75 protein-coding genes, 2 tRNA genes and 1 pseudogene (1 of these 78 cut by a window edge) are annotated in these 81405 nt (G+C 57.5%); 34 read left to right on the top strand and 44 right to left on the bottom strand.

Annotation, left to right across the window (positions count from 1 at the left end; all coding sequences use genetic code 11):
* Both NE637_RS04410 and NE637_RS04405 read right to left on the bottom strand, forming a co-directional pair.
* Window positions 1-491, bottom strand: a pseudogene (locus NE637_RS04410) (hypothetical protein); the annotation flags it as partial.
* A gap of 293 nt (window positions 492-784) precedes the next feature.
* Window positions 785-1240, bottom strand: a complete 456-nt coding sequence (locus tag NE637_RS04405; protein WP_256267581.1) for a helix-turn-helix transcriptional regulator — start codon at window positions 1238-1240, stop codon at window positions 785-787.
* Window positions 1241-1475: 235 nt separating this feature from the next.
* On the opposite strand from NE637_RS04405, the gene NE637_RS04400 reads away from it, so the two are divergent.
* Window positions 1476-4838 carry an autotransporter outer membrane beta-barrel domain-containing protein gene (locus NE637_RS04400; protein WP_256267580.1) on the top strand — a complete coding sequence of 1121 codons (3363 nt, stop codon included), beginning with the start codon at window positions 1476-1478 and terminating at the stop codon, window positions 4836-4838.
* Between the two features lie 64 nt (window positions 4839-4902).
* Here the strand turns inward: NE637_RS04400 and NE637_RS04395 are convergent, their stop codons facing one another.
* Together NE637_RS04395 and NE637_RS04390 are read right to left on the bottom strand one after the other, a co-directional pair.
* Window positions 4903-5208, bottom strand: a complete 306-nt coding sequence (locus NE637_RS04395) for a rhodanese-like domain-containing protein (protein WP_256267579.1) — start codon at window positions 5206-5208, stop codon at window positions 4903-4905.
* A 151-nt stretch (window positions 5209-5359) separates the two neighbouring features.
* The gene (locus NE637_RS04390; RefSeq protein ID WP_256267578.1) at window positions 5360-6442 is read right to left on the bottom strand and encodes an ammonia-forming cytochrome c nitrite reductase subunit c552; all 1083 of its coding nucleotides are present in this window, start codon (window positions 6440-6442) and stop codon (window positions 5360-5362) included.
* Between the two features lie 113 nt (window positions 6443-6555).
* On the opposite strand from NE637_RS04390, the gene NE637_RS04385 reads away from it, so the two are divergent.
* A protein-coding gene (locus tag NE637_RS04385; protein ID WP_192113970.1) for an IS3 family transposase occupies window positions 6556-7718 on the top strand; the annotation gives its coding sequence in 2 pieces (ribosomal slippage) (window positions 6556-6831 and window positions 6834-7718; 1161 coding nt in all).
* Window positions 7719-8401: 683 nt separating this feature from the next.
* Here the strand turns inward: NE637_RS04385 and NE637_RS04380 are convergent.
* From NE637_RS04380 to NE637_RS04365, 4 genes are all read right to left on the bottom strand, one after another.
* Window positions 8402-8584: a hypothetical protein gene (locus tag NE637_RS04380; RefSeq protein ID WP_192111510.1), complete on the bottom strand. Its 183-nt coding sequence runs from the start codon at window positions 8582-8584 to the stop codon at window positions 8402-8404.
* A 25-nt stretch (window positions 8585-8609) separates the two neighbouring features.
* Window positions 8610-8981, bottom strand: a complete 372-nt coding sequence (locus NE637_RS04375) for a hypothetical protein (protein ID WP_227117531.1) — start codon at window positions 8979-8981, stop codon at window positions 8610-8612.
* Between the two features lie 64 nt (window positions 8982-9045).
* Window positions 9046-10020, bottom strand: a complete 975-nt coding sequence (locus NE637_RS04370) for a hypothetical protein (RefSeq protein WP_227117532.1) — start codon at window positions 10018-10020, stop codon at window positions 9046-9048.
* A gap of 71 nt (window positions 10021-10091) precedes the next feature.
* A complete protein-coding gene (locus NE637_RS04365; RefSeq protein WP_371740806.1) occupies window positions 10092-10367 on the bottom strand; it encodes a baseplate wedge 1 family protein in 276 nt (91 codons plus the stop codon).
* A gap of 560 nt (window positions 10368-10927) precedes the next feature.
* Here NE637_RS04365 and NE637_RS04360 point away from each other — a divergent pair.
* A tRNA-Lys gene (locus NE637_RS04360) sits at window positions 10928-11003 on the top strand.
* A 161-nt stretch (window positions 11004-11164) separates the two neighbouring features.
* Here the strand turns inward: NE637_RS04360 and hslU are convergent.
* Window positions 11165-12478, bottom strand: a complete 1314-nt coding sequence (gene hslU / locus NE637_RS04355; RefSeq protein ID WP_215647677.1) for an ATP-dependent protease ATPase subunit HslU — start codon at window positions 12476-12478, stop codon at window positions 11165-11167.
* A 254-nt stretch (window positions 12479-12732) separates the two neighbouring features.
* On the opposite strand from hslU, the gene tpx reads away from it, so the two are divergent.
* Window positions 12733-13236 carry a thiol peroxidase gene (gene tpx, locus NE637_RS04350; protein ID WP_215647678.1) on the top strand — a complete coding sequence of 168 codons (504 nt, stop codon included), beginning with the start codon at window positions 12733-12735 and terminating at the stop codon, window positions 13234-13236.
* Window positions 13237-13344: 108 nt separating this feature from the next.
* Here tpx and NE637_RS04345 read toward each other — a convergent pair whose 3' ends face one another.
* From NE637_RS04345 to NE637_RS04330, 4 genes are all read right to left on the bottom strand, one after another.
* Window positions 13345-14208, bottom strand: a complete 864-nt coding sequence (locus NE637_RS04345) for a metal ABC transporter permease (RefSeq protein WP_022658602.1) — start codon at window positions 14206-14208, stop codon at window positions 13345-13347.
* The gene (locus NE637_RS04340) at window positions 14201-15127 is read right to left on the bottom strand and encodes a metal ABC transporter ATP-binding protein (RefSeq protein WP_192111504.1); all 927 of its coding nucleotides are present in this window, start codon (window positions 15125-15127) and stop codon (window positions 14201-14203) included. The genes NE637_RS04345 and NE637_RS04340 overlap by 8 nt, the downstream gene beginning before the upstream one ends.
* Entirely contained in the window at window positions 15117-16163 is a 1047-nt protein-coding gene (locus NE637_RS04335; protein WP_227117536.1) for a metal ABC transporter substrate-binding protein, read from the bottom strand. Before NE637_RS04335 ends, NE637_RS04340 begins: the two co-directional genes overlap by 11 nt.
* Window positions 16164-16250: 87 nt before the next feature.
* A complete protein-coding gene (locus NE637_RS04330; RefSeq protein ID WP_209817622.1) occupies window positions 16251-17111 on the bottom strand; it encodes a pirin family protein in 861 nt (286 codons plus the stop codon).
* A 124-nt stretch (window positions 17112-17235) separates the two neighbouring features.
* On the opposite strand from NE637_RS04330, the gene NE637_RS04325 reads away from it, so the two are divergent.
* Window positions 17236-18102, top strand: coding sequence for a M23 family metallopeptidase (locus NE637_RS04325; RefSeq protein WP_227117538.1), 867 nt, complete (start codon window positions 17236-17238; stop codon window positions 18100-18102).
* Window positions 18103-18221: 119 nt separating this feature from the next.
* On the opposite strand, the gene NE637_RS04320 is transcribed toward NE637_RS04325, so the two are convergent.
* Together NE637_RS04320 and NE637_RS04315 are read right to left on the bottom strand one after the other, a co-directional pair.
* Entirely contained in the window at window positions 18222-18545 is a 324-nt protein-coding gene (locus NE637_RS04320) for a hypothetical protein (RefSeq protein WP_227117540.1), read from the bottom strand.
* 2 nt (window positions 18546-18547) lie between these two features.
* The gene (locus NE637_RS04315; RefSeq protein ID WP_215647682.1) at window positions 18548-19396 is read right to left on the bottom strand and encodes a 50S ribosomal protein L11 methyltransferase; all 849 of its coding nucleotides are present in this window, start codon (window positions 19394-19396) and stop codon (window positions 18548-18550) included.
* Window positions 19397-19624: 228 nt separating this feature from the next.
* Between NE637_RS04315 and NE637_RS04310 the strand changes: the two genes are divergently transcribed.
* From NE637_RS04310 to queD, 4 genes are all read left to right on the top strand, one after another.
* Window positions 19625-20401, top strand: coding sequence for a class I SAM-dependent methyltransferase (locus NE637_RS04310; RefSeq protein ID WP_227117541.1), 777 nt, complete (start codon window positions 19625-19627; stop codon window positions 20399-20401).
* Complete coding sequence (locus tag NE637_RS04305; protein ID WP_227117543.1) at window positions 20398-22146, top strand: YcaO-like family protein; 1749 nt, start codon at window positions 20398-20400, stop codon at window positions 22144-22146. The genes NE637_RS04310 and NE637_RS04305 overlap by 4 nt, the downstream gene beginning before the upstream one ends.
* Window positions 22147-22516: 370 nt before the next feature.
* Window positions 22517-23155 (top strand): 7-carboxy-7-deazaguanine synthase, encoded by a 639-nt coding sequence (gene queE / locus NE637_RS04300; protein WP_227117544.1) that lies wholly within the window; start codon window positions 22517-22519, stop codon window positions 23153-23155.
* A gap of 8 nt (window positions 23156-23163) precedes the next feature.
* A complete protein-coding gene (queD, locus tag NE637_RS04295) occupies window positions 23164-23520 on the top strand; it encodes a 6-carboxytetrahydropterin synthase QueD (RefSeq protein ID WP_192111495.1) in 357 nt (118 codons plus the stop codon).
* Window positions 23521-24083: 563 nt separating this feature from the next.
* Here the strand turns inward: queD and NE637_RS04290 are convergent.
* The gene (locus NE637_RS04290; RefSeq protein ID WP_192111494.1) at window positions 24084-25274 is read right to left on the bottom strand and encodes an HlyD family secretion protein; all 1191 of its coding nucleotides are present in this window, start codon (window positions 25272-25274) and stop codon (window positions 24084-24086) included.
* A gap of 175 nt (window positions 25275-25449) precedes the next feature.
* Here NE637_RS04290 and NE637_RS04285 point away from each other — a divergent pair, with 175 nt between their 5' ends.
* A complete protein-coding gene (locus NE637_RS04285) occupies window positions 25450-26172 on the top strand; it encodes a hypothetical protein (protein ID WP_192111493.1) in 723 nt (240 codons plus the stop codon).
* 466 nt (window positions 26173-26638) lie between these two features.
* On the opposite strand, the gene NE637_RS04280 is transcribed toward NE637_RS04285, so the two are convergent.
* The 4 genes from NE637_RS04280 to ybgF form a co-directional block, all read right to left on the bottom strand.
* The gene (locus NE637_RS04280) at window positions 26639-27556 is read right to left on the bottom strand and encodes a manganese-dependent inorganic pyrophosphatase (protein WP_192111492.1); all 918 of its coding nucleotides are present in this window, start codon (window positions 27554-27556) and stop codon (window positions 26639-26641) included.
* A 185-nt stretch (window positions 27557-27741) separates the two neighbouring features.
* Window positions 27742-28863 carry a tyrosine recombinase XerC gene (locus NE637_RS04275; RefSeq protein ID WP_256267577.1) on the bottom strand — a complete coding sequence of 374 codons (1122 nt, stop codon included), beginning with the start codon at window positions 28861-28863 and terminating at the stop codon, window positions 27742-27744.
* Window positions 28860-30254: a DNA-processing protein DprA gene (gene dprA, locus NE637_RS04270; protein WP_227117548.1), complete on the bottom strand. Its 1395-nt coding sequence runs from the start codon at window positions 30252-30254 to the stop codon at window positions 28860-28862. Before dprA ends, NE637_RS04275 begins: the two co-directional genes overlap by 4 nt.
* Before the next feature lie 42 nt (window positions 30255-30296).
* Entirely contained in the window at window positions 30297-31637 is a 1341-nt protein-coding gene (gene ybgF / locus NE637_RS04265; protein ID WP_227117549.1) for a tol-pal system protein YbgF, read from the bottom strand.
* A gap of 459 nt (window positions 31638-32096) precedes the next feature.
* On the opposite strand from ybgF, the gene NE637_RS04260 reads away from it, so the two are divergent.
* Window positions 32097-33116: a hypothetical protein gene (locus NE637_RS04260; RefSeq protein ID WP_227117550.1), complete on the top strand. Its 1020-nt coding sequence runs from the start codon at window positions 32097-32099 to the stop codon at window positions 33114-33116.
* Between the two features lie 122 nt (window positions 33117-33238).
* Here the strand turns inward: NE637_RS04260 and NE637_RS04255 are convergent, their stop codons facing one another.
* Window positions 33239-34525, bottom strand: a complete 1287-nt coding sequence (locus NE637_RS04255; protein ID WP_227117552.1) for a CgeB family protein — start codon at window positions 34523-34525, stop codon at window positions 33239-33241.
* Window positions 34525-35805, bottom strand: coding sequence for a glycosyltransferase family 9 protein (locus NE637_RS04250; RefSeq protein WP_227117553.1), 1281 nt, complete (start codon window positions 35803-35805; stop codon window positions 34525-34527). The genes NE637_RS04255 and NE637_RS04250 overlap by 1 nt, the downstream gene beginning before the upstream one ends.
* Before the next feature lie 233 nt (window positions 35806-36038).
* On the opposite strand from NE637_RS04250, the gene NE637_RS04245 reads away from it, so the two are divergent.
* The 5 genes from NE637_RS04245 (at window position 36039) to tilS (ending at window position 40620) form a co-directional block, all read left to right on the top strand.
* Window positions 36039-36746 (top strand): precorrin-2 dehydrogenase/sirohydrochlorin ferrochelatase family protein, encoded by a 708-nt coding sequence (locus NE637_RS04245; protein WP_227117555.1) that lies wholly within the window; start codon window positions 36039-36041, stop codon window positions 36744-36746.
* Complete coding sequence (ccsA, locus tag NE637_RS04240; RefSeq protein WP_192111486.1) at window positions 36733-37560, top strand: cytochrome c biogenesis protein CcsA; 828 nt, start codon at window positions 36733-36735, stop codon at window positions 37558-37560. The genes NE637_RS04245 and ccsA overlap by 14 nt, the downstream gene beginning before the upstream one ends.
* Window positions 37561-37573: 13 nt before the next feature.
* On the top strand, window positions 37574-38866 hold the full coding sequence (gene hemA / locus NE637_RS04235) for a glutamyl-tRNA reductase (RefSeq protein WP_227117556.1): 1293 nt from the start codon (window positions 37574-37576) through the stop codon (window positions 38864-38866).
* Window positions 38866-39204 (top strand): hypothetical protein, encoded by a 339-nt coding sequence (locus tag NE637_RS04230; protein WP_192111485.1) that lies wholly within the window; start codon window positions 38866-38868, stop codon window positions 39202-39204. The genes hemA and NE637_RS04230 overlap by 1 nt, the downstream gene beginning before the upstream one ends.
* 285 nt (window positions 39205-39489) lie before the next feature.
* Window positions 39490-40620: a tRNA lysidine(34) synthetase TilS gene (gene tilS / locus NE637_RS04225; RefSeq protein ID WP_227117557.1), complete on the top strand. Its 1131-nt coding sequence runs from the start codon at window positions 39490-39492 to the stop codon at window positions 40618-40620.
* A 197-nt stretch (window positions 40621-40817) separates the two neighbouring features.
* Here the strand turns inward: tilS and NE637_RS04220 are convergent, their stop codons facing one another.
* Together NE637_RS04220 and polA are read right to left on the bottom strand one after the other, a co-directional pair.
* Window positions 40818-41120: a hypothetical protein gene (locus tag NE637_RS04220; protein WP_227117559.1), complete on the bottom strand. Its 303-nt coding sequence runs from the start codon at window positions 41118-41120 to the stop codon at window positions 40818-40820.
* Between the two features lie 409 nt (window positions 41121-41529).
* Window positions 41530-44310 carry a DNA polymerase I gene (gene polA, locus NE637_RS04215; protein ID WP_227117561.1) on the bottom strand — a complete coding sequence of 927 codons (2781 nt, stop codon included), beginning with the start codon at window positions 44308-44310 and terminating at the stop codon, window positions 41530-41532.
* 94 nt (window positions 44311-44404) lie between these two features.
* On the opposite strand from polA, the gene NE637_RS04210 reads away from it, so the two are divergent.
* Genes NE637_RS04210 through NE637_RS04190 form a run of 5 tightly spaced genes read left to right on the top strand, consistent with a single transcriptional unit; the run spans window position 44405 to window position 49109 of the window.
* Window positions 44405-45532 (top strand): MlaE family ABC transporter permease, encoded by a 1128-nt coding sequence (locus tag NE637_RS04210; RefSeq protein WP_227117839.1) that lies wholly within the window; start codon window positions 44405-44407, stop codon window positions 45530-45532.
* 1 nt (window position 45533) lies between these two features.
* Window positions 45534-46454 (top strand): ABC transporter ATP-binding protein, encoded by a 921-nt coding sequence (locus tag NE637_RS04205; RefSeq protein ID WP_371740802.1) that lies wholly within the window; start codon window positions 45534-45536, stop codon window positions 46452-46454.
* Window positions 46451-47419, top strand: a complete 969-nt coding sequence (locus NE637_RS04200) for an MlaD family protein (RefSeq protein ID WP_192111481.1) — start codon at window positions 46451-46453, stop codon at window positions 47417-47419. Before NE637_RS04205 ends, NE637_RS04200 begins: the two co-directional genes overlap by 4 nt.
* Window positions 47419-48015 (top strand): PqiC family protein, encoded by a 597-nt coding sequence (locus tag NE637_RS04195; RefSeq protein ID WP_192111480.1) that lies wholly within the window; start codon window positions 47419-47421, stop codon window positions 48013-48015. The genes NE637_RS04200 and NE637_RS04195 overlap by 1 nt, the downstream gene beginning before the upstream one ends.
* Window positions 48012-49109, top strand: a complete 1098-nt coding sequence (locus NE637_RS04190) for an HD domain-containing phosphohydrolase (RefSeq protein ID WP_227117563.1) — start codon at window positions 48012-48014, stop codon at window positions 49107-49109. Before NE637_RS04195 ends, NE637_RS04190 begins: the two co-directional genes overlap by 4 nt.
* Before the next feature lie 105 nt (window positions 49110-49214).
* On the opposite strand, the gene NE637_RS04185 is transcribed toward NE637_RS04190, so the two are convergent.
* Window positions 49215-49601 carry a carboxymuconolactone decarboxylase family protein gene (locus NE637_RS04185; protein WP_192112056.1) on the bottom strand — a complete coding sequence of 129 codons (387 nt, stop codon included), beginning with the start codon at window positions 49599-49601 and terminating at the stop codon, window positions 49215-49217.
* Between the two features lie 105 nt (window positions 49602-49706).
* On the opposite strand from NE637_RS04185, the gene NE637_RS04180 reads away from it, so the two are divergent.
* The gene (locus NE637_RS04180; protein WP_227117564.1) at window positions 49707-50687 is read left to right on the top strand and encodes a LysR family transcriptional regulator; all 981 of its coding nucleotides are present in this window, start codon (window positions 49707-49709) and stop codon (window positions 50685-50687) included.
* A gap of 66 nt (window positions 50688-50753) precedes the next feature.
* Here the strand turns inward: NE637_RS04180 and grpE are convergent, their stop codons facing one another.
* Complete coding sequence (gene grpE / locus NE637_RS04175) at window positions 50754-51407, bottom strand: nucleotide exchange factor GrpE (protein ID WP_225529781.1); 654 nt, start codon at window positions 51405-51407, stop codon at window positions 50754-50756.
* A gap of 206 nt (window positions 51408-51613) precedes the next feature.
* On the opposite strand from grpE, the gene hisD reads away from it, so the two are divergent.
* The 5 genes from hisD (at window position 51614) to NE637_RS04150 (ending at window position 55439) form a co-directional block, all read left to right on the top strand.
* Window positions 51614-52918 carry a histidinol dehydrogenase gene (gene hisD / locus NE637_RS04170; RefSeq protein WP_227117565.1) on the top strand — a complete coding sequence of 435 codons (1305 nt, stop codon included), beginning with the start codon at window positions 51614-51616 and terminating at the stop codon, window positions 52916-52918.
* Between the two features lie 27 nt (window positions 52919-52945).
* Window positions 52946-53827 (top strand): phosphoribosylaminoimidazolesuccinocarboxamide synthase, encoded by an 882-nt coding sequence (locus NE637_RS04165; protein ID WP_192111476.1) that lies wholly within the window; start codon window positions 52946-52948, stop codon window positions 53825-53827.
* A 217-nt stretch (window positions 53828-54044) separates the two neighbouring features.
* Window positions 54045-54815: an enoyl-ACP reductase FabI gene (locus NE637_RS04160; RefSeq protein ID WP_192111475.1), complete on the top strand. Its 771-nt coding sequence runs from the start codon at window positions 54045-54047 to the stop codon at window positions 54813-54815.
* Window positions 54816-54896: 81 nt separating this feature from the next.
* Entirely contained in the window at window positions 54897-55037 is a 141-nt protein-coding gene (locus NE637_RS04155) for a hypothetical protein (RefSeq protein ID WP_022658565.1), read from the top strand.
* Between the two features lie 310 nt (window positions 55038-55347).
* A tRNA-Ser gene (locus tag NE637_RS04150) sits at window positions 55348-55439 on the top strand.
* A 337-nt stretch (window positions 55440-55776) separates the two neighbouring features.
* On the opposite strand, the gene NE637_RS04145 is transcribed toward NE637_RS04150, so the two are convergent.
* Entirely contained in the window at window positions 55777-56457 is a 681-nt protein-coding gene (locus tag NE637_RS04145; protein ID WP_192111474.1) for an outer membrane protein, read from the bottom strand.
* A 296-nt stretch (window positions 56458-56753) separates the two neighbouring features.
* On the bottom strand, window positions 56754-57050 hold the full coding sequence (locus NE637_RS04140) for a hypothetical protein (protein WP_192111473.1): 297 nt from the start codon (window positions 57048-57050) through the stop codon (window positions 56754-56756).
* Between the two features lie 303 nt (window positions 57051-57353).
* Here NE637_RS04140 and rbp point away from each other — a divergent pair, with 303 nt between their 5' ends.
* On the top strand, window positions 57354-57620 hold the full coding sequence (rbp, locus tag NE637_RS04135; protein ID WP_022658563.1) for an RNA-binding regulator: 267 nt from the start codon (window positions 57354-57356) through the stop codon (window positions 57618-57620).
* A 351-nt stretch (window positions 57621-57971) separates the two neighbouring features.
* Here the strand turns inward: rbp and NE637_RS04130 are convergent, their stop codons facing one another.
* Together NE637_RS04130 and NE637_RS04125 are read right to left on the bottom strand one after the other, a co-directional pair.
* Window positions 57972-58184, bottom strand: coding sequence for a hypothetical protein (locus NE637_RS04130; protein WP_192111472.1), 213 nt, complete (start codon window positions 58182-58184; stop codon window positions 57972-57974).
* Window positions 58185-58347: 163 nt separating this feature from the next.
* Window positions 58348-58635 (bottom strand): hypothetical protein, encoded by a 288-nt coding sequence (locus NE637_RS04125; protein ID WP_227117566.1) that lies wholly within the window; start codon window positions 58633-58635, stop codon window positions 58348-58350.
* 1308 nt (window positions 58636-59943) lie between these two features.
* Here NE637_RS04125 and NE637_RS04120 point away from each other — a divergent pair.
* A complete protein-coding gene (locus NE637_RS04120) occupies window positions 59944-60633 on the top strand; it encodes a MotA/TolQ/ExbB proton channel family protein (RefSeq protein ID WP_215647694.1) in 690 nt (229 codons plus the stop codon).
* A gap of 2 nt (window positions 60634-60635) precedes the next feature.
* Window positions 60636-61067 (top strand): protein TolR, encoded by a 432-nt coding sequence (tolR, locus tag NE637_RS04115; protein ID WP_227117567.1) that lies wholly within the window; start codon window positions 60636-60638, stop codon window positions 61065-61067.
* 270 nt (window positions 61068-61337) lie between these two features.
* Here tolR and NE637_RS04110 read toward each other — a convergent pair whose 3' ends face one another.
* The 10 genes from NE637_RS04110 to NE637_RS04065 all read right to left on the bottom strand — a co-directional run bounded on the left by NE637_RS04110 (window position 61338) and on the right by NE637_RS04065 (window position 69989).
* Complete coding sequence (locus NE637_RS04110; RefSeq protein ID WP_192111468.1) at window positions 61338-62426, bottom strand: ABC transporter substrate-binding protein; 1089 nt, start codon at window positions 62424-62426, stop codon at window positions 61338-61340.
* A 202-nt stretch (window positions 62427-62628) separates the two neighbouring features.
* Window positions 62629-63396, bottom strand: a complete 768-nt coding sequence (locus NE637_RS04105) for an ABC transporter ATP-binding protein (RefSeq protein WP_371740799.1) — start codon at window positions 63394-63396, stop codon at window positions 62629-62631.
* Window positions 63397-63414: 18 nt separating this feature from the next.
* A complete protein-coding gene (locus NE637_RS04100) occupies window positions 63415-64287 on the bottom strand; it encodes an ABC transporter permease (protein ID WP_192111467.1) in 873 nt (290 codons plus the stop codon).
* A gap of 4 nt (window positions 64288-64291) precedes the next feature.
* Window positions 64292-65104, bottom strand: coding sequence for an ABC transporter permease (locus NE637_RS04095; protein WP_227117568.1), 813 nt, complete (start codon window positions 65102-65104; stop codon window positions 64292-64294).
* Window positions 65105-65120: 16 nt separating this feature from the next.
* Entirely contained in the window at window positions 65121-65822 is a 702-nt protein-coding gene (locus tag NE637_RS04090; RefSeq protein ID WP_022658549.1) for an ABC transporter ATP-binding protein, read from the bottom strand.
* A gap of 558 nt (window positions 65823-66380) precedes the next feature.
* Window positions 66381-66638, bottom strand: coding sequence for a hypothetical protein (locus tag NE637_RS04085; RefSeq protein ID WP_227117569.1), 258 nt, complete (start codon window positions 66636-66638; stop codon window positions 66381-66383).
* A complete protein-coding gene (locus NE637_RS15860; protein WP_227117571.1) occupies window positions 66635-67699 on the bottom strand; it encodes a DMT family transporter in 1065 nt (354 codons plus the stop codon). The genes NE637_RS04085 and NE637_RS15860 overlap by 4 nt, the downstream gene beginning before the upstream one ends.
* A gap of 9 nt (window positions 67700-67708) precedes the next feature.
* Window positions 67709-68110, bottom strand: coding sequence for a glycine cleavage system protein GcvH (gene gcvH / locus NE637_RS04075; RefSeq protein WP_022658546.1), 402 nt, complete (start codon window positions 68108-68110; stop codon window positions 67709-67711).
* A 4-nt stretch (window positions 68111-68114) separates the two neighbouring features.
* Window positions 68115-69542, bottom strand: a complete 1428-nt coding sequence (lpdA, locus tag NE637_RS04070; RefSeq protein ID WP_227117572.1) for a dihydrolipoyl dehydrogenase — start codon at window positions 69540-69542, stop codon at window positions 68115-68117.
* A 9-nt stretch (window positions 69543-69551) separates the two neighbouring features.
* Entirely contained in the window at window positions 69552-69989 is a 438-nt protein-coding gene (locus tag NE637_RS04065; protein WP_022658544.1) for an OsmC family protein, read from the bottom strand.
* Between the two features lie 205 nt (window positions 69990-70194).
* Here NE637_RS04065 and NE637_RS04060 point away from each other — a divergent pair, with 205 nt between their 5' ends.
* Entirely contained in the window at window positions 70195-71613 is a 1419-nt protein-coding gene (locus tag NE637_RS04060; RefSeq protein WP_215647699.1) for a sigma-54 interaction domain-containing protein, read from the top strand.
* A gap of 53 nt (window positions 71614-71666) precedes the next feature.
* Here the strand turns inward: NE637_RS04060 and NE637_RS04055 are convergent, their stop codons facing one another.
* The 3 genes from NE637_RS04055 to NE637_RS04045 all read right to left on the bottom strand — a co-directional run bounded on the left by NE637_RS04055 (window position 71667) and on the right by NE637_RS04045 (window position 75780).
* Entirely contained in the window at window positions 71667-72647 is a 981-nt protein-coding gene (locus NE637_RS04055; protein ID WP_227117573.1) for a hypothetical protein, read from the bottom strand.
* Between the two features lie 607 nt (window positions 72648-73254).
* The gene (locus tag NE637_RS04050) at window positions 73255-73803 is read right to left on the bottom strand and encodes a hypothetical protein (RefSeq protein WP_192111460.1); all 549 of its coding nucleotides are present in this window, start codon (window positions 73801-73803) and stop codon (window positions 73255-73257) included.
* A 90-nt stretch (window positions 73804-73893) separates the two neighbouring features.
* Window positions 73894-75780, bottom strand: coding sequence for an alkaline phosphatase family protein (locus NE637_RS04045; protein ID WP_192111459.1), 1887 nt, complete (start codon window positions 75778-75780; stop codon window positions 73894-73896).
* Between the two features lie 658 nt (window positions 75781-76438).
* Here NE637_RS04045 and NE637_RS04040 point away from each other — a divergent pair.
* A complete protein-coding gene (locus NE637_RS04040) occupies window positions 76439-78013 on the top strand; it encodes an outer membrane homotrimeric porin (protein WP_192111458.1) in 1575 nt (524 codons plus the stop codon).
* A 183-nt stretch (window positions 78014-78196) separates the two neighbouring features.
* Here NE637_RS04040 and NE637_RS04035 read toward each other — a convergent pair whose 3' ends face one another.
* On the bottom strand, window positions 78197-79045 hold the full coding sequence (locus NE637_RS04035; RefSeq protein ID WP_215647783.1) for a MerR family transcriptional regulator: 849 nt from the start codon (window positions 79043-79045) through the stop codon (window positions 78197-78199).
* Between the two features lie 494 nt (window positions 79046-79539).
* Between NE637_RS04035 and NE637_RS15985 the strand changes: the two genes are divergently transcribed.
* Together NE637_RS15985 and NE637_RS04020 are read left to right on the top strand one after the other, a co-directional pair.
* Window positions 79540-80136, top strand: coding sequence for a BMC-T shell protein (locus tag NE637_RS15985; RefSeq protein WP_192111456.1), 597 nt, complete (start codon window positions 79540-79542; stop codon window positions 80134-80136).
* Window positions 80137-80156: 20 nt separating this feature from the next.
* A protein-coding gene (locus NE637_RS04020; RefSeq protein WP_227117575.1) for an aldehyde dehydrogenase family protein crosses the window boundary here: on the top strand, window positions 80157-81405 show its 5' portion. 203 nt of this gene lie beyond the right edge of the window; only the first 1249 of its 1452 coding nucleotides appear in the window; the start codon lies at window positions 80157-80159; the stop codon falls past the right edge of the window.

Genomic DNA, 81405 nt, shown 5'->3' with positions numbered 1-81405 from the left:
TCCGTGCGGCTGCTTAAATGCCGCTGGGGCAAGTGCTGCAGCGATGGAGCCACCGTCTTGGGGTTCAAAGATTCTGCAAGCTGGCTTACGCCCTGCAGGTCTGCCCAAGCATCAATATCAAGATTGCCCGCAACAGTTCCCAGAAAGACCACATCCGGCCGCATGGCAGCGAGAAGCGCCGCAGCACCGCCACCGCCAGAAAATCCAACCAAGGCAATCTGTTCTGCCCCGCATGCAGCCTTAGCCTGGGTAATGGCCGCATCAAGGCTGTTAATCACCTCCGGCCCAAGCCGCGCTGACGTCCAGTAGCGCTTTGAACACTGCCGTTTGTCGTCGCCCTGAACATATTGGCATGGTCGCGCCAGATAAAGCACGGGGTCCGGCCCCGGATCAGCCATAGCCAAGCGCAGGGCCGTAGGATTGCGCGGCGTAGGGTCTGTAGATGGCCGGGTGCGTGACTCCCAGGCGTGTCCGTCGCCTTCAATATACACGCGCAAAATTTTGGAGTGAGCCGCTAAGCTGGGACGAAGCAAGCCGTACAAAGTAAACGGTTGCGTTGAGAAGAGGTGCTCGGCAAATCCCTGCTCTTGCGCAAGAGCACTGGCTTTTTGCCGAGGCGAGGAAGCGCAGGCGGATAAAAAGCACAGAGTAACGCCCAGAGCAAAGCACAGCCACATACCTGCGCATTTTCTGCTGGTTTTACCTGTGCACCCTTTTGTGTCTGTCATGCCCTGCCACTAGCACAGGAACACCCAGTTGACCATATCTCCACGGCCCGCCGCAATTACTCTTTGGAGAGCGCCGCTGATGTCTGATGCAGCTGATCAAAAAACCCGCGGATATCGACCCCCGTTGCCGCCACAAGGGCAAGAGCGGACATCACGCCAGGCTCTTGCTGTCCTTTTTCCACCGCATTGACATTGCGCAGGTTATAACCCGCGCCTTTTGCCATGGCGGTCTGCGACATGCCGACGGCCAACCGTGCTTGAGCCAGTAATGGACCAAATATACTCTTCAGGCCCTCAACAGCCCCCAGTGGCTGGTAAGTCACGCTAATCCTTTTGAGTGACGATGCCGCCCCATCGAGCGCTTCGCCGACGGATTCTTCAAAAAGAGTTTCAAAAAACTCTCCCGGTTCCGCATCAACTGCGACCACCATGCGTAGCGCGAGCAGCACACCAGGCTGACGCGAGCCATCTTCAATACGTTGAATGTTACGCGTGTGGTACTGCAGACGCATGGATACCGTCCACTGCGATATTCCTCGCTGTTGACGTTCCCGCCTAAAAGCCAGTCCGAATGGGCATGATATTTCTTGCATGATGCAAGATCTGAATGAAATGCGGCGCATTCGCTAGTAGGGTATTGACCGACGGCTAATTTTACATAATCCTCACACCGGGAAGAACAACGTTGTTCCAGCTTCCACGAAGGAAGCGGTTGGACACAACCAGACAATTTCTGAGGAGGATTGCATGCGATTTACACAAGGCGCCCTGGGCATGCTCGTGCAACGCTACAGGGGAATTCTGAAAAAATGTCACATGCTCAATGTACTTGGCGGAGTGGCAGTTAGCGCATTTTTGATGGGAGGTGCTGGCATGGCAGTTGCCGCTGCGCCCATCGCCATCAGCGACACGCATCAGGTAGCGGACGGCGCGGCAGAAACCTACACCACAATTGATGTGAACAATGGCGGCACGCTGTCCATTGCGCGCAACGCCAAGGTGAGCGGGTCAGACGTAACCGTTAACACCGGCGGCACACTAACTTCTGCGAAGAATCTGCACTTCGGCTCTTTCAGCCCCGAGCCGGGCACGGGCCTGCTGGGTAGCACCCTCACCCTTGACGGTGGCACTGTCAGCGCCCAGCACATGGGGCTGGCCCTCAGCGGAACGGCAACTCTCAAAAAAGGCATGCTCACGCTGAATTCGCTAGACATGCGCAACGGCACATTTGCCTTTAACGTTGCTGGTGGCGACAGTGCCACGCTCACACTGCTAGGCACAACTGATGGCACGGCGTTCCTGCAGGGAACAAGCCTCAGCGTTGGCACGGGCAACAACGTTTTTCTTGGGGCGGATTCCGGCCCCGGCGGCAACCAGAATTCCACCACATCTCTGGTCGTGAGCGGCGGCTCGCTTCAGGTTGGGCATGGCAACTGGCAGACTGGTGATCTGACCCAAACCGGCGGACAGGCCAAGATCAGCGGTAACGCTGTGCTGACCGTAAACAACCTTGATCAGACCGGCGGTCTGCTGACTGTGGGCGGCACCACCAATTCAGGAAAACTTGTGGTCAATGGCAGTGTGGCCAATGCAGCCTACGCTGCCGGTTCCACGGGCGTGGCAGTAACGGGTACGGGTAGCTTGCAGGTGAAGTATGATGAACTGGTCAACGCCAGTGGTGATGACTTCAAAGACTCTGCCACCCAGCACGCCATCAATGTCGCCAATGGCGGCACCCTGCTGTTGAACGGCTATGCCGGTTCAAGCATGACGCTGGCCGACTTCAAGACCTTGTCAGACAAGCTCCTTGCGGCTGGCAGCACGGGTACAGTACAGGGTATCACGGTGAGCACTTCCGGCGCTTCGTTGCAGAATGTGGGCGATGCCCGGCTTGCCACACCCACTGCAGTCATAAGCGGCAGCGGAGGGCTCACTTCCGGGGCCGCAACGGTTGGCGGCATCACCGGCGCAACCACTGTCAGCGGCAACGCAGCTTTGACCCTTACGGGACAGGCTTCAGGCAATGTTTTGGCAGACAGCGGCGTTACGCTCAACGGCGGCATACTGACGCTGGGCAATCCTGCGGGTGGCTCAACCGGAGGCACGCTACAGGGCGGTATTGATGCCTCAACCGGCACCAATACTATCAATGTGATCAACGGTACACACACCGTTGCCGGGGGCCTCACTGGCAACGCAACCACTACGGTTGCCGTGGGCAGCAGCTCCGGCAGCGGCACCCTTGTTGCCACCGGCGTCAGCATGAACGGTGGTCAGCTCAACTTTGACCCGCCTTTCGCTACCGCAGGTGACACTTCCAACGCCTCCATGGGCGGTTTGACCTTCACCGCAAATACCGTGGATGCCCTCATGACCGTGGGCCAGAACAGCATGGTTTCGCTTGGCAGCACGGACGCCGAATGGTTGCGCACAGAAGTGCTGCGTTATCAGAGTGATGGAAAGGGCCTGTGGGGGCAGGACATAACTGCTGCGCTCGCCCTTCGCACGCCGCAGACGCTGAGCACCGCAGGCGGCATCAATGTGGATGGAACATGGGTCACGGGCGGCGCAGCCGCCACGGCCAACACCGCACATTTTGCCAATAAGTCCCTGCTTGTGGTGGACGCTTTGGGCATCGGCAGCGGCGTGGCCCTTTCCGGTGAAGCCGGTGGAACCAGCACCCTTACTGTGGATTCCGGCGCAAAACTGCACATCGTGGGCGGTCAGGACGGAGAAACGCTGAACGTCACTGGCGGCTTTGGCGCTTCCACAAAGGATGCTGCCAGCTGGACAGGCAGCAACCTTACCACAAGCACCGCTCTGCTTTCCGCCACGGGCGGCACGTTTGATACGGCCACGGGCGCATACAGCGTGAGCCTTAAGGCCAATGCGGCGTCTTCATCCTTCCCCATGCTGTCGAACAGCATGGGGGCGCTGGTAGATCGCATGGTGGTTCAGACCGGGGTAAACCCCAATTCGCCCAATGCGGGCGTGCGCTTCGTATCCCGTGCCATGAGCGACAATTACATCGGCACGACAGACCGCAACAAGGCCGCTGCCACGGTTGAAGGTGCGGCCCAGATGGCAGCCGTAGGTGCCGTGCAGGGCACTACCCTGAGCGCTGCGACTGCTGCTTCCGGCGCGGTACTCAACCGCACATCTCTGGCGTTGCCGCGTACGGATATGAGCCAGGCCGTGGCCGTGCGCCAAGATACGGACGGCAGCCTCAGCCTTGATTCCGGCCTGAGTGCCGGGGACGGCCTCAAAAACGGCCTTGGGGTGTGGATCATGCCGCTTTACCAGTCCAACAGCGTCTGGGGCATGAAGGCGGAGAACTTCAAGACCGGCTACAACAGCAACCTGGGCGGCATTGCCCTGGGTGCGGATTACACCATCAACGACATGTTCCGCTTTGGTGCTGCGTTCAACGTCGGTGCCGGGTACGCCAAATCCAACGGCGATTTCAACAGCACGGATAACCGCTTCAACTTCTGGGGCGTGAGCCTTTACGGCGGTTGGGTGTACAACAACTTCGGCCTCTCAGCCGATGTGGGCTATACCGGCAACTACAGCAAGGTAGAGCAGGAGATGCCTGCCTCAATGCAGATGGGCGACCTCAAGGCCGATGTCACCAGCCATGCCTGGAATACGGGCCTCAAGGCGGAATACAAATTCAACGCCGGTGCGCTGGATATTATTCCGCATGTGGGGGTGCGCTACCTCGGGCTTGTGACTGATGGCTATGACGTGAAGAGCGGCGGCACGGTCTTTGAGGTGGACGAGAGCACACAGTCCATCTGGACATTCCCCGTAGGCGTGAACTTTGCCAAAACCTTTGAAACCGAGAGCGGCTGGCAGATCAAGCCGCAGCTTGATCTGGGCGTTATTCCGGCGGCGGGAGACGTTAAGGCCAAGAGCAAGGCTCGCATTCCCGGTGTGGACAGCCAGGCCGAAATGAAAATGCAGGTGGTGGACTACGCCACCTTTGACAGCGGCCTGGGCTTTGAACTTGGCAAGGGCGACTTTACCCTTGGGCTGAGCTATAACCTTCAGGCCTCGGAACACCGCACTGGGCATGGCGTGTTTGGCTCGCTGAGGTATGAGTTTTAGATGATAAGAGGCCTGGGAATTTCCCAGGCCTCTTATCATTACATACCACATCAGAATTTCGTTTTTATTGCTGCGCGGCATCCCAGGCGGCAAGGCCACCTTCCATATACTGCACGTTAAAGCCCTTGGCCGTCAGCGCTGCATGCACAGATTTGCTTACGGAGCCACCGCGTGCGCAATAAATAGCCACAGGCTTGTTTTTCGGTAGCTGTTCGGCCCACGCATCAACAGTTTCGGGATTATGCCACTCTGCCCCGGCAATGGTGCGCTGGTCTGCCTGATAGTCCGCCTCTCGCCGCACATCACAAACCGTTGCGGATTTGTTATCGAGCAGCGCCTGAAGCTCTTGCGGAGAAATAGTTACGCTCATGCATCCTCCATAGTTTTCCATAATTCTTTGGCAAACTGGTTAAGCTGTTGCTCAGCCATAATGAAGGCCACTGTCTACCTACACGCTTTCTATCAGCTCAACAGATTGCTGTGCCAGAAGGGGGAGCCCCTTCTGGCACAGCAAGTCACGACTACTTCTTTTTCGATTCGAGCAGTTGCAAGGTTTTTTGTGGGTTATGTGCCCCAAGTGAACCATCCATAAGAACCTTGTTCAGGTTTTCTTTAGAAATGGCAGTACCCTGCAGCGCGCGCTGCGTTTTGTTCAGCACATCTTCCCGGACTCCCACCAACTGAGCACCCTTTGCCGAGCGCTCTGCACCCGAATGACATTTGTCACAACTTGAGCGCATCTTGAAAACATCTGCTTCTTCCGGCGTCACAACGCGCATGGTGTGCGCCGAAACATCCCACGGGTCCTTGGGGGTCTTTTGCGTTGCACCAGCACGGTTCCCCATTTTGGCCATATGGCAATCTACGCATGTCACACCTTTTTGTGCGTGGACACTTCCCTCAAACATGGCTTTCTGTGCTGTGTGGCAGCCGATGCATTGCTGCTCCCGAGGAAGTTTCAAGCTCGAGGTCAAATGCTTGGTGGCATGGTCCAGATGACAGGCAGAGCAGGTTACACCGGCTGCCATATGCCCAGAACGCATGGTGTCGTGATACTGCTGACGGTTCTTTTTGGCGTCTTCGTTACCCCAGAAGTTCGCAGGCTTGGTGGAATACGTCCAGAATTCGACCTTGTCCTGAAGGTCCGTCTGCCCGGTTCTAAAGCCCAGTGGGAAGGCAAAATCCTTATCCTGCTTGCTCGTAACACGGATATGACACTGCCCGCAAAGCTGTTCCTGCTGCCATGTTCCCAATTTGGCGGGGTTCAGAATACCGCCGTCCCCCTGGGCATCAACATGCTTTGATCCCGGCCCATGACACTGTTCGCAGCCGATACCGCCTTCAATGCGTGAAAAGGCGTATTTTCCCTGTTCATCTTTTTTCGCAATAAAATTCGTGGTGTGGCAACCATTGCACTGGTAGTCCACAGTCTGTTTGCCGGGCATTTCTTCTGGCTTCTTGGGGCGTCCGTCCGCAGTTCCATCTGCAACCCACCAGAAAGGAGCAAACGCTACTTTGCGCCACTGCTTGTCATTGGCGACCCAGCGGACAGGGCTGGGGAAAATTTTATCCCCCACCTTGAGGTAGTATTGCTGTTCCCACAAAGAACCCAGAACCTCAACAACCTCATACGACTGGTTGTTGGCGGGATTAGAAGTGGGTTCGGAAAACTGGACCGTGAGCTAAGGTGGACGTAAGAAGTCAAAGGAGGCTTTTTATGTCCAAATCGAGAAGGAAGTTCACCGCCGAATTCAAGACCCGCGTCGCCCTTGATGCCCTGTCTGGCGAGCAAAGCTTGTCCGAGCTTGCCAGCAAGCATGGCGTGCATCCAAATCAGATTTCTCAGTGGAAGCAGCAGGCCAAGGAGCAGATTGCAGCTGGCTTTGCGGGCAAGTCCCAGAAGGCTCAGCAGAATGATGAAGCCCGCATCAAGGAGCTTCATGCCAAGATTGGCCAACTTACTGTGGAGAAGGATTTTTTACAGCAAGCCTTCGCCAAAATTTGAGCTGCGAGCGAAGGCGTAAAATCGTCGACTTGGGGCATCCAGTGCTCAGTGTTCGGCGGCAGTGCGAAATCCTCAAACTGCAACGCTCAACATACTACTACCAACCGATCGGTGAGTCCGCGTACAATTTGGTGCTCATGAAGCGCATAGATGAATTGTTTCTGGAGTTGCCGTTCTTCGGTTCCCGGCAAATGCGCAACGTTCTGCGTGATGAAGGGCATCTAATTGGGCGTAATCGCGTGCGACGGCTTATGCGCAAAATGAGTCTGATGGCGGTTTACCAGAAGCCGAAGACAAGCCAACCGCATCCGCAGCACAAGACGTATCCGTACCTGCTGCGGAGCAAGGCGATCACAAGGCCAAACCAGGTGTGGTGTGCCGACATCACATACATTCCGATGCGGCGCGGTTTCTTGTACCTTGTGGCGATTATGGACTGGCACAGCCGAGCGGTGCTCGCCTGGCGCGTGTCGAATACAATGGATGCTGATTTCTGTGTGGCCGCCCTGGAAGATGCAATGAATCGCTACGGTGTACCAGAAATCTTCAATACGGATCAGGGTTCTCAGTTTACGAGCTACGAGTTTACGAAGACGCTCAGGGAGGCCGGAGCACGCATCTCAATGGATGGCCGAGGCCGCTGGATGGATAACGTGATGATCGAACGTCTCTGGCGTTCTCTGAAATATGAATGCCTGTATTTGCGAGAGATAGAGACAGGGAGCGAGCTCTGCCGGGTCCTGGCATGGTGGTTTGGCTTCTACAATAACCGGCGTCCGCATAAGACCTTTGACGGCCGAAAGCCGATGGAGATATATCAGCAGTACAAACCAGAGGGAGTGCCACCTCTGATTAGCCCTAGATGGGCGGCATAACCAATAAAACTGTCCACCTTAGTTTTGCCGTTGACTGGTCCAAAGAAGTGAACCCACTTCTCTATAAGACATCATCCAATCCAAGGGTGATGATAAAAAACGTAACTTATTGATTCTTAGTTATTCTGCTGGACGGCAAGCTATACCAAGGCTCAAAATAATATCAGCACGCAATTTTTTACCCATCTCTTCCTCGCTTGGACATTAATCGGTAAGACTAGGCAAAATGTTCGAAAAAATAAATAGTCTTATTTATCGCAGAAAAAATTTTAATTTTGTCGCTTCCTGCGTAAAGAAGCCTGCCATCAATTAATTCCCCAAAAAATCAATGCGATTCAAAGAGCACGGCCCGGCTAGTCCTGTCAATGACTGACCGAATGCCCCCGTCATGTCTGCAGTCGCGGTGGCTGGAACCAAGGATTATGCAATCTTCTCGTAGCGAACACGCTACGGATATCATTGCCAAGGTATCGTTACCGGCTAAGTTTTGACCTCGTCAGCATGACCACGCTCGACAGAAAAAACTCGGCCCATCAACTCCGCTCAAAAAACTCATCCTCATCAGCTGCGGTGTATTTGTGGGAATCAAACATCTATTGGCTTGTTAAGTTGGGTCAGTTTTTGTCATAAACGATACGTCCGTCCTTCCTCTGCCGCAGTTATCAGATTGATAATACCTATAACTATACGGCGTAACTAAAGGCGATGGCTTGCACTGCGTCATGTGATGTTGCAGCTTCCATGGCCGCCAGCAGGGTATCACGCCGGGCCGTGTGGATGGTCAGCAGGGCGGCATATCCGTCTGGATCATCCGTGAGCGCTGTGGCAACCTCATAAGTTGATGGCGTCGCACTTGTACTTGGCATCGTGAGGCTTGCAGACATTGCCGCATCAAAGCCTGCGTTTATCTGTTGCCGTTTGGTAGACCTGGCATCGGCCAGCGGCTGTTTCGGCGTTTTGAGCAGGGTACCCGTAGGTAGCGGGCCTGCCGCTTTCATTTCCCCGCGCGGGTGTGCCGAGCTTGTCGTCAGGCAACCACCAGGGCGTTGCCTCCTGCGCCAAATTCTTGCCAAATTGTTCGGCAGGGCGGGCGCGGTGGTCTTCAACAAGCACAAAACCCTTACCTTCAATATGCTGGGGCCAATTGTAGCCCCAAGGCGTCGGGGGTAACGGATCATAGGAGGCATTGTTGGGCAATGTGCCGTGATCTTCTATCAAACCGACATAATATCGTGTAGCATCAAACTGATTAGCAAGTGCCATTGATTCTCCCTATGCTGTTGGCTGGCCAAGGAATGCGCAAGGCAGACCACCATAACCACGGGGCTTATTTGCATTGCCCGTGATCACAACGCGCGCTGTATTGAGCGACCACACCTGACGGATAGGTATTCTCTGTGTACGTCAAATTCTTACCAACAATCGCTGAGCCAGATGTAAATGGACCCGAGGCTGCGGTACTGCTTAAATATCCATCGACACCACCAGCAGAAAAGAAAATTTGTCCTACTATGTTACGTATCATGTCGATATGTACGCCACCAACTACTAGAGAGTCGTACCCCGCAGGTTCGGCATATATACCTCTAATGTCTGGCAAGCGCAGCGTACCTGCATTCAAATCTTGCACATAATAAGGCACACCACCAACGCCATTGAACCCAATGTTGGTTCCATCCGCCAAGATATAATATATATGGGTCGATAGTTCCTGCCACTGCGATTCTGTTTTACAAAGCAGTTGACCTTCCGTGGTCTGCAGATAAGCCCATATCTGCGAATACGTAGTGGCCACGTTTGTGAGCAATCCTCCATAACAAGATTGCATGTCGTGCTTGAGCGTTGGATGGCGGAACAAGTAGAACTCGCCAAGCTCATATCTTAAAGCGGACAATTGACCGGTTTCGTCAATTTTGATTGTTACGCCGTCAGGATGGCAGATGCCGTTGGCTTCCTCTGTGGCAATGCCGGGCAGCTTGGATTCCAGCAATCCCATAATAACAGACACAAGCGCCACCTCAACTTTATCCAGGTCGCCATCGTCCTTGACTCCGCCCGCATAGCGCCGGGCCAAAAACTGCGCGAGGCCAGCAGACATGTGTGAGACCTGCCGCGCCTGTTTGTTTGCCAGCTCCTGCCGTGCGATTCCCGGCTGGTGACCGATGGTGCGCTGCACGTCGGCGGCGTACTCCGCCTGTGCGAACAGATCACGACCATCAACGCCTTGAGCGCAACACGGCAAAATATCATTGATAACATTGGCAGCATCAACAGTGACGCCAGTGTCTTTGGTAGTGGACATAGTGTCCTCCGTGTCCCCGGTGTAACCGGGGAAAGCTCACATCGACACCCTGATATTGTTCAGGGTGTCAACTAGCAGGCCTCAGCACGGAGGCCAAACGGCCTGCCCCCCCATCCGGCTAGGCCGTCAGCCTGGCATCCCCAGGCCACCAGCGGGCCGCCATCCTGCGTAACGGCACACCAGCTCACGCGCACCCCCTCAGGCTTGAGAGCTATGTAATTGCCCATGAGCAAAGCCTGGGAAACGGCATCTGGTCGCATGCCCGCTATGCCTACAACCATGCTCATGTCCTGGTTGTCCTGAATCATAATGATGCCGCCGGTATCTGCAAACGCAGATTCCCACACGTCGTAAGCTCCAAGAATTAAGCCGTTCCAGGCGACCGTCACTTGTTATTCTGGCGTTGACCATGTTCCGGCCTGCGCCTATTCTCTCCAAACCAATAGCCCACGCGGCTTTCCCGTTCCTCTATATCCTTCTATATTCCGGTATATTCCGGCTCTCGTTTCTCCAAGTCTATCTGCCACTTAACAAAGAAAAATAAACCTGCGCTGGTATCAGGCCTGCCCGGCTTTGATTTGGAGCCAATTCAACAGACGACGCTTCGCTAAATCAGTATCACGGCCTTTTTATGCCCGCTCCTGTCAGGCACACCAATCAGGTTGTATAATTTTACTAAGTGGATTCACGAGGGAGTCCCCGTGGCTGGATTGCCATGCCTCACTGGGCAAAAAACTTTTTCTTGGTGTTCACAAAGCAAAATCTCCCCGGCCAGAGCTGAAATTTAACGGTTCTGCCGCGTCGAAATTTACAGGTAATGGGCTGACGCGCAAAATAATTTTACAAAAAAAATCGTATCCGCTTGACACTTGCCTCCCATTTGCGTAAACACCTCTTCACGCAATGCGGGTCATTAGCTCAATTGGTAGAGCAGCTGACTCTTAATCAGTTGGTTCGGGGTTCGAGTCCCTGATGGCCCACCAGAAAATCCAGGTTCGCGGTTATACCGCGAACCTTTTTTCTTTTGTTATCTCTGTAGTTACAAAAAAACCGGCCACTGGCCGGTTTTTTTGATCATTGATTCCTCGATTCCTTGCGCGCTGCTTATGCTGTCACTTGCCCAAGCCGCGCACAGGCCTGGAGCCTACAGAATATACTGGCTCAAATCCTGATCATCGCGCACATCCTGCAAGTGCTCTTCCACATAGGCCTTGTTGACCACCACCTGCGCACCGGGCATTTCGGGCGCGTCAAAGGATATGTCAGCAAGGATTTTTTCCATGATGGTATAGAGCCGCCGCGCGCCGATGTTTTCCGTGCGGGTATTGGTGTCTTCGGCAAATGCCGCGATTTCTTCCAGCCCGTCATCCGTAAAGCTCAGGCGAATCTGCTCCGTGCCCAGCAATGCCTCATACTGCTTGGTCAGGGCATTGTCCGGCTCCTTGAGGATGCGCAAAAATTCTTCCTTGCCCAGAGGCTGCAATTCAACCCGCAAGGGAAAGCGCCCCTGCAGTTCGGGGATCATGTCCGATGGCTTGCTGAAATGGAAAGCCCCCGCCGCAATAAACAGGATATGATCCGTGCGGATCATGCCATACTTGGTGTTGACCGCACTGCCTTCCACTATGGGCAGCAGGTCGCGCTGCACGCCCTCGCGCGAAATGTCTGACGTGCGGTTTTGCGAGGAGCTGGCGATCTTGTCAATTTCGTCAATAAAGATGATGCCCGTCTGCTCCACCCTTTCGCGGGCCTTGTCCACCAGGGCTTCCTGATCCACAAGCCTGCCCGATTCTTCCTGCACAAGCACGGCAAAGGCATTGCGCACCTTCATTTTGCGGCGGCTGTGCTTGGGCGGAAAGGCCTTGCTGAACATGTCCTTAACCTGCCCCCCCATCTGCTCCATGCCGGGGATGGCGAACAGGTCAACGCTGCCGCCGCCCTGTTCGGTCACTTCCACTTCCACTTCCCGGTCGTCCAGAAAGCCAAGGCGGAACTGCTGCAAGAGCTTTTCGCGCGTGGAGGCGCGCTCTTCCGACCCAAAGGAGCTGGGCAACAGCAAATCCATAAGGCGCGATTCCGCAGCGGCCTCGGCAGCCTTGCGTACACGGGCGTTTTCCTCATCGCGCACAAGGTTGATGCCGATTTCCATGAGGTCGCGCACCATGGATTCCACATCGCGCCCCACATAGCCCACTTCGGTAAACTTGGTGGCTTCAACCTTTACAAAGGGCGCTCCGGAGAGCTTGGCCAGGCGGCGGGCAATTTCCGTTTTGCCCACGCCCGTGGGGCCCATCATGATGATGTTCTTGGGCGAAACTTCATCGCGCAGCTCTGGCGCAAGATGCTGCCGCCGCCAGCGGTTGCGCACCGCCACGGCAACCATGCGCTTGGCCTGTTCCTGTCCCACCACAAATTTATCAAGCTCGGCAACTATGCCGCGAGGTGTCAAAGTACTCATCAAATTCTCCTGCTATAGGCACATTCGTATGTAAATATAGGCATTGCCGCGCACATGGCAATGGAGAGACAAAAGGTTTTCTCCACTGCAGCAGCGTACCTGCGCGTACTGCCCTTGCGTACACTTTCCTGCAACGATACACTGAAAAGGTGAGAGCGAGAAATCTGGAAATCCAACCTCGCTAATAATAATCATTGACAATAAAGCCTTGATAGCACAGAATCCAAGAACCCTGAAACAATAAGGAGTTTCCTATGGATACAGTTACGTTCAAAGGCAATGTCATGCATCTTGAAGGCACCCAGCCCGCCGTTGGCGGCAAGGCTCCCGACTTCACGCTGACCGCCAACGATATGAGCCCCCGCAGCCTGAAAGACTACGCTGGCAAGGTGCTTGTGCTTGTATGCGTTCCCTCGCTGGATACTCCCGTATGCGATATGGAAGTTCGCCGCTTCAATACCGAAGCCGCCGCCCTGTCCGACAAGGTGCGTATTGTGGCCGTGAGCCGCGACCTGCCCTTTGCGCAGGCCCGTTGGTGCGGAGCTGCTGGCGTAACCGCTGTTGAAGCCCTGTCCGACTACCGCGCTGGCGCCTTTGGCAAGGCCTATGGCATCCTGATCAAGGAGCTGGATCTGCTGGCCCGCACGGTCTTTGTGGTCGCCCCCGACGGCACCCTGGCTTACAGCCAGCTTGTGGGCGAAGTTACCCACGAGCCTGACTACGCCGCCGCTCTGGAAGCGGTCAAAAAGCTGGCCTAGCTCATACAAGCTACCCAAAAGCCAAAACGCCTTCCCCAACTGAAAGGGGAAGGCGTTTTTTTGTGGTATCGGCCAGAGCAGGCGCAAAGATGCGCTGCGGCACTGCCGTCAGGAGCGTCTGCGGCCCGTGGCCTGAGCGGCAAAGAGGCTCACCGCAAACCAGCAGCAAGCCACAAGAATAATGGTGGCCCCGCTGGCCGTAGCCAGCCATTCCTGAGCGGAAAGGGTCAGCCCTGCGAAGGCGGATGATGTGCCCACCAAAAGCGCCCACCAGAACATGCCCCCGGCAGAGCGCGCAAAATTGCGGGCCGTGGCGGCGGGCACAATGAGCATGGCCGTCACCAGCAGCACGCCCACCGCCCATACAGAAAACATCACCACCAGCGCCAGCAGCCCGGCAAAAGCATACTGCCACATTGCCACGCGTACACCGTGAACCCGCGCCATAACCGGATTCAGGGCAATATACATCAGCCTGTTGTAGCCCACGGTCTGAAACAGAAGCAGGGCAATAAAGAGCAGGGCCAGAAAGCCAATTTCACCATCGGTGATGGTAAGGATATCGCCGTACAAAAAGCGCTGCATGTCCCTACCTACGCCCTCGGCACGGCTCACCACGGCAAGACCAAAGGCCACCACGGCAGAAAAAACAATACCGATGACTGTGTCGGACGAAAGGTCGCTCTTGCGCCGCACAGCCATGATGCCAAGCCCCACCAGTATGCCAAACAGGGGCATGGCAAGACGCGGCGGCACAGCCAGTATCAACCCCAGCGCAACCCCGGCAAAGGCCGAGTGCCCGATGGCGTCTGAAAAAAAGGCCATGCGAAAATTGATAACTTCCACCCCGAGTACAGAGGCCATAGGGGCCAGCAGCAGCACTCCGAGCAAGGCTTGCTGCATGAAACGCATTTGCAGGCAATCGAGCGGAATCATGGAAATAAGCGCATATATTGGGCTGAGATCAGGCACGGGAACCTCCCTGATCCGGCGATTTTTCGCCGCAGGGTTCACTTTGTGAGGCGCTCATGCGAGCAGCCAGGCGCGCGTTCAGGCGGGCGGCCTCCCGCCGCTCTATGGCCGCATAGTTGGGCAGCAGGCCCTCGGCTTCGCTCACCACGCCGCACTGGGGGCAGCCGGGGTCTTCAGGGTCGCACTGGTCCGGGTACAGGTGGATAGGCACGCCAAAAAGTTCCATAAGGGTGGAAGATGTCAGCGTGGCGCGCGGCGCGCCTGTGGCGCATACTGTCTTGTTGAGGCAGATCACGTGGGTTGCGTAGTGCGCCACCAGAGGCAGATTGTGGCTGACCATGATCTGCGTAAAGCCGCGCTCGTGCCGGGCGGCATCCAGCAATTCCCAAAAGAGCCTCTCGCCGCGCACGTCTACGCCTGCCGCAGGCTCGTCCAGCACCAGCAGTTCCGGATTGCGGCCAAGAGCCGCAGCCAGCAGCACACGGCGCAGTTCGCCGCCAGAAAGGTCACCCATGCGGCTCTGCTCCAGATGCTCGGCCTTGACCATCTGCAAAAGCTGCCGCCCCTCGCTGCGCGCCCAAGGGCGCAGGCCCAGCCACAAGGGCTGGCGCTGGCGGCTCAGGGCCAGAAATTCGCACACGCGCAAGGGCAGGCTGCGATCCATAATCAAATGCTGCGGCACATAGGCCATGCGGGGCTGATGCTCTAAACCAGCGAACTGGATACGCCCTGTATAGGCCATTTCGCCAATAAGGCAGAGCAGCAGCGTGGTCTTGCCCGCCCCGTTGGGGCCCACAAGAACCGTGCTGCCGCCAGCGGGCGCGGTGGCGCAGATATTGTTCAGAATAAGATTGCCCCCCCGGCTGAGGCATACATTCTCAAAGCAGACCGAGGGGGCAAGCAAGCTGTTATTTGCCAAAGTACTTCTCTAACATGGCAATATTTTTTGACATAACTGTTTCGTAATAATCAAGGGGCGCGCCAGACGGCCCCGAGGCCAGAGGGTCAAGCTGCACTGCCGGAACACCCGTTTCCGCCGCAAGGGCGAGCACGGGCTTGTCCGAATACTGGGGCTCGCCAATGAGCACAACCGGCTTGGATTCTTTTATCTTTTTTACGAGATCAAGCAGACGCGCCGCAGAGGGTTGAGCCTCTTCATCTTCCTGAATCACATCCACAAGGTTCAGCCCGGCATCGCGCACAAGGTAGGCCATGCCATCGTGCAGGGCCACCACATTCTTGTTGGCGGCATTGGCCCCTACGGCGGCAAGGCGCTGGCCCAGAGCCTCAAGCCTTGCGGCATAGGCATCCGCAACCTGCGGGCAGTTTTTTGCGGCAACCGGCGCAGCAGCAGCAAGGCCACGGCCAATATTGCGCGCCATCACCGCAGCTTGCAGCGGGCTGGAAAAAGCATGCGGATTCAGGCCGCCGTGGTCGTGCCCATGGTCATGGCCGTGTTCGTGAGCATGATCATGCCCTTTTGCCGCTGCCGCAGGGTTGTGGTCATCCTTATGGGCTGCGTCCGCCTTGCCGTGGTCGGCATCGTGATCTTCGTCATGTTCTTCAACAATGGCGTTTATGCCCTTGCTGCTGTCGATGACGGCGATCTTCTTGCCTGCGGCGGCAAGGGGTTTTTCCAGAAAGGACTCCATGCCCAGGCCGTTGATGATCACAACATTGGCCTTGGAGAGTTTTTGCATGTCCTTGGGGGTCAGCGCGTAGTCGTGCGGGCAGCCGGTCTGGGCGGGAATGAGCAGATCAACCTGCACATCCGGGCTTGTCTGGGCAACAGCGCGGGTTAACAGGTATACGGGATAGGTGGTGGCAAGAACGCGCACCTTGGGCTCAGCGGCAAACGCGCCAGTAACCGCAAAAGCGGTTACGAGCAGCGTGCATAAGAGTGCCAGGCCGTGATGTTTGCCCTTGCGAAACAAGACAGAAATACAATTGCTCATGGTACTTGCTCCTGTTTGCAAAGCAAAATGGTCAGATAAGACCCCGCAGCAGCCGTGTCAAGCCGGATATTTTCAACCCGACAGCGGTTAATCCTGAGCGGACGGAAGCCAGTGTTTGATGAATCTGCCTTCTTCAATTTCAAAATACGCCTGCATCAGCTCCTCATCCGTATTCATGACAATGGGGCCGCCCCAGGCAACCGGTTCCCGCAAGGGTGCGCCGGAAACCAGCACAAAGCGGCATTCCTCTTCGCCGCCTTCAAAGGCCACGGTGTCCCCATCGCCCAGCAGGTAGGCGTGCCGGGCCAGCATCGGCTCCCTGCCCTCCATCAAGAAGCAGTCGCCAGCATACAGATAGGCAAAAACAGTGTGGGCGGGGTTGGTCTCCACCTGCCAGCGCGCCCCAGGTTTGAGTCGCACGTCAAGAAAACGCACATCCACATAGTCGCCCCTGGCAGCGCCTTCAACGCCCTTGTATTCACCCGCGACCACGGCCACGTAAGCGGCCTCTTCCTCAACGCACGGCACCATATCAATGGTGATGTCGCGGTACTTGGGATCGGTCATCTTGTGGGCGGCCGGCAGATTGATCCAGAGTTGCAGGCCGAGCATGCGCGGCGAGGCAAGGGGCATCTCCTGATGCAGAATACCGCTCCCGGCGGTCATCCACTGGCAGCCGCCATCGCGGATAACGCCAGCATTGCCCAGGCTGTCCTTGTGCTCGATGACGCCATTCACAAGATAGGTGAAGGTTTCAATGCCCCGGTGAGGATGCATGGGAAAACCCTTTACGTAATCCTCCGGATTTACGGAATCAAAGGCATCAAGCATAAGAAAGGGATCAAATGTTTTGACTGTGGGCGAACCAAGCACGCGCACAAGGCGCACACCTGCGCCATCAATAGTGGGACGCCCCGTGACGTCTCCGGTGATGGATCGTAACTGCATGTGCTGCCTCCTTGTGCCGGGCTTTTCGCCGTATGCGCAGTAAGCCTGGCTTGCATTTTTTACAGTGCACCGTATGCTGCCGACCTGTTCGCGCTCAAAACGCAGCCACAGACGGGGAGAATACGTGTCGAAATTTCTGAGCAGACTCGCGCTTGGTGCCCTCTGCATAGCCCTTGGCTGCCCTCCCACGGAACTTGTTGCCGAGGGCGCATCGTTCGCGCCCGCTGCCGACAGCGCAAAACCTGCCACGGAACTTGCTGCGGAACCCAGCGCGGGCCAGCCAGACAGCCCAGAATCCAAGGCTGGACAAACAGACGCGCAAAAAACATCTGCCAGCAGCCAGCATGCAGCGCCTGAATCTTCCCCAGCAATACCGGAATCAGCCCATCCCGGATCAGCCGCCAATGCCGAGGTTTGCCGTTCCTTGCCGCCCCTGCGAGAGCTGATTACATCCCCCTTTGGCAACCGCCGCATGCCCGGCTGGCTCAGCAGGCGCGGCGTGGTCATGCGCGATCATGGGGGTGTAGACATCCGCGCGCACATGGGCTGGCCTGTCACGGCCTTCAAGCCCGGCACAGTCATCCGCGCCGGAGAAAACGGCCCACTGGGCATCTCCGTTGATGTCCGGCAAGAGGACGGCATGACGGCGCGCTACGGGCACATGTCAAAAACTCTGGTAAAAACCGGGCAGCGCGTTACCGCAGGCGAACCCGTGGGGCTTGTGGGGTGTACCGGCAGAACCACCGGGGCCCACCTGCACTTTGGCCTGCTGGACGCCTCCGGCAAAGCCGTTGATCCTCTGCCCTATCTGCATTCTGCTGATGAAGTGCTGCGCCCCGCCCCGGCGGACATACCGCCCGTCATTGAAGCGCAGTCTTGCGGGCCTGTGATGCGCGGCCCCAACGGACGTCCCACCCGCATGGGCACTACGCTGAAAGATCTCGATAACTACACTCCGGCGCCCATCCCCACCTGGGATCAGCGCCGTTAGCAAGAACAGCCAGCCAGCGTCTCGCACAGGGGTCCGGGCAGAGTCCCACCCCGATCAAGGGAGAACGCCCCGCACAGCAATGGCCAGAGAATGACCTGAACAATGGCCTGATTCCAGGCCTAATTACGGGTTCGCCGATCTGCCGCCGTACGGGCCTTCTTGCGCGCTTTGGGCCACAGGGCCGCCACAAGCACAAGCTGCCCAACCACCAGCACCGGGTCGCGGTCAAACAGGCCCGCGCCGAGCACAAGGCCCGCCCCAAGCAGGGCTGCGCCGCGGCTGGCGTAAAACCTGCCCGCAAGCTGCAAGACAACGCCAAGCCCGACCACTATGGCAAAGAGCATTGCCGGGGCGGTTTCCGGCGCAAGGAAAATGGGCAAACCGGGCAACGCAGACGAAATATCCGCCTGCGCCGCCGCAGCTGCCAGAGCAAATACCGTCAATGCTAATCCCAGACCAGCGCGCACCACTCGCCGTCAATAACGCGGCGGGGTTTGGGCAGGCATTGGGCCATATAGGCTTCTTCCACGCTGTCAGCCTGAATTTCAAGCAGGCCGGAGAGCACCATGCATGCGCCGGGCTTGCAGGCCCACACAATGCGCTGGGCAAGATCAATCAGCGGGCGGGCCAGAATATTTGCCAGCACCAGATCATAGGTGCGGCCTTCAAGCGCGTCTATGCTGCCAAGGCCCACTTCAAAGCCATCGATTCCGTTGATCTGCCTGTTTTCAATGGCATTTTCCACGGCCAGCATGTCGATGTCGTAACCTTCACCGGTCAGGCCGCTCTTGCAGCAGGCAATGCCAAGCACGCCCGAGCCAGTGCCGAGATCCAGAAAATGCTGGCCCGGCTTGACGCGCCCGGCTTCCACAAGCTCGCTCAGCACGGTGAGGCACAGGGCCGTGGTGGCATGATGGCCCGTGCCAAACGCGCTCTTGGGCTCGATGACAATCTTTTCCCGACCGGGAAAATCATTGCTGTCGGCAAGCCAGGGGGGCAGCACCACAAAACGGTTGCCGCAGGGCACAGGCGTAAAAAACTGCCGCCATGCTGCCAGCCAGTCCTGGTCCTCAAGCGTGGTCAGGGTGTATTCCGCAGCGGGAATGCGGGCCTGAAGATCGCTTTGCAGGTTGTTGATAAATTCGGGGTTTTCGCAATGCACGCGAAAGCGGGTTTCACCCGTGGGCAGGGTTTCTTCTTCCCAGCCAAAGGGCACACCCAGGGTCAGCAAGCCGGTGGCGCGGTCTGCATCTTCTTCGGCCACAACCATTTCCAAACGAAAAATCTGCTTCATAATCCTCTCGCTCAGTGTTTGCGGCGGGGCCACTGGCACACCAGCCGACCAGCCAACAATGCCAGACTTCCCCTACCGGGTCGAGCCCCTTTGGCGGGCCGAACCTCTTTTGCGAGGCGTTGGCCCCCGTAATACATACTTAATCAATAAGGATTGCCATGCGCCTAAAATGCGGGTATAGTAACTAACTTATCGAAGCCTTTGTATTCCCCTTTGCAAGGAACATCCATGTCTGACTCCCTGTGCACGCCGTTGTCACCCGAGGAAACATCGCCCAGTCTTTCCCAGGCCCATGCCGCCGAACTTGAGACCCTGCTGGAACGCATCCGCACCGATTTTGATGTGGAATTCGAACCGCTGCATGTGGACGAAAATCCCCTTGAGGTGCTCTCCATACAGAATATGAGCGCCCATCTGGACAAGCTGCTGCAACGCAAGGCCATCCATGATCCGCTCAAGGATCTGCCCCTGTGGGCAAAGCTTTGGCCCGGTTCTTTTGTGCTGGGCCGCCTGCTGCGCAAGTACGAACCGCAGGGCAAAAGCCTGCTGGAGCTAGGCGCTGGCTGCGGCGCGCTGAGCCTTGTAGCCGCCCGCTACGGCTTTGCGCGCGTGGTGCTGAGCGATGTGGTGGAGCAGGCCCTGCGCTTTGCCAGGGCCAACGTGCTGCGCAACGGCCTGGGCGACCAGATTGAAGTCACCCATGTGGACGTGACCGCGCCAGGGCGCGACCCGCGCTTTGCCAGCGGTTTTGACATTATCGCCGCCTCGGAAATTCTCTATCTGGACGAGCTGCACAGGCCGCTGGTCAAATTTGTGGATCGCCACCTCGCACCCGGCGGCAAGGCCTTTTTCTGCACCGATGTAGCCCGCGCCAAACCCCATTTTGGCAAAATCGCGGCCAAGACCTTCAAGATAACCGAAGGCCGCATCGGCGTTAAATCCCACGATGAAAACGGCGAAGAACAGCGCCGTCTGTACAGCATTCTGATTCTGGAGCGGCCATGAACGAACAGTTGCCCATTATAACCCTGGCCCCCTGCCCCAAGGGCTACACGCGCGATCTGGACAAAACCATGAGCCCCGCGCAGACCATTGCCCGCGTTCGCGAGCGGCTGGATTCCTCCCGCCTCGACATTTTGTCAAAAACGCGCCGCGTGGACGTGGGCAGGCTTGGCATACCTGTGTTCCTGAGCGTGTGCGGGGCCGATGCCCGGCGCATCATGCCCACCCGCAAACAGATGGGCAAAGGTTCCTCCGCCGAACAGGCCGAAGCTTCGGCCCTTATGGAACTGATGGAGCGTTTTGCCTTTTTCAGCTTTTGGGAAGAACGCCCCCATATGGTCAGCGCCACATGGAGCGAGGCCGAGGCCCGCTTTGGCAGCGATCTGCTATCCATTGAGGCCATGCTGCGCTCGGTGGACGACACCCTTTCGCCGCAGGATGCCCGCCGTGTGCTTGACCTCACGCGCTGGCAGTTCTACCCCGCCACCCGCCTGCTGGACGGCAAAACCGTATGGCTGCCGCTGGACTGGTTCAAGCTGCTTGGCGAATTTAACGGCACTTCGGCTGGCAACAGCCGTGAAGAATCGCTGCTGCAAGGTCTGAGCGAACTGATCGAGCGCCATGTGTGCTGCCGCGTTGACCGCAACCTGCCCACCACGCCCACCATCGACCCGGCATCCTGCGCCTTTGACCCGGTGCTGGCCGAACTGCTGGCGGCCTTTGAGCGCGAGGGCGTGCGCATTGTGCTGAAAGATTTTTCTCAGGGCATGCCCCTGCCCACGGTCGCCGCCGTTGCCTGGGATCCCAAAACCTTTCCCGACAGTTCTGAAATCGTCTACACCGCCGGTACTGCGGCTTCCCCCGCCAAGGCGGCCATCCGCGCGGTTACGGAAGTTGCCCAGCTTGCAGGCGATTTTTGCACCCGCGCCTGCTACGAGGCTTCGGGCCTTTCCAAGTACACGGCCCTTGAGCAGATCAACTGGCTTATCGAGGGCCCAACCGTCTCCCTTGCCAGCCTGCCCACCGTGGAGAATTCCGATATCCGCGAAGAACTGCTCACTGCCCTGCGCGGCCTTGCCCCGCTGGAGCTTTACGCGGTAGAAACCACGCATCCTCGCCTTGGCATCCCCACCCACTACAGCATTGTGCCGGGCCTGCATTTTCGCGAGCGCGACCGCAACCAGAGCCTTGGCCTCTTTGTGGGCCGCAAACTCGTGGAGGAAGCCGATGCGGAGACAGTGCTGCACGGGTTGAAGGTGCTGGAATCGTGCTATCCCGGCGCGCATTTTCTGCCTTTTTTTGAAGGCATGCTGGCCCTGCGCGCGGAAGACTTCAACACTGCCCGCAGCGCCTTTGCCGCAGCCGTTCCCCTGCAACCGGATGCGGATTCCCAGGCTCTGGCCTCCTTTTACCTTGGCTATGCAGACACCCTTGAATGCCGCTGGCAGGAGGCCCTGCCCGCGCTGGCAGCCGCTGCCAGGCTCTGCCCGGACATGAAGGAATACGGCAATCTGCTTGGCGTGGCCCACTTCAAGACTGGCGACTATGTCAAGGCGGCAGAAGCCTTTAAGGCTGTGCTGCGGGTGGACAAAGGCTCTGCAATGGACCTCGCCAACCTCGGCCTATGCGAAAAATTCATGGGCAATGCCGAGCCGGCCCGCGAATATCTGAGCGCCGCGCTGGAGCTTGATGCCAGCCTGGATTTTGCCCGCAATCATCTCGCAGAGCTGGAAGGACAGGCGAGCTGAACAGGCTCTAGAATTGGCTCCATAACTGGCTCCAGAACTGGCTCCATCCCCCAATCGGGAATTGGCGTTTCTGTCTGGCGTAATGCCGCAAACACGGTTTTGCCGCGCTGAATGCGTCAGCGCCGGGTTTTTGATGCTTCCGTGCAGGAATACGGGTGCGCAAAATCCCGGCGCTTGCTTTTCAAAAGCTGCAAGTCCTTTGCCTGGATGCTTCCAGCACTCCATTGATATTCTTGATAAAATACACATTTTGCCTCAGCATGTCTCTGAGGGTATAAGAATACGCGCTTCACGCAGAAAAATTGCGGCTGCCTGCCTGTGAGGTAAAAGGCAGCGTATGACAACTACGCGGTGGAACTGGAGAAATATAGTGAGCTTTGCAGTCAAGGAAATCTTTTATACGTTGCAGGGGGAAGGGTTCCACGCGGGCCGCCCCGCGATTTTCTGCCGTTTTTCCGGCTGCAACCTCTGGTCAGGGCGGGAAGAAGATCGCAAATTTGCCAAATGCCCATTTTGCGATACAGACTTTCTCGGGGCCGAGAAATCGGGCGGAGAATTCAAAAACGCCGCTACGCTGGCCCAGGCGATCTGCTCTTTTTTCCCCAGCTATACGCATCCGGGCTATCGGCCGTACGTGGTCTTCACAGGTGGGGAGCCTGCCCTGCAACTTACAGAAGAATTGTTGCAGGAGTTGGGCCGCTGCGGTGTGGAAACAGGAATAGAAACCAACGGGACGCTCCCCCTGCCCAAAGGCCTGGACTGGATTACGGTCAGCCCCAAGGCGGGAACAAAGCTGGTTGTTACATCCGGGAGCGAGCTGAAGCTCGTCTGGCCTCAAGAGGGCATTTCCGTACAGGATTTTGAGCAACTGGATTTCAAACATTTTTTTCTGCAACCACGCGACTATGCAGGTCAGTCACAGGCAACAGAAGATGCTGTCAGAATCTGTCAGGATCGCCCGCTGTGGAAGCTCAGCCTCCAGACGCACAAGTTTATCGGCATTGCTTAGGAGAACATATGGATATTTACGTTACTATGACGTTTGACGCGGCGCACCGGTTGCCCGCTGTACCGGTAGGCCACAAATGCGGCAATCTGCATGGGCATACTTTTGTTGTTGAAGTTTATGTGCAGGGCGAAGTGTCTGAAACCAATGGCTGGGTTGTTGATTTTGGCGACATCAAAGCGACTGCGAAGTCGTATGTTGACCAGCTGGATCACACGTATCTGAATGATATTGAAGGGCTTGAAAATCCCACCAGCGAAAATATCGCCATCTGGCTCTGGGGCAAGCTGGATCCCCAGATCAGGGGGCTTTCAAAAATCGTGGTTAAGGAAAGCCCCACGTCTGGTGCCGTGTACACCGGGAAGTAGGGGGAAGATAGCAACGGACAGATAGGAGGGGCGGGCGGATTTTTCTGACTCTCAATTTATCCATTTGATCATGGCTGAACGAAATATTCAGAGAGCTGTTTTCAGCACTTCAGAAGAATCTTCAATCATGGCTGAAGCAGCTTTTGATTCAAAGCGGAAGCGTTCTCTGGCATTAACGCGGCGCGGAGGGAGATCCCCTGAGTGAGCGCAGCGAGGGAAGGAAGCTCCCGCAGCTATAGCCGCGTTGCCCTCGTAGCATAAAGATAGTTGAAAGCCCTCTTTGGGGGTGCTTCGGGGGGGGATGCAAGGGGGGCCGCGAAGGGGGCGAAGCCCCATAACCGGCCCCGCCTTGCCGCGCGCCGCGCAGGCTTCCAAAATTTCGCCGGAGGGCGAAATATCGTGCCCAAAGAGCAAAAAATTTAATCGACCTCAGTGGGTAAGCTGAAATCGCGTGCCGCACAGGCGTCCTAAACTCCGCCAGAGGACGGAATCCTGTGCCCACAGGGCAGAAAATTTCAGAAATTTCAGTTAGCCGCCCGCCCCGCAAGCCCCCCAAACGTCCCCTAATTCCAGAAAACCCTCGTCATAACCTCGCACTTCCCCAGCATGCCTGGTTCAAACTGCTTGCCCTCGCCATCACTGATGGTTATGCGCACAGGCACGTAAACTTCCGGGCGGGCCGCAGTCTCACTGGCATCCTTGCTATCCGCAAGGGCATTGGGCGGCAGGGGCTGCGGGTCGAGCCTGTCATAGACGCGCCCTTCAAGCCTGGTGTCATTTTTCAGGGTTATGGCGCATTTCTGGCCCGGCTTGAGGGCATTGGCGGCATCCTGCGTAAAAAAGGCCAACAGCCAGAAGGATTTTTGCGCTTCCTTGCCCTCGGGCAACAGCAGGACCACGGGTTCACCGCGCTGCACAGACTGCCCCGGCATGGCGATGCCGCGCAGAATGCGCCCATCCTGCGGCGCGTAGAGATTGCCGTCCACAGCATTTTGCGGCACGGCATTCATGGCAGCGCCCAAGGCGCCTGCCACATATTTTGGCGCATAGCGGTTGCTTGAGGCCAACTGTTTGTAACGCAGAGCTTCCGCACGCACTCGGGCAAGTTCCTGATCTATGGCTGCGCGCACAAGGCTGACCTGTTCAAATTCCACAATGGCCCGCTCCTTGGCAAGGCGGGTCTGAGCTTCCGCCTGCTTGGCGGCTGCGTAGCGCGCGCTGCCCACGGCGCGTTCACCGCCCTGGCTATCAAGGGTGCGCAGGGCAAGCTGGGCGCGCACATGCTCTGCCACGCGCTCTTCACGCGCTTTCTGTTTGAGATCTTCATCATGCCGCGCCAGTGCGATGCGGCGCACCATCTCCTGTTCCGAATCCTGCGCCTGCTTGAGCCGGGCTGCGGTTTCTTCAATGCTCGGCGGGCCAGCCATAGCGCGCAGACCGGCTGCCTCGCGCCCAGCTTCGCCCACACGGCCAGCATAAGCTCTGGCGTCCAGCCGGGCCAAGACCTGCCCTTTTTTGACGCGGTCGCCCTCGCGAACAGCCACGGATTCGACCTTGGCGGGGAATTCGGACGAAACCGCATACACCATGCCATCGAGCATGGCCCAGGTGCTTGTTACGCGGCCAGATTCAATCCACCACCACCCGGCGGCAACCAGACAGCCTATCACCCACAGGGGCAGGAGGCGCAAAAACATGCGGCCATGCTTTTTCAGTCTGGGTTCGGGCATTTGCAAATATATTGGTTCGGGCATGTCGTGTCCTGTGGGGTTGGAGCATTTTCATGACATTATCATAAAAACATGCAGATACCGTACCATACTACCCGCAATGCTCTTTACAAGCCGCTCGCAGACGCTTACAAAAGCTGCATTCACGGAGAAGCGGCTTTTTGCCGTCAAATCTCCGCCAGGGGAGTCGACACATATCATGGTCTTATCGCGAATCTGCGCCCTGCTTTGCCTGGGCTGTCTGCTTGCCGGCTGCGGTACCACCCGCCCTGTAGTTGTGGTGGAAAAAGACGAATTCATGAAAATGGCGCATAACATGCCCAAGGAACTTCAGGCCCGTGACCTGCTGGACAAGGACGGCTCCTACACGGCCCCCATGTCGTTCAAGGGTTTGAAAGACTACGGCGACATACTTTTCACCCGCCTTTCGCCCTCATTTATGCTGCAAAACGATACGGCGCACGATGTGTATCTTGGCGAAACATTTTCCGCCACCATCCTGCCCGACAGCCGCGTGCAGCGTTTCCCCAACGGTTTCAGCATCAATCATGCCACGCAGAAGCTTAAAGTCAATATGGTCGGCATTGCGGACTGGAACGGGGACGGACAGGATGAATGGATAGTTTCCTGCTTTGTGGAACCCAAGAGGGGCGGGCGCACCCGCATTTATTACGTGCTGGTTCCACCGCCGCTCAATGATCAGGAAAAGCTCAAGGGCACTGTTGCTGCGGTATACGAGTGCTTTGGCCTTTCCTGCACGCTGTACGTGCGCGACAGCAAGGTCATTCAGCGCGATGCCGCCGATCCGCTCTTGCCGCCTACGGAAGTGCATGACGTGGTGCCCGGCTTGCAGCCTGTCACTACCCCGCCCAACAAGGCCAAACAAAAGAGCGGCGAAGGTCTGGAAGAGCGCAGCCTGTAGGCCGCACACTCGTCCAACCCTGCAGTATAAGAATCAGAGGCTGTCGGTTCGCACAGAACTGGCAGCCTTTTTGCGTCCGAGCACCAGCAGAGCCAGCCCTCAACTGAATTGCGCGGCAACATGCAGGCGCTGCGGTCAACGGCCTGCCCCGAAGGCATCCCCCACGATTTTGCCGCATCTTACGCACCCTTGCCCCTGCCCCCGCGCGCGGATAAAGCACTGCAAAAGCGGAACTGCCTGCGCATGGGGGCCGCTGTTGGGGCATCCAGCCGCAACCGCACAAATCGCCCGCCTGTGCGGCACTATTATGACGCCGCCTCACCCTGGGCAAAAGGCAGCCACTGCTGCTCAAAAAAGCGCCAAGTGCTGCCCTGCAAAAAAGAACCCCGCCAAGGCAGGGGTTCGGTTCGCAAGAACCTGCTTCCCTGCCCCGGCGGGGCAAAATCATTTCAAGCTAAGCTAGAGCTTACTTGAAAGCCTTTTCAAAGTTGGGCACGACCTGCTTTTTGCGGCTCATCACGCCGGGCAGCCACACGGATTTGCCTTCGGCCTTCACGCCAAAAGCCTTTTCCACCACGGAAGGATCGTCAGAAACGATCAGCATTTCAGAGCCTTCCTTCATGATGTCGGTGAGCAGCAGGAACACGCTGTGACGGCCTTCGCCCTTCACGCGGGCGATTTCGGCCTGAAGGCCAGCCTTGACGGGTTCCAGAATGGAAAGGTCGACCACTTCGAGCTGGCCGATGCCAACTTTCTTGCCGCCCATGTCGAAGTCCTTGTAGTCACGGAAGACCAGATCCTTCATGGAGGTGCCTTCAACGGCGCTCTTGACCTTGAACATTTCCATGCCCAGAGCCATAACGTCGCTCACGCCCGCGATCTTGGCCAGTTCTTCAACGGCCTTCTTGTCGGCGGGGGTGCAGGTGGGGGACTTGAAGATAACGGTATCGGAGAGGATGGCGCACAGCATGCCGCCAGCGATGCCCTTGGAAATTTCCACGCCGTAGAAGTCAAACATGTTCTTCAGCACGGTGCAGGTGCAGCCCACGGGCCAGATCCAGGCTTCCAGGGGCGCGGAGGTGGTCACATCACCAAGCTTGTGGTGATCAGCGATACCGAGCACACAGGCAGAATCCATTCCCTTGGGGGCCTGAGCCAGATCGGAATAGTCCACCAGATACAGATTCTTGCCAGCCACGTCGGCAACAACCTGGGGAGCGGTGAGACCGAACTTCTTGAGCACGAATTCGGTTTCAGGAGTGGGCGCGCCCTGAGCGGCAGGGGTAACGTCCAGACCGCGCTTGCTGTACAGGTCGGCGGCGGCAATGGCAGAAATGATGCTGTCGGTATCAGGATTCATGTGACCAATAACTAATGCGGACATGACAGTCTCTCCTTCCGGTATTGTTCGGGTATGCGGTTCAGTGCGACCGCTTTGTTCTCTTTAGCACAAAGTCCTGTCCATGCCAAGGTCTTCGCACAAAAAAACCCGAAACAGATTAGTGGACACCCTACCCCACAAAACACATCTATCTGAAAATAAACGATATTTTTAACTTAGTGATTTTTTTATTTTTTCGTCGCCTTGGGATGGGCCTTGTCATAGGCTTCCATCAAATGCTCAAGGCTTACCTGCGTGTAGCGCTGGGTGGTGGTCAATCTGCGGTGTCCCAGCAGCTCCTGCACGCTGCGCAGGTCGGCCCCTGCCGAAAGCAGGTGCGTGGCAAACGAATGGCGCAGGCTGTGCGGCGACACTGTAAAATCCAGCCCGGCCCGGCGGCACAGGCGCTCCACAATGCGCGCGGCCTCCCTGCGGTTCAGGCGCGAACCACGCGAACCCACAAACAGGGCCTGCTCTTCCGGCAGGGCCAGAAGCGGGCGCTCGTCAAGCCATGCCCTGAGGCTCTCGCACGACGTGTCGGAAAGCGGCGCAAGCCGCTCACGCGAGCCCTTGCCCATAACGCGCAGCACGCGCGATGAAAGCTGCACATCATCAATATTGAGGCCAAGCGCCTCTGAAATGCGCAGGCCAGAACCGTAGAGCAGTTCCGCAAGGGCAAGGTCGCGGCACAGCAGGCGCGCGGATTCGGCGCTCTCTGTCCCGGCCGGCCCATGCTCCGCATCCAGCAAGGCAAAGGTTTCGTCCACATTCAGGGCGCGAGGGTGGCGTTTTTCCTGCCGGGGATTACGCACCTGCGCGGCCACATTTTCTGTTACCACACCATTGCGCTGTTGAAAACGGAAGAATGAACGCACAGCCGCCAGTTTTCTGGCCATGGAGCTTTTGGCCTCGCCCTGACGGAACAGCCAGGCCAGATAGGCCTGCACGTGCCGCCGGGTGACGGATTCGGGCCTTCCAAGGTCAGCATCCTGCCCGCGCAGAAATTCGATGAGTTGCGCAAGGTCGCTGCCGTAGGCTTTGAGCGTGGCGGGCGAAGCGCCCTTCTGCACTTCCATCCAGGCCAGAAAGGCATCAACAAAGAGCTTTGCCCGGTCGGGGCCGGGTTTGCGTTGCCCGCCAGCGGCCTGTTCCTGCGTGTTTGGCGTGGCTGCCTCGGTCAACGAGCCTTGCGTTTGCTTGCCCGCAGTTTTTTTGCGCGCTGTTGTTTTGGCCGCAGCAGCACCGCCCCCGGCTTTTTGGCTGGTGGTCGCGCCGACCGGGCCTTTTTGCCCGCCCTGTGCCCTGCTCATGCCGTCACCTCATAGCGCGCGCCGGGCAAACGCCGCACCTTGCCCAGCATCTCAAGCCCCACAAGAGCGGCATTGGCCGCCGCAGCGCTCAGCCCTGCGGCATCAGCCAGAACATCGGCATGGGTGGGGCCATGCTGACGCAGATACGCAAGCAGATCAGCGTTGCCATCGGCGGCAGCGGCGTTTTCCGCAGCGGCGCGCTCGCCCTCGTTAAGGGGCTGCACTGTGCATGCATTGCTGCTGGCATCATCTATAATAGGTGCATTTTCGCTGGCATGCTCCCCGGTTGGGGCATCCTGCTCATCGGCCTTGCCGGGTTTGCCAGCCGCCGCGCCCTTGTCTGCGGTGCCCCGGCCTGCTGCGCTGGGTGCTGACGCTCTGGACGTGCCTGCCGCCTTGGATGATTGCGGCACAGGCACATCCTCCAGCAGTCCTTCCTCTTCACCGGGAACACTGCCCTCGCTGATGCCAAAGGGCCGCAACTGCTCCGCCAGATCGCGCAACACGTCCTCGGCGCTGAATACGGCATGCGCGCCCTGACGCACCAAATCCTGACAGCCAAGGCAATGGGCATCCAGCGCAGGCCCCGGCACGGCGTACACTTCGCGGTTTTGCTCCAGAGCCAGCCGCGCCGTGATAAGACTGCCCGACCGCTGGGCGGCCTCCACCACCAGCACTCCCAGCGACAGCCCGCTGATAATGCGGTTGCGGATGGGGAAATTGCCCGCATGCGGCAGAGTGCCGGGCGCGAATTCAGAGATCAGCAGACCCCGGCGCTCCATTTCATCAAAAACAGTCATGTTGCCAATGGGATAGAGCATATCAATGCCCGTTCCCAACACGCCGATGCTGCGGCCAACGCGCTCAAGCGCGGCCTCATGGGCAACCCTGTCTATGCCCAGCGCCATGCCGGAAACAATGGCAATGCCGCAGGCCGAAAGGCAGCGCGCCATGTATTCGGCCACAGACCTGCCATGTTTGGTGGCCTTGCGCGAGCCAACCACCGCAAAACCCGGCGATTGCAGCAGGGAAAGATCACCCCGGCAATAGAGCAGCAGGGGCGCATCAATAACCGGGCGCAGCAGCACGGGATATTCAGGGTCTGTCCACAGGACTATGGATGCGGCAAGATCGCGGGCGCGATCCCATTCTTCTCTGGCAGTGACACGCCACGACCCCGTAGCCAGTTCGGCGGCCTGCCCCTTGTTGACGCCCGCCTCATGCCAGAGTTCGCGCGCCTGCACGGCGGCGTAGGCCGAGCCAAAGTGCCGCGCAAGGCGTGCGGCAGAACGCGCACCCAGCCCACGGCAGTGCCGCAGGGCAAGGCTTGCCCAGTATTCCTTGCGGGCGGCCTCGTCCATTACAGCCAGAGTTTTACATGGCTGGCTCATGCCGCCACCGCTGTATGGCCCAGCGCCGCTGTGCAGCCCATTTTACCGGGCCAGACCACGCGACCGGGCAAGCCCCGCCGCTTCAGAGTTGGGAAACTGCGACAGCAGTTTTTTGTACGCCTGCGCGGCGCCTTCCTTGTCGCCCATACGGCTCAAGGTCATGCCGGTTTTCAGCAGGGCATCGGCATTCTTGTGATGGCGAGGCCACTGGCTGTTGACCTTTTCAAACTGCGCCAGCGCATCCTTGTACTTGCCCTGGGCGTAGTAGCCCTCGCCAATCCAGTATTCCGCATTGGCGGCAAAGCGGCCCTGCGGGTATTCCTGCAAAAAGGTCTGAAAACGGCCAATACTGTCTGCGGCCCGGCCAGACATGGCAGGCTGCAAGGCAGCCTTGTATGCGGCTTCCTCGCCCTTGCCGCTCTTGGGCAAGGCTGCGGGCTGGGCTTGCGCCGAGACAGCAGGCGTGGCGGCAGCGCTTGCCGCCGAAGCAGGGGCCGAAGCAGGAGCAGGTGAGGCAGCGGCTTTGGCAGCCTTGCCCTTTGCGCCGTTTTTGGCGGCGGCATCCCCAGGCAGGGGCGGCAGGCCCAGCCCAGGATGTTCGGGCGGCAGCGCAAGATCAGAGACCGGCACAGAAGGCACGGGGACATCAGGATTGCCCCCGGCTGCGGCAACAGGCGGCAGCATGGGCTGAACCGCCCCCTTTCCGCTTGCGGCAGAAGCCGCAGGGGGCAAAGCCGACTCGGGCGGCAGAGCGAAAGATGCAGCAGATCCGGCCGAAGCAGCCCCCGCCGCGCCCTTGGCGGCAGCTTGCGGCTTTTCTGCGGAGCTTTGCTGTGCAGCGGTCTTTGCTGCAGGGATCTTTTCCGCAGAAGTTTTGGGCATCGCCTCGGCTTCGGCCCTGGCGGTCTCACGCGGGGCGGCAGCGGGAATGGGCCTGATTGTGGCGGCGGGATCAACAGTACGGGCGTTGGGCGCTGTGGAGTTTGCTGGAACAGCACTGGCTGCGGGCTGAGCGGGATTAACTGGGGGGCGCTCGGAGCTGCTGGGCGCAACCGGGCCGTGTGCGGTAAGCTGGGCGCTTTCCGGCTGGGCAGGCGTAACCACAACGCTCTTGTGAGGCTGCGGCGGAATAATGGGCACCACGGTCATGCCGGTTTTTTGTCCGCCACGGGTGCGCACTTCGTAAACCCTGTTATTGAGCTGGGCAACCTGGGTATCAAGCGTATTTACGCTTTGCTCCAGCGTACGCAATCGCTGGTCGGTCTCGCGCAGCAGCTTCTGGTTGGTTTCGCTGGTCGATTCCACCTGACGCATTTTGTCAGAAGAAGCGCAGCCAGCAACCAGCGCAACGCAGGCCAACGGCACAACAATCAGTGTTTTCATCCCGGTCTCCAGCACAAGAGCATTCTTGCGTTGAAATATCGCTCAATGCATCAAAAGCCCGCAACAGACGCCCATCAAAAAAATTTCGGCCCGGTCTTGTCGCTTGCCCGGCTGCTAAAGCCGCCAGAACTGCAAACGCACAAGCCCATCAACCTGCCAACCTTTCTTGTGCCTCAACCCCGGCCATATTTCAAGAACTCTTGCAGCGGCAGCGTTTTTCAGGCAAGAACAGGCTTGCTCACGCTCGTACTACATAACAGATACGGACAACCGGAGCATCGCAGCATCAAAAAGTCTGTTCCGCAGCTTTTGGTGTGCCCTGCGCCCGGCTGCAAACGGGATTTTGCCTTCATTCGCACGTGCACAGGTGGCTCACCCGAAACACGGCAGGCAAAAGGCGGCAATAATCCGCATGAACAGTTCCTATCCGGCATCAAGCCAGACCGGAGGCGAAGCCAGATGAATTTTTTCCAGGAAATGGCAGCGGCCCTGACAACTTGGATGGACGCGTTGCGGCATCTTGGACAGTCCTTTCCCATGGCGCGCATGGGCCTTGACGCCCTGAGCATAGCCCTACCGCTCGCGGCCCTGCTGGCCTTTGCGGGCCTGGGTTTCATGTCTGCCACCGCACGGGCGCTGGCGGTTACGCGCAAGCGCGCCTCCTATGAAAAATGCGCGCGCCAGCTGGCCTTGCTCTCATTGCTGCTTGGCTGGGCGCTGCTCATCTGCGGCAGGGTCTGGCTCTTCTTTACGCAAAGCTCCTATACGCCCGACTCCATCTCCGACTTCATGGTTGAAATGAGCTGGATCATGCTCGGGCTGGCCGTACTTATCAACAGCATGTATTTTGCCTTGTGGAAATTCTTGCTCAAGCTGCCCATGCTGCATGTGGGCATGGGCGTGGTCAGCGGCATTCAGGGCATCATCGCCACCGTGGCGTCCCTGGCTGCGGCCCGCCTGCTCATGGCACTGGCCCGCCCCGATGCGGACTTGCTGACCCTTGGGCACATTTATGTTCCCGGTTTTGGAACCCCCTTCTGGTGCGCCCTTTTCTGGTCGTTGCCCCTGATGCTGGCCGTGGCTGGCGGCATGGGCGCTTTCTGGCTTGTGCTGCGCCGCAAATATGACGACTTTGGCCGCGACCACTACAATACCATGCTCCCCTGGTGCGCCACATGGGCGCGCAACGCCTGGGCTGTTTTCTGGGTTATTTTGCTGGCATCCTCGGTGTTTGACGTGCAGAACGCCTGGCAAAACGACACGTTTACCGCCACTGACGCCATTATGGAAAGCGCAGAGCTGCTGCTCTGGCTTGTTCCGGCCCTGCTCTGGACATTCGTGGCCCGCAGCGCCACCCCCATGCGCCACAAGATCACCCTGCTGGCCGCGCTGGTGCTGGCAGTTGCCATCATGCTGCCCTTCTACCTCAACATGACGGAAATCACCCTGCCCCCATCCATGACCGATATTGTGCAATAGCGGCTAATTGCCGCATGGATATGACGTAAAAACCCCGCCTCTACGGCGGGGTTTTTCATATCTGCGCGCTGCTGGCAAAACCGGGCATGGCGCACTAGGAATTATGCAACTATATTGGAAAGTTATTTTTTGCCGTATTGCCTGCGCCATTCATCGAGAAACAGCAGGGCAGCCTCGGTTTCTGTCAACACGCCGCTACGGGCGCGCAAGGCATTGATGACATCATCAAATCCGGCATTGGGGCCAAGGCCAAGCCCCTGCAACATCGCCGCCATGTCCCTGCGAATCTCGGGCGAAAGCACGGCCTCAACATCGGGCGGCATGCCGCCGGAAGAACCCAGCTCCACCGGCCAGGGGCCGAGGCGCTGCTCCACAAAGTCGAGCAGCGCAGCCATGCGTTGCTCGTACGTATGATCGCGCAACACCCGCTCCCTTGCGCGGGCGGCAAAGGCATGACGTTCGTCCGGATGGGCCAGAAAATACTCGATGCCCGCGTAAAATTCTTCCAGCGTGCCAAAGGTTGCCAGTTCATCCTGCGCAAACAGCTCGGGCATGAGCGCCCGCCTGTCCACAAGCTGAAAGGCCCCCATGCACGCCAGTTCAAAAGTGCGCGGATTGACAAAATCACCCTTGCTCACAAGCTCCGCAGTGCCAAGGCTCGAGTGCAGATTCAGGTTGACGCGCGTGGCATTGTAGATTTTGACGCTCTCATCCGCATCAATGCGCGCGCCGCCGCGCTGCACGTGGGGCGCAAGCAGGCTCTCGCCGTCCCAGTCCGACCCCCAGATTTTAAAATCACGCCCCACAAGCTGACGAAAAGCCAGCCGACGGTTGGGGTAACCCGCGCCAAGAAAGCCGATATCGGCCCCATATTCGCGCTTTTCCTGCTCGGTCAGCTCCAGTGGCTTGTGGAAATCCGGCTGGGCCGCCAGCGGCAGATACAGGGCATTGCCCTGCCCGATGCCCGAGAGCATGGATAAAAAAGGCTCTTTCTGGATAACGGCAAAAACATCGTACAGTGGTGCGTAGGCCTTCCAGTAATCAAAAACCTCGTGATCTTCCACAAACCACATGGCTGTACGCACGCCCGACCTGCGCAAACGCTGCAACAGGCTGCGCCCTATGGGAGCCTGCGCCAGGGCCAGCACCAGATGCGGCTCCTGCGCCTGAACCTGCGCCCACACGGCCTGAGAAACCACCTGCAAAAAAGAATTTTCCAGTTGGGCAGTCTGCGTCGGGGCCAACCCAAGGCCGCGCAGCCCGGTAAAGGCCGGATGCAGCAAGGGAGCCTCAAACACGCGCACGCTGTGCCCCAGCCCGCTGAGGGCGCTGGCGCAGTAGCGGCCGATGGGCAGCGAGCCGCCGTACATGGGCAGCACCACAAGAATTCGCAGAGGAGCGGCGGGCATCAGCAGTATCTCCCTGGCGGCAACATCCAGTCCGCATCGTTATAAAGCCATTCGTCAAGATTCGGAGCTTGCGGGGCAAGAGCGGCGCTTTCGTCCGGCATGGGCAGATGCAGGCGCGCAGCCAGAAAATCGCGCACGCGCCTGCGCTCCTGCGCATGCGGGTCACTTCCCGCGAGCAGGTGCGGCAGCGTGCCCAAGGAGTCCATGCCCGTGCGCCACAACTGCAAATCCGCTGGCAGGGGCGGCCATGATTCCGCCTGTGCGACGGCAAAGGGCGCGCCCGATTTTAGACGGGCAAGTACTGCGGCAATGGAGCGCAAAAGCTCCACCTGCGCCAGGGGCTGACCACAGGCTACATCGTAGGGACAAGGGGCGGTTTCAAGACACGGCCCGCAGGAGCGCGCCGTCTGCCACACATGATGGCCCTCGCCGTATGGCCCGGTTTCGTGCAGCCAGGCTGAAGAGAGAAAAAAACCAAGCACAGGCACGCCAAGGTGCGCGCCAAGGTGCATGATGCCCGTATCGGGCGTGATCAGCGCATCCAGCCCGTCTACGGCGTCCACAAGGGAGGGCCAGTCTGTTTTGCCGCTGCAATCTTCCACCCTGTCGAGCATCTTGCCAGGCAACTGCCGCAAGAGTTGACGGGCAGCGGGCTGCTCCGCCCTTGAACCCAGCAACAGAATGCGCGGGCCGCCCAATGCCCCAAAGGCTGTGCGCACCACCTCGGCCAGCACGGGCACGGGCAACGAGCGGCGCGATTCGCGCCCTGCCAGCACCACGCCGAGCCCTCGCCCGCCGGGGGTCGCCACAGGGTTGACCCTGCGGGGCTCAACCGGCTCTGGTGCAAAATGCGCCCAAAAATCCACAAGATTCATCGTTGCCAGCGCGCGCCGCTCACTGAGGCGGAAGCCAAGACGCGCCCAGGGCGAGCGCGAAATGCCCCCGGCCTCTGGCCGGTACCCCTGAACCTGTTCCACCTCAAAAACTCGGCACAGGGCCGCAGTAGTGCCGGAAAAATTGCAGTTGTACACGGCTTCAAAGGGCAAGCCCTGCCAACGGTCCAGCACAGCGGTGTTGCGCGCCAGCGCCTCTGCCTCGGGCCTGCCGTGCACCGACAGGGCGTGCAGCTCGGCAAAGGGATAGAGCACCCTGGCCAGCGGAACCAGGCTGACATCCACGGCAAGATGAACCTCGCCGCGCAAGGCCAGGCTCAACAACAGGCGCTTGGTCTGCACCAGATCGCCAAAGCGTGCCGCCTGTATGACCAAAAATTTGGGCATGTCGTTCCGTATGGTTGTTGATGGCAGTAACCGGTCAATAGCCGCAAGCATGCGTAAAACTGCCAATTGCCCACAATCTAAGGCAATCTGTCCACCTAGGCAAGCAATGTGCGGCGCAGCTTCGCTGCACAACAGTCAAAGTTGCGCAAATGCTGCGGCGCGCAAGCCCTTTGCAAAATATTTCGCGCTGCTGTATGCTCACCCTCAAGCTTCTTTCACCATCTGGATCACACATGCGCGCACAACTGCCCCCCGCCCCGCTCTACCCCATATTCATCTCGCTCTCAGGCATTCGCTGTCTGGTGGTCGGCCTTGGTCAGGTGGGGCAACGCAAACTTTCCGGCCTGCTGGCCTGCAATCCGGCATCCGTGCTGGTGCTCGACCCTGCCGGGCCTGCGACGGAATCAGCGCCGGAAGCGGCGGAACTGCTACGCGACCCAAGGGTACACTTTGAACGCCGCGCCTGCGAGACTGCCGACCTCAATGGCTGCGGGCTGGTATTTGCCGCCACGGGCAGCGCTGCGGAAAACAGCCGCATTGCCGCCCTGTGCGCCGTTGCGGGTATTTTGTGCAACAGCGCGAGCAATCCGGATGAGGGCTGTTTTCAGGTGCCAGCCGTGGCCCGCAGCACCCCGCTTGCGGCGGCGCTTTCCACTGGCGGGGCAAGCCCCGCGCTGGCCCGCCGCTGGAAGGGCGAACTTGAGCGCTGGCTTGAACCGCGTTCGCGCATGGCAACCCTGATGGGTCGGCTGCGGCCTCTGGTTCTTGCCTTGGGGCACGATACAGGGCAGAATACCGGATTGTTCCGCAAGCTGGCAGAATCACCTCTGCAACAGTGGCTGGAAGAACACGACCATGAAAACTGTACGCGTTATTTGCAGGCGGCGCTTCCGCCCGCACTGCACGCCAATATAGCGGAGTTGCTCCATGATCTCCCCTGAATTTTCCACCGCCGTAACCCTGCTGCTCTATGGCTCGGCCAGTGTTGCAGGGCTTGCGGGCGTTGCCGCGCGCAGCGCCCTGTGGCGCAAGATAGGCTGTAGCGTGGCGCTGGCGGGCTTTGCCTGCCAGACGCTCATGCTCTTTCTGGGCTTTCACAAGGCCCTGCCCGGCGGCCTGAGCGCTGGCGCGTACTTTCAGCTCATGGCCTGGTTTGTGGTGCTCTGCGGCATTGCCGCCTGGGCCAAGCTGCGGCAGGAGATTCCGCTGGTATTCGCCACGCCGCTCGGGCTTATGCTCTTTGCCATGTCGGCCCCGTATCTGGCCTCGGTGGTGCAGGTTCCGCCCTCGCTCAACACCTCGTTTTACGCCCTGCACATCGGCTCGCTCTTTTTGAGCCTTGCCCTGCTGGCGCTGGCCTTTGCCGCCGGAGCGCTCTTTCTGTTCATGGAGGGGCGCATCAAAAGCAAGCTGACCATGAAGGGCTTTTGGCTCGACATGCCCGCCCTCTCCATGCTTGATAAAATCAATGCCATCACGACCATGATCGGCTTCCCCATGTACACTCTGGGCATCGTTTCCGGGCTTATCTGGGCCAAGCCGGTATTTGGCGGCACGGTTACGGGCGACCCCAAGGAAGTTATCAGCATTGTGATCTGGCTGTTCTACTCCGTGCTTTTCCACAACCGCCTCACCAAGGGCTGGAAGGGCCGCAAGCCTGCGCAACTGGCTGTTTTTGTATTTATTCTCTGCCTCTTTTCAATCATTGTGGTGAATACCTTCATGGAAACACACCACGCATTCATCCGGCGCTGACCGGGCTATCATCATGGACTGTGATATCTTTCTTGTCGGCCTGAATCATCGCACTGCCAGCGTGGACGTGCGCGAGCGCTTTGCCCTGGTCAACCACTGCGATGAAGAGCATTGGGCCGTGCCGTGTGTTGGCGCGGTGAGCGAAAGCGTGATCCTTTCCACCTGTAACCGCGTGGAGCTGCTGGCCGCCGGCAACGGCGACGTAGCCGGGCAGATGCTTGAAAACTGGGCCGTTGCGCGCGGCGCGAAGCCCGAGGAACTCAAGCCCTACGTCTATGTGCACAAGAATCTGGAGGCGGTGCGCCATCTGTTTTCTGTGGCGTCCAGCCTTGATTCCATGGTGCTGGGCGAACCGCAGATTCTGGGCCAGCTCAAAACCGCCTACCGCAAGGCGGTCAAGTGCCACGCCACGGGCGTTATACTTAACAGGCTGGTGCACAAGGCTTTTTCCGTAGCCAAAAGGGTGCGCACAGAAACTGCGGTGGCCTCCAGCGCGGTTTCCATCAGTTATGCCGCCGTGGAGCTTGCCAAACGCATTTTTGGCGACATGAAGACCCATAAGGCAATGCTGGTGGGCGCAGGCGAAATGGCCGAACTTGCCGCCATGCACCTTTTGCAGTCGGGCATTGATGAAATTCTGGTTGCCAACCGCACGCTCGAGCGCGGGCAGGAGCTGGCAAAGCAGTTCAAGGGACGGGCTATCCCCTTTGAAGACATGGCAGAGCACCTGACAGAGGTGGACATCATCATCACCTCCACCGGTTCGCAGGAACCCATCATCCGCGCGCGCGACATCCGCGCCGTGCTCAAGGCCCGCAAAAACAGGCCCATGTTCTTTATCGACATTGCCGTGCCGCGCGACATCGACCCGGACGTCAACGGCCTCGACAACGTCTATCTGTACGACATTGACGACCTCAAGGAAGTGGTGGAAGAAAACCTCGCCACTCGACGCGACGAAGCCGCCAAGGCCGCAGATATCGTCAATGAGGAAGTGCTGCTGTTCTCCCGCTGGCTTTCAAGCCTCGACGTCCAGCCCACCATCGTTGACCTCATCCAGCGCGGCGAACGCATGGGACAGGAAGAACTGGCCAAGACCCTCAAAAGGCTCGGCCCGGTGAACGATGAAACCCGCGATGCCCTTGAGGCTCTGGTGGGTGCGCTGGTGCGCAAGCTCAACCATGACCCCATCATGTTTCTCAAGCGCGGCAGCATGTCCCAGGAGGGCAACGGCCCGCGCATCAGCATTGCGCGCCGTATTTTCAATCTGGATAAAACTGGCTGCCCCTATTCGGAGGAACACTGATGCGCTGGTACGGAATTGACGACATCACGGAAGAAGATACCGCAAAACTGAGTGCCACCCTCACCGAGATGGAGCTTACCTCGGGCATGGACGGCCTCTTCTGGCTGCCCGTTCCCGCCGACATGCTCTCGCCAGTGCAGCAGGAGCATGAGGAAAGCTGCGGCCCCCACGTCATGGGGCTGGAAATTGAAGAAAATTTTGTGCGCCTTGAGCTGCTTGTGCGCGCGCGTGGCCGCATGCGCTGCGAATGTGTGCACTATGCCTCGCCCGAACTGCGCGACCGCATGATCGTATGGCTTGAGAACCTGCTGGTGGAACTGGGCATCAATCCGGCTTAGGGTCAGTCTCTAACTCATTCTTTTGTCCAACTGGCTGCGTCAAAAGGATATTTTTTACTCCAGTCATGTACCGTAAGAGTACACTCCTTTCGTAAAAAAAGCCTTTTTCCTTGCCCTTGGCGCAGAATCATTGAGTTAGAGAAGCCCCCAGGCACGGCTTTTTGATACGGATTTGGGGCGGCACATGCCCCCCAAAAACCTTCCTGCATCGGTCATTCCCGGTTTCACAAGTTCCAATCTCTCCGGGCCGAGCTTCTGCCCATATATCCTTGCCGCAGGCATGCCATGATCAAATCCGCGCCTACGCTGCAAAACATCCCGCCCGCCGCGGCCCGTCTTTGCCTTGAGGTGGAGCGCTTCTGCCTGACGCGGCTTGGGCTTGCAAAAGATTCGCGGCTGCTGCTGGCTCTTTCCGGCGGGGCCGATTCCACAGCGCTCGCCGTTGTGCTGCACCTGCTGGCCCCACGGCTGGGGCTGAGCCTCCACGCCCTGAGCGTTGACCACGGCTTGCGGGACGAATCTGCGCAAGACGCTGTATTTACACTCCAGGTATGCAATATCCTGAACATCCCCTGTACCGTGCGGCAAGCCGATGTGCGCAAGCTGGCCGAAAACAGCGGTACTGGCATTGAAGATGCCGCACGCCGATTGCGCTATGCCCTGCTTGAGCAGGAGCGCGTTGCCGTGGGGGCCGACGTTATCGCCCTTGGGCATCACGCTGGCGATGTGAGCGAGGACGTATTGCTGCGCCTCACGCGGGGCACAGGATGGCCCGCCCTTGGAGGCATGGCCGCTCGCGATGACGAGCGCCATCTGCTGCGCCCGCTGTTGGCAACGGACGCGCAAGCGCTGAGAACATTGTTGGTCGAATGCGGCATTGACTGGCGCGAGGATGCCAGCAACCAGAGCCGCCAATACAAGCGCAACAGGCTGCGGCTGGATGTGCTGCCCCTGCTGCGCGAAGAAAATCCCTCCCTTGACCGCACCCTGCATGATCTGTGGCAAATGGCACGGCTGGATGAGGATTACTGGAATACGGCGCTCGATGCGGCCCTGGCTGAACATCCGTGGATTGTGGGGAAGGATGACGCGGAGCTTTCAGCAAAGAAAGATATTGTTGAAGGCCCCAGCCTGACCTTGCCTGCGAAGTTGCTGGCGGGGCTGCACCCTGCCGCCCGCTTGCGCCTGTATGTTCGGGCTGTGCGTTTTTTGTGCCGCCCTGCGGCGGGGAATGCTGACAAAGATTCTGACAGTTCGGGGCAGATTCACGGTCAGGCTCGCGCCCGAACTTTGCTGGCTCTGAATGATGCTCTTGCCAAGGGGCGGGGGAATACGAGGTTTCAGTTGCCCGGTGGGTTGGAAGCGTATTTGAAAGGTGGGAGTGTTGTTTTTCGCCGCTGCGCGGCTGGCAGATAACTGGATTTTGCCGCCTTCGGGCACGGGGTTTCGCCCTCTGGCCACAATGATTTGGTTTGCTGCCCTGCGGGCACTTGGTTTCGCCTTTCGGCGAAGGTTATGCGCCTCCCCGGCGCGGGGCAAAGGGGGCCTGTTAGGGGCTGCGCCCCTCCTCGGCCCCCTCTGCACTCCCCCCGGAACACCCCCTAAGAGGGTTTTCAACTTCCGCTGGATGACGAGGGCAACGCGGCTATAGCTGCGGGAGCTTCCTTCCCCTCGCTTTGCTCGCTCAGGCGATCTCCCTCCGCGCCGCGTAAATGCCAGAGTCCGCTTTCGCTTTGGATGGTTTCCATTTCAGCCAAATACCACTGTTTTTTATGCCTTGAATAAATGCTTTGCCCCTTGCGCATGCCCTTGGCTTTCCAAGTCGATAAAAATAATAACCATTGCAGATAGATAAAAATTTTGTTCAAAAAAACAGCCCATTGCAAACAACACCTACCCCGATCAACCGTGATCAAGCGAATGTCCTACAAGTCAGAAAAATATCGTCCTTCATAAGAAGCTGGTCGTGGAGTTGCCTTCCTTATACTCGCCGGAGCGAAAGCGGAGGCGATGGCTGGTGTTGGGCTAATTTGCAAAATACGCGTTTTGCGGACTGAAAAGAAAGCGCCGGGATTTTGAGCGCAGCGTACTCAAGTACGTGAGCATCAAAATCCCGGCGCTGACGCATTCAGGGTGCAAAAGTCGGGTTTGCGTAAATCAGCCTGACAGGCTCACCCCAAACCGCAAGGCAACCATTTGCATGGTGGGGATTTTTGCTTTCTGGCAAGGAAAAACGTTTTTTTATGCAGGGAGTGTACTCTCACGGTACTCGACCGAAATAAAAAACCGTTTTGACGCAGCCAGAGACAAAAAGCCCCCCATGCTCTAGTGGGCGGAGCCCCAATCCCTGCCCTGCCCCCAGTCAACGACCAACGGCACAGACAAAGCCACGCCGCCCGGCATAACCCCGCCCATAAGCGCCGCCACCCGTTCACCCGCAGCAGCCGCAGCCTCCGTGGGCACTTCCAGCAAAAGTTCGTCATGCACCTGCAAGAGCAACCGGGCATCCAGCCGCTTCAACTCCGCATCATGGGCCACAGCCAGCATGGCAAGCTTGATGATATCCGCCGCTGACCCTTGAATCACGGTATTGATAGCCTGCCGCCGCGCCAGCGCGTAGTTCTGCCCGTTGGCGGAATGGATATCGGGCAACAAGCGCCGCCGCCCGCCAAGGGTAGTCACATAGCCCTGCCGCTTGGCAACAGCCTCCACCTCTTCATAAAACTGCTTCAGGCCTGTGAGCCGCTCAAAATAGCGCGCAATGAATTCCTTGGCCTCGTTGGTGGTGATTTTCAGCTCCTGAGCCAATTTTTGCGCGCCCATGCCGTAAATAAGACCAAAGTTGATGGTCTTGGCATTGCGCCGCTGGTCGGGGCTGACCTCGCTGGACGGCAGGTCGTACACCAGCGCCGCCGTGCGGGCGTGGATGTCCTCGCCGTTGCGGAAGGCTTCAAGCAGGGCCGTATCCTGCGACATGTGCGCCAGCACACGCAGTTCTACCTGTGAATAGTCGGCGGAAACAAGGGCGTGATCCGGCCCGGCGATAAAGCACGAGCGCATGCGCTTGCCCAGCGGGCCGCGCACGGGGATGTTCTGAAGATTGGGATTGCTGGACGAAAGCCGCCCCGTGGCCGTGGCCTTCTGGTTAAAGGTCGTGTGGATGCGCCCGCGTGGGTCCACAAGGCGCGGCAGGGGATCCAGATAGGTGGAGCGCATTTTTTCCAGTTTACGAAACTGGAGAATGCTCTCCACCACGGGGTGTTGCCCGGCCAGTTTTTCCAGTGTTTCCTGATTGGTGGATGCCTGACCGCCACGGGTTTTGCGCGGCGAGGGCAGCTTGAGCGTGTTGAACAGCACCTCGCCAAGCTGCTGGGCCGAGCGGATGTTGAACGTGGTTCCCGCTGCGGCAAAAACTTCCTGCGTGAGCCTGTCGATCTCGCCCTGCACGTCTGAAAGAAAAGACTGAAAGGCCGCTGCGTCAATGGCGACGCCGCGCGCCTCCATCTGGGCCAGCACGGGCGTGAGCGGCAGTTCAAGCGTGCGGTACAGGTCGAGCAGACCGTCAGCCTCCAGCCGCTGTTCCATGGCGGCGGCCATGCGCAGGGCCATGCTGGCGGGGCCGTTGCCGCCCTGCCCTTCGCGCAGGGGGATGCCCCAGCGCACAGCCAGACGGGGCCAGCCGTAATCGCTTTCCTCTGGGTTAATGAGGTAGGCGGCAAGACCAAGATCAAAAAAGAACGGCGGATTGGCCTCCGCAGGCAGCTTGCGCCAGCAGGCGGCGGCTATCAGCTGGGCCTTGAGGTCAGCCGTCACCAGCCTTTGCGCCCCGGCGAGCCATGTGCAAAGGTCTTCCACATTACCGCCCCAGCGAAAATCATCGCCGCCAGCCACGGCCACGTGGGGCGGTTTGCCCGGCCCGCCGGGCCAGATTATTGCGGCCTCAAGCCCTGCGCAGGGGGGCAACTGCCCTGCTTCGCTCAGGAGCGGAGCTTCGGGTTCGTCGGCCACATCCAGCAAGCTCATCTGCGGGCCTGCCCCGGCTGCGGGGCGAGGTTTTGAAGGGGATTTTTCGGCGGGAGCCATCAGCGAACCCTGGGCAGCAGAACGGAGCGCGGCGGCATCGGCACCAATATTTGAGCCAGCATTCGATACAGACCCGCCAGTTGCAGAGTCAGACTCGGCCGGAGCCGCTGCCGAACCTGCTGGGGCGCTGCGCTGCAAACGGGCCAGCGTTGCCATGTCGCGGCGCAGGGCGTGCAGTTCAAATTCCTCCGCCATGCTGGCGCACTGGGCTTCATCCAGAGGATTGACGGTCATGTCGTCAAGGGTCAGCTCCGTGCACACATCCAGTGAAAGAGAGGTGAGCTGCCGCCACAAAAACATGTTTTCAAGGTGGTCGCGCAGCTTGTCCTGAATCTTGGGGCCAAGCAGGGCAAAATGGTCGCGAATGTCTTCAAGCGTTGGGCATATTTCAAAAATTTTCTGCGCCGTCTTGGGGCCGATGCCCGGCACGCCGGGGATATTATCGCTCGTGTCGCCCACAAGGGCCTGCACATCGGCCCACTGGTCGGGCCTGAGGCCGCTTTCCGCCGTAAATTCTGCGGCAGAGAGCAGTTTTTCTTCCTTGGATGCAGGGTCCCACATGTACACGTTGGGGCCGAGGCACTGCTTGAGGTCTTTATCTCCGCTCACGATAACCACGGGCCGCTGGACGGAAAAACGCGCCGCCAGCGAGGCTATGCAATCGTCAGCCTCGCAGCCGTCAGAAATCTCAACAGGAATGCCAAGAGCCTTGACCATGCGTACAATGGGGTCCATCTGCCGCACCAGATCTTCTGGCGTGGCGTCACGGTTGGCCTTGTACAGTGGATAGAGGTCGTGACGGAAGTTCTTGCCCTTGCCATCCTTGACGAAGAGAAAATGGGCGGGCCGTTCATCGCGCAGAATGCGCAGCAGCACGCGCGTTACCACCACCAGCGCGTTGGTGGGAAAGCCGTCGGAGCGCTGCATGTTCTTGTTGGCAAAAAAACCGCGATATATAAAGGCAGAGCCGTCCATAAGAAAGACAGGTTCGGCAGAAAGATTGAGGCGTTGTTTCAGCGACATGACAGCCCGGTGGTTTGGGGTTTCAAAAAGGTTTCAAAACGGTTCGCAGGCCAGGACGCTTGCGAAGATGTTATGCTACGCGTATAGTATAGTGATGGAAACAAGTCCGCAAGTGACCGTATCTGTTCAAGGGCCGCTGCTGCGCGTAAGCGTTGGCGGGCGCTGGAATCTGGACGAACCCTGGCCGCTGGAGGCCATGGCCGCCCTGAGCCAGGTAGCCGACCAGCGCATCCGCGAAGTACGCCTTGAAAGCGCCGACCTAGGCCAGTGGGACAGCACCCTCCTGGTTTTTCTGGTGCAAATGGTCAAGGCGGCACGCGCCCGTGAGCTGCCGGTGCATACGGAACTGCCCGAAGGCCTCGAGCGCCTCATCAAACTGGCCTTTGCGGTTCCTGCCAAGGCAGGTTCCGAACGCAGCAAAACCGATGCGGGCTTTGTGACCCGCGTGGGCGAAAGCGTGCTGGCTCTTCCGCCCAAGATCGCGGACTTTCTGAATTTTCTTGGCGAGATTGTGCTTTCCATCTGGCGGCTGTTTCTCGGCAGGGCCAAGATGCGCCCCATGGATCTGTTTGCCGCCATGCACGAATGCGGCGTGGCCGCCCTGCCCATCATTTCGCTCACCAGCCTGCTGTTTGGCCTGATTCTGGCCTTTGTGGGCGCGGTGCAGCTCACCCAGTTTGGCGCGCAGATTTACGTTGCGGGCCTTGTGGGCATTGGCATGTTGCGGGTCATGGGGGCCATTATGGTGGGCGTGGTCATGGCGGGCCGGGTGGGCGCCGCCTACGCCGCCCTTATCGGCACCATGCAGGTCAACGAAGAGGTGGACGCCCTCTCAACCCTTGGTATTTCTCCCCACGATTTTCTTGTGCTGCCGCGTGTACTGGCCCTCATGGCCATGATCCCCCTGCTGACCCTGTATGCCGACCTCATGGGCATTATCGGCGGTTTTCTGGTGGGTACCACCATGCTGCGGCTGAACCCCATGGAATACATCAACGCCACCATCCAGATGGTGCCCTTCAAGCATCTGATTATCGGCCTTGTGTACGGCACGGTTTTTGGGGCCATTGTGGCTGTGGCCGGGTGCTATCAGGGCATACGCTGCGGGCGTAGCGCCCAGGCTGTGGGCCAGGCCACCACCACAGCGGTGGTGCAGGCCATTGTGGGCATTATTGTGGCGACCGCCATTATCACCGTTATCTGCAACGTGCTGGATGTGTAGCATGCCTGACGCCGCCCAGCCCCCCATCATCCTGCCAAACACGGACGCGACCAGCGCTGCTCCGTCCAGCCTGGCCCCTGCCGTGCCGGACGAAGACGTGCGCATCAGTGTGCGCGACCTTACAGTGGCCTTCGGCTCCTTTGTGCTCATGCGCAACGTGTCGTTTGACGTGCGAGTGGGCGATATTTTCATGGTCATGGGCGGCTCCGGCTGCGGCAAAAGCACCCTGCTGCGCGTGCTCATGGGCCTTAAGGAGCCGCAGCAAGGGCAGATTTGCTATAATGGCGAAAATTTCTGGGCGGGCACGGAAGAAAGCCGCAGCCGCATCATGCGCAATACGGGCGTGCTCTTTCAGGGGGGCGCGCTGTGGAGTTCCATGACGCTTGCGGAAAATGTGGGGCTGCCCCTGCAGCAGTACACAGACCTCACCGATGATGAAATCAGGGAGCAGGCCTCGCTCAAACTGGCCCTTGCGGGTCTGGCCGGATTTGAGGATTATTACCCCTCGGAGATCAGCGGCGGCATGCGCAAACGCGCGGGGCTTGCGCGAGCGCTGGCGCTTGATCCGCAGATTCTCTTTCTGGACGAGCCTTCCGCAGGGCTTGACCCTGTCAGCTCCCGGCTGCTGGACGACCTGATACTGGAGCTGCGCGACAGTCTTGGTACCACGTTTGTTATTGTTTCTCACGAGTTGCCGAGTATTTTCACCATAGCCAGAAACAGCATCTTTCTGGATGCGCAAAGCAGAACGGTCACTGCCAGCGGCAATCCCAGCGAGTTGGTGAAAGACCCCAATACAGACCAAAGCGCAAAGCTCTTTCTGACCAGAGGCGGCATGCGCGACCGGAATGAAGACGCAGGCGAAAGCGCTACGGCGGCAACTTCGCACGCTGCAACTTCGCACAAGGAACAATCCCGATGAACTCGCAGTCATACAAAACAACTGTCGGCGCTTTTGTGCTGGGGGGCCTGGCCCTGCTGGTGCTGGGCATCATGCTGCTCGGCGGTGGCCGCCTTTTCAGCAATGATCTTGAATATGTGATGTACTTTGATGGCTCGGTCAGCGGGCTTTCCACGGGCGCGCCGGTTGTGTTCAGGGGCGTGCCCATGGGCAGCGTCACGCGCATCAACCTGGTTGCCAACGCGCGTGATTCCAACGTGACCATCCCCGTCTATATCCGCATTGATGAACGCAGCTTCGTGCGCGCCAGCGGCGCCGCCGCGCCCTCCGAGTCATTCCAGCAGGAAATCATACGCCGCATGGTGCAGCGCGGCCTGCGAGGACGGCTGCAACTGCAAAGCCTCATCACCGGGCAATACCGCGTGGAGCTTGATTTTTATCCTTCCACGGCGGCCAACTTCCGCTCCGCTACGCCGGATATGGAAATCCCCACCATTCCCTCGCCCATTGATACGCTGCAAAGCACACTCTCGCAGATGCCGCTGGAGCAGATGGTAAATTCCTTCAGCGCCGTGCTGCAAAACCTTGCCCTCGGCCTCAGCGACGACAAGCTGGGCAAGGCGCTTACGGCGTTCACCAACACCTTTCAGGAAGCCCACGGCATTCTGCACGAGGGTGCCATACGCACCAATACGGAACAGGTTCTCAAAAGCCTGAGCACGGCCAGCGTCTCTGTTGAAAAAGAACTGCCAGCCACGCTGGTTTCCTTCCGCGAAGCCATGCAGAGCATGGCTGTTGCGGCAGATCAATTACGTGTGGTCACAGCTTCGGCTCAGGGTATTCTGGGGCGCGATTCGCCCACCATGAACGACCTGCGCCGCCTTCTCAAAGAGAGCACAGATACCATGCGCTCCATGCGCGCCCTGGCCGAGATGCTTGAACGTAATCCCGAAGCTCTGCTGCGGGGCAAGCAAGGAACACGCTGATGCAACGCAAAATCCTTTTTCTTTCACTGGTGCTGCTCACACTTTTGAGCGGCTGCGCGCGCAGCACCCCCACGCGCTATTATCTGCTTGAAAGCGCCCTTGAGCCGGTCAAGGCCGACACGCTGCCCAGCAAAAACCTGCGCGTGGCGCAGGTCACCGTGCCGGATTACCTTGACCGCAACAGCATTGTCAGCCGTGTGAACGGCGAAACAGAGCTTGTGGTTTCGCAATTCCACGCCTGGGCGGAGCCCGTGGGGCATGGCGTGCGCCGCGTTGTGCAGGAAGTGCTGACCCCGCCCTTGCTGGCTGTGGGGCTGAACGTGCTTGCGCCGGGCGACGACACCCGCGCCGACTATGTGCTGCTTGTGGATTTGCAGAGGCTGGACGGCAATTTCGACTCCAAGGCCGTGCTTGAAGCGCGCTGGACACTCAAAAACCGCCACGACGACGTAATCGCCCGAGGCATTTATGCCGATGCTGAACCGGTGGCGGGCAAAACCTATGATGTGCTCACAGCGGCAGAAAGCCGCATGGTGCGCCGCATGGGCGAACATCTAGCCGCCCGCCTGCCCGTACTCACACGGGGCAAGTCATGAGCTGGGCAGAAGAATCCGCCGATCCATCCCAGGTAGACAGGCGCAACATCATCCTGCTTGTGGATGACGCGCCTGAAAATCTGCGCATTCTCAGTGAATGCCTGCGCGACAAATACACAATCATGTTTGCCAAAAACGGCACGGACGCCCTGCGTCTGGCCCTGCGGCAACCCCCGCCAGACCTGATCCTGCTTGACGTCATCATGCCCGGTATGGACGGTTACGAAGTCTGCAAACGTCTGCGTAGCGATGCGCAGACCCGCGACATCCCGGTTATGTTCATTACGGCGCAGAATGAAGAAACTGACGAGGCCAAGGGCCTTTCGCTGGGCGCGCAGGATTACATAACCAAGCCTTTCCGCTCCTCGCTGGTGCGCAACCGCGTAGCCAACCAGCTCAAATACAAACTCTATCGCGACCACCTGAATGATCTGGTGCTCGCCCGCACACGCCAGCTTGCCCTTACGCAGGAAGCCACAATTCACGCCATGGCAAGCCTTGCGGAATGGCGCGATACGGAAACCGGCGCGCACATCAAACGCACGCAGAACTACGTGAAGGCGCTGGCCGTCTATATTTCGCAACTGCCCGAGTACAGGGACGAACTGGACGCCGATGCCATTTCGTGGCTCTACCTTTCTGCGCCGCTGCATGATGTGGGCAAGGTCGCCATTGCAGATACCGTGCTGCACAAGCCCGGCCCCCTTACCGATGAGGAATACGAAGCCATGAAGGAACACACCACGCTGGGGCGTGCTGTGCTGGCCTCGGCTGACAAGTTTCTGGGGGAAAATTCCTTTCTGCGCATCGCCAGCGACATTGCCTACTGCCACCACGAGCGTTGGGACGGCAAGGGCTACCCACGCGGCATTGCTGGCAAGGACATTCCGCTCTCCGCCCGCCTTATGAGCGTGGCCGACGTGTATGACGCCCTGCGCAGCAAGCGCGTCTACAAACCCGCCATGCCGCACGAAACAGCCATGCGTATTATTGTGGAAGGACGCGGAACCCAGTTTGACCCAGAAGTGGTGGACGCCTTTTTAGCCATGCAGGAGCAATTCCGCAGCATCGCCGCAAAATATTCAGACATGTAGCTGCTCCTGAACTTTGCCGCGTCATGGCGGGCTTCTGCTTCTGCCCGGCATTTCCCCATTTTCTGACGCAGCGGCTGCCAACAGCAACCGCCGCGCCTGTCTGCCCTACACTTTCTGCCCATCCTGCCCGTCAAAAACATCCCTGGCGGCAAACAGGCCGTTCAACGCGGCGGGAAAACCCGCGTACACGGCCATCTGCATAATGACCTCCAGTATTTCCTTGCGAGTGCAGCCCACATGCAGGGCAGCCGCAATATGCACGCGCAGTTGCGGGGCCGCGTTGCCCATTGCTGTCAGGGCCGCCACAACGGCGATCTCCCGCTTTTTCAAATCCAGGCCTGGCCTTGAATAAATATCCCCGAACGGAAATTCCACAAGGTATTGCGCAAAATCGGGGCAAATGGCCCGCACGCTTTCCAGCACTTCTTCCCCGCCGCGTCCGTCAACCTGTTCCAGCATGGCAAGCCCTGCGGCATAACGATCAGTCTGCATGACATTCTCCGGTGTAATGGCCTGGCTCAATGCCGTGACCCTGATCAGACTTTTATGCCCATGCCCGCGCTTTGCCTCTTGCCTTTTTGGTGATACCTTTAAAGCATGGCTAACGATCTTTTTGACATCCCCGACTGGCGGCTGCTGCGCTATTTTTCTGTAGTTGCAGAAGAAGGCAGCCTGCGGCGCGCCGCTGACAGGCTGTATATGACCCAGCCGCCCCTGAGCCGCCATATGCGGCATCTGGAAGAAATGCTGGGCCTCACGCTGTTTGAGCGCCACAGCCGAGGGCTCACACTCACGGAGGCAGGGCTGGAAGTGCTACGCATTGCCCGCCCGGTACTGGAAGCACAGGACGCCGCAGGACTGCGCTTGCGGAGGCTCGGACATGGCAGGAATGGATCGGAAGCGCCCTTGTCCATTGGCCTGACAACAGCCTTTGAACAGGGCATTTTTGCGGGCTTTATAAAAAGACTTGATACTCTCAACGGCAGCCCGGTGCGGTATGTGCGCCAGTCATCCCCCCAACTTGCGCGGGGAGTTCGCCGGGGCAGGATGAACGCGGCGCTGGTGGCTCTGCCGCTTGATGCTGCGGGCGTGCATGTTAGCCCGCTGCCGTATGCAGAACCGCTGCTGGCAGCTTTGCCCGCGGCATGGGTTGCAAGCCTGCCCCATGCAGGCAACGGCGCAGTAAAACTGCAAGACCTGAACGGCAGACCTCTTTTCTGGTTTCGGCGCGAGAACAATCCCGCGTACTTTGACCACATGCGCGGCATTTTCACCCATGTGGGCTTTGCACCAGTTTATCTGGAAGAACCGGAAGAGCACGATGTGCTGCTGGCCCGCATTGCCCAAGGGGATGGCATGGGGATGCTGCCTCGTTCATTTTCCGCCATTGGGCGGAGAGATGTTGTCTTTTGCCCTCTGGCGGAGGGGGAACTGCTGGAACTACGCCTGGGCCTGGCGCTGCAAGTGGGTGGTGATTACAACACGGACGGCAGTGCTCATGAGGGGGACGAACCGGAAACGACATCACAATTGCGACAGATCATTGCCGAAGCCGCCCATTTTCTGGGCACGGCATAACCAGCGCAAAAAACAGAAAAGCCCGGCAGCCGAAGCCGCCGGGCCGAAAAGCCGCGCACAAAAAATTTACTGTTTTACCATCACCTTGGCGGGGCGGAGCAAACGGTCGCCCAGCTTGAAACCCCGTTGCAGCACACGCGCTACAGAGTTGGGGGCAAAATCGGGGCGGTCTTCAAAACCCACGGCTTCATGCACGTTGGGATCAAATTCCTCGCCTTCCTCGCCGAGGGGCTTGAGGCCATGCTTTTCCACCGCATCAAGCAGGAGCTTGTGGGTCATGGCCACGCCCTGCAACATGTCCTTGCAGGCTTCGCTCTTGCTGCCGTAACGCAGGGCCAGATCAAGGTTGTCGAGCGTGGGCAGCAGGTCGCCCAAGACCTTTTCAGCCGCGTAGCGCATCTGCTCTTCATGTTCGCGCGTGAGGCGCTTCTTGAAGTTGTCCATTTCTGCGGCATTGCGCAGGCGCATTTCTGTCAGCTCCGCCTTGCAACGTTCTTCAAGGCTTTCGCCTGAGGCCGCCTTGTCTGCCGGGGCAGTATCAGACTCCTGCACGGAATCGGCAGCGGGGTTTTTGCCCGCATTTTGACCGAACAGAATACCGTCTTCTTCAAGAAAACCATCTTCCGGTCTTTCGGGCTGGCATTCTGCCCGGTTATCCGCCTGGCCGCCCTGCTGACTGCCCTGCTGTCCGAATGAGTGGTTCATTTTATGACGCTGCATGCTTCCTCCTGAATCGACCCCGGCGGGGTCACGATGCTTTCCGTTAAGTAAGTATGCTTGTCCACCCTGTCAAGGCGCTGCCGTAACTGCAAAAAGTTTTGTTCCGGCTCCACAGCGCCAGCACTTGCGCCAGTTGACAGACATCTGCGCCTCGACATTCTGCGGCGGCTTCTGTATATTGCCCGAACCAGAAGAGGAACAGCACTATGACATGCCGAATTTTGACGCTGCAACATGAACAGGAATGGCCCGCGCTGGCCCAGTGGCTGCAAGGGCGGCACAATCCCGGCAACGGGGTGGAAAGCGCCGTAACCGACATTATCAACGCTGTGCGGCAAAGGGGCGACGATGCCCTTGTGGAGTACACGCGCAATTTTGACTGCCCTGATTTTGCCCCGCCCCTGCGCGTGAGCGAGCAGGAAATCGCCAAGGCGGCAGCCTCAGTCACCATTGAAAGCCGCGAAATCATCGGCGAGGCTGCGGCCAACATACGCTCTTTCCATGAAGCTCAGGTTGAGAAATCGTGGTTTCTCACCCGCCAGGACGGCAGCATTCTCGGCCAGCAGGTTACATCTGTTGACGCTGGCGGCCTGTATGTTCCCGGCGGTCAGGGTGGCAATACGCCCCTTGTTTCCAGCCTGCTCATGAGCGCCATACCCGCCCAGGTGGCCGGCGTGCCGCGCCTGGCGGTATTTACGCCGCCCCGCAAGGACGGCACGGTTAATCCGCATATTCTTGCCGCAGCGCATCTTCTTGATATTGATGAAGTTTACCGCGTTGGCGGGGCATGGTCCATTGCGGCCATGGCCTACGGCACGCAAACCATTCAGCCTGTGGATGTTATTGCCGGGCCGGGCAATATTTTTGTCACCACTGCCAAGCGCATGGTGCAGGGCATTGTGGGCATTGATATGATCGCCGGGCCGAGCGAAGTGCTCGTGCTGGCCGATTCTTCCGCCAACCCCGCATGGCTCGCTGCGGATATGCTTTCGCAGGCGGAGCACGATGCTCTGGCCTCGGCTATCTGCATCACTGACGATGCCCGTCTGGCCGATACCCTCCAGCAGGAGCTGAAAAAGCAGTGCGCCGCCCTGCCCAGAGCCACCACCGCCGCTCGCGCGCTGGAAGACTGGAGCGCCATTGTGGTTACGCCCAATCTTTCCGTAGCTGTGGCGGTTGCCAACATGGTGGCCCCGGAGCACCTTGAACTGTGCACCCGCGACCCCTGGGCCGTATTGCCCTTTATCCGCCATGCCGGGGCCGTATTCATGGGCCAGCACAGCCCCGAACCTGTGGGCGACTATTTTGCCGGGCCCAACCATGTGCTGCCTACACTGGGAACGGCGCGTTTTTCATCGGCTCTTTCGGTGCAGACCTTCTGCAAAAAGACCAGCATCGTAGCCGCTTCTTCAACCTTTTTACAGCAGAACATGCAGTCCATAGCCGCCCTTGCCCGGCTGGAAGGCCTGGAAGCCCACGCCCGCTCCGTTGAAGCGCGCGGGAAGAAATAGCAAGAGCCAGAGGAATCAGGAGCCATCATGAAAGTCGTGGTAAAAACCGAGATCAGCGCCTATCCCCTTCTTTCTCGCGGGAAAGTGCGCGACATCTATGATGTGGACGAAAAAACACTGCTCATTGTCACCACTGACCGCATGTCGGCCTTTGACGTGATCATGAACGAACCCATCCCCTACAAGGGCGTGATTCTTAACCAGATCACCCTGTTCTGGATGGAAAAGTTCAAGGATATCATTCCCAATCACTTGATTGAAAGCGATGTGAACCGCTTCCCCGCCGCTCTGGCCCCCTGGAAGGACGAGCTTGAAGGCCGCGCCGTCATCGTGCGCAAGGCCAAGCCCCTGCCTGTGGAATGCATTGTGCGCGGCTACATCACCGGCTCCGGCTGGAAGGATTACAAGGCCACCGGCACCCTGTGCGGCTACAAGCTGCCCGCCAACCTGCGCGAATCCGACAAGCTGGAGCCTGCGCTGTTTACGCCCTCCACCAAGGCCGAACTCGGCCAGCACGATGAAAACATCAGCGTGGCCCAGGCTGCGGAACTGCTTGGCGCGGAAACCGCCGCCCAGGTTGAGCGCACCACGCTTGCCATTTACGAGGCCGGGCGCACCTATGCCGCCGGGCGCGGCATTATCGTGGCCGACACCAAGTTTGAATTCGGCTTTATTGACGGCAAGCTGCACCTCATTGATGAAGTGCTCACGCCCGATTCTTCCCGCTTCTGGCCCGCTGACCAGTATCAGCCCGGTCAGGGCCAGCCCAGCTTCGACAAGCAGTACCTGCGCGACTGGCTGGAAAAGCAGCCCTGGAACAAGCAGCCCCCGCCGCCCGCCTTGCCGGAAGAAATCATCAAGGCCACGGCGAATCGCTACCAGGAAGCTTACGACATCCTTACAAAGTAACAAATTGAGCGCGTCCGGTACAACAGTGCCGGGCGCGCCTTTGGCGTGGCAGCCTAGGCACTTTTTTCACAAAAGCGCCGGGCTGTACCATCGACCTGCCGTCCACTGTCCGACAGCGCCGTATATTGTGCGGCTTTTTCGCCCAGGCGCGCTGCCGCTGTTCTGATACACTTTAGTGCCGACTCGTTCGGCTCGCATTGTTTTTTCAGGAGGATCCATGCTGCTGCAAGGAAAGAAAGCTCTTATACTGGGTTTGGCCAATAATAGAAGTATCGCTTACGGCATTGCCAATGCCCTTAAGGAACAGGGTGCCCGCCTGGCATTCAACTATGTAGGCGATGCCATCAAAAAACGCGTTGACCCCCTGAGCGAAGAGCTTGGCGGTGAATTCACCTTCCAGTGCGATGTGTGCGATGACGCGCAGATTCAGGCCGCCGCCGACCTCGTCAAGGAAAAATGGGGCGACCTGGACATCCTCGTGCACTCCGTGGCCTTTGCCAACCGCGAAGACCTGGGTGGCCGCTTTGTGGACACCTCCCGCGAGGGCTTCCGCCTTGCCATGGACGTTTCCGCCTACTCGCTCACCGGCGTCTGTCGCGCTTTTGAACCCCTGCTGCACGAGGGTTCTTCCATCATTACCATGACATATCACGGTTCCACCAAGGTCATTCCCGGCTACAATGTCATGGGCGTTGCCAAGGCCGCTCTTGAAGCCTCCGTGCGCTACCTTGCCTGCGACTTCGGCACCAAGGGCATCCGCATCAACGCCATCAGCGCCGGCCCCATCAAGACCCTTGCCGCTTCTGCTGTTTCCAGCATGAAGGATCTGTGCAGCATTGTTGACCGCAACGCCCCCCTGCACCGCAACGTCACCACTGGCGACGTGGGCGGCACGGCCCTGTACCTCGCCTCTGACCTTGCCCACGCTGTGACGGGCCAGGTCATCTATGTGGACAGCGGCTTCAGCACCATAGGCGTGATGGGTTAACCCCCTGCTGACAAGAACAAGAACGCGCGCTTGCGCAATGGCGCGGCCTCAGCAGCCTGATGCCGTCAGAAGGATCAGATCATGGACGTCCTGACACTCAACGCTGTGGGCATTACCGTTATGGCGGTCTTTGGGCTGTGGGCTTTTTACCGCGCCGCGCAGATCACCAAGAAAAAGCGCAAAGATGACGAGACCAAAAACAAGGACCGCAAAGACGATTAGCCAAGGCCGATCGCGTGCAGCCCTGTTGATATATTATGCAAGGCCCGCCCGGAATTCCGGGTGGGCCTTTGCTCTGGGTGCTGTGGGACTTTGCGCTGAGGCCAGTGCTCTGGGCGCGTTGCTGTGCTGCGGAGCTTCGCCAGGCTCGATGCTCTGTGCGCGAACAGGAATGGCTGCGCTGCATTGGGGCTGGTTGTTGCCCTTATGACAACTTTTTTGCAACAAACTGCCCTGATTCAATTTTTTCTCTTGCAATTCCTGAATGCCTGCTATATAGGTATTCGGCTTTGAGCGGTGAACATCACCGAATGGAGAGGTGTCCGAGCTGGTCTAAGGAGCACGATTGGAAATCGTGTGTACGTTAACAGCGTACCGGGAGTTCGAATCTCCCCCTCTCCGCCAGATTTCAAGGAGTTACTGGAAACAGTAACTCCTTTTTCTTTTGTTGAACCATCACTATCCGTGATACTTTTCGTGACAGCTTCAAAAATTGCTATCCCCCCTGCCCCAAAAGCTCTCTGCACCTGCTCTTTTTAGCAACCAGCCAGACAGCCCCATACTCTGTGCAAGCAACTCTATCCCAAACAAACCCAGCTCTAAAGACGGATGCCAGCCATTCAACGAGCAGCCAGCGACAGGCGCCCTCGCATCCGGATTGCCACCGTGAGTCTCTCCCCCACAAAAAAGGCCGCCCAAGCAGGACGGCCACAGGAAGGGAGGTGGTCATGAAACAATGTGCTTAAAACGTATACCGCAGGCCAAGGCTGAATTCATTGGCATAGGGGGCCATGCCAAGCTTCTGCTTTTCGCCCAGGATGGTCTTTTCGGTTTCCGAGTATCCCAGACCCACAAACCGGTAGGCAAGATCAGCGGAGATGTTGTCGGTAAAGGCATAGGAAACGCCAGCGCCTGCATTCCAGGCAAATACCGTGTTCAGATTAGTAGTGCTTTCGCTTCCCACGCCGGGGATTTCAATCTCGTACTTGCTCTTGAGAAAGCCCATGCCAAGGCCCGCGCCAATGTAGGGCGTGAAGGCCGTATCGTTGTGGAAATCCCAGTATGCATTGAGGAACAGGGTCTGGAGGCCCCAGGTGCCCTTGAGGTCAGCGGCGTTGCCGCCGTTTTTGAGATCCCAGCTGGTGGTGGAGTTGGTGCGGATGTCGTATTCAATTTCCGCGCGCAAGGGGACCTGGTTCAGGGAATAAAAGTCATAGCCAGCGTAAATGCCGCCTCCCACCGTGTTCTGCGAGTAATTCTTAACGTCAAAGGCGTTAACAACCGCACCGCTTCTGGACATGGAACCAGTGCTCTGGATGGAGTCAAGGAACTTCAGGCCCACATAAAATCCGGAATTTTCCGCCATGGCGGGTGCTGAAAGCGCCAGAGTCAGGGCAATGGCAAGAGCAATCCTCTTAAACATATTTCCTCCAAAAATTTATTTTCCATAACCTTCCTTGGCTTATAATGTTAAGCTATATTTGTTATTATATCAATTAGTCTTTAGCCTATATTATTTTGAAAATTCCCAAAGGCTCTCCCCCAAGGCAACCATGTGTGGCATCCCCCGTGACAAGCCTTGCCTGGGCATAATTCCACCCCATAGACGCAAAAACTGACTTTGCCTTAACGCGCAAAGCCAGTTTAAGCACACACAGCAGCCACAAAATAAAAAAGTCAAACCCTTATAATCTGAACCGCGCCATTTTAAGTCGCATATCACCTACGGCGCTGGCCGCATCCCTCGTACATGGAAAGAATCTTGAATATATCGTCATGATTCTGTGAGGATTCGTCAGATTCACCTTGTGCCCGCTGCTTGAGTATTTTTTCCGCCCTTTTCAAAAAGGCGTCGGCACCTTTAGTCTTGTACGTCTCATCTTCCCCAAGCGAGATATTAACTGTTTTGCCATCGCCCACGGGTTCAATCGACATTGTCTGCCCATCATGAAAGGTAAAAACTTTTTCTTCCTTGCTTGTGAGAATATTTGCGACAAGCCGTAATTTATAATTCATACATACTCCAATTTTTTCTATTTCAATCAACTATCATACCAACATAAAATTACAGTGTCTAAATAATAATAAAAAATAATTTTTTAGATGCTATCTCTCTGACCAGACTGATAATAATTTTATAAAAGCTGCAAGTTCAAGCTGTAATATCTCTTCCCCACCAATAACATTCATTGACATTTTCCAAGCCTCGCCCTATATTTCCACATCATTGATTGGGTATAGTAAATTTTTCGCCAGAGACTTTACATGGGTAAGGCTTCAAGCAGAAAGTCTACCTCCCTTAACCCCTTGGAGTCTCACATGGCTACTTCTATTTATGTCGGTAATTTGTCCTGGTCTGCCACTCAGGACGGCGTTGAAGCTCTCTTCAAGCCCTACGGCGATGTTCTTTCCGTGAACCTGATTTCTGATCGCGAAACCGGCCGCGCCCGTGGCTTCGGTTTTGTTGAAATGGACGAAAGCAGCGCCATCAACGCCATCTCTGCCCTTGACGGCAAAGAAGTTGACGGCCGCGCCCTGCGCGTGAACAAGGCTGAGCCCAAAAAGCCCGCCGCCCGTCGCTGGTAGTCCAGTACGCATTTAAAATGCAGGAAGGCCGTGATTTTCACGGCCTTCTTTTTTATCTGAACTAGCCCCCAAAACGCCTGCGTGCAGAGCACTTCAAAAAAAGCCCGCATGGTATCAGCCAATTTGCACCAACAATTCGGCCTGAACGGACACAGCAGCTTACCCCGAAAGCAACCGGCTTATCCGACCAGCTACAACGCACGGGGGATTCTCCCCCCGCAACCATCATCAAACCAAAAGGGTGTGAAGTATTTACCCCCGACAAAACACAACAACGCTCAGCCCGTGGACTTTTTAGCGTTGCCTCCTATGGGGACAGCCCATCACACCCTTTTTATCTATTACCCAGCTTTATAATGACGTTGCGTCAAGACGTGTTCTCAGTTCATTTGCTACAAACCGCAATTTATTACTAAAATTATCTTTTTTCACCAACGAGGTATTCATACCGAGCCATTTATGTAATTTCAAATCATCTGATGCTGGCGGAAGACTTTCTAGATATCTTTTCCAATTAGATAAAATTCGTTCTATTTCAGCACGTTGTTTTGAGTTAATTTGCATAATTCATTCTCCTGTTCATGTTCAAAAAAATTGTACCTCCTCACACAGACAAATAATCGTTGCCCGTTGTAAAATAAAAGCAAGTGCGGATTGTTTGTAGAATAAGTCATCCCTGTGCAATGCTCGCAGCATCATACACCACCACAAAACTGTTCAGGAAGCGTCATTCAAGATTATTTTTGTACATGGAAAGCACCTGATCAATACTGTCTTGCCCTTCCCGGGTTTCATCCCATCCGGCAATGCCTCTACCTTCTAATATCTGCTCAACTTTTTTTACAAAATCGTTAGCTCCTTTTGTCTTATATGAAGCACCATCATCAATGATGATGTCCATTGTCTTACCATCGCCCACTGGCAAGATTTTCATTTCGTGACCATCTGCAAGGGTGAATATTTTTTCACCCTGGCTTTTGAGAGCCACAGAAACAAGATCAAGCGGATATTCCATAGCTACTCCCATCAATCAATACCTGCTAGCAGTGTACCACAACAAATTAACAGTGTCTCTAAAATTACTATAATTAAAAAAACCAACAAAAACATACACCAACAACAAGACTACACCAGTTACACATACAATTGACCTTATTGTCACATAACTGTACGCATTGGCAAACGCGGAAACCACCCTTCATAAATCTGCAGGCAAATCCCGTTTAACCATTTTTAATAATTGCATATTATCATTTTCATTATTCCTTTCAGCCTGTTTGCAAACAGGAGATCGCAAATACCTGTCTAGCAAGCCAATGAGGTAACAGAGAAACAAACAGATACTGTGAGATGTCCACTTTCAAGCCGTCCAGTCTGTGCCCCCACTCAAGCACCTGGCAGGCTTTCGTGGTTAATCCCTTTTGACTACTGGCAACAAGAAGATTATGTTGCCCGCATGAACAAAGAAAATCTCCCTGTCATTCATCCCTGTATCAAATGTGGAAAGGCCCCCAAGGTCGAAGTATCCAGACCTGAAGGCAGAGTTAACGACATATATCGGCTTGTCTGCGAATGCGGAAACTGCCCTTTGCAGTGGTCTGTCAGCGAATCAGCTGCCATCAGGCTATGGAATTCATACGTTGCATCCTGATAATCAGTAGTGCTGCAATTTTTTGGGAGTCTGCAAAAAGCATAACAATGAACTGAAGTACGCATGACGCTCTGAGTGCCTTGGATTATCATGCCCTTGCCTTATTAATGCAGATTTATTAGCTAGTTGCGGCTGAGTTCAGCGTATTCTGACAGATCAGATACATTTTCAGCGAGTCTCAGCAGGATTGCGCCGCCCGCAGCTTCAGGATTGATGCCGGAAAACGCTCTACAGCCAGTCAGCCACCACAGGCAAGGAGGAGGAACACAACTCCTCCTTCTTTTTTTCGCACCTACAACTAATTGCTGTCACTGAAAATCCGCCACACCCAGCACCATAACATGCGAATATGAAGGCTGCCCCATTCTGGAGGCGCAGGCCTTGGCGTGGATTTTTGCCGTCCGAAAACGGATTTTCCTGCTGGCGCAGCCCGTTACAGCGTTGGACTACGTGTACTTTTCCCTGCATCACGACGATTCCTGAACATTGCAGGCGGTTGCTTGTGATGTGCGTAGTGGAATTCTCTTTCGATCTCAGCAGCAACAGGTAACATACTCAACATTATACTGTTTTGCTTGAATTTATCGCTGTCAGGTTGACAAAGCTTGCGGAGCGTACTACCACACAATAGCTTTGAATTTCAATTTCATATTCTTTTTTTGGGGGGATATAATGGATTCCATGATCCAGGCGGTGTTGCAGGCAACATTTGTTTCCAAGTGCGTGCTGGCGCTGCTCTTGTGCATGTCTGTGGCAAGCTGGGCCTATATGTGCAGCAAATGGCTGTTGCTGCGCACTGCCCAGCAGCGGACGCAGGCGGGGCTGGCGGCGTTTGACGAGGCCGGGGAGCTGAGCCGGGCACTACCAGTGCTGGCAAATGACAAGCACTCTCCCCTTTTTGGCATTGCGCGCCGCGCCATCCGTGAATTCAACCGTATTTCCCGCACTGGCGACGTTGACCGCCTTTTGAACGACAATGTGCGCAGGGCCCTGCACTTTGCCGTGGCGGAAGAAATGGCCGTTCTCAAATCATCCCTGGCCCTGCTTGCCACCGCCGCCAACACTGCCCCCTTTATCGGCCTGTTCGGCACGGTGTGGGGCATCATGCATTCCTTCACCGCCATTGCCCAAATGAAGAGCGTTTCGCTGGCAACTGTCGCGCCCGGCATTGCCGAGGCGCTCATCGCCACCGCTGTAGGCCTGTTTGTGGCCATACCCGCAGTGTGCGGCTACAACGTGTTCCGCGCCAAACTGGCCCATATCGAGGGCGTATGCATCAACTTTGCAGGCCAGATGCTCAACCGCCTGCAACACGAAGCGCCACAACACGCTGGCGGCATAGCATTTTCAGAGGAGCGCTAGTCATGGCCGCATCTTCCGCCGACGACGATTTTGTTGCCGATATCAACGTCACGCCCTTTGTGGACGTGATGCTGGTCTTGCTGATCATCTTTATGGTCACAGCCCCCATGATGACCGAAGGGCTTGATGTGGCCCTGCCCAAGGTGGAGACCTCCGAAGTGCTGCCCACGGATGACGACCACGTTATCCTGACAGTCAAAACAGGCGGCGCACTGTTTCTCAACGAGCAGGAAACAGACATGGACAGTCTGCCGGATGCCCTGAACGCGCAGGTAACGGACAGCGGGCGGCAGCTCTTTGTTCGGGCCGACAAGGATGTTTCCTATGGCATGGTTATGAGCGTGATGGACAGGGTGCGCAGCGCAGGCATCAAGGACGTGGGCCTTGTGACCACCTCCGTGCCGGATGATGGAGCTGAAGAAAAAGGCAAATGATCAGCGGCCAGACCAATTGCTGATTGCAGACCGGATACCCGCAATATTCCCGCAAAAACAATCCCAGCAGCAACCCTTCACGAGTTTTGCCGGGGGCAAAGTCTCCCCCGCCCTGCCCCCGCGCACGGCCTTTCACTCTCATCCGCTGTCATCTCCTGTCATCCCCTGCCCAGCCATAAAAAGTAAGGGGCCTGTTCTTGCCCGGCAATAGGCAAAGAACAGGCCCTGTACTGCCGGATTTACATCCGGCGCGTGTCCGTGGGGGAGGAGCTACTTCCAGCTGGGAATGGGCAGCTGAACCTGCTTGAGGAACTTGTCGGTATTGATCTGGGCGTCCTTGAACTTCTTGATTTCAGCAGGCGAGAAGCGCTTGATGCTGCCAAAGAAGTCGGCCACAGAGTTCTGCCACTTGTCGGCCTGCGATTCACCCTTGGATCTGTCGAGCAGAGCCATGGTTTCTTCGTAAGACCAGCGGGGGTGAATCTGGATGTCGAGCTTGGCTTCTTCGTCAGTCATGCGAATGCCGGCGAATTCGTTCATGTACTGGCGGTATTCCTTGATGATGCGGGGACTGGGGCCTTCTTCGCGCAGCATGTTGGAACCGCGCAGGTACACGCGCAGGAACTTGGCAACCAGTTCGGGATTTTCATCGCACCATTTTTTGTCGCCCACGAGCGAAGACACGGTGATGCAGTCCATGTCGGTCATGGAACCTGCGCGCTGCCACTTGCGGGAATCAGCCACAAAGGTAAAGGGCGCCCACAGGCACACTGCGTCGCCAATGCCCTTTTCAAAAGCAGGCACGGCAGAGGGCTGTTCCATGTTCACCAGGGTCACGTCGGCTTCGGTAAGGCCAAGGATGCTCAGCCACTTGCCGATCATGTAGTGAACGGTGGTCTGGGAGGTGTACAGGATCTTCATGCCCTTGACGGTTTCAGGGCTGCCGTACACGTTGGGATACTTGGGGTTGTAGCCCTTGACCTTGGCGGCGGGGCTGTCGGGGCGCAGGTAAAGCACGTGCACTTCGCCTTCGCTGATGATGGGGGCCACGGAGTAAATATTGTAACGGATGCCGCCGATCAGCTGACCGCCAACGCCCGTGGAACCGAGCACCCATTCCTTGGCGGGCAGGGCTTCCATCTGGGCAGGGCCGCTGTTGAACAGCAGCATCTTGATGTCCAGGCCTTCTTCCTTGTCCCAACCCATTTTCTTGGCGTACCAGATGTTGAAGCCCGGGGATTCGTCCATCCAGCAGGTGGAAATTTCAACGGGCTTGTCGGCTGCCAGAGTGGCGACGGGGCCGCCGCAGATGACAGCGCCCATGCACAGCAGAAGCGCGACCAGAAGCAGTTTTCTCATGCATGACTCCTAATTGGTTAGTGGACAGATCCGCTTTTACGAAAACCTTTCAACTGCTTGAACCTTCAAACAAACCACTTGAGCAACCTCGGCAAGTGCATACAGGTTTGCCGAGAAATCCATGCTCTCGCATGCGCGGCAAGGGCCGTACCGCTGGCAGGCGCACCCAGGTGCGGCGCGGCCCTTGCTGCTGTGCGCAGTGCTAGAGCGTAAGTTTCTGTTCTTCCGTAATTCTGGCCCGCAGTTCGAGGAACGCGGGATCCATGGTGTCGCGCGGGCGCGGTAGCGGCACGTCATACGAGGTGTGCACATGCCCCGGCAGCTTGTCTTCCATGGTGACGATGCGGTCGGCGAGGAACAGGGCTTCATCAATGTTGTTGGTCACAAAAATCATGGTGCGCTTGTCCATGTGCCAGATACGCTCGGTTTCCTGCTCCATGAAAAAGCGGGTCTGGGCGTCAAGCTGGCCAAAGGGTTCATCAAGCAGCAGCACCTCGGGGTTGAGAGCATAGGCGCGGGCAATACCCACACGCTGCTTCATGCCGCCCGAAAGCTGGTGAGGATAGTAATCCTCAAAGCCTTGCAGACCCACCATGCCAAGATAGTGGTTGGATATCTCACGGATCTTCGCAGGTTCAAGCCCGCGCACCTCAAGGCCGATTTCCACGTTCTGGCGCACGGTCTTCCACGGAAAGAGCTTGTAGCTCTGAAACACCAGGCCGATCTGCGGGCCGGGGGCCACAATCTGCTTGCCGTCCAGATAGGCTGCGCCGGATGACGGCGTTTCAAGCCCGGCGAGGATGCGCAGCAAGGTTGTCTTGCCGCACTGCCCCGGCCCGAGGATGACCAGAAACTCCTGATCGCGCACCTCAAGGGAGATGTTTTCCAGAACCGGAACCACCTGGGTTCCCTTCTGGATGAAGGTTTTGCTTATATTGTCACAGACAATTTTTGGCTGCGTGTCTTTCACGTTCAGCTCCTTGGCTCTCTAAAGATTCTCGATTTCACGCTGCCAGGGGCACAGCTTGCGGGTCAGCAGATCCATCCCCAGGGTGAACACCAGCGATACGGCGGTAATAATGAGCATGCCGCCGATAATCATGCCGGGGTCGGACAGCTTCATACCCTGCACAATGATGTAGCCAAGGCCGGAACGGGAATTCACAAGCTCCGCAGCCACAACGCATGTCCAGGCGCTGGACATGGCGATCTGCAAACCAGCCGTAATGGCGGGCAGTGCGCCGGGAATGCACACAAGGCGGATTTCGTCCCAGCGCTTGCCGCCGATGATGCGCACCACATCGAAAAATTCTGGTTCGATGAGTTGCAGGCAGCTGTAAGAGTTGAGCACCACCGGCACAAAGGAGCCAATGACGATGATGAAAATCTTGGGCGCTTCGCCAATGCCGAACCACAGAATCGCCACAGAAATCCAGGCCAGGGGCGGCATGGGCTTGAACATGTCGAAAATGGGCTTCACAATGGCGCGGAACGTTTCGTTGAAGGCCATGAACAGCCCCAGCGGGATGCCAAAGCCAGCGGCAATCAGAAAGCCGATGATAACGCGGCGCGTGCTGATCCACAGATGCTCGAGGAGGCCAAGGCCGGAAAGCTTGTTGACGCTCAGGTCGTGCAGGCTTTCCACCACCTGAAAGGGCGTGGCCAGCGCGCTGCTGTACCCGAACACGTTGGACGTGGCAGCCCACTGCCACAGGCCGAAAAAGCTCACCAGCGAAACGATGTACAAAAAGTATTCGCTCTTGAGGGCACGTATCAGCGAAAACTCGTACTTTTTCGTGTTCTTGATGGTTTCATTGCAGACGCTCTGGGTCTGCCCGTTGGACGCCGAGGAAGACTGCATGGCGCTATCTCCTGATGCCGGCCAGCAGCCGGGATTCGATCTTGTCAATGATGAAACCGATGATTGCGCCAGCAATACCCACGCTCACCATGCCCACCATCACAAGGTCGGTACGGCCAAGCATGCGGCCAATGGTGATGAGGTAGCCAAGGCCCTTGTCCGCGGCCAGCAGTTCAGCGGCAACCAGGGTCACCCAGCAGTAGGCCAGGGCGATCTGCAAGGCGCCAAACACCATGGGCAGCGCGGAAGGAACGCAGATGGAGGTAAATATCTGCCAGTCGGAAGCGCCATAGGTTCTGGCCATCTGGATATGCACGGGGTTGGTCATGCGCACGCCGGTGTAGGTATTGATGACGCACGGCACGATGCCCGAAAGCCAGATGATAAATACCTTGCCGGGCAGACCGATGCCGAACCAGAAAATGGTCAGCGGAATCCAGGCCACCGGCGGAATGGGCCGGATGATTTCAAATATGGGGCGCACAAGGCCGCGCACCGTGGTGAACCAGCCCATCGCAAGGCCCAGGGGCAGGCCCACAATCAGGGCCAGCACATAGCCCAAGAAGGCTTCCTGCATACTTGTCCAGGCATGCTCCAGCAGCACTGCGCCGTCAGGAGCGGGATTGGTGAGCTTGTCGAACATGAGGCTCAATATGTCGTAGGGCGAGCTGAGCAACGTGCTGGGAATGCGCCAGTCGTTGCTGTCAGCGGGGCCAACGCACATCTGCCACACGCCAAGAAAAATACAAACGCTCAAAACCGGCAGGATGCGAAGCCGCATGGGCTTGCGGTAGGTTACTTTTTCATTGCATTGCATAAGCTGTCCCTTTTTCCTACCACCAGCGGATGAGGTCTGTGACCTGGCGGCGAAGTTCGACAAAACGCGGATCCCTGAAATCCCTCGGGCGCGGCAGGTCAACAACCACTTCCGCCCTCACCTTGGTGGGCTTGGGGCTCAGCACCAGGATGCGGTCAGCCACATACACGGCTTCTTCAATGTTGTGCGTAACAAAAAGCACGGTGCTCTTGAGGGTCTGCCACAGCTTCACAAGCTCGTCTTCAAGATAGAAGCGCAGCTTCACGTCAAGCTGGCCGTAGGGTTCATCCATAAGCAGCAGATCGGGGTTCACGGCAAAGGCGCGCGCCACGGCGATACGCTGCATCATGCTGGCCGAAACCTGGTTGGGATACAGCTTGGCAGTATCTTCCAGACCCACCATCTCCAGGATCATATCAAGGCGTTCCCTGAGCTGCTTGGGCGGAACCTTTTTTATGCGCATGCCATAGGCCACGTTTTCTTCCACGGTAAGCCACGGCAGAGCCGTTGGTTCCTGAAACACAAAGGCCAGGTTATGCTTGCGCGGATTTGCCACTTCACCATCAATGTAGATGTTGCCGGAGGTGGTTTCCGTAAGTTTGGACATGCAGTTGAGAAAGGTTGTCTTGCCGCATCCCGTAGGCCCGACTATGCAAACCAGCTCTCCGCGCTTGATGGTAAAGTTGACCTTATCCAGAACGGTAAGATCCCCATACATTTTCGTTAAATCCCTGACTGCTATTTTAGCGTCGGAACAGGCACAGTCATCGGTTTGCTGCACGGCTGCACTCCTTGGTGAGAGTTGTTGAATGTCCCGGTCTGCCGTCCGGGTGCGCAAAAGAAGCCAAACGCCCCTGAAAGCTGCCAATGGGCTGCCGGGATGGTCGCGCGTGCTTCGAAATTCTTTGTGAGTCATTTTGCATAATATATACCATTTTTCACAACTCCTGCAAAAAACCGCTTATCATCAGCTATTACAGGATATTTTTTACTCTGCATCCCCATGTTGCGACACTGGTTGCGACACGAACGCGCATTTTGCGACACTTGTGACGCACCAGCCACTGACGCGCATATTTGGGGCTTGCGCGGGCCGCTGTACCTGTTTTTTCCAAGCCACGCTAGGGAATAAAAGAACAACCCCTGCCGGGATGCCCTCGACTCCCCATCTCTCGGTGCAAGGGAGGCGACAATTACGTCGCACTTTCCTCCGCAGGGGATGGTTTGATCTTTCCGGTTTTGATCGAGCCTGCCGTTTTGCGCAGTCTGCCCTAGGCTAGAGATTGCGCAGCACCCGCTGCCTGCCGTCCGGGGTGATTCCGTACGCAACGCCCTGATCGGATTCGTTGCAAACGGTCACAATACCCACGCCCTTGAGGGCTTGCAGCTGGGCCTCAATATTCGCCGCATTGATCTGCCTTTCGCCCGCATATTCTGGTTCCAGGGCGGTGCACACATCACAGGCAGTGCGGGACGCGCCATCCAGCAGCAACCTGCCCACAGCCAGCCGCAAAGGCAGCCGAACGCGCATCACAGCCCCTCCTGCGTTTGACGCAAGGCTGTTCCGCCCTTGCCCTGCATGACAACCAGCACTATGCCCGCCACTATCACCACCGCGCCCGCCACAAGATTACGGGTAACGGTAACGTTGGTAAAAAGTGCACTGAACAATATGCCCCAGAGGGCATAGGTCACGTTCAGGGCCATGGCCCGGCACACGCCGGTCATGTTCATGGCCGTGTACCAGCAGCGGTATGAAACGCAGCCCACCAGGCCCGCGGCTATGCAAAAGGGCAAACCGGGGCTGGCAAGGGCCTGCGCCAGCAGGTCAGCCGCGTCCAGCCCCGGCTGAGTGCGCCCCAGCAGCACAAAGGCCGCAGGCACGATCACCAGCATATACAGCAGGCTGGAAACGATCTGATAGACATTCAGGGCCACAACAGGCTCGATAAAATCCATGCCCGCCGTTACACACACGCCTTCGGATGCCCAGCCAAAGGCGGCCAGAAAGGCGAACCCCAACCCCAGATAAAAGGCCTGACCGCCCACGCCGCCCTGCGGCGCAGACCAGCCCACGGTAAACGCGCCCGCCACGCAAAGAACAAGGCCGCACATGGCCCTTGCGGAAATGCGCTCTTTCAGAAAAAAGCGCGCCAGCACCGCCGCGATGGCCGGATACAGGGTGGAAATGGGCAAGGCATAGGCTGGCCCTGCCAGCGAGATGCCCATCAGATAGCCGCCCATACCGAGGGGAGCACCCATAAAAGCGCCCATGACGCAGTATCTGCCGGGCTTGCTGCAAAAGGTGCGGAACACCTCCCGCCCCTTGCTCTGGGCCACATTAAGAACAAGAGAAAGACAGGCCGCGCTGATGTCGTGACAGCCCGCGGCGAACAGGGGGGCCAACAGCCAGAATTCAGGTATGCTGAACGGCTCTTTTACCAGCCCCTGCTTCAGAATAGGGCCATCAAGACTGAAAATTACCCCGGTCAGCGCAGCGAGAAAAAGCCCTTTGCGTACATATGCCGCATCCCGCGCAGAGGTGCTGCACGCGCCCCTGTCGCTTTTCGGGCCGTTGCCGGAAGGGCCTTTCACCGCTTGCCCCTAGCCCTTGCGCAAAAGGTTGAGATAGGCGGCGCTGTCGGCCAGCGTTGCGGCCTCGGCGGGGTCGTCCATGCGGATGCGCAGCATCCAGCCTTCGTTGTAAGGTTTGGCATTGACGAGGGTGGGCGTGCTTTCCAGAGTTTCATTCACTTCAAGCACAGACCCGGCAACAGGCATGAACAGGGCGTTGACGGACTTCAGCGATTCAACGGTGCCGAATTCCTGACCGTTTTTGTAGGTTGTACCCACGGCAGGCAGGTCAACAAAGGCGATTTCGCCAAGCTGGTCCTGAGCAAAGTCGCTGATGCCTACGGTGGCGGTTTCGCCTTCCACGCACAGCCACACATGTTCGTCGGTATAGCGCAGATTTTCGGGCAAAGCCAATTGGTCAAGATCTTTCATGATACTACTCCTCTTCCATACGCAGGGCAGCGTCGCCAATGGCTTCTGCCAGCGTGGGATGGGCGTGAATGGTGGTGGCTATGTCGTTGATGGAAGCGCCCATGCGCAAAGCCAGAGTTGTTTCGGCAATAAGGTCGGTGGCGTGCGCGCCAGCCATGTGCGCGCCAAGCAGGGTGCCGTCGCTGGCATCCGCCACCAGCTTGCAGAAGCCGGGCAGTGCGCCCATGGCCTGAGCCTTGCCGAGTTCGCGCACCTGCACAATCGAGGTCTTGACCTCATAGCCTGCATCGCGCGCCTGCTGCTCGCTCATGCCCACGCAGCCAATTTCTGGCGAGGTGAAGATGGCCGAAGGCACAAAGCGGTAATCCATGGGAGCGCCCTTGCCGCCGGTCAGGCAGTCGTTAACGGCGCAAAGAGCCTCGGCGGCAGCCACATGGGCCAGCATGACGCGCGCGGGGCCAAGGGCATCGCCAATGGCGTACACGCCGGGCAGGGATGTGCGCATGTATTCATCAGCGCGTATCCAGCCGCGTTCGTCTGTGGCAACACCGGCTTCCTTGAGGCCCAGCCCGGCGGTCATGGAGGCGCGGCCCACAGAAACAAGCACCATCTCGGCGCTGATGGGGCGTTCGGGCCTCGCTGGCGAGCCGCTCACAAAGGGCGACGGCGCAAGCATGCCGCTGACGCCGTTTTCATCCACGCGCACGTGGGTGAGCGTTTGCCCGAGTTCGCACGCAATACGGCGCTTTTTCATTTCGCGCTGGAGTAGAGTGCTGATGTCTGCATCCACCGAAGGCAGGGGCAATATCCTGTCCTGCCCTTCAACCACTGTGACCGTGGAACCGAACGCCCGATAAATGCAGGCCAGCTCGCAGCCAATGACGCCGCCGCCCACAATGATGATGGAGGCAGGCACGTGGGTGAGCTTGAGGGCATCGTCGCTGGTGAGAATGCGCTTGTGGTCGGCTGTCAGGCCCGGCAGGTTCACAGGATGCGAACCCGTTGCCAGTATGACGTAATCCGCTGACAGGCTGGAGCTTGCGCCGTTGCCGGTCACCTCCACCGCGCCGCCGCCAAGCAAACGCCCCTTGCCGCGCACCAGGGTTACGCCAAGGGCGGCGCAGGTTTTTTCAAGGCCAGAACGCAGGGTGGCGCAAACGCGCTCCTTGCGCTCGTAGACAGCCTGCGGGTCAATGCTCACGCCGCCTTCAATCTTGACGCCGAACTGCACGGCCTGCTGGGCAAGCTCCAGGGCTTCCGCAGACGACTTGATGGTCTTGGTGGGAATGCAACCATTGTTGAGGCAGGTGCCGCCAAGTTCGGCGCACTCCACAAGGGTTACGGCCATTCCGGCCTTGGCGGCCGCAAAAGCCGCCGTGTAACCGCCAGGGCCGCCGCCCACAACGATCATGCTTTTTTTCTGGTCGGACATGCCGGACTCCTAATCCTCGTCGTCGGCGAGCCTGAGGTTGTACTTCACGGGGAAGGCGGCCTCCAGCGAACCCGTGACCAGGCAGCCTTGACGCATGATCTTTTCCACCCGGTCAAAAATAAATTCGTACTCTTCATCCAGATGCACGGTAACATCGATATCAATGCCAGTTACCCTGCCCCGGCCCAGATCATCGGTGCCTGTATGCAGCGTGGCCCTGGCCTCGATTTTGTCGTACTTGGCGTTGCGCGTATCCAGAGCCTTGTCCAAAGCGGCGCAATAGCAGTACAGGGCAGAGGCGGCCAGGAGCTTTTTGGCCGTGCCGGAACGTTCTTCGGGCGGAATCTTTTCGCCGTCTATGGTGAGCACGCCAAACGCGCCGCTCTCCATATCCAGATCCACCTTGCCGCCGCGGCGGCAGAGAGAAACACTGAGTTCATGTGACATTTCAAAGCCTCCAGGCTGAAAAAACGCAAGAGCACCCTGCCCTCGCGCGATTTGGCCTGCCTATTGCACTAATAGTGCCATCAGATTGCCCTTGGCTTCACAACGCCATCAGCGCTTGTGTTTTATGGCACATGCCGCTAGTATCCCGGCCCGGAAGCGACATTTGTGTCGCGACAAACGACATTTTTTGCAAGGTTGCCGCCACATGCTTTCATCGCCCCCAGTTCCCCCAATTAATGTGGAAAAAAGCTATCGCCGCCTGCTCAATCACCTGCCCGGCATGGCCTATCGTTGCCGCGTTCTCAATATCGACGCGCCGGAAAGTGATTATCTCCAGTATGAACTGGAGTTTGTAAGCCGCGGAAGCTACGAGCTTCTGGGGGTGCCAGCCGAAGACATGGTGCTTGACCACCACAACACCATTGAACTGATGACCCACCCCGATGACCTCGGCCCCAGCCGCAAAGCCATCCGCGACAGTATTGTCGCCCATGAGCCGTATCAGGTCATGTACCGGCTTTTGCTGCCCTCAGGGCGCGTCAAGTGGCTGTGGGATCAGGGGGAAGGCGTCTACGACGATTCGGGCGTTCTGCGGTATCTCGAAGGCCTGATCATGGACGTGAGCGAGCAGAAATTTCAGGAAATGGCCCTGCGCGAAGAAAATCGCGAGCTGCGCACCTCTGTTATCAATCTTTACGGCCTGGGCAACATTGTGGGCAAAAGCGAGCCCATGCGCCGCGTGTACAGCCAGATTCTCAAGGCGGCAGAAACCGATTCCAACGTCATCATTTATGGCGAAACAGGCTGCGGTAAAGACCTAGCCGCCAAGAGCATTCACGAATACAGCGGGCGCAAGGGCCGTTATGTGCCGGTAAACTGCGGCGCGATCCCCGAGCAACTGCTGGAGAGCGAATTTTTCGGGCATGTGAAGGGTGCGTTCTCCGGCGCGCATGCCAATAAAGAGGGCTACATAGGCGCGGCCAACGGTGGCACGCTGTTTCTGGACGAAATAGGCGAACTGCCGCTGCACCTTCAGGTCAAGCTGCTCAGGGCCATCGAAAACAAAATGTACACCCCCGTGGGCGGCAATACGCCCAAGGAATCCTCCTTCCGCCTTATTGCGGCAACCAACCAGGATCTTTCAAAAATGGTGCGCGAAAAAACCATGCGCTCCGATTTTTATTACCGCGTCAACGTGCTTTCCATCACCCTGCCGCCCCTGCGCGAACGCCACGGCGACATTGCCCTGCTGGTGGAGGCGTGGCTTGAAAAACGCGGCCTGAACCTTATTCTGCCGCCCCATGTGCGACTGGCTGTGGAGCAGTACGACTGGCCCGGCAACGTTCGGGAATTGCACAACTTTCTTGACCGGTACCTCGCCTTTGGCGACGAGGCCCTTCTTTCGCTGGGGGATGCCGGACGGGCCGACCTGCTGCTCAACACGCCCCAGGGCATCAGCCTTGAGCAGGCAGTGCTGCAACTTGAAGAACGCATGATCAGGCAGGCGCTTGAAAAGTGCCGCTGGCACAGGGGTAAAGCTGCGGAAGAGCTGGGGCTGAACCTGCGCACCCTGCAACGCAAAATGCGCAGGATGTCCGGGGGGAGTGAAAAACTACAAGGCTAGAAGACAATTATCTGCAATACCGGATAGCTATTTTTGCTTATCCCGCATGCCTGTCACGAACGGCGTGCGGGATTTTTTTTATGCGCAGTGACAGGATCAAGACCAAAGCAGCGGCATAATTCATCAGAAACCATGCGGTTTTTATCAAGCAACATGCAATAGTCATTGTCCACCCAGGCCTCAATGGCAGCAATACCCTCGCGGTCAATAACGCGCCAGCCTGCACCGCCTTCATTGGGATCATCCCATACGCGCACAAATTTTAAAAACAGGGTCAATATCTTTAATTGTGGGCTGAAATGGACTTTGACACAAGAACAGACTGTCCATAGCGACAGTTCTTTGCGTAACGTTTTGTACAATACAATATTCAGTATGATAGGCTTGTTCAATTGCCTGCGTGGATTTTCAAAACCCTTAAAACTATCAAGCTGTACTCTTAAGCCACCTGCAGACAGATTCACTACACGTATCGAAGCACATATACTTTCATCAACATAGCCAAATGTAGTATTATCTATGTCATTCATCGATTTCGGCAACTGGTTGTTGCAAATCCACAGAGAAATTTTTTTGAGCATCAGCGGAGTGAGTCCAACGCGTTCATGCCGTTGCAGATCGCGCTGCACATATTTTTGGGGCATGGCAATCTCAACAATGCACTGCTTTGACTTAGTATCTATATAGTTTGCGACAATCCGTGTTTTAAAAATAAAACCATGCCTGATAGCAGGATATGAAATTCCAAGATACTTTTCTGCAATTGCATGAGGTATTTTTACATACAGGCTACAACGTTCGCCTTTAAGAATATCAGGCAAAAAACGCTTGTTTGATTTAAGCAATATTTTTTGTGGAGAAATATACAGAACATCACAGGCAACATTTTCAAGCTGGCGTTGTCTGTCTACAAAAAAAAGCCGCAACAACAAATAGTGCCTTTGTGCGGCCACAAATATTTTACCGGGCTGAACGGATCGAAACCGGAGCGATGCCCTCCAGAAAAAGTCAACAATTGTTTCGAGAAACTTCATGTATCCCCCCAATTGTCAAACCTAAATGTACAATCGCACACTACCCCTCATTCAAACTTGGTAAACATTCACGGTATATTCAGCCTAACGTGGATTTGCACGCCAACATCAATAGCACTAGTACTTTTATACTTATTATTTACATCTACACTTTTAATGACAAATGCTGACTATTATCAAAACAGAACAGACATGCTGTCAAAAGCACTACTGATTACTTAATTTGAACAATTCCAAATTTATCAGAGAATAACAAGTACACAGACAACATTACAGCACTTAATAAAAATAGTTATGCCACAACAGGCAGTTATAAAAACATACGAATGCTAGCTATTGCCACATATATCATAACCATATTTAAATAAATACAGAAAAAGCCGTAATAAGCAATTATCGCAAGCTTTTTCATCAGCCAAACCGTGCCAGACAGGTTTAAACTGCTCGCATGCAGATAAAACAACAGCCTGCGGTGACTGAACATGAAGCTCAATCCCCGCAGGCGCTTGGAGGAAGGTATGGGTCGGAACCGCAGCCCGGCTGCGGTTCCAGATAACCGCGCAAGCCATGCCCCCACACGGCAGGCGCGGTCACAGCGGCAAGGGAATTAAGCGCAGTCGTGCTTGTCCCAGGGTTCGCGGTTATCGCGCTGGATAACCGATTCCATGCGCACCAGGGCTTCTTTAAGCTTTCTGATTTCATCAAGCTTGAGGTTGGGATTTTTCATTGCCTGATAAATGATGCCGCCGGTGCACTGGGCGCTGACGGGCAGATCCACAATGGTGGCAATGGTAACGGCTATGTCCTGCGCGTTAACGGCGCGGGCAACGGCACCGGCCTTGCTGTCAACAGCCAGACCGTAGAAGGCCACGCCGTCAGCGGCGGCAACCACCACCAGGGTGCGGCGGTCGGCGGCTTCCAGAGCGGCGGCCAAAGCGGCCTCGTCACCCTGCACCACCAGCAGCGCGTCTTCCGCGCCTTCAAGGGCGGCAGCTTCAACTTTTTTGCCGCCAAGTTCCAGGGCCAGAGCTTCAAGACCAGCGCTGTCGGCATTGGCCAGCAGGACGGCTTTTTTCTTCAGCTTGTCCAGCGCTTCGGATGCGCCGCTGAGCGCAACGGAAGGCAGCATCAGGAGAATCGCTTTCTTTTCAGCCATGATCTTATCCTTGTCGTCCGCCCCGCCAACGCGGGGCTTTGTGTTTTATCGTGCCGGGGCAAAAGCCGTGCCCTTGCCCCGCATGATGAATTAATCAACCAGATTGGGGTTTTCCATGATCTGGTAAATGGGCGCGCCTTCGGCATCGGCGGGCACAGGATTGCCCGTGATGTAGCAGAAGGTGGGCACAATGTCGGCCAGCCAGCGCGGGCGGGTATAACGGTAGCCCTTGCGGATGTTGGGGCCGCGGAACATGAGCAGGTTCTTGAGGCTGCCGCAGCCGGATTCGCCGGTGGGCAGGCCGTAACCGTGTTCGGCCATGTATTCGGGTTTGAGCACGTACACCACATCGCCAGCCTGCGCGCCGCCCATGCCAAACACATGCGCGTCTTCCTTGCGCACGGCCAGCAGCACGGGGCGGTCGCCCGTGTCGGGATGCTTGTAGTCCAGCAGGGCGTTGATGATACGGTCGCGCACGTTTTCGTAGTCTTCCTGCTCAACAATACCGCCGGGGTAACGGCCCTTCAGGTTCACGTACACAAACATGTAGCGCTGCGGCACGGCAAGCGACTTGCTCACATCAAGCACGTAGTTGAAGCCTTCGGTTTCCTCGTAGATATCCCAGTAGTTCTCGGACTTCTTGGGTTCGTAAGAACACAGGCCCGCTTCCTTGAGGGCGTGGGCCGTGTTGAGGATGGGGCCAAGGGGTGTTGCGCCGTGGTCGGAGCACACGCACATGACGGTTTCGTCGCCCATGATGTCCATGAGACGGCCAAGCAGACGGTCTTCCACTTCATAGATGTAGCGTTCCATCTTTTCGGCCTTGGTGCGAACAGCCTCGTCCGCACTGTCCAGTTCGCTGAGCCAGCCGTGATAGAACCAGTCAATGGGGTGGGAATGCATGTAAAAGAGATCCCAGTCCGCATTGGCCTTGATGAGGGATTCAATGGTATTCCAGAGCCATGCGCTGTGAAAGTCCACCAGTTCGCACACGGTGTCGGTATCAATAATGCCGTGCAGATAGGCGACCAGACCAATATCGTTGGCCGTGATGTGCTTGGTGAAGTCAATCTGCGCGGCGGCTTCGGCCGGGGCAATAAAGCCGCAACGGCCAGCAATGCCGGAGATGTACAGCTTGAATTCTTCCGCATCGTCAGAAAGCTGCATGAGCTTGGCGCGGAACACGCCCTTTTCGGTGCGGCCATCGGCCTTCACGACAAAGTCGTGCTGGGCGGGTTCGCTCCACTGGCCAAGCTGAATGGTAAAGAAGGCCTTGGCGTAGTCCTTTTCAGGGCAAAGGGCCATGCGGTCATAGCCTTCATCGCCGCTCTGCCACACAAGGCAGTGCCAGGTCTGGTCTTCCAGGGGTTCGATGGCTTCCTTGAAGTGCATACGCACGTTCATTTCAAGGGGTTCTTCGCCTTCCGGCAGGTTGGCCCAGCCTTCGGCATCATCAAAGGTGCCCTGGGAACCCATGGGATAGAAATCTGTGGAGATAACGCTTTCAGAGCACAAAAATTCCTTGTGCTCATTGCCGTGCAGGGGCCAGCGCGTTTCGGCGGGGCTGAGGCCCTCGCCCATGATCATCACGCCGTGCTGCATCTTGGACGGCCAGGACATGGGATAGTTGACCACGAGGCACTTCTTGCCAGCCTTGTCCCACGCGTCCCAGATGGTCTCTGCGGTGAGGATGCTGGAACCGAAAGCCTGCGAGGTTTCCTTGTAATCAAGGCTGCGGCCTTCATGATAGTAATAGTAGTCTTCCACGCCGTGGGTGCGGGGCCATGCGCCCGTGCAGATAGTGGCCCAGGACGGCGGAGTGACCGTAGGCAGATTGAAACCTTCGGGAATGTAGCTGCCCTCCTGCATGAACTTTCTGAAGTTATCGAGCCCCCCCTGAGCGAGCATTACTTCAAGCCTTTTAGGAATAAGGCAGTCGTAACCTATAAGGGCGGCGCGCTTTGCTTTTGCAGCCATGATTAAAACTCCTTCGTAGTACCGACGGGCACTGTTGTGATATTAACGCGCCCCTCCTTTCAATTTGTATGCCAAATGATTCACAACGTCCCCTGCCCTTTTGCCATGCCCGCCAGACCTCACTTTTTTCCAATCCGTTCTTTGCGGAACATGCAGCGCCGCCCAAATTAGCGACAAATGTGTCGTGTTTTTCAATCAAAATTGTTATCATACTAAATTTATTTAATTTTTATGAAAATTTTTTTTGTCGCAACATACGACAACTCTGCCGCGTATTTACCCCATCCACACGCGATCCAGCAAAAAAGTAAATTATTTCAATATGGTGAAATTTGGCACACAGGATGCAAACATGCAACAAACCTGTTCCCGACCAAACACACCGTGAGGCGTCCTTGGCTGCACCCATGCCTGTTGCTGCTTTCCGCAGCTCCCTCTTTGCACAAAAGCACCTGTACGGCATTGCGCCCTGCGGCGGCCTCTTTGCGCAAAGCGCCGCGCCATCCCCTTGCATCCTTTACATCCCCTGCACCAGACCAGCCGGGCCCGGCCTCGCCCGGCAGGATCGGATACGCTTCCCTTGAGCGCGGACAACTTCGCCCGCGCTCTCTTTGGATCAGGCTGTAGCAAATGGATAACGTTTAACTTGGGAGGTACTATGTCTTTGAAACGGAAAACCATTCTTTCCGCAGCAGCTCTTGCGCTTACATTGGGGTTGGCGTTTGGGCAGTCTGCCGAAGCGGTGGATTTCAAGGCACGGGGTATCTGGTCGATGGGCTTTGGCGTGGGCGATTCCAGCCTGACCAAGGATGTGACGACCAATGGGGCAAAACAGAAGGCCAACAACTCTGACCAGTTTGTTTCGCGTCAGCGCGTTCTGCTCTTCCTTGATGCCGTTGCCTCAGAAAACCTGATGGGCAGCGTGCAGTTCAAGCTTGGCCCGCAGGACTGGGGCAGATCCGGTCAGGGTTCCTCCCTTGGTGCGGACGGCACCCTGGTGCGCGTGACCCAGGCCAACATGCAGTGGTCGGTTCCGCAGACCGATCTCAAGTTCAAGATGGGCTTGCAGTATCTGGCCCTGCCCAACGCCGCTGGCGGCTCTGCGGTGTTTGACACCCAGGCTGCCGCTGTGGTTGGCAACTATGCCTTTAACAAAAACGTGGGCCTCACCGCCCTGTGGATGCGCCCCTTCAACGACAACTATCAGGGCGGCACCTACAACAACGTGATCAGCAACGACAAGGCCAGTTATCTTGATAACATGGACCTGTTTGCCCTGAGCATGCCCCTGACCTTTGACGGCATCAGCATCACCCCCTGGGTCATGCCCGGCATGATGGGCCGCAACACTGGCAAGTTTGGCGCTTTCACCAACTATGGGCTCAATGATGGCTCCCCCGCCACCACCCTCTACCCCTATCTGAACAAGATCGGCGCGGGCCACGGCCTCAACGTGACCGGCGTGACCAATGCCTCCAAGGAATACGGCACCGTGTTCTGGGCTGGCCTGCCTGTTAAGGTTACGGCTCTGGAACCCTGGAACATTGAATTCGACACCAACTACGGCTTTGTCGAACAGATGGGCAGCTTCAACGTGATGCGCCGCAACAACGCCAATGATGTGGTCCACGGCAGCACCCAGCGTCAGGGCTGGCTGGCCAAGGCCCTTGTGGAATACAAGCTCGACTGGGGCGTGCCCGGCGTGTTCGGCTGGTACGCTTCCGGCGACGACGGCAACGTCAAGAACGGTTCCGAGCGCCTGCCTTCCGTGTGTGCTTACGGCAACTTCACGTCCTTCATGGGCGATGGCAACCTCGGCTGGAGCCCCAACGTCAACTTCATGGACAAGTCCCTGTCCTACGCTGGCACCTGGGGCTTTGGCGCGCAGATCCGCGACGTCAGCTTCCTCGACAGGCTCACCCACACCTTCCGCGTGGCATACTGGGGCGGCACCAACAGCCCCTCCATGGTCAAGTACATGGACCATGCCAATGCGTGGGATTCCACCTCCAACATGTTTGACGGCCCTTACATGACCACCAATGATGGCCTGCTGGAGTTCAACGTGATTTCTTCCTACAAGATTTACGACAATCTTGAGATGAACGTTGAACTGGGCTACGTGGCCAACTACATGGACAGCAGCACCTGGAACAAGAGCTACCAGAACTTCGGCTCCTACTCCAAGCAGGACGCCTGGAAGGGTCAGGTGGTCTTCCAGTACAAGTTCTAAAGATCCGGCGGTTCCTTCCTCCGGTACAGGCCTGCTGCCGACCACGCATACTGGTCGGCGGCAGGCCCATTTTTATGCCCTGCGCTGTGAATATAGCGCAAGAAGGCCGTTGCCCGGACTCCCGGGCAACGGCCTTCACTTTTTCCGAGCTGTGCCAAACAGCGCCCGGCGGCATGCTTTCGCTTAAACGAATGTGTCGTTGGGGCGGCGCACCCGCACTAGAACCTCGGTCACAAAAAGCGCTTCATTGTTGGTTGTCCAGTAATCGGTGACATACCGTTCAAACGCATCCGGTGCATGCACATAGCTGTTGGATGCACACCAGCGTTGCAGCTTGCGGTAGGTGTCGCTGATGGTTTCGTAAGGGCCTATGTGATAGCAGCTTGCCATGAGCACGCCCCCAAGCGTCTGCATCAGCTCCGGCTTGCAGGGGCGCATGGGGCGCTGCAAAACCTGTATGGGCTGTTCCACCTTTTTCAGCCTGTCTTCTACCGAAGAAAAATGGACAATGACCGGCCCGGCAATGTTGTTATCCAGTGATTCAACATAATTGGTAAAGCCCATATTGATGATGGTGGACTTGATGTCCAGAGAGAACACCTCGTCATGGAACAGCAGATTCTGCGGCGGAACATATTTGACCGAGACCTGCCGCAGATCGTTATCCAGCACCATTTCCGCCTCATGCAGCAGCTCAAGCCAGTCATGGATGGAGGCCGAGCGCAAACGCAGCACGTCTTCCTCCTGCCGCAGGTCTTCCATCTTGGTAGTAAACATCTCGCGCAGAGCCCTCAGCGAGGCGTTGCTGTCCGCATCAAAGGCCGCGCGGATTTCTTCAAGCCGGAATCCCATCTGCTTGTAATATTTGAGAGGCGGCACTGAGAGCACATCTTCATGCGTGTAATAGCGGTAGTTGTTGGCCCCGCGCAGGCGAGGCGTGATGAGGCCCAGCTTGTCGTAAAAACGCAGGGCCTTTTTTGAAATATTCGAAGTCTCGCTCATTTCGCTTATGGTGTAGCGCTGAGAATTCATGAAGCTCTCCTGAATGTGCGGTGTCCGGCTTGGGGCGTACCCTCCTTGATAGTGCAAAAGTCGTTCCGGCCTATTCCTCTCATGCCCCCATCCTCAATGCGCCCATGCGATCTGAACCTGCCACCTGCGCCCGCTTCTTCAAATCCGGCCCAAGGTTCCAGTTTTAGGGAAGGTCGCCGCCTTTTGCCGCAAAAAGCAGACATTCTTGCGACAGGCCCGTAATTAAACGCAAAAATGCCGCTGATCCCTCTGCGCGCTCCACAACCGCCATGCGCTCGCATACCCGCGCAGCAGGCGGAAAAATCAAAAAACAGCCAGGTAAGAGGCCAAAACCCGCATTCCGCAAGGGCTGCAACAAATTTCACACACAAGACGAAAAAAATCGGGATATGGCTTGACTTTTCCCTATAGGGGAACGGCTAGAAAGGAACTAGGAGATTTGCTCCGCCCGGCTATGCCCGGACACGAACACGGGTCCCCACGAGGTTAGTTGTATGCAGTATACAGGTGAAGAAGCCCTTGGCCTGATTGAAACTCTTGGCATGGTTCCGTCCATTTACGGCGCGGACAGCATGCTCAAAGCCGCGGATGTTGATCTTGTCGGCTACGAAAACGTTGGCTCCACCCTCGTTACCATCATGGTTCGGGGCGATGTGGCCGCAGTTAAGGCCTCTGTTGACGCTGGCGCCGCTGCTGCCGCCTCTGTGGGCAAGCTTACGGCCACCAACGTCATGCCCCGCCCTGCGCGCGGTATGAGCGGCATTGTCCGTGCGCATACGCTGGACGAAGTGGCAGAAGACGATCCCGGTCTGCGCGCCCTGGGCATGATTGAAACCTTCGGCATCGTCTTTCTTATGGAAGGCGCGGACGCCATGATCAAGGCCGCCGATGTGGAACTGATCGGCTACGAAAACGTGGCCTCCGGTTACTGCTCCGCCCTTGTGCAGGGCGATGTGGCCGCTGTGCAGGCCGCCGTGGCCGCCGGCATCAAGGCCGTGAACAATATGGGCGCTACCGTTTACAGCTCCGCTGTGATCCCCACGCCCCACCGTCGTCTTGTCAGGCTTGTAAGGCGCTACGCCCTGAGCTGACCGGGTTCATCGGAGGAAACATGATCGGCGACAAGGATCTTATTTCCATCCAGCAGGCTCGCATCCTTGCTGAAAACGCGGCTGACGCTCAGACGCGGCTTTCCGCCATGCCTCAGGAATCACTGGACACGGTGGTGGAAGCCATGGCTGAAGCCGCCGCCGCTGAGGCCCAGTCGCTTGCCGTCATGAGCCACGAAGAAACCGGATGCGGCGTGTGGCAGGACAAAATGGCCAAAAACCTTTTTGCCTGCCGCCGCGTCATCCAGAGCGTGCGGGGCATGCGCTGCGTGGGCAGGCTGCCCCAGAGCGCCGATGCCGCGCCAAACGTGTTTGAAGTGGGTGTGCCCGTGGGCGTTATAGCCGCCCTCAGCCCCTGCACCAACCCGGTTTCCACCACCATCTGTAATGTGCTTGCGGCGGTCAAGGCGGGCAATTCCATTGTGGTTTGCCCCCACCAGCACGCCGTGGAATGCACCAGCCGCGTGGTGGCGGCCATGTCTGCCGCCGGTCAGGCCCACGGCCTGCCCGAAGGTTCTGTGACCTGCCTGACCATGGTCGCCGACAGCGGCATTGAAGAACTCATGCGCCACCGTCTTGTGGCTCTGGTTCTGGTAACCGGCAGGGACAGCATGCTTGAAGCGGCGCGCCACAGCGGCAAGCCCTTCATCTACGGCGGCATGGGCAACGGCCCGGCCTTTATTGAAGCCACTGCCGACATTTGCAAGGCCGTGGACGACATCCTTGCCAGCAAGAGTTTTGACAACGGGCTGGCCCCCTCTGCCGAGCAGTGCGTCATTGTGGACGGCAAGATCGAGCCGCAGGCGCGTCGGGCATTTGAGGCGGGCGGAGCCTGTTTTATCAACGAGGCGCAGGCCCAGGCCCTGAGCGAAACCATGTTTCACCCCAATGGCCGCCGCAACCGCGCCATGCTGGGGCAATCGGCAACAGTGCTGGCCGAAAAGGCGGGCATTGCCGTGCCGCAGGGTACGCGTGTGCTGCTGGTTGAACGCCGCTACGTGGACCCCGCCGACCCCTTTATCAGGGAACTGCTGGCCCCTGTGCTTGCCTATTATGTTGAACCGGACTGGCGGCATGCCTGCGAAAAATGCCTCGAACTTCTGCTGCGCGAGGGTCACGCCCAAACCATGACCATCCACAGCCAGGATGAAGAAATCATCCAGCAGTTCGCGCTCAAAAAGCCCGTGGCCCGCATGCTGGTCAACACGCCTGCCGCTTTTGGCGGCATGGGCCTTACCACCGACCTTTTCC

Origin of the sequence: Desulfovibrio desulfuricans, assembly GCF_024460775.1 — a bacterium.
Classification (GTDB): Bacteria; Desulfobacterota; Desulfovibrionia; order Desulfovibrionales; family Desulfovibrionaceae; genus Desulfovibrio; species Desulfovibrio desulfuricans_E.
This window is presented reverse-complemented; position numbering and strand designations above follow the sequence as displayed.

Excerpts from the sequence above, each read along its gene's own strand:
- NE637_RS04095 (WP_227117568.1), bottom strand. The coding sequence starts at position 65,104 with ATGCAATGCAATGAAAAAGTAACCTACCGCAAGCCCATGCGGCTTCGC.
- NE637_RS04400 (WP_256267580.1), top strand. The coding sequence starts at position 1,476 with ATGCGATTTACACAAGGCGCCCTGGGCATGCTCGTGCAACGCTACAGG.
- ccsA (WP_192111486.1), top strand. The coding sequence starts at position 36,733 with ATGATCTCCCCTGAATTTTCCACCGCCGTAACCCTGCTGCTCTATGGC.
- NE637_RS04200 (WP_192111481.1), top strand. The coding sequence starts at position 46,451 with ATGAACTCGCAGTCATACAAAACAACTGTCGGCGCTTTTGTGCTGGGG.
- hslU (WP_215647677.1), bottom strand. The coding sequence starts at position 12,478 with ATGAGTACTTTGACACCTCGCGGCATAGTTGCCGAGCTTGATAAATTT.
- NE637_RS04305 (WP_227117543.1), top strand. The coding sequence starts at position 20,398 with ATGAACGAACAGTTGCCCATTATAACCCTGGCCCCCTGCCCCAAGGGC.
- NE637_RS04055 (WP_227117573.1), bottom strand. The coding sequence starts at position 72,647 with ATGAAGTTTCTCGAAACAATTGTTGACTTTTTCTGGAGGGCATCGCTC.
- NE637_RS04375 (WP_227117531.1), bottom strand. The coding sequence starts at position 8,981 with ATGGCACTTGCTAATCAGTTTGATGCTACACGATATTATGTCGGTTTG.
- NE637_RS04130 (WP_192111472.1), bottom strand. The coding sequence starts at position 58,184 with ATGCAAATTAACTCAAAACAACGTGCTGAAATAGAACGAATTTTATCT.
- NE637_RS04275 (WP_256267577.1), bottom strand. The coding sequence starts at position 28,863 with ATGAGCAGGGCACAGGGCGGGCAAAAAGGCCCGGTCGGCGCGACCACC.
- NE637_RS15985 (WP_192111456.1), top strand. The coding sequence starts at position 79,540 with ATGCAGTATACAGGTGAAGAAGCCCTTGGCCTGATTGAAACTCTTGGC.
- NE637_RS04145 (WP_192111474.1), bottom strand. The coding sequence starts at position 56,457 with ATGTTTAAGAGGATTGCTCTTGCCATTGCCCTGACTCTGGCGCTTTCA.
- NE637_RS04090 (WP_022658549.1), bottom strand. The coding sequence starts at position 65,822 with ATGTATGGGGATCTTACCGTTCTGGATAAGGTCAACTTTACCATCAAG.
- NE637_RS04155 (WP_022658565.1), top strand. The coding sequence starts at position 54,897 with ATGGACGTCCTGACACTCAACGCTGTGGGCATTACCGTTATGGCGGTC.
- NE637_RS04045 (WP_192111459.1), bottom strand. The coding sequence starts at position 75,780 with ATGGCTGCAAAAGCAAAGCGCGCCGCCCTTATAGGTTACGACTGCCTT.
- NE637_RS04370 (WP_227117532.1), bottom strand. The coding sequence starts at position 10,020 with ATGTCCACTACCAAAGACACTGGCGTCACTGTTGATGCTGCCAATGTT.
- NE637_RS04160 (WP_192111475.1), top strand. The coding sequence starts at position 54,045 with ATGCTGCTGCAAGGAAAGAAAGCTCTTATACTGGGTTTGGCCAATAAT.
- NE637_RS04110 (WP_192111468.1), bottom strand. The coding sequence starts at position 62,426 with ATGAGAAAACTGCTTCTGGTCGCGCTTCTGCTGTGCATGGGCGCTGTC.
- NE637_RS04165 (WP_192111476.1), top strand. The coding sequence starts at position 52,946 with ATGAAAGTCGTGGTAAAAACCGAGATCAGCGCCTATCCCCTTCTTTCT.
- rbp (WP_022658563.1), top strand. The coding sequence starts at position 57,354 with ATGGCTACTTCTATTTATGTCGGTAATTTGTCCTGGTCTGCCACTCAG.
- NE637_RS04040 (WP_192111458.1), top strand. The coding sequence starts at position 76,439 with ATGTCTTTGAAACGGAAAACCATTCTTTCCGCAGCAGCTCTTGCGCTT.
- NE637_RS04310 (WP_227117541.1), top strand. The coding sequence starts at position 19,625 with ATGTCTGACTCCCTGTGCACGCCGTTGTCACCCGAGGAAACATCGCCC.
- NE637_RS04315 (WP_215647682.1), bottom strand. The coding sequence starts at position 19,396 with ATGAAGCAGATTTTTCGTTTGGAAATGGTTGTGGCCGAAGAAGATGCA.
- NE637_RS04125 (WP_227117566.1), bottom strand. The coding sequence starts at position 58,635 with ATGGAATATCCGCTTGATCTTGTTTCTGTGGCTCTCAAAAGCCAGGGT.
- tpx (WP_215647678.1), top strand. The coding sequence starts at position 12,733 with ATGGATACAGTTACGTTCAAAGGCAATGTCATGCATCTTGAAGGCACC.
- NE637_RS04335 (WP_227117536.1), bottom strand. The coding sequence starts at position 16,163 with ATGAGCAATTGTATTTCTGTCTTGTTTCGCAAGGGCAAACATCACGGC.
- NE637_RS04060 (WP_215647699.1), top strand. The coding sequence starts at position 70,195 with ATGCTTTCATCGCCCCCAGTTCCCCCAATTAATGTGGAAAAAAGCTAT.
- tilS (WP_227117557.1), top strand. The coding sequence starts at position 39,490 with ATGATCAAATCCGCGCCTACGCTGCAAAACATCCCGCCCGCCGCGGCC.
- NE637_RS04230 (WP_192111485.1), top strand. The coding sequence starts at position 38,866 with ATGCGCTGGTACGGAATTGACGACATCACGGAAGAAGATACCGCAAAA.
- NE637_RS04100 (WP_192111467.1), bottom strand. The coding sequence starts at position 64,287 with ATGCAGTCTTCCTCGGCGTCCAACGGGCAGACCCAGAGCGTCTGCAAT.
- NE637_RS04285 (WP_192111493.1), top strand. The coding sequence starts at position 25,450 with ATGGTCTTATCGCGAATCTGCGCCCTGCTTTGCCTGGGCTGTCTGCTT.
- NE637_RS04250 (WP_227117553.1), bottom strand. The coding sequence starts at position 35,805 with ATGCCCAAATTTTTGGTCATACAGGCGGCACGCTTTGGCGATCTGGTG.
- NE637_RS04245 (WP_227117555.1), top strand. The coding sequence starts at position 36,039 with ATGCGCGCACAACTGCCCCCCGCCCCGCTCTACCCCATATTCATCTCG.
- NE637_RS04405 (WP_256267581.1), bottom strand. The coding sequence starts at position 1,240 with ATGCGTCTGCAGTACCACACGCGTAACATTCAACGTATTGAAGATGGC.
- hisD (WP_227117565.1), top strand. The coding sequence starts at position 51,614 with ATGACATGCCGAATTTTGACGCTGCAACATGAACAGGAATGGCCCGCG.
- NE637_RS04140 (WP_192111473.1), bottom strand. The coding sequence starts at position 57,050 with ATGAATTATAAATTACGGCTTGTCGCAAATATTCTCACAAGCAAGGAA.
- NE637_RS04185 (WP_192112056.1), bottom strand. The coding sequence starts at position 49,601 with ATGCAGACTGATCGTTATGCCGCAGGGCTTGCCATGCTGGAACAGGTT.
- NE637_RS04120 (WP_215647694.1), top strand. The coding sequence starts at position 59,944 with ATGGATTCCATGATCCAGGCGGTGTTGCAGGCAACATTTGTTTCCAAG.
- NE637_RS04260 (WP_227117550.1), top strand. The coding sequence starts at position 32,097 with ATGAATTTTTTCCAGGAAATGGCAGCGGCCCTGACAACTTGGATGGAC.
- NE637_RS04330 (WP_209817622.1), bottom strand. The coding sequence starts at position 17,111 with ATGCAGTTACGATCCATCACCGGAGACGTCACGGGGCGTCCCACTATT.
- ybgF (WP_227117549.1), bottom strand. The coding sequence starts at position 31,637 with ATGAAAACACTGATTGTTGTGCCGTTGGCCTGCGTTGCGCTGGTTGCT.
- NE637_RS04255 (WP_227117552.1), bottom strand. The coding sequence starts at position 34,525 with ATGCCCGCCGCTCCTCTGCGAATTCTTGTGGTGCTGCCCATGTACGGC.
- NE637_RS04190 (WP_227117563.1), top strand. The coding sequence starts at position 48,012 with ATGAGCTGGGCAGAAGAATCCGCCGATCCATCCCAGGTAGACAGGCGC.
- dprA (WP_227117548.1), bottom strand. The coding sequence starts at position 30,254 with ATGAGCCAGCCATGTAAAACTCTGGCTGTAATGGACGAGGCCGCCCGC.
- NE637_RS04180 (WP_227117564.1), top strand. The coding sequence starts at position 49,707 with ATGGCTAACGATCTTTTTGACATCCCCGACTGGCGGCTGCTGCGCTAT.
- NE637_RS04395 (WP_256267579.1), bottom strand. The coding sequence starts at position 5,208 with ATGAGCGTAACTATTTCTCCGCAAGAGCTTCAGGCGCTGCTCGATAAC.
- polA (WP_227117561.1), bottom strand. The coding sequence starts at position 44,310 with ATGTCGCTGAAACAACGCCTCAATCTTTCTGCCGAACCTGTCTTTCTT.
- NE637_RS04050 (WP_192111460.1), bottom strand. The coding sequence starts at position 73,803 with ATGGCTGAAAAGAAAGCGATTCTCCTGATGCTGCCTTCCGTTGCGCTC.
- NE637_RS04065 (WP_022658544.1), bottom strand. The coding sequence starts at position 69,989 with ATGTCACATGAACTCAGTGTTTCTCTCTGCCGCCGCGGCGGCAAGGTG.
- NE637_RS04035 (WP_215647783.1), bottom strand. The coding sequence starts at position 79,045 with ATGAATTCTCAGCGCTACACCATAAGCGAAATGAGCGAGACTTCGAAT.
- grpE (WP_225529781.1), bottom strand. The coding sequence starts at position 51,407 with ATGCAGCGTCATAAAATGAACCACTCATTCGGACAGCAGGGCAGTCAG.
- gcvH (WP_022658546.1), bottom strand. The coding sequence starts at position 68,110 with ATGAAAGATCTTGACCAATTGGCTTTGCCCGAAAATCTGCGCTATACC.
- NE637_RS04195 (WP_192111480.1), top strand. The coding sequence starts at position 47,419 with ATGCAACGCAAAATCCTTTTTCTTTCACTGGTGCTGCTCACACTTTTG.
- tolR (WP_227117567.1), top strand. The coding sequence starts at position 60,636 with ATGGCCGCATCTTCCGCCGACGACGATTTTGTTGCCGATATCAACGTC.
- NE637_RS04380 (WP_192111510.1), bottom strand. The coding sequence starts at position 8,584 with ATGCCAAGTACAAGTGCGACGCCATCAACTTATGAGGTTGCCACAGCG.
- queD (WP_192111495.1), top strand. The coding sequence starts at position 23,164 with ATGGATATTTACGTTACTATGACGTTTGACGCGGCGCACCGGTTGCCC.
- NE637_RS04290 (WP_192111494.1), bottom strand. The coding sequence starts at position 25,274 with ATGCCCGAACCAATATATTTGCAAATGCCCGAACCCAGACTGAAAAAG.
- NE637_RS04205 (WP_371740802.1), top strand. The coding sequence starts at position 45,534 with ATGCCTGACGCCGCCCAGCCCCCCATCATCCTGCCAAACACGGACGCG.
- NE637_RS04210 (WP_227117839.1), top strand. The coding sequence starts at position 44,405 with ATGGAAACAAGTCCGCAAGTGACCGTATCTGTTCAAGGGCCGCTGCTG.
- NE637_RS04280 (WP_192111492.1), bottom strand. The coding sequence starts at position 27,556 with ATGTCCGCATTAGTTATTGGTCACATGAATCCTGATACCGACAGCATC.
- hemA (WP_227117556.1), top strand. The coding sequence starts at position 37,574 with ATGGACTGTGATATCTTTCTTGTCGGCCTGAATCATCGCACTGCCAGC.
- lpdA (WP_227117572.1), bottom strand. The coding sequence starts at position 69,542 with ATGTCCGACCAGAAAAAAAGCATGATCGTTGTGGGCGGCGGCCCTGGC.